This window comes from Thalassospira sp. SN3W, assembly GCF_038070535.1.
Lineage (GTDB): Bacteria > Pseudomonadota > Alphaproteobacteria > Rhodospirillales > Thalassospiraceae > Thalassospira > Thalassospira xiamenensis.
On record NZ_CP121124.1, the window covers coordinates 3,555,979 to 3,671,321 of the forward strand.

Below are 115,343 nucleotides of genomic sequence, written 5' to 3' on the forward strand. Positions count from 1 at the left end.
ACCAAGAGAGAGCAAAATGATTGGTTATACATCGATTGGGACAAACAACCTTGCTACGTCCGGGGCATTTTACGACGCCATTCTTGGCATGATGGGGGCCAAGCGGGTGATGGAGATGGAGGATTTCATTGTCTGGGCACGCGCGGAAGGAGAGGCCAATTTTTCGGTTCATCTGCCTTTTGACGGCAGGCGGGCAACCGTTGGGAATGGTGTAATGATCGCCTTGCAGGGAAAATCAAAGGACGAGGTCGACGCCGTATACAGCAAGGCGATCAGCGTCGGGGCAGTATCGGAAGGGGAACCGGGCGCGCGCGGCGGTGATGATAGCGGTTTTTACGCAGCCTATTTTCGCGATCCGGATGGCAATAAAATCAACATTCATTACATGTCGTGATTTGCCTGAAACTTGGCGGTTTTTGGGAGAAAACGGCTGAAAGGAGGTGGGGGTGGAACGTCCGCATTTTAAGCTGATAGGCCACCGGCTGTGCCCGTATGTGCAACGGGTTGCAATGGTTATGGGACACTACGCGATTGATCATGAAAGGGAAGATATTCGTCTGGAAGACAAGCCAGCCTGGCTTGAAAAGTTCAGTTCGGAAAGGCAAGTGCCGGTCTTGCTTCTTGACCAAACGCGACCGCTAACCGAGGCTGCGGTTATTTGCGATTATCTCGACAGGATTAATGGTCGTGCGCTTTATCCGGTCGATCTGATTGAGAGTGCCGAACACAGTATCTGGATTTTACGAGCAGAGCGGATATTGTCGCTAACTGCAGATCTTGTGTATCGGGATCATAATGAGCATGACTGCGATCTGACATTGCACAGGATCGGCCTGATCTTGGCCATACTCAACAAGAAGTTTGAAGCCGCCGGACCCTTTCGCGAGGTTGGGCTATGCATGGTCGATATGGCCTATGCGACCGCGTTTCGGGCATTTCCGGTATTGGTATACGGGCTTAACCGGGATTTGTTTGCGGGGTTTGAACATGTTCGTGGCTGGAGCGAACGATTGTTAAAAAACGATATCGTGCGGACGGTAGTCCCCCAAACGTATCATGGGGAACTTCATCATTTTATCGCATCAAGACAAAGCTATCTGGCCAAAAGGCTATCGATGCTTCTGGTGCCACAAAAGCCCGCCTTATCTGCCTCCTAATAGATTTGTCAGATTACAAATAACGGACTGAAAAGCCATCAATAGTGTATGTCGACTGTTGATGGCTTTTTTCTTTATGCTTTGTCTCGCGACACCATGGCGATGATGGTTTCAAAAAGTTCCTGCTTTGCCTGATCGGCGGTGATTTCGCCGGTTGCCGCTGCGTAAGAGAGGGATTCGGCTGCGCCCAGAAAGCCCCAAAGGCGGGGCATCGGTATTTTACCGGTCCGGCTGAAAGGGGACAGTGTATCGCGGCATTTATCAATGAACAGAATGTGATAGTCGCGTTTGACCTGTTCCAGCTCCGGCGATCCGGCAAGTGATGCAATGACACCCGAAATTTCGCGCCCCTGTGACAGCACGCAATCAATATAGGCCGATGCGATCACCGATGCCTTGTCGCGCAGGGTATGGCTGCTTTGCGCAAGGGTAGAGTCCATCAATGCTGTCTGACGTCGATCGTAATCCTGATACAGCGCGATCAGCAAACCCGATCGTGTTCCGAAATGATCATAGACCACCGGCTTGGTGACTCCGGCCTGTTCGGCGAGACTGCCAAGGCTGAGTGCCTCGGTCCCGTCGTCATGGATCATCTTCCATGCAACGTCGAGAAGTTGCCGATTGCGATCTTCGCGCGCCATCCGTTTGCGTGGGGTATGTGACGGGGACTTTTTTGCGTCGCTGCTTGACATCTTTATATACCAAAAGTAACTTACAGATAGTAACTTACTTATAGTATATAGTGATTGCCGTTGAGTGGCAATTGCCTAGCAAGGAGGTATGTCATGCGCGCGCTTGTTGTTGTCGCCCATCCAAATTCCGGTTCGTTCAGTCATGCGGTCGCCAATCAAATTGGCAAGGGGATTGAGGATGCCGGACCTGAACACAGTTTCGAGTTTGCTGATCTGTCGGCCGAAGGGTTTGATCCGCGTTTCAGCCAGGATGATATCGCGGCCTTCGAGATGAGGGCCCCGTTCCCCGATGATGTGCTTGCCGAACAGAAACGGATTGATGCCGCCGATACGCTCGTTCTGGTTTTTCCGATTTATTGGTGGTCAATGCCCGCGATCCTGAAAGGCTGGATTGATCGGGTGTTTTCAAATGGCTGGGCTTATGAGGATATTGACGGTGAAAAGGTGATCAAAAAACTGAACCATCTGAAGGTCCACCTTGTCGCGATTGGTGGTGCAGGGCTTGCCACATTTGCCCGGCATGGATATTTCGGGGCCATGAAACTGCAAATCCATCAGGGCATTTTTGATTATTGCGGAGTGGAAGTCGCAACTTCGGAATTGATGTTGCTGGCCGACGGCAATAACCCTGCGGAGCTCTTGAAAAAAGCACGCGAGGTCGGGGCGGCGATCCCTGCAAAGGTGACAAAGCCGGAATTGGATATGGCGGGATAAATCCCGTTAGACCGGCCATCAAAAGCAAAACGCCCGCAGGGAAAATCTGCGGGCGTTTGAATTTGGCAATGTGCTGCTAGCTTAGTCGTGCTTGCCGCCATGGGCCTTGGACCAGCCGATCGGGTCGGCAAGGAAGGCGCGAACGCCTTCGATGGCTTCTTTGGGGAAGTATTTGCCTTCTTCGGCAACCGCCAGAATATCGGCCCAGGTTGCCAGGTAATGCAGTTCGATATCGTCTTTTTTCAGTTCTTCAAGCGCATTGGGGAACACACCATAGAAGAACACGACAAATGCATGTCTGCATTCGGCACCGGCTTCGCGGATGGCATTGACGAAGTTGACTTTCGATGCGCCGTCGGTGGCAAGGTCTTCGACCAGAAGGACGCGCTGGCCTTCGTGGATGTCGCCCTCGATCCGTGCCTTGCGGCCAAATCCCTTTGGCTTCTTGCGGACATACTGCATCGGCAGGTCCAGAACATCGGCCAGCCAAGCGGAATAGGGGATTCCCGCGGTTTCACCACCGGCGACCGCATCAAATGCCTCGTAACCGGCCTTGTCGGAAACCTGACGGGCGGCAAGTTCCATGACCTTGCGGCGTGCGCGCGGGAAGGAAATCAGTTTGCGGCAATCAATATAGACCGGGCTCGCCCAGCCCGATGTCAGGATATAGGCCTCTTCCGGGCGGAAATTCACAGCCCCGATATCAAGCAAAATCTTTGCGACGGTTTTGGCAGCATACGAGCAATGCGCGGTCGAAGTTTCGTTGGTCATGGCGGCTATACCCTTTTCCGGATCGAATATTTGCGCACGTCTTAGCGTTTTTGGACGCAAAGCGCAAAGAAAAGCCGCTGTCCGGCTGGTCAGGATCAGGTGCCCGGCGATGTCGGGGGCAAATTTGCGGGCAGCAGGACCGGATGCGAATAAGACAATGCCGATTTGAAATGGCATTATTGATATCTGAAATATCATAATTGCAGTTCTAAATGCGTTTTGTTAGGCTTCGATCATGTGTGAATGAAGGATGCGCCCTATGATTACCGCGGGACAAATGCGTGCGGCGCGTGCGTTGCTGGGCATTGATCAGAAAACGCTGGCCGAAATGGCCGGGATTTCGGTGCCAACCATCCAGCGGATGGAGTCCAGCAAGGGTAATGTGCGTGGTGTGGTTGATACGTTGACCAAGGTCGTCGAAGCACTTGACCGTGCCGGGATCGAATTGATCGGGGATAACGTGCCCAGCATGGCAACCGGGCGCGGTGTGCGTCTGAAAGAACCGGAAATAAAACCGACACTGCCAGACGAGCAGGGCGAACAATAACGACCGCAACAATTTTGCGACGGCGACCGCCGACTTATGCCGACGATCCCGCCGCCTTTTGCAAGGCTGCCGGAGACTATGGAAACCAGAACCTCGAAAACCAATCAGGCATCCGAACCCGGATATGCCGACCTGTTTACCCCAAAACTTGTAACCGTCCTTCGCGAAGGTTACGGGTTTGCGCAGTTGCGGGCCGATGCGATTGCCGGTTTGACGGTGGCGATTGTCGCCTTGCCGTTATCGATGGCGATTGCGATTGCATCGGGCGTTTCCCCCGCAAAGGGGCTTTATACCGCGATTGTCGGGGGGATTCTGGTATCGCTCCTGGGGGGCAGTCGCTTTCAGATTGGCGGACCGGCGGGGGCTTTCATCGTTCTGGTCGCAGGTACGGTTCAGACGCATGGCCTTGATGGCTTGATCATTGCCACTATCCTGTCGGGATTGATGTTGCTCGGCATCGGGGCGCTGAAGCTTGGTACCTATATCAAATTCATTCCCTATCCGGTGACGGTTGGCTTTACTGCCGGGATTGCGGTGATCATTTTTGCAAGCCAGATCAAGGATTTGCTGGGGCTGACTTTGCCAGGCAAAGAACCGGGGCCGCTTTTGGAAAAGCTCCCGGTGATTTGGGCGGCATTGCCGGGGATCGATCCGGTGACGGTTGCGTTGTCCGGCGCGACGATCCTTGTGATCATCGGCAGCAAACGGCTGCGCCCGCATTGGCCGGGCATGCTGATTGCGGTGGCAGGGGCCGCATTGGCAACCGCGTTGTTCAATCTGCCGGTATCGACCATCGGCAGCGTCTTTGGCGGTATTCCCGGTGATTTCCCCATGCCCATCTTGCCGGAATTCACCCTTGCCAAGGTCCAAGCGGTTTTGCCCAATGCGATTGCCTTTGCGCTTTTGGGGGCGATTGAGTCGCTTTTATCAGCCGTGGTGGCCGATGGCATGACCGGCCGACATCACAGATCGAACTGTGAGCTGGTGGCCCAAGGGGTGGCAAATATGGCGTCGGGTCTGTTTGGGGGCATTTGCGTGACCGGCACGATTGCAAGAACGGCCACCAATATCCGGGCCGGTGCGCATGGGCCGGTTTCGGGCGTTTTGCACGCGCTGTTTTTGTTGTTGTTCATATTGGTTGCTGCGCCGCTAGCCAGTTTCATTCCGTTGGCAAGCTTGGCCGGGGTGCTGGCGATTGTGGCATGGAACATGATCGAAAAGCACGCGATAGCGACCTTGCTGCGCGCATCGCGTGGGGATGCTGCGGTGTTGCTGGTAACATTTTTACTGACGATTTTCCGCGATCTTCTCGAAGCAATCGTTGTTGGATTTGCCCTTGGCTCGGTTCTGTTCATTCAACGCATGTCGAAAACAACCGCAATTGCCACCCACAGCCCGTTTGTATCCGAAGACCGGGCCGACGGTACGACCGGCGGCGGGGCATCGGATATTTCATCGACAACCGACCCCGACATCATGATTTACCGGATTACCGGCGTGTTCTTTTTCGGGGCGGCGGCATCCATTGGATCGGTTCTGGATCGGATTGGCGATACGCACCGGGCATTGATCATTGATTTTGCCGCTGTACCGTTTCTCGATTCAACCGCGGCCAATACGATTGCGGGACTTGCCCGCAAAACACGCGGGCGCGGGATCGAGGTGATCCTGACCGGCACATCGCATGACCTTCGACGGGAACTGTTTGCACATGGTATCAAGCCGCCGCTGGTTCATTATGAAACCGATATCGAGAAGGCGGTCGGGCGCCTTCGCGCGCATGGATTGCGTAACGTCACGGCATCCTGAGTTGCGGCCGCAAAGACAGCGATAATGGCCAAGCCTTTGTCAGGCATTGGCAAAGTCCGGTTTTGGGTTTATTTGGTATAGCTTTACCGAATTAAGCTGAAAGGCACTGCCATGTCGCAGGAAACCGGACTTGTCGTCGATATCAATGACGGCGGTATTGCAACCATCACCATTTCGCAGCCGGAGCGCAAAAACGCGCTGACCAAGCCGATGTGGGGGGAACTTGCCCGGATTGCCGACGATCTTGGCGGGGACAGCAACCTGCGTTGCATCGTTATTCGCGGCGGCAGCGGGGCCGGATTTGGGGCCGGGGCGGATATTCATGAATTTGTTCGCGAACGTGACGGGTTTGAAAAGGCGCGCGATTACGGAATGCTTCATGCCGAGGCCTTGCAGGCGCTTCGGGTTTGCCAGCATCCAGTGATTGCCGCGATTGACGGGCCGTGCATCGGGGCGTCGTTTGTATTGGCTGCGGCCTGCGATTTGCGGATTGCAGCCGATAATGCAAAATTCGCCGTGCCGCCGATGAAGCTTGGCGCGACGCTGGGCTATCCGGAATTGCAGATCATGCTGGATCTGCTGGGCGAAGCAGCCCTGTTTGAAATCCTGCTGGAAGGGCAGGTTTTTGACGCCGCGCGTGCGCGCGAAATCGGCTTTATCGCCCGCCATGTGTTGCTTGATGAATTTGATGCGGAAGTAACGGCGACAGCGGCCCGAATTGCCGGGGGCGCACCCATCACCCAACGCCTGCACAAAAAAATGATCAACCGCCTGAAAGAAGGTGGTGCCATCGGTGCCAAGGAATTTGACGAAGGATACCGCGCCTTTGACAGTGCGGATTTCAAGGAAGGCTACACCGCCTTTCTCGAAAAGCGAAAAGCGGTGTTTGAAGGCAGATAATCGTCAGATCATAACGGCAAATCCGGTGTCAGCGGGACATCGGTGATGCCGTAATCCAGCCCCATCTTGTAAAGCTCGCTTGTGATTTGCGATCTGTGATGGGTTTGGTGGTTGAAAAGCTGCATCAGGAAAAGCTGGCGCGGCAATTTGCGGGTTACACCATCCAGCCCCATCAATTCGCGAATGTCATCCTGCCAGCCATGATCGCTGGAATCGACGAATTCGGCGATTGCCGCGTCGGTTTCGATCCGCATTTTGCCAAGAGTTTCGAAATCATCGGCCATGACGGTGCGGGCATCAAACGGTTCGGCCTGTCCGGTTTTCAGAATGCCGAGGATGCGGTGATCTATATACAGCAGATGATTAAGCGTTGCGTGGATCGAGCCAAAAAACATGCCGCGGTCACGGCGGCGTTCCTTGTCACCGATCTGATCACAAAGATCGTACAGAACACCATTTTGCCAGCTGTTATATTTGGCCATGGCGCGGCCGTAATCGTTGAAATTCATCTTTGCCATCTGGTGGGGCTCCTTGTTGGCATTAACCGGTCTGTACTTAATCTGCGGCAACCGCGACGGTATCGTCGGTTTGGGCCGGGGCAGGCTGTTCGATCTGTTTTGCCTCGGCCACAAAATGAACCATGACATTGGCGAAAATGCCAAAGGCCAGCATCGATGCTGTCACGGGCAGAAGACTGCCGTCATGGACCTGTCCGATAATGGTGCCTGCCAATGCGCCGGTGGCAAACTGTATGGTCCCCATCAAGGCGGTGGCCGTCCCGCCGATATGTGGGAAATACTGCATGAAGGCCGCGGTTGCGTTTGGTGCGGTCAGCCCGATCATGCCGACAGCAACCATCACCAGCGGCACTACAGCATATAGCGACGGCTCGAACGCATTCACCGCAATGAACAATCCGATCACGGCCGCCAGTTGAAGGGCGGTACCAATCGCAAGTATCTGATGGCATTCAAGCCGTTTCAGCAACGGATTGTTCAGCCGGTTGCAGATCACGATGACAATGACATTCGCCCCGAACAGATAGGGGAACTGGCTGGGTGACACGCCGAAATAATCAATATACATGAACGGGCTGTCGGTCAGGAAACTGAACATCACTGCACTGGCCCCGGTATGGGCCAGCATGAAACCAACTGCCTTGCGGGTGCGCAGGACTTCCAGATAGGTCCACCACACCCGTCGTGCTGGTCCGGCATAGCGTGGGCGCAGTTTGGTGGTTTCGGGTAACTTGAACCACACAATCACCAGCATGATGCTGCCATATATGACCAGCAGGACGAAAATTGCCTGCCACTGGAAATAAACCAGCAGGGCCGAACCAACCGTTGGAGCGACCAACGGGGCAATCATCATGATCACCGCGATCAGGGCAAACATGCGCGCGGCATCCTTGCCATCGAACAGGTCGCGCACCGATGCACCGACAATCACAAGGGCAAAACCGCCGCCAATCGCCTGGATAAAGCGCATGACGTTGAGCGAAAAAGAACTGTCGACGAAAATGATGATCGCACTGGTGATGATGTAAATCACAAGCCCGATCAACGCGACCGGGCGACGGCCAACGCGATCCGAAAGTGGCCCGCCAATCAGCTGCCCCAAGGCAAAACCAATCAGGAACATGCTGATTGATACTTCGACATTATGCGTCGGCGCGCCAAAATCTGCTGCCATTGCCGGAATGGCAGGCAGGTAGGTATCAATCGCAAATGGTGCGGTCGCGATCAGGGCGGCAAGCAGGATCGCAAGGCGCTGCGTGTTGATCGGGGCGCTGGCATCTGTATTCGCCATGACTTCCGTATCCGTTTCTTATGGTGGCAGGTGGGGCGTGATCTGTCCGGTTTCCAGTATCGGTCTTTAGCGGACTTCCTTAAGGCCAGCCGGAATGACAGGAAACGGGACATATCGCCAACACCCGGACAGCGGGCGGGGCGAAAATTCCGGTCAGATATGGCAGTGGCATCAGGAAGGCCGCACCGTTGCGGGTGGCGGGGCCGGGTGGATCGCAGCCTGAAACGATTCAATTTGTGCCATTATCCACGGAAATTCTGTTTTTTCCAGCCCGGCGATTTTGACAGCCTGAATATCAGCTATGCATATAACCGTCTGACGCGGCAAAAGAATACAGGCCGCAAAAGAAAACGGCACCCGCGATGGGGTGCCGTTTGCAAGGTTTTCAGTTCTCGCCTGATCTAATAGTTCATGACCTTTTCCGGGCCCATCAGCATGGTCGGAAGCCATGTCGAAATTGCCGGTATGTATGTCACGATGATCAGGAAGACCAGCAGGATCATCAGCCAAGGCAGGGCTGCACGAACCACCTGAACCAGTGACATGCCGGTGATACCCGACGTCACGAACAGGTTAAGCCCGACCGGCGGCGTGATCAGGCCGATTTCCATGTTCACAACCATGATGATGCCCAGATGGATCGGATCGATACCAAGCTTCATCGCAATCGGGAACAGGATCGGTGCCATGATCAGAAGGATGGCCGACGGTTCCATGAAGTTGCCCGCGATCAACAGAATGATGTTGACCACGATCAGGAAGGCCCAAGGTTCCAGACCCCAGTTGATGATGGTTTCTGCAATGGTGTGCGGAATGCGTTCGGATGTCAGCACATGGGCAAACAGCATGGCGTTGGCAATGATGAACATCAGCATGATGGTCACTTTGCCGGACTCCAGCAGCACGTGGCGAATATCCTTGTCGAACGGGATCAGCGCGATGGCCTTGCCGATTTTAGGCAGGTTGTAGCCAATGATAGCGCCCACACCCATGCCTTTTTCCGGAACCCAGGCAACACCCTTGATCGGGCCCATATCGCGATAAAACACGATAGCGACCAGCAGGGCATAGACGGATGCGACGGCTGCGGCTTCGGTCGGGGTAAATATCCCGCCATAGATACCGCCCATGATCACAACCACCAGAAGCAGGCCACCGGATGCGGAAAACAGGCCTTCAAACCATTCCGAAGCGCTCGGACGATCCTGTTTGGGCAGCTTTTTGATCCGGGCGACGACATAGATCACCGCCATCAGCATCAGACCGGCGATCAGGCCGGGAATGACACCGGCCAGGAACATGCGGCCGACCGACACCTGGGTTGCCGCGGCATAGACCACCATCACGATGGATGGCGGGATCAGAATGCCAAGCGTACCGGCGTTACAGATTACACCGGCGGCAAAGTTGCGCGGATACCCCGATTTGATCATGCCGGCGATCACCACCGAACCAATGGCAACAACCGTAGCCGGGCTGGAACCAGAAACGGCGGCAAACAGCATACAGGCCAGAACGGACGCCATGGCAAGACCGCCATGGAACCAGCCAACCGTATCGACCGCAAAGCGGATCAGACGACGTGCCACCCCGCCGGTCGACAGGAAGGTAGAGGCAAGGATGAAGAACGGAATGGCCAGAAGGGTGTAATGTTCCATCCCGTTGAACAGCTTTTCGATCAGGGTCGCAAGCGAGTCTGATCCGAAAAACAGGATGGTGGTGATGGATGACAGGCCCAGCGCCACGCCGATCGGGGTGCCAAGCGCCATCAACGCAAACAACGTGATGAACAGATATGCGATTGTCATTTAAGGCGTTCCCCCGCGATCATTTATCGTTGTCGCGACGGACGATGCCGTCGGCCATGACGTCGGCTTTGTCGCCTTCGCCAATGGTTTCGATCGCCTCGCGTGCTTCATCGGCAAGCGAGAATCCGTTTTGCTGACCCGAAAGAATACGCCACAGGACCTGTCCGAGACGGAACAGCAGCAACGCACCGCCAAGTGGCAGGATCAGATAGACGACCCACATCGGGATCGGGGAATCTTCGGCCTCGATACCGATCATGTGATAGAAGGTCATGCTTTCCCAGCCGCCATAAAGAATAAGCGCGGCATAGGACATGCAGACCAAAGCAACAAAGATACCGGTGATGCGCTGGGCGGGTTTTGCAAACAGTTGAACAAGGGCATCAACCCCGATATGGGATCCGACCTTGACACCATAAGACATGCCGAAAAGCACAAGCCAGGCAAACAGAAATTCGGTGATTTCCATCGACCAGGTCATGCCGGAATTGAAGCCGTAACGAAGGACGACATTGACGAAGGTCAGCATCGTCATGGCGGCGAGAAGGAGGGCAATAATGCCCTCCTCCAGCCGGTCAACGACCGTTTTAATCATAGCGGTAACGGTCCTCTAGGTTCGAGGAATTACTTGTTGCAGGCGGCAGCGGCTTCGATCAGATCGGCACCGATATCACCTTCGAACTGCGCCCAGACAGGCTTCATGGCTTCGCGCCATGCTTTGACATCGTCAGCAGACGGTTTGACGAGTTCGGTTTCACCCGAATCAACGATCAGCTGGCGCTGTTCGTCGGCCAGTTTGCCCGACAGGCCGTTGGCATATTCGGTTGCTTCGTCCATGGCCTGTTTCAGGCCAGCCTGGATTTCCGGATCAAGACCGTCCCACCATTTGGTCGAGGTCACGACGAGATAGTCGAGAAGACCGTGGTTGGATTCAGTGATGTAATCCTGAACTTCAAAGAACTTCTGGGAATAAATGTTCGACCAGGTGTTTTCCTGACCGTCAACAACGCCGGTCTGAAGTGCCGAATAGGTCTCGGCGAATGCCATTTTCTGAGGAACGGCATCAACAGCTTCGAACTGTGCAGCAAGTACGTCCGAGCTCTGAATACGGAATTTCAGGCCCGCAGCATCGGCCGGGGTCAAAAGCGGCTTGTTGGCCGAAAGCTGTTTCAGGCCGTTATGCCAGTAACCCAGACCGGTAAGACCCTTGTCTGCCATCGACAGCAGCAATTCCTGGCCTTTTTCGCCTTTCTGGAAGCATTCAACAGCTTCCATGTCGTTGAACAGGAACGGAAGATCGAACAGGCCGAGCTTCGAGGTCCATTTGCCGAATTTCGCAAGCGACGGTGCTGCAAGCTGGACGTCACCACGCAGCATTGCCGGCAGAACCTTGTCGTCATCGAACAGCTGCGAGTTCGGATAAATTTCGACTTTAACCTTGTCACCAAGGATTTCTTCGGCGCGCTTTTTGAAGAATTCAGCGCCCTGGCCCTTCGGGGTGTTCGGGGCAACCACATGGGCGTATTTGACAACAACCTGTGCGGATGCCGCGCTGGTCATGCCAAGAACGGCTGCCATTGCAACGCTGGTTGCGAGAAGTTTTTTGGTAATCGGACGCATCAATAGTCTCCCTATAAGCTTTGTGCGTTTTCCCAGTAGCGCGCCAATTATCGGCGTCGTTCAGGTCGCCGTTTGGCGCTGGGGTGCAACACTGCAATTGCCGGGCCAGTTCTGCATATCTGTCATTACGATAAGTAATATCAGCGGTTTGCAGTATGTTTCGCAATGGTGCGGTGCAGCGTAAGTTCTTCTTTTTGTTGTCTTTCCCGCACATCCCTTCTTCGCAATGTGCGGTCTTCCGCACAATATCTCAAGTTGAAAATGCAAAATTTTTATCGATTGCAGGATTTTTGACGCAGGCGGGGCGGGTGGTTGGTAGGACCAATTGCAAAAGGTGCGGCAAAGGCTTATCCCGCCAGTCGCTTTGTCAGATTACGGGCAGTATTGCGGGGCGATTTGCCCTGATCGTTCCTAACCGTCTGATTTATTGCGAAACTCTGCCGGGACGATGCCGTATTTGGCAAGTTTGTCATAGAAGGTTTTGCGCGGAACGCCCAGTGCATTGACCGTTGCCGTTACATGGCCGCCATGCTGACGGAGTGCCTCGCAGATCACGCCTTTTTCAAATGCTTCGACTTGCTGGGGCAGGGACAGGACATTTTCGGTTGCCTGTGCGCTGTCACCGGCAAACGGATCAAGGCCCAGAACCCGGCGTTCGGCAGCGTTGCGCAATTCGCGGACATTCCCCGGCCAGTCATGGGCAGTCAGGCGGGCGATTTCCGTGCCGTTCAACGGGGCAAATTCCCGGCCAAACCTTCCTTGCGCCTCTTTCATGAAATGCTGGAAAAGAAGGGGGATGTCATCCTTTCGATCACGCAATGGCGGGATGTGCAGTTGCACGACATTCAGCCGGTAATACAAATCCTCGCGGAATGCCCCGCGTGATGATGCCTCGCGCAGATCAATCTTGGTTGCGGCCACCACGCGCAAATCAATAGGTTGCAACTTGTTCGAGCCCAGCCGTTCCAGCGCGCGTTCCTGCAAAACCCGCAGCAGTTTGACCTGAAGCGATAACGGCATGCTTTCGATTTCATCAAGGAACATGGTGCCCTTGTCGGCAAATTCGAATTTGCCGATACGCTTGTTCTCCGCCCCGGTGAATGCGCCCGCTTCGTGGCCGAACAGTTCGGATTCAATAAGGTTTTCAGGCATTGCGCCGCAATTGACTGCCACAAACTGGCCGGGGCGGCCTGATGCCTCGTGCAGGGTGCGCGCAACCACTTCCTTGCCCGCACCTGTTTCGCCATTGATCAGGACATGGGCATCGGTCGCGGCGATATTGCCAATCAGCGTGCGTAGCTTTTCCATGGCAGGCGTGCGACCGATCAGGCCCGATACTTCCTTGCTGTGGCGGGCCAGTTCGGCCTTGAGCGTCCTGTTTTCAAGAACCAGCTGCCGATGGGCCATGGCCCGGCGCGCGATATCGATGAAATGATCCGGGTCGAACGGTTTTTCGATGAAATCAAACGCGCCTTCGCGCATCGCACGCACCGCGGTGGCAACGTCACCATGTCCGGTGACAAGGATCACCGGCATTTCCGGCTCAACCTTGCGCACCTGAGACAGCAATTCCATGCCGTCCATGCGCGGCATGCGGATATCAGTAATCAGGATTCCAGGCCAGCCGCGGCGAACACGTTCCAGCGCCGAACCGGCGTCACTGTGGCATTCGACAAGGATGTCGGCAAGCTCCAGCGTTTGCTGTGCGGCTTCCCGCACATCTTCGTCGTCATCGACAAACAGAACGCAATGGGCCGAGTTATTCAAATGCCTTCCCCTTTTAATCCGTTCCGGATCACGGGGCGATCATACGATGTACCAGCAGATCCGTTTCCGCGCCTTCTGTTTCGGCGGTTTGGCCGGATGTTGTATCAGGCATCGGCGATGCCGTCGAGGTTGATGTGCCGTCATGCCCGGACACCTGTTCTATGCATCGCAATTCAATCGTGAAACAGGCCCCGCCCATCGGGCGGTTTTCCGCACGTATCGTGCCGCCAAAGCTGCGCATGATGCCATAACAGATCGAAAGCCCCAGCCCCAGCCCGTCACCAAACGGTTTGGTGGTGAAGAACGGGTCGAACAGTTTGGGCAAATTTTCGGGCAGGATACCGGGGCCGTTATCGGTAATCGCGACCAGAACGCGACCATCCTTTTCCTCAAGCATGATACCGATTTCGGGGAATTCCTCATCCCGGCAGGCATCGGCGGCGTTGCTCAGGATATTGAGGAATACCTGTTCAAGCTGGTTTTCCTCGGCGGTGACTTTTGGCAGGTTTTCCAACGGCTGATAACGTATGTCGGCCAATCCGGCCCGGCCGGTTTCGCGCAGCAGATCAATCGCCTTTTCCAGCGGTTCGGCCAATTGCACCGGATGGGTGTCATGTTTTGGGCGGCGGGCAAAGGTTTTCAGATGGTTGGTGATCCGACCCATGCGTTCGGTCAGTTCAGAAATCCGGCCCAGATTACGGCTGGCGGTTTCGTCATTGCCGCGCGCAATGAATTTAAGCGCGTTTTCGGCGTAACTTCGAATGGCGGTCAGTGGTTGATTGATTTCGTGTGCAATGCCAGCTGACATCTGGCCAAGGGCGGCAAGTTTGCCAGCCTGCACCAGTTCGGCCTGTGCCGTGCGCAGGGCGTCTTCGGTGCGGCGGCGTTCGCTGATTTCCTCGGCAAGGCGGAGGTTTGTGCTCATGAGGTCGGCGGTACGAAGCCGCACCTGACGTTCCAGTTCACGTTGCGACCAGTCGCGGATTTCTATTTGTTCGAGCATCGCGCGACGGCGTTGCAGCAGCACAAAAATCGTCCCCATGATGATGATATGCATGGCCCCGCCGATGAAGCCCGCTGTCAGGATCGACTGATCAAGAACCGCCTTGTCGGTCAGCAGATAAATATTCCAGCCCTGTTTGGGCAGGGGGCTTCGGATCACAAGATATGGTTTGGCATCATTTTTGGCTTTTCCGCTGGCTTCGGCGTCTGGTTTTGTCGTTGCAGCTTGCCCTGATTGAAGGGTTTCTGGGGTGATGACCTGTGCTGGTGCAAGTGACAGAATACTGATCCCGTCATCGCCGGGCCATTCGCCCTGATGAACGGGCATCGGATCGAGCGGGTATTCACCATATTTGCGCGAAAGCATCAGTTCAGGCCGGTCTTCGGGCGGAATACCGGTCAGGGCGCGAAACCGCCATTCGGGCCGTGATGTAATGATGACGATGCCGTTTTCATCGGTTACCAGAACATTCTCGTTCCCGCGTGCCCAGCGTTGGACAAGGGTTTCAAGATGGGTCTTGACCACCATCACGCCTTCGAATGCTGCCCCGTTCGGGCGGACCGGATGCGAGATATAATAACCCGGGACATTCGACGTGATGCCAAAGGCAAAGTAATGCCCGGTCAGTCCGGCTTCGGCCTGTTTGAAATAGGGACGGAACGCAAAATTTCGCCCGACAAAGGATGCATCGCTGTTCCAGTTGCTGGCCGCAATTGTTGTCCCGTTGCGATCCATGAAATAGATGTCGGATGCACCACTGTCAGCGGCGAGTTTTTCCAGATAGAGATTGACCTCGGCCGCGTCCGACGGGCTGGAATGCAGGGCAAGGTCAAGGATACGTTTGTCACTGGCAAGCGTGATCGGAAGATATTCGTGTTCCTTGATCGCCCCCTGAAGGTTGGAACGATAAAGTTCCAGCTTGTTGCGGCCGTCCTCGGTGATTTCGACAAGACGGGTTTCGCGCCACAGTTCCGTGGTCAGCCATACGGTAACCGGCAGCAATATCAGCATTCCGGCCAAAACCAGCCGGGCACTTCGCTTTGCAGATATTGATGTCTTGAGCATTTCCCGCCAGACCGTTTCAAGAATTATGCCGGGGTATTATGATGACATATTGTTAACAATGCATAGCCGAAAAAGGCTTCGCGTGTCAGGCGCTTGATAAAAGTGCGCACTGTCTGTACCAATCAGGAAACGATCTGGCCTGATCTTGGCCCCACGTTTCCTGCCTGGACGGGAAATCCATATTCCGACAAGGATGTGACCCTGAATGACCGATGATGATGCACGCCTGATCTGGGTTCTGGCCGATGACCGTGCAGGAAACGTCAATCAGGCCATCGGTGTCGCAGAAGCACTGGCACAGCCCTTCAAGCGGGTCGATATCGGTTATACCAATCTGGCACGGTTGCCCAATGTTATCCGCCGGGCCAGCCTTTTGGGGGTGGATACCGGATCACGGGCGCGCCTTGTCGCACCCTGGCCCGATCTGGTGATTGCCGCAGGACGGCGCACCGCACCGATTGCACGCTGGATCAAAAAGCAAAGCAACGGCCATACACGAATTTGTCAGATCATGCGTCCGGATGGGGGCGAGGGGGCGTTTGACCTGATTGCGGTCCCGGCCCATGACCGGATGCCAGCGCGTGACAATGTTGTTGAAATCCCCGGTGCCCCGCATCGGGTAACCGAAACGCGGCTTCTGATCGAAGCCGATCTATGGCGGCCGCATTTCAAGGGGCTGCCAAGCCCGCGCGTGGCACTGATCATCGGCGGCAGCACCAAAAGTACGGTCTTCACCGTGGATATGGCCCGGGAGCTGGTCGGTCGGGCGATTGAGGCGACCGGAGCCATTGATGGTAGCCTGCTGGTCACGACCAGCCGTCGCACAGGCCCGGAGAACGAGGAAATCGTTGCCGAAATGCTCGGCAATTCGGGGCTTGCCTATCATCTGCATGATTGGAGCTCGAAGGCGGAAAATCCGTATTTCGGGTATCTGGCGCTGGCCGATATCATCCTTGTTACCGGAGATTCGGTTTCGATGTGTTGCGAAGCGGCTGCCGCACCGGGCGGGGTTTATATCTATGCCCCCGATGGCATCGCAGGCCCGCGCCATCAACGTCTGCATCAGTCACTTTATGACGGTGGATATGCGCGGCCATTGCTTCCCAACACGGAAATCGTGCCGTTCAGGCATCCATCCCTGCAACCGGCCCGAACGGTAGCGCAGCGGTGCCTTGAACTGCTAAGTGCACCTGTTTCCTGATCTGCCAGAATCCGCGATTTTATTTTTATCGTGATAATGATCGTTACGGAAGTCGGATACCGTTTCCGTGCGGATCAATATGATTGACCAGAAAATCGATGAAGGCCCGGATGCGCGCGGCAAGATGTTCATGCCCGGCAAAGATCGCATGGATCAGCTGTTCGTCATTCGGGTTCCAGTCGGGCAGGATTTCAACCAGTGTTCCGGCCTTCAGATCGCCCTGAACATGGAACCGCCCCAACCGCGCCATGCCCAGCCCCGAAAGGCAAAGGCGGCGCATGGCCGGGCCGCTGTCGCAGAGGAAATTGCCCGATACCGTCCGGCCAAACCGTTCGCCGGTGTCGGGATTGGTGAAAGGCCATTCATTCATCGGGATCGGGAAATTGAACCGCAGGCAATTGTGACTGTCCAGTTCGTCCGGATGGCCGGGCAGGCCGCGTTTGGCAATATATTCCGGCGATGCGACGATGGTGCGGCTGCTTTCGATCAGTTTGCGGGCCTTTAACGATGAGTCGGGCAATGATCCGGATCGGATGGCGATATCGGCCCGTTCCTCAAGCAGATCAATGATCCCGTCGGTCAGGGAAAAATCCAGCTCGACCTCGGGATAGCGTGCGAGAAAGGCCGGGATCAGCGGCTGAACATACATCACGCCAAACGCGATGGAGGCATTGACGCGCAACCGTCCACGCGGGGCGGCCTTGCCGCCGCTTGCGACCGCACGTTCGGCATCGTCGATTTCATCGAGAACACGCTGGGCGCGGACCAGATACATTTCGCCTTCGGGGGTCAGTTGCAATCCGCGTGTGGACCTTACCAGAAGCCGGGTCGCCAGCCGGTCTTCGATCCGTGTGACAAGCTTGCTGACAGCCGATGGCGACAGATGCAGCTTGCGCCCGGCTTCGGAAAAGCTTCTGAGTTCCGCGACCCGGATGAAGACTTCCATTTCCCCTGCGCGATTGTCCAACTGATCCTCCGGCTTTGAATTGAATTCAAAAGCATTTGTCGCGCAATCCGGATTATCGTGCAAGCATTCCATCGGCATAGTGGGCGGCAATGAACGGGGCGGGATGCCCCACCAACCATTTGTGCCCGCAAGCGCATGGCGCGCGGGCCGGAGAATTGAAATGCCGCTTGCTTTATTTGCGTTGACGATCGCGGCCTATGCGATCGGCACGACGGAGTTTGTTGTCGTCGGCCTTTTGCCGACCGTGGCAAACGATCTTTCGGTGACCCTGCCGATGGCGGGGTTGATTGTCAGTGTCTATGCCCTTGGCGTCACATTCGGTGCGCCGGTTTTAACCGCCCTGACCGGGCGCATGCACCGCAAGACCCTGATGCTGGGGCTGATGGGGGTGTTTGTGGTTGGCAACAGTGCCGCCGCCCTTAGCCCGAGTTATGAAATGCTTCTGGTGGCGCGGGTGATTTCGGCCTTTGCGCATGGTGTGTTTTTCTCCATCGGGGCGACGATTGCCGCCGATCTGGTGCCGGAAAACCGCCGGGCATCGGCGATTGCGATGATGTTCATGGGGTTGACGGTTGCGATTGTGACCGGTGTGCCGCTTGGCACCTATATCGGTCAGATGTTTGGCTGGCGGGCGACGTTTTGGGGTGTTTCGCTTCTTGGCGTGATTGCCTTTGTCGGGATTGCGGCTTTGCTGCCCTCGAACCTCAGCCGGGCGGAACCCGCACGCCTGCTTGATCAGGTGCGCGTGCTTGGCAGTGGCCGGTTGCTTCTGGTGTTTGGCATGACGGCGTTTGGTTATGGCGGCACGTTTGTCACCTTTACCTATCTGTCTGCCGTGCTTCAGGATATTACGGGTTTCAGTGAATCCAGTGTCAGCCTTATCCTCGTTGCTTATGGGCTTGCGATTGCGGTTGGCAACCTTGCCGGGGGACGCATTGCGGATCGGAACCCGGTCCGGGCGTTGACCATCCTGTTTGCCTTGCAGGCCGTCACACTTGTGATCTTTACCTTTACTGCCGTGTCGCCGATCCTTGCGGTTATTACGCTGGCGGCCCTTGGTTTCCTGCAATTTGCCAATGTGCCGGGGCTTCAGCTTTATGTCGTGCAACTGGCAAAGCTGCACCGGCCGGGCGGGGTAGATGTCGCATCGGCGCTGAACATTGCGGCCTTTAACCTTGGTATTGCGATTGGAGCGTGGGTTGGCGGGATTGTCGTGTCCTCGTCGCTTGGCCTGTCGGCAACGCCTTGGGTTGCGGCCCTTCTGGTCGCGTTTGCTGTCGGCCTGACCATGATCAGCGGCGCGCTGGATCGTCGGTCCGATAACGCCCTTCAGACCGCATAACCGATATCGGGTTGCCGCATCCTGTTCACCGGATGTGGCAACCTTTGCCGGAAAGGCTTGTTTTAATGGTCTTTCTGGCGTTTTCTGATTGTTCGCCCCACAAAACCGGTTTTGATATGTCCATTTCGACTGCCCTGCCTGCTGCCGTTCCCGCGCATTTCCCGCGCCAGATTGCGGTTCTGATCCTTGTTGTTGTTGCCTGTTCCTTTGCCGGGAACCATGTGGCGGCAAGGCTGGCATTTGAAAACGGCACCGGGTTGCTTCTGGCGATCCTGTGCCGGTCCGGTGTGGCTTTGGCCATCCTGATCACGCTTGTGATCTGGCAACGCCAGACGGTCCGGCTTCCGGCCGGAAGTCGGAAATGGCAGATATTGCTGGGGCTTCTGGTCACCATTCAAAGCCTGTGCCTGTATTCGGCGGTGGCCCGCATTCCGGTCGCGTTGGCCCTTTTGACGGCCAACAGTTTCCCGATCATTCTGGCGTTGCTGACCTGGGCGTTGGGTGGGGCTCGACCGACATTGAAATCGGCGGCCTTGATGCTGTTTATCCTGTCGGGGCTTGTTTTAGCACTTGATGTGCCCGGCGTTCTGGCGATGGAGGGTGATGTCGGTGCGAACTGGTGGCAGGGGATTGTCTTTGCGCTTGGTGCGGCAACGTCCTTTGCCGTGGCGCTTTGGGTGACCGATCACAAATTGTCGGCTTTGCGCGGATCGGTGCGCAGCATGTTCACCATGCTGATTGTGTTTGCATCGATGATCGTGGCCGGTTTCGCCGAACTGGTGCCGGGCGGGATGAATTTGCCCGCGGCAACGCCCGGCTGGCTTGGTCTTGGTGCATTGGTACTGCTTTATGGTGGTGCCTTTTCCGTCCTGTTCATCTCGGTGCCGCGGCTGAATATGGCGCGCAATGCGCCGGTGATGAATATGGAACCGATTGCCACCCTGCTGTTTGGCTGGGTGGTGCTGGAACAGATGATCAGCCCGGCCCAGATGCTGGGCGGGTTGGTCGTGATTACCGGGATTGTCATCCTGACGGTGCGCAAATCGGCCTGAGTGCCGGAATTATCGGAACCTTCGGGTTCGGCAGCCGTTGCGAAGACAGTCGCGACATTTCCAATGAGGAATTCAGATGTTTGATGTATCTGCAAGTGGTGCGGTGATCCCCGCCCTTGGCTTTGGCACGTTTCGCATGCCCGAAGCCGACGTTTTGCGTATCGTGCCCAAGGCGATCCAGACCGGCTTTCGCCATATCGATACCGCCCAGATTTACGACAACGAAGCCGCGGTAGGGCAGGCGATCCTTGATAGCGGCGTTCCGCGCAAGGACATCTTCCTGACCACCAAGGTCTGGGTCAGCAATTACGGGCATGATGCCTTTATCAAGTCGGTCGATGAAAGCCTTGAAAAGCTTAAAACCGATTATGTCGATCTGCTGCTGTTGCATTGGCCGAACAAGGATGTGTCGCTTGCCGATCAGATCGGGGCGTTAAACGAGGTCAGGCAGGCCGGCAAAGTGCGCCATATCGGGGTTAGTAATTTCAACATTGCCCTGATGGACGAGGCCGCCGCGCTATCGGATGCGCCGCTTGTGACCAATCAGGTCGAATATCATCCGTTCATTGATCAGACCAAGGTCATGGACGTTGCGCGCAAGCATGGCATGGCCCTGACCGCCTATTATGCGATGGCCGATGGCAAGGTGCTGGAGAATGAGCAGCTTGGCGAGATTGCCAAATCGCATGACAGGTCGGTCGCACAGGTGGTTTTGCGCTGGTTGTTGCAGCAGAATGATGTGATTGCCCTGTCGAAAACCGCAACCGAAAGCCGGGTCGCGGAAAATTTCGATATCTTTGATTTCGAACTGAGCGGCGAGGAAATGCAGGCCATTCATGGTCTGGCCGATGAAAACGGCCGGATCGTCAGCCCCGACGGGCTGGCACCCGATTGGGACTGATGCTGCTTTCAGGAAGCGACAAGGCCGGGGAAACAGATTTTCCCGGATAAGATATTGAGAAATATATCTTTTATGTCGTAATGAGTTTTGATTGGGAACTTTTTCCGGTTTTCTGGAAAAAAGTTCTTGATTTGTTCTTTTTCTTGTGGCATAAAGATAAAGTCAACAGGACAAATGGGTCCGGAGACAAAACCCGCAAAGCGTGATTCGCTTTTGTGGGTTTTTTGCGTTTCGGGCGGCAAAAACAGGAATGAGACGATGACAGGGCAGCGATCTGAAAGGCCGCAATGGCGGAGGCGGTAACGCCAAAGGGACGTTCATGGCGCATGGAAAAGTCATTACGGCGGTGGTGCGTCCGGGCCGTAAGGCCGTCGGATATTTGCGAAAACTGTGGTTTGTCATGACGGGAGAAATGTGCCCTTAGGGCAAGGGTGTTTGTTCGGGGCAGCGAGAGCCGGGGCGAAGTTGGTTCGGTCCAGTTCAGTCCGGTCGGTGAAGCGTGACAATGCCGAGAATCAGCAGGCCCGAATTGCGCCCGAATTGCGCCCGGATTGGATCGGCACGGGATCGGCTGGTGGGGATTGGCTGGCAGGATCGGTTGTCAGCGGGCTGGTGGTGTGTTCGGCGGTCCCGAAAGGTTGGTCATCGATGGCGGGATTTGTGTGCCTGCCATGCGGCAACGTGTGGCCCTTGGGGTGAGGTGCGTTTGCGGCGTCAACCGAGGGCGGTAGGTGCTTGTTCAGGGCAGCGTGGTCCGTCCGGGCGGTGGCGTTTGGCGATGCCGGGGGCGGCGGGCTTGGCTTGGCGGGTTTGGATCGGTTTGCCTGGAGCGGCGGGCGGGATCGGTTGCCTGCGGGGCGATGGTGCGTTCGGAGATGCCGAAACGTGGGTCATTGATGGCGGGATTTGTGCCTGCCATGCGACAACGTTCTTGCCTTTGGGGCGAGGTGCGTTTGTGGTGTCCATCGAAAGCCCGAGGTGTTTGTTCGGGGCAGTACGGACTGGGGCTAGGTCGGTCTGGTGCAACCCGGTTCAGTCCTGTCCTGTCCTGTCCTGTCCGTCCAGCCCACCTGGTCGGTGACGTTTGGTGATGTCGAGGGGCAGCAGGGCTGGTTGGCTGGATTGGCTGGATTGGCTTGTCGATTGATCAAAATCGTCATTCCGGGCGAAGCGGAGCGCAGACTCGGAATCCATATCCCATTGAAAGAGACTGGATTCCCGCCTTCGCGGGAATGACGATGAGGTTGGGAATGACAATCGGATTGGGAGTGCTGTGTCAGCGGCCTGAGGGCCGGGGTTATCCGGCCCTGTTGACAGCCACATCTAGACCGCCTGTGAATGCCGTCCGTGGGCGTGATCAAGATAGGTATCAAACGCCGCACACACCGCCCGGACAAGCGGTCGGCCGCTTTCGGTTAGGTGGATGTGTGTGCCGTTAACTTCGACGATGCCATCCTGTGTCATGGCGCGGACCCGGTCGATTTCGCATGTGAAGCGGTCGACGGATGTGCCGTGATCGGCGCAGATGGCGGCGACATCAACCGTCAGGTTGCACATCAGTTCATTGATGATGTCGCGCCGGATGCGGTCCTCGTTACTGACCGCAATGCCCTTTTCAATGCCGCATTCACCGGCCTCAACCGCGCGTTGCCAGCGGGCAAGAGCCGGGTCGTTCTGGGCATAGCCCTGCGGCAGGGATGAAATGGCGGAGGGGCCAAAGCCGATCAATGCTTCGGCGCGGTCGGTGGTGTAACCCTGAAAGTTCCGGTGCAAAAGGCCGCTTTTCTGCGCGATGGCCATGGCGTCGTCATCGCGGGCGAAATGGTCAAGGCCGATGGCGCTGTAACCATGCGAGGTCAGCCGGGTCTGGATGGCTTCGTATTGGGCCCAGCGGGCTGCGGTGTCGGGCAGGGCTTCGGTCGGGATCAGGTTCTGGTGTTTTTTCATCCATGGCACATGGGCATAACCGAATACCGACAGGCGGTCGGGGTTCAGCGTGACCGTCTGATCGACGGTTTCGATGATGCTATCCACCGTCTGGAACGGCAGGCCATACATCAGATCGACATTGATGCCCGAAATTTTGTGCGCACGCAGACGGGCAATGACGTCTTCGACCAGCTCAAACGATTGCACGCGGTTGACCGCGCGCTGGACAAACGGGTTGAAATCCTGAATGCCGATGCTGGCGCGGGTAAAACCGCAATCGGCCATGGCATCGATAAATTCCGGGGTGGCTGTGCGCGGATCCATTTCAAGGGCGACTTCGGCATCGTCAAGGATATCGATGCGATCTGTCAGATCAGCCATGATCGCGCGCAGGTCTTCGGGTTTAAGTGCCGTCGGGCTGCCGCCGCCAAAATGAATGTGCGAAACCTTGAAACGATGCGCGGGGTCAAGCTTTGACAGAAGGCTTGCGATTTCAGCCCGAAGGGCGACAACAAAATTGCCAACCGGGTCATATTGCCTGGTGATTTTGGTGTTGCAGCCGCAGAACCAGCACATTTCCCGGCACCACGGAATATGCAGATAAAGCGATAAGGGTTGTGCGGGATCAAGGTCACCCAGCCAGCTTTCGAAAACCTTGCCATTCACCGACGCACTGAAATGCGGTGCGGTCGGATAGCTGGTATAGCGCGGCAGACGCAGGTCGTATTTTTCGTAAAGGGCGAGTTGCATGACGGACATCCCGAAAATTCGTTCTGTCCGTCTTTTGCATTATTCCAAATTCATCTTCCTTGATATGCGTCAAGGAGCGGCAAAGCGGGAAATTACAGATGCTTGAAAGCTGAAATCAGATCAGCGCGCAGGATCGCTAGCCGTTCATTGCCGGTTTCCTCGTCATACGGTTCGGCCTTGCCGACACCCCAGATCGGGCCGGGCCATGCGGCATCATTTTTGAACCGGGCGACGACGTGGCAATGCAGTTGCGGAACCATGTTGCCCAGCATCGCGACATTGGTTTTATGTGCGTCGAAGCGACGTTTCAGCGTTGCTGAAACAGCGGCGCATTCATCGCCCAGCAATTTGCGTTCATCCGCGCTCAGATCATCATAATCGACCAGATTGGCGCGTTTTGGGACCAAAATCAGCCAGGGATAGCGGGCGTCGTTCATCAGCAGCACGTGGGACAGCGGACCATCCGTAACGAGATCGGTATCGGTGGCAAGTTGCGGATGAAGGGCGAATTCGTCGATCATGGCGGGCCTCTTTTGGGGCTTGGGGCGGATGAATGCAAAATCTTATAATCGGAACGCATCAGCTTGTCGCGCGTTCCAGCAAAGGAGGGCAAAATTGCCCATCCAATTGTTCTTTTTGAATAACTTGCAAATCACCCCGTTCCTGACTAGCTAGAGCCGGGGTCGGACAAATGCATGACAGGAGCATGACCGGCATGACGGACAAGAAGCGGGTGGTAATTGTGGGTGCGGGTTTCGGGGGCATGAGTGCCGCCAAGAAACTTGCGGGCAAGGATGATGTTGATGTCATCCTGATCGACAAGCGCAATCATCATCTGTTTCAGCCACTGCTTTATCAGGTGGCGACGGCCGACCTGTCGCCCGCCGAAATCGCCTGGCCGATCCGCAGTATTTTCAGCCGTTATCCCAATGTTTCCGTCTTCATGGGCGAGGTCACCGGCCTTGATTTGCCGGGGCGGCGGATCATCGCCGGGGATCGCGACCTTTCATACGATTATCTGGTGATCGCGACCGGGGCGGTGACATCCTATTTCGGGAATGATCACTGGGCGATGGTCGCACCGGGCCTTAAAAACATTACCGAGGCGACCGATATTCGCAAAAGCCTGCTTCTGGCGTTTGAGCGCGCGGAAAACAGCGAAGACCCGGAAGAACGGCGCCGGTTGCTGAACTTTGTCGTGGTTGGTGGTGGGCCGACCGGGGTTGAGATGGCCGGGGCGATTGCCGAGCTTGCCAAGCAGGCATTATCCCATGATTTCCGCCGGATCGATCCACGCGATGCACGCATCATCCTTGCCGAAGGTGGCCCCAGATTGCTGGGCGCGTTCCCGGAGGACCTATCGGAATATACCCGCAAATCCCTTGAAAAAATCGGGGTCGAGGTCCGGGTCAATCAGCAGGTTTCCGACATTACCGCGATGGGTGCGCAGATCGGCGATGAGTTCATTCCGAGCGCCAATGTGATCTGGGGTGCCGGGGTCCGGGTTGATCATCTGGCCGACTGGACCGGGCGGGAATGCGACCGGGGTGGCCGGGTGATGGTCAATACCGATCTGTCGGTGCCGGGCCATGAGGATGTTTTTGTCATCGGTGATGCGGCGCATGTGCCGTGGCGCGATGGCATGACGGTGCCGGGGATTGCCCCGGCGGCCAAGCAGCAGGGCAAATATGTTGGCGGGCGTATTCTTGATCATATGGCAAGCCTTGAAACGCCGCCATTTGCCTATCGCCATGCCGGAAATCTGGCGACGATTGGCCGCCATCGGGCGGTGATTGACCTGAACGGATTGAAGCTGCGCGGCTGGCTGGCGTGGTGGTTCTGGGGGCTTGCGCATATCTATTTTCTGATCGGTTTGCGTGCGCCCGCGCTTGTGATGGTGCAGTGGGTGTGGAGTTATCTGTTCCGTAAAAAGGGTGCGCGCCTGATCACCGGGCTGATGTCGGGCGAGGTGTCGGAGCAAGCAAGCCCCGCATCAAGCGCAGCATCAAGCCCGGGGCAGAAAAACGACAGGAACACCACCGGGGGAATGAGGGGGCGATCCATTCCCAGGTGATGGTGCCATCAGGCTTTTCATGCCGTCATGGCGGTATCGGACACCTGCGCGTGACGTGCCTGTAGTTGCATGACGATATCGGTGACCTTTGCCTCGGCATCGGCGATGGATTTTTGGGTGCGTTCATCGCCGAATTCGTCATATTCGATGGCGGTGCTGTGCTGATCGGTGATGCCGATATATTCCAGCGGGGCGAAGACGCCGCCTTCGACATGGTTAAGATGGGCAACACGTCCACCCGGATCATATCCGAAATCGCCGCGCGAGGATAAAACCACCACCGATTTGCCACCGGTCAGCATTGGCCAGTAGGGGACGCCATCACGCGACCGGTCAAAGCCGAAGGTGACGCCGACGCGGACGATATTTTCGATCCATGCCTTCATCTGGGCGGGCATGCCGAAATTATACATCGGCACCCCGGCAACAATCACATCGGCACGCAGCAATTCGGCAAGCAGTTCGTCACTTTCAGCCAGAACCTGATGCATCCAGTCTTCGCGCTGTTCGGGTTTGGTGAAGGCGGCGTGAACCCAGTCACCGGTTACCGGGCTGGGTGGATTGGCGCCGACATCGCGATAGATGATTTCGTCATCCGGGCGGGTGGCGCGCCATTGTTCGATGAATTTGGCGGTAAGGCGGCGCGAGTGGGAGCCGTGGGCACGGGTGTCGGATCGGCCGGGGCGGGCACTGCTGTCGATATGAAGGAGGGTTGTCATGGGGCACCTTTGATCGTTAATGATGATCTGTGATAATCTTTGTTCATCTGCTTCGATTTGCGTTACCCAATATTTGACTTGGATACAGGTTTTGATCAAAATCGAATATCTCAGCCAATAGATGAATTGAGTTCATCCATATGCCCTTGCCCCCGCTTGCGACCCTGCGTGCTTTTGAGGCCGCCGCCCGACACCTTAGTTTCAAGCGGGCAGCGTCCGAACTTGCCGTGACGCCAACCGCGATCAGCCATCAGGTGCGATTGCTTGAAGAAACGCTTGGTATGCGGTTGTTTGATCGCAAGCCAAGGCAGGTAACACTGACCGCCGCCGGGCAGGAGCTTTATCCGACGTTGCGCGATGGTTTTGCCGGTTTTGCCGTGGCGATTGACCGGGTCAAGGCGCGCAAGCCCCAACGCGGGCTGACGGTATCGGTGCTGGCATCGTTTGCCGCCAAATGGCTGTTGCCGCGCCTTGGCGGTTTTCAGACAGCACATCCCGATATTCATTTGCGGCTGCATACATCGGCCGAGGTGGTTGACCTTCATTCCGGGATGGCCGATGCGGCGGTGCGGTATGGCAGGGGGCCTTTTGCGGGCATGGTGGTGCAAACCCTGTTTGCCGACCGGTTCGCGCCGGTTTGCAGCCCGATGTTAAACATCCAACAGCCCAACGACCTGCGCGGGCAGACCTTTTTGCATCTGGAATGGTTGCGCCCGGACGAGGCAACGCCGACCTGGGCGCGGTGGTGCAAGCGGGCCGGGTTGGATGATGTCGATTTATCAAGCGGGCTTAGTTTCAGTGACGATACCCACGCCATTCAGGCCGCGATTGCGGGGCAGGGTGTTGTTCTGGCCAGTTCGGAAATGGTGCGCTCGGAAATCGCCGCAGGGCTTCTGGTGCAGCCGTTCGGCCCGGTGATGGAAGGGCATCATTATCACCTGATCCATACCGGCAGGAGTGCGAACATCAAGGAAATCGAGGCATTCGGTGCGTGGCTTGCGGACGAAATTGCCAAAGATGGTGCCGTGTGATGAAGGTGTCCGGGGTGCCGTCCTGCTTTGGCATTGACGCGGCGACGGCGATGCGAAACCATGACATTCCGAAATCATCCCCCAAGCAGGTGCCCTATGCCCCGTTTTAGTGCCAATCTTTCATTCCTGTTTGCCGATCTGCCGTTTGAAAAACGGTTTGCCGCGGCGGCGGCGGCCGGGTTTGGCGGGGTCGAATATGTCGGCGCCTATGACATGCCGATGGCCAGTGTCAAATCGCTGCTGAGTGACAACGGGCTTGAACAGGTTTTGTTCAATATGCCGACCGGGGATTGGGAAAAGGGTGAACGCGGGCTTGCCTGCCGACCGGGGCGCGAAGATGCGTTTCGCGATTCCGTGGTCAAGGCGCTTGATTACGCAGCCGCGACCGGATGCAGGATGGTGCATTGCATGGCGGGTGTGATGGGCAAGGGCGAAGATGCCGGGGAACTGGCGCGGCTTTATTGCGACAATCTGCTTTATGCCGCCGATCTGGCCGAGCAGGCCGGGGTCAAAATCCTGATCGAGCCGATCAATCCGATTGATATGCCGGGTTATCTGCTTAATTCCGTCGAACAGGCCGCCGTGATCCTGGATCAGCTTGATCATCCCAATCTGGCGCTGCAATTCGATATTTACCATGCGCAGATTGTCGGCGGGAATATTGCGGCCCGTCTGGACAAGCATCTGGACAAAACCGCCCATATCCAGATTGCCGGTGTGCCGGGCCGCCGTGAACCCGATAGTGGCGAACTTAATTACCCGTTCCTGTTCTATATGCTGGATCGGGTCGGGTATGACGGCTGGATCGGTTGCGAATACAAGCCGCATGGCGATACTGTGGCGGGGCTGGAGTGGATCCGTCCGTGGATGCCGAAATCCTGATCCCTGATTATTCGATCAGGATGGCGCGGAAGTCGTTTACGTTGGTCAGGGTCGGGCCGGTGATCAGGAGGTCGTCGATTTTGGCAAACGCGCTATAGGCGTCGTTGTTGGCCAGATATTCCCGAAGGTCGATCCCGGCTGAAATCGCCTTTTGCCAGCTTGTCGGGTCGATGATGGCACCAGCGTTATCTTCGCTGCCATCAATACCATCGGTATCAATTGCAAGCGCACTGAACCCTTCGTGATCGCGGAACTGGATCAGGAGGGAGAGCAGAAATTCGCTGTTGCGGCCACCACGGCCCCCCTTGGCGCGGACCGTGACGGTTGTTTCACCCCCCGATAGCAGCACGCAGGGTTTGGCGGCGGGTTGGCCGTGATTGGCGACCTGATGGGCGATCCCGGCATGGACGATGGCGACCTCGCGGGCTTCGCCTTCGATGGCGTCCCCCAGAATGACCGGATTGATGCCAAGGTCGCGGGCGATCTTTGCTGCGGCCTCCAGACTGTCCTGCGGGCGTGACAGCATGATCACTTCATGCCCGTCAAAGCATTTGTCGCCCGGTTTGACGGTTTCATGGATGTCGTTGTTTAAAAGTTCGGTCGCGGCAAGCGGGATTTCGATCCGGTAACGGCGGATGATATCAAGCGCGTCCTGCCCGGTTGTCGGATCGGCAACCGTGGGGCCCGATGCAATGATCGCCGGATCGTCGCCCGGCACATCGGACACCAGATAGGTGACCATGCGCGCGGGGGCACAGGCGGCGGCAAGCCTGCCGCCCTTGATCGCAGACAGATGTTTGCGCACACAGTTCATTTCGGAAATGGTTGCACCACTATGAAGCAGGGCCTTGCTGATCGACTGTTTGTCTTCGAGTGTCAGACCCGGACCGGGCAGGGCCAGCAGGGCCGATCCGCCGCCCGAAATCATGCAGACCACCAGATCATCGGGACCGGCCGATTTGACGATATCAAGAATACGCTGGGCGGCCTTTTGCCCGGCGGCATCGGGGACCGGGTGGGAGGCTTCGACAATTTCGATTTTCTCGCACGGGACGGCATGACCATAGCGGGTGACCACCAGACCGGAAATATCGCCATCCCATGCCTGCTCGAAGGCACGCGCCATATTGGCCGATGCCTTGCCCGCACCGATGACGATGGTTTTGCCCTTGGGCTTTGTCGGCAGGTTGCGCGGAATCTGGACCGCAGGATCGGCGGCCTTAAGGGCGGCATCCATCAACTGCAAAAGTTTTTCGCGCGAGGGTGTCATGTCTGGTTTCCCTGATTGGTCGTGTTTTTATATTGTCTTTGAGGCTCAGTTCGGTTTGTTCACCGCGGCCAGTTTGAAATATTCGATGACCGCCTGTAAATGTTCGGACATGGCTTTTTCCGAGGCGTCCGGGTCACGGGCGGCGATGGCTTCGACAATCGCATAATGATGTTCCTGCACCATCCGGTCAAAGGATGGGCCGGACAGATTGTTAAAGCGGATTTCGGTCAGGGCGGCCTGCAGGACATCGTGAAGCATTTTCATGACGTGATAATAGATGATTGATCCGCTGGCGCGGCCGATCATCATATGCAGGCGATGGTCATCATCGGCACGGTATTTGGGCGCGCGACGTGGGTCGTGGGCCTGGCGGTAGGCGATGCGCAGCAGTTCGATATCCTCGTCACTGGCATTGATGGCGGCACGACGTGCGGCCCATGTTTCGAGCGTGCAGCGGATTTCCTGAAGGTCACGGAGGTTGTTAAGCGAATCCCGGACAAGATCGGTCATCGCGGTATCCATTTCGACCCCGGTGGATGACAGGACTTCGGTGCCGCCGCCCTGAACCGCGCGCAGATAGCCACGGGTTTTAAGCTTTTGCAGGGCGGCACGGACTGAAACGCGGCTGACTTTCATGTCTTCGGCCAACTGGCGTTCGCCCGGCAGACGGTCCCCGGGCAGGAACATGCCCGCGGTGATCATGTCGAGAAGCTTGTCGGCAACCTGATCGGCAATCCTTTTGGGCCGGTTGGCATCAACCGTGTCGGAAGATTGTGCAGGTTTGACAGGCGGCATGTTTTGAACACTCCAGCAGCGACCGAGACCAGCCGACAATGCGTTTCGTTTTATTGGTCATACCACTTTACGGGATGTTTGGCGTTGCTGCAAAGTGTCCGTTGAACTGTTGTAAAGGGGGCGTGCGGGCGAGCTTGTCAGTCCTGCAATAAATTGATAGTTCAACAGGGTCCGATTGCCGGTCTGTGACGGTTCCGGACCCGAAAATTTCAAGCTGCCCCAATTTCAGGAGAATTCGCGTGAGCCACCATACCGGGTCGCTGCTGGGCCATGATGATCCAGCACCGTTTGAGGTTTTGAACGAGAACGGCAAGGGGCATTCGCTTTTTGTCTGTGACCATGCGTCGCGCGAAATCCCCAAAAGCCTTGGTACGCTGGGCCTGCCCGAAGAAGAACGCAAACGCCATATCGGGTGGGATATCGGGGCGCGCAAGGTGACCGAAATTCTGGTGGAGCGGTTTGACTGCCCGGCGGTTCTGGGAGGATTTTCGCGGCTGGTGATTGATTGCAACCGGCAGCTTTGGGACCCGACCGGGATGCCCGAAATCGCCGATCAGACGGTGGTGCCGGGAAACAAAAACGTTTCCCCGACGGAGCATATGAAACGCATCCGCGAGATTTTCCTGCCCTATCACGGGGCCATCGAGGAACGGATTGCTAATTTCCATGCCCATAAAATCGTCCCGGCCCTGATCGCCATTCATAGCTTTACCCCTGTTTTCCAAGGGTTTGAACGCCCTTGGGAAATCGGCATTCTTTGGGATCGCGATGATCGTATTCCGGTGCCGTTGCTGGCAAAGCTTCGCGAACAGAATCCCGATCTGACGATTGGTGATAACGAACCCTATTCCGGGCAGCATATGGCCGATTACACCATCGATCATCACGGCGAAGCCGGTGGATTGCCCTGTGTGTCGATTGAAATCCGGCAGGATCTGATTGATACTGATGCGGGATGTGAAAAATGGGCCAAAATCCTTGGCGATGCGTTTGTCGACATCCTGGCCGACCCGAACCTTTATAAAATCAGGAGAGACTGATTTGGCGGTGTCCCATTCGCGCGAACCGGGCTTTTCCATCGGGATCGAGGAAGAATTCTGGCTGGTGGACCGCGAAAGTCGCGATCTGGCGACGGACCCGGCAGCGGGGTTTCTGAAAGACTGCAAGGATGCGCTGGGCGATCAGGTATCAAGCGAATTCATGCGCTGCCAGGTCGAAACCGGCACCAAGGTTTGCAACAGTGCGGCCGAGGCCCGCGACCAGTTAACGCATATGCGCAGCACGGTTGCCGATATTGCCGCACGTTATGACATGGCATTGCTGGCGGCATCGACCCATCCGTTTGCGCAATGGGACAGCCAGAAACACACCGAGGGCGAGCGGTATAGCACGATTGCGCGTGACCTTCGCACGGTTGTCGACCGGCTTCTGATTTGCGGGATGCATGTGCATGTCGGGATTGAGGATGATGACCTGCGGATCGAATTGATGGCGCAGGCGAGCTATTTTCTGCCGCATCTTCTGGCACTCACGACCAGTTCGCCATTCTGGCGGGGGCGTGATACCGGGCTTCAGACATTTCGGCTTTCGGTGTTTGATAATCTGCCGCGTACCGGCTTGCCTGAAGTGTTCGGATCATGGGCGGAATATCGCCGCCATGTCGATATGCTGATCCAGGCCGGGGTGATCGAGGATGGCACCAAGCTTTGGTGGGATTTGCGCCCCAGTGATCGTTGGCCGACGCTTGAAATGCGGATTGCCGATGTTTGCACCGATCTGGAAGACGCGGTCTGTGTTGCGTCGATCACGCGATGCCTGATGCGGATGCTGTATCGCTTGCGGCGCAATAACCAGCGGTGGCGGATTTATTCCAACATGCTGGTGCGTGAAAACCGCTGGCGGGCGTGCCGGTACGGAAGCGACGCCGGGGACAAGACCGGGCTGATCGATTTTGGCCGGGCGGAGATCGTGCCCTATGCCGATCTGCTTGAGGAAATCATCGAACTGATCCGCCCGGATGCCGAACATTTTGGCTGTGTCGCGGAAGTCGAACATGCGCGCACCATTATTGCACGCGGCACAAGCGCACGTCGCCAGCGCGAGATTTATACCGATGCGGTGGAAAAGGGGGCAAGCCCGCGCGATGCGTTGCTTGCGGTGGCCGATCACCTGATTGCGCATACGGTGCCCGGCGAAAAATCGGCGGTATGACAGCCGTTTGGAAGCCGTTTGGAAGTTGCCGGGCGAACGGGTCTTGTCATGGCAAAGCGCATTGAGTATCGTCGCGCCGCATTAAAATTCAGCGCACCGGTTTCCGCTGCGCAATCATGATCGGAGAATATCAGGAATGACCGAAGTCGGTGGAATCGCAGCCGATCAGCTTGCGAGCTATGTCGAACGTATCGAACGCCTTGAAGAAGAAAAAGCCAACCTGATGGCTGATATCAAGGAAGTTTACGGTGAAGCCAAGGCGCTTGGTTATGACGTGAAAATCCTGCGCCAGATCATCCGTCTGCGCAAAATGGAAGACCACGAACGCACCGAACAGGAAGAAATCCTTGAGGTTTACAAACGTGCGCTTGGCATGAGCTGATCTGCTGTGTCAGGAGTGTCGCGCCAAGATGCAAAGCCCGCTTTCGAGCGGGCTTTGGTTTTTGTATCCTGTGGCAATGAATGACCGGACCCGCCCCAAAATCACCAATGAAGTCACAGAAGGCGTTTGCCGTCTTTTGTATCATCACCGCATGGCTTGTCTGACCGAGATCAGGCTTGGTAATGGGCGGAGGCTTGATGTGCTGGCCCTTGGGGAAAAGGGGGATCTTTGGGCGGTCGAGGTCAAATCATCGGTCGAGGATTTTCGCGTTGATCAGAAGTGGGAAAGCTATCTTGATTATTGCGACCGGTTTTTCTTTGCCGTGCCGATGGAATTCCCGCGCGACCTGATCCCGGTTGATGTCGGGTTGATCGTTGCCGACCGGTTTGAAGCGGCCATTGTGCGCGCGGCACCTGAGCCGGACCGGAAACTGTCGGCGGCACGCCGAAAGAAGTTATTGATTTCATTCGGAAGGACGGCGGCAGGCCGGATGACTCCGGGGGCGGATGGCGATATCGTTATTCCGTGATGATTTAAATCCAAAGGCAAAACCCGATACAATCGGCAAATGTACAAGTATTTGTCACTTTATACTTATACGTGGACGTGATAGGAAAAATATACCGTAGGGTAGTATTTCTTGTCTTATTTTTGAACTAATATCCTAACAAACATGTCACTTGGTTGCGCTAGTGGTCGCTGACTACACTCTGCCGCGCGGTCAGGTGATAGAAGAAAATATCCCTGGAAACGATCAAGATCGGTTCATGCCGCGGAAACCTGTATGACGGGGTGCATTTTTGCGCGCCTGTCGGATCGTGGGGGTACGATGGCGGGGATGGGACGGGCTGCGAAAGCGGTAGCAGGCCACGGGCTTGTATCGGGGGACGGCATCGGGACGCGGGGGCGTCATATCCGGTATGCCGGTCCGAACCTTATCTGGCGCGGGGCTGCACATATATCCGTGCCCGGCCATGCCCGGCACATCACCACATTTTCAATAAAAACAAACGGTCGGCATTTGCCGCGCACGTATTTCGCAGCCTGCGAAATGGTGCGGGCGGATGATCGCTGTGTCGCCAATGACGTGGTTAAGGGACATCGCAAAAACAAGGGTGACGCCACAGTCACCGCCTTCCGGGAAGCTGTTGGGGCAGCAGCCTGATATCCTTGTAGTTACAATTGGTTAGAACGTTACAGAATGAAAACTTTCGTCAATCTGAATATCGGTACCAAGTTGGCGGTTCTTCCGCTGATCGGGGTTATCGCCATTGCCATTGTGGGCGTCATCGGGGGACGCGCGATTGTATCACTTAGCAACGGTCTGGAATTTGCCGTTTCGGAGGCCTATCCGGAGGTCCGCGATATCGGCAATATCGACCGCAATGTCACCAAGGTTCACCAGACGGTTTATCGCCTGCTTTCATGGTCGGCGGCAGGCGTTGACGAAGACCGCATGAGCAGCGTGAATGCGGAATTGCAGTCGCAGATTACGGCGGCCCGCGATGCCTTTACCCAGATGCTGGGTGATCGAAACATGCAGGGGCCGGAACGCGAGATCGCGGAAGGCGCGGCCAAGCTTTACGAAGATTACCTTGCCAAGATCGATCAGGTTCTGGGGATGCTTGATATCGAGTATACCGGGGCGCTGAGTTTTTCGTGGTCGGCACAGTCGGATTACGAAAGCCTGATGGCGACATTGGCCGAGCTTCGTGAAACGGCGGAAAACCGCATGGATGTTGCCAGTTCGGATGCGATGGCAGCCGGCATGACAGCCCAGAACCAGACAATCATTGCATCGGTTGTTGCCGTCCTTGCGATGGTGCTGATCAGTTTTGCCATCACACGCGTGATTGGTGTGCCTGTCAAGCGGCTGACGGCGACCATGCGCGAACTAGCCGATGGTCGGGCCGATATCGATGTGCCCTTTACCGGGCGGACCGATGAAATGGGCAGCATGGCAGGAGCGGTTGAAGTGTTCCGCCAGAATGCCGAAAGTTTGAAGGAAGCCGAGCGCAAACGCATAGAGGACGAAGCCAAGGCGGCCGAGGAAAAACGCCGCACCATGCAGGAACTTGCCGCCGAGATTGAAACATCGGTCAAGGGGACGGCAACCGCAGTCAGTGCTGCGATCGAGGAAATCGGCGCATCGGCCAGTGCGATGCTGACCAATGCCGAACGCACCGATCAGCAAAGCGAGAATGCCTATGATGCGTCGGGTAAATCCAGCCGCAATATGGGCGAGATTTCAGAGGCCGCCAACAGCCTTGCCGCGGCCATTTCCCAGATCAGCAATGAAATCCAGGAAAGCAGCCGACGCGCACAGGCCGCAAGCGAGCAGGCACTGGATGCAGATGCCAAAATCCGCAAGCTTGAAGAAGCCAGTGTCCGGATCGAGGATGTTGCGGCACTGATTGGCAATATTGCCGAACAGACCAACCTTCTGGCCCTGAACGCGACGATTGAATCAGCCCGTGCCGGGGATGCCGGAAAGGGCTTTGCCGTTGTCGCCAACGAGGTCAAGAACCTTGCCAGCCAGACAGCGCGTTCGACCGAGGAAATCGCGACCGAAATCGCCAATGTCCGCACGGAAACCGTTCTTGCGGTCGAGGCGATCCAGACGATTGTTGCCAGTGTCAATGACGTCAACGGTATCCTTAAAGCCATCGCCGATGCGGTGCTGGAGCAGGGGACGGCCACCGGCCAGATCAGCAACAGCATTTCGGAAGCCGCCGGGTATGCCGAAACCGTATCAGGCGGGATTGGCGATGTGCGCGAAATTGCCCGTGCCACCCGCGAGTCCGCGGATTCCGTCGGGCAGGCAACCGGCGAGCTTGGCCGCCAGATGACCGGTTTGAGTTCATCTGTGGACGGGCTTGTCGCCCGTTTGCGGGCGGTCTGATCCATTTTCCATTTTTCTTCCAACAGGTTCATCAAAGGGGATTACCTGATGAAAACACTTATGCGTCTTTTTGTTTCTGCCATGACCGCACTTTGCCTGACCACCGGCCTTGCACAGGCCCAGGACAAGGCGGCAACCGCACAGGAACTGGTCGATAAGGCCATCGCACTTTACGATCAGGTCGGACAGGACAAGTCCTTTGCCACCTTCAACGACAAGGACGGTGAATATGTCTTTGACGAATTTTATGTGATTGTCGCCGATGGTGAAAAGGGCACGTTCCTGACGCATGCGATCAATCCGAAGCTGATCAACAATCCGAAAATCTGGGACCTTCAGGATGTGAACAGCAATTTCATCATTCGCGACATGGTGGAAACCGGCAAGACGAACCCGGATGGCGGCTGGTCCAACTATACCTGGACCCACCCGGAAACCAAGAAACTTGCCGAAAAGAAAACCTGGGTAAAACCCCATGACGGCAAAATCTTTATGGTCGGTTATTACGAATAACGGATTGCCGAATCGTGGAATTACAGAAGGTCGCCAAATTGGCGGCCTTCTTTATTTATGAGATTGGCGATCATGGAAGTATATTTCTGCCTGTGACGGCTGTCACATCAATAGTGAAATAAAAGTTACGAAGCATTTTACTGGTATAGTCATTTGCGATTTCACACTATTCGATGGTCTATATTTGTTCCAAACTTTCATAAGTTTGATGTCGAATGGTAAATTATCTTAAATATTGAATAGGTTATAATCGTTCTTAGCTTCATAGGCCCGCGCAAGACGGGCCGATATCTCCTGGGTGGAAGCGCTGGCAACTGCGGCGTTATTCCAACGCAGCGTTCGGGTGTTCAGCCGTTTAACGGCAAATGAGTGGGAGATAGCTGTGAGAAAAGTCAAACGGGCAATCTTTTTGTCCGGCGGGGGACCTGCCGTCGGGCTCAGTATCGGGGTTCTGAAACGACTTCAGCAGGAACCCGATATCACCTTCGATATCTGGTCTTCTGCCTGCATCGGTGCGTGGCTTTCGGTAGCCTGGCATCAGGCGGACGAGGGACAGGAACTTGATCAGACGATCGGGTTTTTCCGCAAGATATTCCGCCCGGCAAGCGTTTATGACCGCTTTCCGATTGCATCGGCCTTTGCGCCGGATTTCTTTTCCGATTTCGCCAACCGGCTTTCCTATTTCTTTAACCCGGACAGTTATCAGGGGCTGATCGTGCCAGAAGCGATGGCCGAAGCCGCCGAGCATGTCCGCCATTTCATGGGCAATCCGAAATACTGGACGCCCCATAACCTTAACGATGTGCTGTTGAATGGTATTCTGGCGGTCAATCCGCTGTCGCGCTTTATGGTGGGCGCGATGTATCAGACCAAGACCAAGGGATTGGCGAAAATCTATTCGCCTGACAGCATGTTCCTGGATCGGCTGGATTTTGACCGGCTGTATCAGCCCGATAAACCAGCACTTTTCCATAATGCCTATAACCTCACACAGCAGCGGCTGGAGCTGTTTACCAACAAGCCCGATCATTACAATCTGCCGCAGATGAATGCGCAGACGCTTTGTGCCTGTTCGGCCCTGCCGTTTATCGAGGAACCGGTTGAAATAAACGGCGATACCTATTGCGAGGGGGCGACGGTTGATACGGTCAATTTCTTTGATTTCCTGCACCATCATCCCGATGTCGAGGAAGTCTGGGTCAGCCGTATTCTGGACCTTAAGCAGGTACGTCAGCCGGAAAATCTTTATGACGCGCTTAACAACCTGATCATGCTGTTTGCCGCATCGGCAAGCGAGGATGCCGTCAAGGCCTTCAAGCGTGAAGTCGCCGAAAGCGGGCGGAAGATCGACATCATCGAAATCCCGGTTTCACCCCATATCAATTACGACTGGACTTGGGAGAACCTTGATCGCGGGATTGACGATGGCTATCAGGCGACCGATGACATGATTGCAAGTTACCGCAGCCGGCAGCTTCGCGAACATCCGGTGCGTGATCTGCGCCGTCGCGCGGCACGGGTTCTGCCCGATCTGCATTTCCCGTTTGGCGGGCCACGGCCAAGATTGGCGTAAGTAACATCATCAAACAAAGGGGCCGCTGATCTGATCATGCGGCCCCTTTGATTTTGGAAGGCCGATTATTCGGCGGCTTTCAGATGTTCCGGCGGGTTGCGGAACTGTTCAAGCAGTTCGGCCTTGCGGGTTTTGACCTTGTCGATATTGCGATCCTTGATATGGCCGTAACCACGGATCTGTTCGGGCAGGGCCAGAAGGGCGTTGGCAATGCGGGCATTGTCATGATTAAGACCGTTGATGACCTCGTCCACCAGTGCCTCGTAATCGGCAATCAATTGACGTTCCATTTTGCGTTCATGGGTACGACCGAACGGGTCGATTGCCGTGCCGCGCAGGAATTTGAATTTGGCAAGAATGCCAAAGGCGCTCATCATCCAGGGGCCGAAGGCCTGCTTTTTCAGATGGCCGGTCTCCGGGTCCTTGTCGGCGAAGGCCGGTGGGGCGAGATGGAAACGTATTTTGTAATCGCCGGTGAAGTTTTTGGCGAGTTTGGCCCTGAAAGCCGGATCGGTATAAAGGCGGGCGACTTCATATTCGTCCTTATAGGCGAGCAGTTTGAAGTAATATTTCGCCACCGTCCGGGCGAGATCATCGCCATCATCAAGGCGTTTTTCAGCCGCCGCAACCCTGTCGACCAGTGCGACAAACCGGTTGGCATAGGCCGCGTTCTGATAATCGGTAAGGAAGGCTTTGCGTTTGGCGACAATTTCCGAAAGCGTGGTGGCAATCGGATGTGCTTCGGCCTCGTTCGGGCCGATGACATCAAGCACGCGTTTCGGATCATGGGCAAACAGGCGGCCCCAATAGAAGGACTGCTTGTTCATATCAATCGCGACACCGTTCAGATCAATCGCCTGCATCAGGGCTTCTTCGGTGATCGGGATCAGGCCGCGCTGCCATGCGACACCCAGCATGAACAGGTTGGTCGCAATCGAATTGCCCATCAGGCGGGTGGCGATATCGCTGCCTTCGACGAAGTTCACCGCATCGGCACCACATGCATCGGAAATGACCTTCATATGCTCGTTCGATTTCAACTGGAAATCGGGGTTGCGGGTGAAGGCACCGGTGACGGTTTCGTGGGTGTTGATGACCGCCTGGGTAAAGTTGCGGCGCATCTTGGCAAGGCCTTCGAAGCTTGCCGCGACCAGAAGATCACAGCCCAGCACCACATTGGCCTCGCCCGCCGGAATGCGGGCGGCATGGAGTTTGTCCTGCGTATCGGCAAAGCGGATATGGCTTACGACGGCACCGCCTTTTTGCGCCAGTCCCGCCATATCAAGGCCGACAATGCCCTTGCCCTCGATATGGGCGGCCATGCCAAGCAACGCCCCGATGGTGACGACACCCGTGCCGCCAACACCGGTAATCAGAACCGACCACGGTTCGGTGATATCGGGCAGGGCCGGGCGCGGCAGGCTGGCGAAAACAGCATCGCCCGCATTGCCGCTTTTGGCGGCGGCTTCGGGTTTGCGCAGCGATCCGCCTTCGATGGTGACGAAGCTTGGGCAGAAGCCATTCAGGCAGGAGAAATCCTTGTTACAGGCCGATTGGTCAATGGCGCGTTTGCGGCCAAATTCGGTTTCGACCGGCACAACGGCCAAGCAGTTGGATTTTTCACCGCAATCGCCACAACCCTCGCAAACCAGATCATTGATGAAGACCCGTTTGGGCGGATCGACCATCAGTTTGCGTTTGCGACGACGACGTTTTTCAGCCGCACAGGTCTGATCAAAGATCAGGATGGTGACACCTTCGATTTCACGCAGTTCTTTCTGGGTATTGTCCAGTTCGTCGCGGTGGCGGATATCAACACCATCGGCGAAATGCGACGGAACCGGGTATTTATCGGGCTCGTCGGACAGAACGATGATGCGTTTCACGCCTTCATCGGCCATCTGGCGGGTGATTTGCGGCACGGTCAGCGGGCCGTCAACCGGCTGGCCGCCGGTCATGGCAACCGCATCGTTAAACAGGATTTTATAGGTGATGTTGACACCGGCCGCGACGGCGGCACGCACCGCAAGCGACCCGGAATGGTAATAGGTGCCATCGCCCAGATTCTGGAAGACGTGCTTGGTGTTGGTAAACGGGGCCTGCCCGATCCAGGTGACACCTTCGCCGCCCATATGGGTAAAGGTTTCGGTCGAACGGTCCATCCAGTTGACCATGTAATGGCACCCGATCCCGGCCATGGCGCGGCTGCCTTCGGGGACCTTGGTCGAGCTGTTATGCGGGCAGCCCGGGCAGAACCACGGAATGCGCGCGACATCCGGGCGTGGTTCGGCGATTTCGCGTTCTTTCTGTTCCAGCCAGTCGATGCGTTCGTGGATTTTCGGACTGTCATAGAAACGCTTGATGCGCTGCGCCAGGACAACCGCAATGCGCGCCGGGGTCAGTTCATCCATCGAGGGCAGAATCCATTCGCCCTTTTCATCGAATTTGCCGATCACGGTCGGGCGGACATCCTCGCGCCAGTTATAAAGCTGTTCCTTGACCTGATTTTCCATCACCGCGCGTTTTTCTTCGACGACGATGATTTCCTCGAGCCCCATGGCAAATTCGCGCACATCGTCGCGGTTGAGCGGCCAGCTCATGCCGACTTTCAGCACGCGAATGCCGATTTTTGCGGCATCGGCTTCGGATATGCCAAGGTCATCGAATGCCTGCATGACATCAAGATAGGCCTTGCCGGTCGTGATGATGCCAAGCCGTGCATTCGGGCTGTCGATCACGGTTTTGTTCAGCTTGTTGGCGCGCGCATAGGCAAGGGCGGCATAGAGCTTGTATTTCATCAGGCGGTGTTCCTGATCCTTTGGCGTGTCGGGCCAACGGATATGAAGCCCGCCTTCGGGCATGTCGAAATTATCGGGGATGATCGGCGTGATGCGATCGGGCGCGACATCGACCGCAGCCGAACTTTCAACCGTTTCGGCGATGGTTTTCATCGCAACCCAGCAGCCGGAATAGCGGCTCATGGCCCAGCCATGGATCCCGAAATCAAGGATATCCTGCACGCCGGACGGGTTCAGAACCGGGATTTGCGCATCGATAAAGGCATATTCGGTCTGATGGGGCAGGGTGGATGATTTGCAGGAATGGTCATCACCGGCCAGAACCAGAACACCGCCATGTTTTGACGTACCGGCATAGTTGGCGTGTTTGAAAACATCGCCCGACCGGTCAACACCCGGTCCCTTGCCATACCACATGCCAAAGACGCCATCATATTTGGCGTCCTTGTACATATTGACCTGCTGGCTGCCCCAGACGACGGTGGCGGCGAGGTCTTCGTTCACACCGGCCTGAAATTCGATCTGCTGTCTGGTCAGGAATTTTTTGGCGCGCCAAAGCTGCTGATCAAGGCCGCCCAGTGGTGACCCGCGATAACCGGAAATACATCCGGCAGTGTTCAGGCCTGCGCGCGCGTCAAGCTGGCGCTGCATCAGGGGCAATCGAACCAACGCCTGAATACCGGTCAAATAGACCCGGCCTTCTTCAAGCGTATATTTGTCATCAAGGCTAATTGCCGCCAATTGTGCCATGACCAGTCTCCCTCGGGATCTCTCTCTGATTGCGGGGTCGCGTGGGCCAGTTGCGCTGCTTTTATTGATATAAGTTTACGCGCAGGGTTTTGGTATGGCCCGTAAAATTCTCTTTGCTGTCATTGGCGTTCCGGCTTTGGCGTTTGGTCGGGACGGATCGCTGTCTGACAGGATAATGGTAATGAATGCTGACCTTTTTTCAAATCAACTCGCATTGCAATGTGCAAAACGCCTGATTGCACTGGTTGACGTTGGGTCAACTTGATATTTACTTATTCCGGTACCGATTTGCGCGCAATTTTATTGCGGTCGTGCTGCGGTGCGAAATTGCCGATGTGATCGAGTCTATCCTCGGCAACATCAAAGTCGGGTGTTAAGTTTGGCGCGGGTTTTGACCCTGAGAGTTGGAGCATGAAATGGATCAACGTGTATCGCTGATTACACTTGGCGTGGCCGACCTTGACCGGTCGCGGCGTTTTTACGAGGACGGACTTGGTTGGAAAGTCAGCGAGATGGTCGAGGGGCAGGTGGTTTTCTATCAGCTGTCCAACGGGCTGGCGCTTGGCCTGTTTGGCCGTGAAGATTTGATCAAGGACGGGCAGTTTGAGGATGATACCGGTGCCCGTTTTGCCGGTCTGACGATTGCCTATAACGCACGGGACGAGGCCGAAGTTGATGCGGTGATGGCAGAGGCGAAAAAAGCCGGTGCCGTCATTCAGAAACCGGCGGAAAAGGTGTTCTGGGGCGGGTATTCCGGATATTTCCGCGATCCGGACGGGCATGCCTGGGAAGTGGCGTATAACCCGTTCTGGAAACTGGATGCCAAGGGTAATCTGACGATCCCGCAGCCGGAATGATTTTAACTGCGGCACTAAAAAAGGCCCTGCCGGTTATCAGCAGGGCCTTTTGTATTTAACTGGCTTTGTGTTTGCGCAGATGGGTCAGGAAATAGATCAGCCCCCCGGCCAGCAATCCCCAGAACGCCCCGGCAACCCCGAAAAACGATAGACCGGCGGCGGTGACAAGGAAGGTTACGGCGGCGGCTTCGCGGGCGTCATCATCCTTGAAGGCGGCAACCACAGACCCGGAAAATGCCCCGATCAGGGCGAGGCCTGCGACCGCTTCGATCAGGATCGAGGGAGCCAGACTGACAAAAGCGGTGACAAGACCGGCCAGCAAGCCGAACAGGATGTAAAACACCCCGCCAAAGGCCGCCGCCCAATACCGTTTTTTCGGATCGGGATGGGCATCTTCGCCCGCACACAGGGCGGCGATGATCGCGGCAAGGTTGACGGCGTGCCCGCCGAAGGGGGCGGCCAGCAACGAGAAAAAGCCGGTGGTGGCAAAAAGCGGACCGGGCGGGGTGTCGTAATTATTGGCGCGCAAAACTGCCGTGCCGGGAATGTTTTGTGATGCCATGGTGACGATAAACAGCGGCAGGGCAATGCCCACCAGACCGGCCAATGTGAATTCCGGTATGACGAATTCGACCGGCGGCACGATGGCACCACCAAGACTGCCAAGCGTGTTTTCGGGGAAGTCCACGCCGACCACCATGACAATGATGAAGGCCAGCAAGGCGGCAGGCACGGCAAACAGGCGATTGATCCGCCCGACCACCAGCCAGGCAATGACAATCGGCAGGCCCAGAAGCGGATTGAACGCAACCGCCTTGATCGGTGCCAGACACAGGCCCAGCAACACACCGGCCAGCATGGCATTGGCAAGCGGGGCGGGAATGGCGGCAACCGCACGGCCCAATGGCTTCCAGATGCCGCAGATGATGATCAGGATCGCGCAAACAATAAATGCCCCGACGGCCACGGCAAAACCGCCGTCAATTGCGCCCGATGTTGCCAGCAATGCCGCGCCGGGGGTGGACCATGCGATGCTGATCGGCATGCGGGTACGTAGCGACAGATAGATCGAACACAGCCCCATCGCGACCGATAGCGCCATCAGGCCCGATGCTGCCTGATCGGGCGTTGCACCAACGGCACCAAGCCCCTGAAGGACGACAGCAAAGGAACTGGCCGAGCCGACAAAGGCGGCAAGGATGCCCATGAACAGATTTTGGGGCGAGATATCGCGCAGCATGATGGCTCCGTCAAACAGACAAAACGGATGGATGGGAAATGCGGTGGCAGAGCGGGTGAATTTAGTGGGATCGTGCGATACAGACCAGAAAAAAAGAAGGCCCCGCAGGCCTTTGCCGGGGGCTTCTTTTGTAGACGGTTATTCAGGGCAGGTGATCAAAGCATGTCGCGCTTGGTGTGCGGGTTTGCCACCTCGTGGGTGCCGATCAGTTTGGCCTGATGGCGGGCAAGGATATCTTTGGCGCGGTTTTCCTTTGTGTCGTCGGGTGTCTGAACCCATAGCAACAACCCGTTGTCATCAAGCTCGTCCTGCAATTCGCCGGAATATTTTTTGCCGATCATGGCGGCGACCACACCGCCGGCCGCAGCACCGATGCCACCGGCACCGACGATTGCGGCAATGGTTGGTGCAATCGGGCCACCCGCCGCGATCATGACGCCTGCGGCACCAAAGGCGGCGGCATACATGGGGGCACCGACCAGGACGCCCTCCGCATTGCCAATCGGGGTGGGGGCGGTATAGGCAAGCGGGGGCATGTCGGGATCGTTTTCGATATCCTCGACCTTGCGATAGACATGGCCCAGTTTGTCTTCGATGGTGCGTTCGGTCGCAAGCAGGCTTAGGTCGGAATGTTTGAAGCCGGCTTCTTCCAGATCCTTTGCGGTTTTTTGCAGGGCGGGAAGGTCATGAAAAACGCCAACGGTTTCGTTTCGGGTCCTGAGGATGGACATTGTGGCCTCCTTTTACTGAAAGGCTCCCTGTCTAACCAACGTGCCGATGCGCTGATTGGTTCCGCAAATTTTTCAATATGTTGGAATGATGCCAAAACAAAAACGGCACCCGCATGGGGTGCCGTTGGTGATCTTTATGGTGCCGGTCTTACCGTTCGGTGATCTTGAATTCGATACGGCGGTTGCGGCGATAGGCGATTTCGTCGTCGCGGTTATCAAGCGGCTGATATTCGCCAAAGCCCGCAGCAACCAACCGGTTTGGCGGCACACCGCGTTCGATCAGGAATTTGACCACCGAAATTGCACGCGCCGCCGACAGTTCCCAGTTTGACGCGAATTTCAGGTTACGGATCGGAACTTTATCCGTGTGACCATCAACGCGCATGACCCAATCGATATCGTCGGGGATTTCGGCCGAAATGGTTTTCAGGGTATCGCCAAGCTTTGCCAGTTGTTCCTGACCGTCTTCGCCAAGATCGGCGGAGCCGGATGTGAACAGGACTTCGGACTGGAAGACAAAGCGGTCACCCACCACGCGGATATCCTGACGGTCGCCTAGAACTTCGCGCAGGCGGCCAAAGAATTCCGAACGATAACGCTGCAATTCGGCGACCTTGGTGGCAAGGGCGGCATTCAGGCGCTGCCCGAGATTGACGATCTGGGCCTGGGCTTCTTCGTTCTCGCGCTCGGACGCTTCGAGGGCGGCTTCGATGCGGGCAAGCTGCTGACGCAGGGCCAGCATCTGCTGATTGAGGGCGGCGACCTGTGCCTGTGCCTCGGTGCTGAGCTTTTTCTCGTCTTCGAGTTCGGCCGCGCGCGAGGCCAGCAGGGCGGAAAGCTCTTCGATGCGGGTTTCCTGATCGGCAAGCTGTTCGTCGGCTTTTTCGCGTGCGGTGCTGAGCTCGGCCTCTTTTTCCTCAAGATTGGCAAGGGCGGCGAGAAGCTTTTTTTCCATCTCGTCCGCAGACAGTTCGGCGGCGGAAAGCTGGCTTGCGAGGGCGGCGGCACGGTCGCGCAAATCGTCGCGCTGGTCGCTGGTGTTGGAAAGCTCGGTCGTGAGCTGTGTCAGTTCGAGTTCCATGCGCTGATTGTTGGTGCGTTCGAGCGACAAAAGATTGGTCAGCTCGTTCACCTGTGCGGTCAGGTCATTCAATGCCTGGTCACGTCCCGAAAGGGCAGCACCCAGATAGACCTGGGCGACGACGAAAATCATCAGCAGGAAAATGATCACCATCAACAGGGTGGCCAAGGCATCAACAAAGCCAGGCCAGGTGTTGACGTCGCGATTTCGGCGGCGTGACAACCCGGTCATGCGATCAGCCCTCCTCGGCGATCGCGGCGATGGTACGGGCCAGAAGCTTGATCTCGCTTCTGATTTCCTGAGTCGATTGCTGACGGCCCATGGTCAGTTCCTCGCCAACGCGTGCAAGGGTGTTATCGAGCGAGCGGATATGGGCGCGTGTATTGTCATCGATGCCGAAGCTGCCGATTTTCATGGAATCGGAAAGCTGATCAAGCACGGGTTTCAGATGCATCTGGTTTTCCGCCAGCTTGACCATAAGCTGCTGTTCGGCCTTCATCTGATCGGTCAGGGTCGAGAGTTTATCGGCCAGATCGATCAGGGTGTTATGCGATTTGATCTGCGAGCTTTCGGACCGCTGGATCGAGTTTTGCAACCCTTCCATATTATCGGCCATCTGTTCGATCAGGGCCGAAAGATAGGCCGGAACCGACTGTTCCCCGTCTGACACCGGACCGCCCGAAGACAGGCGGGTAAAGCCCGAAAGCCATTCTTCAAGTTCGTTAAAGAAGCGGTTCTGGGCTTGGCCGGCCTGCATGTCGATCAGACCAAGGGCGAGCGAACCGGCCAGACCGAAGAGCGAGGACGAGAACGCCGTTCCCATGCCGCCAAGCGGCTCGGCAAGGCCCTGTTTCAGTTCGTTGAACCACAGATCGATATTCTGGCCCGAACCAACATTGACATCACCGATGACATTGGCAACCGAGTTGACGGTCTGAAGCAGGCCCCAGAAGGTGCCGAGCAGGCCAAGGAAGACCAGAAGGCCAACCACATAGCGCGACAGTTCGCGGCTTTCATCCAGACGCGAACGGATCGAGTCCAGAATGGTGCGGGTCGCCATGGTCGAAAGTTGCGGACGGTCGCGGCGCTGTTCGGCCATCATGCGAGCCATGGGCAGCAACAGTTTCGGCGGGACCTGAGACGTCAGGCCCGGACGGTTGCGACGGAAATCTTCGATCCAGGTGACTTCTGCCGACAGGCCAGCAACCATGCGGAAGGTATAGATCACACCGACAACAAACACGCCAAGGATCAGTCCGTTCAGAACGGCGTTGGCCATGAACGCATCGGAAAGTGCCGGAAACAGCAAGGCACCGACGGCGGCGATGATGGCGATGAAAATCCCCATCCGCGTCAGGTAGCTTCCCGGTTTGGTCACGACAGGAAGGGTTGCCATGCCGTTGGCCGAATTATTGCTCATGACGGATCAATCCTAGCGTTGAACGGTTTTGATATCGACACGATCAGCCGGACCGGACGGCACATTGGCGCCCAGCGCACGGACATCAATGCGCGTGGACCGCACACCTTTGTCGATCAGGTAGGAACGGACCTGCAGGGCACGCGAAAGCGACAGACGGCGCGCCTTGCTGGCGTTGTTGGAATCACCTTCGGCATAGGCCTGAAGCTGGATACGCATGTTTTCATCGCTGCCCATGTTCTTGACGATGCTGTCAAGCTGGGCGCGGGCGGCGTTGTTCAGCTCGAAACTGCCGGAACCGAAGGCAAGGCTGTATTCACCGGCACCCGATGGTGTGGATGCAACCGGGTCCTTGGCCGCAGGCGGAACAGAAGCGGTTTCCGCGGCCGGTTTCGGTGCGGGTGCGGGTGCAGGTGCAGGTGTGCTGGGCGCTGCTGCAACCGGTGCAGGCGGTGTGGATGGTTCGTTGCTTGAACGCTGTTCCAGCATTTCCTGCGGCGAGGTCGTGGTGTCAGGTGCCGGGCTTGGCGCGTCTGGCACGTTTGATTTGTTCGGTACAACCGGCTCAGGTGCGGGCGGCGGTGGTGCCTGTTTGGTTTCCTCGGCCGGAAGCGGCGGGGCTTTTGGTGGTTCGACCTCGGCCGGTTTGGTTTCGACTTTCGGGGCCGGTTCGGCCTTGGGGGCGTCGGCCATTTCCGCAACTGGCGCGGGGGCCGGTTTTGGTGCCGGGGTCGGTTTGCTTAGCGGGACCGGTGCGCTGCCGCTGGCTGCCTGTGCGGCGGCCGGGCTGGCCGGTTTGGCGCGCGGTGCGGCGGTGGGTTGGGGCCGGTTAAGGGCGATCACCTGATTTGCGCCATCATCGTAGGACGGGCTGGTGGTGACACCGGGAACACCGTAAAACTGCGATTGTGTCGGAACGTCGTTGCTGCCCGAACCGTCGATGACAACGGTTTCAAATCCGTCGCCATAGGTTGCGCCACCGGTATCCTGCGCAAAGCGATCAGCGGCAAGGAATTCTGAATGCGGGCGGGTTTCAGGATAGATCAGGTCGCTGCCGGCAATCGAAATATGGTCACGCGGAACCGAGGGTGAAAGATAGTTCGGTACGGTCGGTTGTCCGCCAAACCCGTCGGCAACATCCCAGTTTACCTGTACGTTGCTGTCAACGGATACGGGGGTGTATTGCTGTGCGGATGCGCCGCCACTGACAACCACGTTACCGCCCAGTGCGGCCATGAATGCCAGCACCGAAATCTTGGAATACCCCATCATCAAATCGCAGGCCCCTTGTTACCCTGTGTTTGAACACGTTTTTTATAACGCACAGTTTTGTGTCGATCTTTTGGCACATCGTTTTGTTTGGCGTGCCACCCCGGTCTGCTCACGCGGATAAATCCATGATCAGACGGCAAGTACCATAGCTTAGAGCTTGATGATGAACAACCGCTTTGACCGGCACATGTACGTGAATGAAAAAAAGGGCATCCGTGCGAAAGCAGGGATGCCCTTTCAAAAAACGGTAATAAAAGCTGATACTTATTCGGTAACGGCTTTTTTAAGCGTCTTGGCCAGCACGGGCTGGATATAGTCGTTGGCGGCAACGACGCTGCCGGTGCCAAGCATGTTGGTGCCACCTTTGGCATCGCGGACATAGCCGCCTGCTTCGGTGATCATCAGAAGGCCTGCGGCGATATCCCACGCGTTAAGATGAGATTCCCAGTAACCGTCAAAGCGACCGGCGGCGACATAGGCCAGATCAAGCGATGCGGCACCCATGCGGCGCACACCGGCACAACGATCCATGACCGAATGCAGCTGCTTTTCAAACGCGGCGTGATCGCCATGCCCGATATGGGGAACGCCACATGCCAGAACGCATTCGTTCAGACGACGGCGGCCCGAAACACGCAGGCGACGGTTATCAAGATAGGCGCCAACGCCTTTTTCGGCCCAGAAGAATTCATCCTTGGCGACATCGTAAATGATGCCAGCAATGATTTCGTCACCCTTTTGCAGGGCCACGGAAATCGCAAAATGCGGAATGCCGTGCAGGAAGTTGGTGGTGCCATCAAGCGGATCGATGATCCAGCGGTGCTCCGGATCGGAGCCCTTGATTTCGCCGCCTTCTTCCATAAGGAAACCATAGCCCGGACGGGAACGTTCAAGTTCTTCGCGCAGACGTTTTTCGGCACGGTGATCGGCCGCAGAGACGAAATCTGCCGGGCCCTTCATCGATACCTGAAGGTTTTCGACTTCACCGAAGTCGCGTTTAAGTCCATAGGCCGCCTTTTCGACGGCCTTGAACATGACATTGATATTAGCTGAACGACGGGCGGCGCCACGCACGGCTCATCTCCCGGTGTTTGAAAGTAAAAAAGGAAGGCCTAAGGACGAATGTCCTTAGTCTTTTGCACGTTCGAGATAGGTGCATTCGGTCGTGTTCACGACAACGCGCGTACCCGATTCAATATGCGGCGGAACGAGAATGCGAACGCCATTATCAAGAACGGCCGGCTTGAAGGAAGAAGACTGGGTCTGCCCTTTGACAACCGCGTCGGCTTCGACGATCTGGCAGACAACATGTTCGGGCAGGGTCACGGCAAGCGGTTCGCCTTCGAAGGATTCGATGGTGACAACCATGCCATCCTGAAGGAATACAGCCGGTTCGCCGACGAGTTCTGCATTGACTGTGATCTGTTCGAAAGTTTCGCTGTCCATGAAGGTGATCATGTCACCATCGGCAAACAGATAGGTATATTCATTCTGTTCCAGACGAACACGTTCGACGGTTTCCGAAGCCCGGAAACGTTCGTTCAGCTTGGTGCCGGTACGAATGTCTTTGAGTTCAACCTGGTTAAACGCACCGCCTTTACCCGGCTTCACAGCCTGGCATTTTACCGCACGCCACAGGGCACCTTTATGTTCGATAAGGTTACCCGGACGGATTTCGTTGCCGTTGATTTTCATGGCACCAACCGTTCTTTCAGATCACAGATTCACGATGTAAGCGGGACACCCGTCCCATTAAAGTCGGGCTTAACTACCAGTTTGGCGAATTTGCTGCAAGCAGATTGATCAGGGTTTGCGTGCATGGCAAACCGTCATTCGCGCATGGCTGTCGCCAAATCGCGCAGGTCAAAAGGGCATTGAACCGCGTCGGGTTTCAGTCCGAAGCAGCAGCAATCGCGGCCTTGATCGCCTTTGCCCCGGCCTCGGGACCGTCCGGATGGTTCCAGACTCCGCCCGTGACGGCAATGAAATCGGCACCGGCTTCGACAATCGGGCCAAGGTTATCGGCCGTGATGCCGCCAATCGCGACACAGGGCACCGTGGTAAAGGTCGTCCAGATTTCGATGATTTCGGGGGTGACGCTGGTTTTGGCTTCTTTGGTCTGGGTCGGATAGAACGCGCCAAACGCCACGTAATCAGCCCCTTTTTCGCCAAGCTCCATGGCGCGATGGCGGCTGTCATAGCAGGACACGCCGACAATGTGTTCTTCGCCCATGATGGCACGCGCTTCGTCGTAGCTGGCGTCTTCTTCGCCGACATGCACACCGTCAGCGCCCGATTTTTTGGCAATATCAGGGCGGTCATTAAGGATCAGGGGAATGTCGCGGTCCGCACACAGCGGCAGGATCGCATCAATTGCCTTGCGGATTTCATCATCGGAAACGTCTTTGAGACGAAGCTGCAAACAATCAATCGTACCGGTATCAAGCACGGATTTCAGGCGGTCCGGAAATACGGCCAGATCGATTTTGGGCGGTGTCAGAAGATAAAGGCCGGTTTGGTCGTCTGCGTTCACAATGGTCATTCCTGATCAAAAACTGCGTATCATGTAACGTTTCATCACCCTTTTGGCAATCACCCAGCCAAAAACGCCGCAAGCCGACGGTCAAGTTCCGCATCGGGCAGATGATCGTCACCGGTTTCGTAAATCCGGTCCGGGTCGGGCAGGGTGGTGATGACCCGGCATCCTGATTTCGAGCCGAGATTTTCAAGCCGGGTTTTCAAGTCATCGGGCAGATCGTCATCGAGCAGGACCGCATCAATTCCGGCCTCCATCGCGGCCAAGGCCGATGCGCGACGTCCGCGACAATCAAGGATGCCGTGGATGAGGGCATCGGGAAAGTCGGTTCGTAATCTGGCGATCAGGGTGGCAAACCATTGTGCACCAAGCGACGCCCCGGCATTTTCCGGCGACAGAAGATTGATCCGCGCACGCCCTGCAACGCGGCAGGCCGATTGCCCGCCTGCCATGCCATGAATGCGAATGAAAAGGTTTGTGCTGTCTTTCATCGGGGCAAAATATCACCGGGTCGGGATTTGCCAAACAGAAAGGGCGACCCGAAGGCCGCCCTTGATCCGGATAGATACCTTCAAGTTCCGATTAAAGGAACTTTGCCATAGCAACGGCGGTATCAGACATACGGTTCGAGAAGCCCCATTCGTTGTCGTACCAGGACAGGATACGGACGAAGTTGCCGCCGATAACCTGGGTCTGGGTGACGTCAAAGGTCGAGCTGTTCGGATTGTGGTTGAAGTCAATCGAGACCAGCGGAGCTTCGCAAACGCCAAGAACGCCTTTGAGCGGGCCGTTTGCGGCGTCCTTGATCGCGGCATTGATTTCATCAGCCGTGGTGTCGCGACCGGCAACGAAGGTCAGGTCAACCATCGAAACGTTCGGGGTCGGGACACGGATGGCGGTGCCGTCAAGCTTGCCTTTGAGTTCCGGCAGAACCAGACCGACGGCCTTGGCCGCACCGGTCGAGGTCGGGATCATCGAAAGCGATGCGGCACGGGCGCGGCGCAGATCCTTGTGCAGGCTGTCGACGGTGTTCTGGTCGCCGGTGAAGGCGTGAACGGTGGTCATGAAGCCCTTGGTGATGCCAACGGTCTTGTTCAGAACGTCTGCAACCGGTGCCAGGCAGTTGGTGGTGCAGGACGCGTTCGAAACGATGATGTCGGATGCGGTCAGGCTGTCGCTGTTGACACCGTAAACGACGGTTTTGATGTCGCCCTTTGCCGGGGCGGAAATCAGAACGCGTTTGGCACCGGCGGTCAGGTGTTTGCCTGCACCCGCTTCGTCAAGGAAGATGCCGGTGCATTCGAATGCGATATCGACATTCAGTGCGCCCCACGGCAGGTTCGCCGGATCGCGTTCCGAGCAGACCTTGATCGCCTTGCCGTCGATGACAAGGTCGTTGCCTTCGGCTTTGACGTCATTGGCCAGAACGCCATGAACGGAATCGTATTTCAGAAGATGTGCGTTGGTGGCGACGTCACCCAGGTCGTTGATGGCCACGACTTCAACATCGGTACGGCCGCTTTCAACGATGGCACGCAGAACCAGACGGCCAATACGACCAAAACCATTAATCGCTACGCGAATAGCCATTCATCCCTCCAAAATTATGATGATTGGTACCTGGGGAGTATCAATCACGGCTTGGGGTTTAACCCCATAGAAAAAAGGCCGGATCGGCATATTACCGATCCGGCCCCTTGAATTAAACGAGTTCTTTGGCCGCCTTGACCAGCGCCTCGGCGGTGATGCCGAAATGCTCGTAAAGGACTTCGGCCGGTGCCGAGGCACCAAAGCCGTGCATGCCAATGACTTTGCCGTTGTCGCCAACGTATTTTTCCCAGCCGAAGACCGACAGGGCTTCGATGGCGATACGCGGTTTGTCGCCAAGGACTTCCTTGCGGTATTCCGGTGACTGTGCGTCGAACAGTTCCCAGCTTGGCAGGGAGACGACGGCAGCATTGATGCCATCGGCTTTGAGTTTGGCCTGTGCGTTTACGGCAATTTCGACTTCGGAGCCAGTTGCGATCAGGGTGACCTGACGATCACCGTCGCAATCGGAAATCACGTAACCGCCGCGCGCGACAAGGTTGTCTTCGCGGTATTCGGTGCGCAGGGTCGGCAGGTTCTGACGGGTCAGCGCCATGACGGTCGGGCCGGTTTCGTTGGTGATCGCCATTGCCCATGCTTCGGCGGTTTCAACCGCATCGGCCGGACGGATGACCGTCACGTTCGGCATTGCGCGCAGCGATGCGACATGTTCGACCGGCTGATGGGTCGGGCCGTCTTCGCCAAGACCGATGGAATCATGGGTCATGACATAGACAACACGCTGGTTCATCAGGGCCGACAGACGGATTGCCGGGCGGCAATAGTCGGTGAAGACCAGGAAGGTGCCGCCATACGGCAGAACGCCGCCATGCAGTGCGAGACCATTCATGGCCGCAGCCATACCGTGTTCACGGATACCGTAATAGATATAGCCGCCATGATAGCCGCCATCAGCGGTGATCGGGGCCTGAACGCCGGTTTTGGTGTTGTTAGAGCCGGTCAGGTCGGCAGAACCGCCGATCATTTCCGGGATTGCCTTGGTCAGAACTTCAAGAACGTTCTGGGACGATTTGCGGGTTGCGACTTTCGGCAGTTCAGCGGTGATCTGCTTTTTGTAGTCGTTGAACGCATCAATCCAGTTTTCCGGTAGTTTGCCTTCGACGCGACGTTCGAATTCGTCTTTGAGGGAGGCTTCGAGATTTTCGAAACGCGCACCCCATGCATCGAAGTCGGCCTTACCGCGTGCACCGGCATTGCGCCATGCGTCGAGAATGTCGGCGGGAATGTCAAACGGTTCAGACGTCCAGCCGAGTTTTTCACGCGCACCGGCAAGTTCGGTCGCGCCAAGCGGGGATCCGTGCGTTGCCGATGTGCCACCCTTGGTCGGGGCGCCAAAACCGATAACGGTTTTGCAGGCGATCATCGAGGGGGTATTGGTGGTTTTTGCCTTGGCAATCGCGGCTTCGATGGCGACCGGGTCGTGGCCGTCAATCTGCTGCACGTCCCAGCCAGCGGCTTCAAAACGTTTTTTGTGATCTTCGGACGTCGACAGCGAGGTCGGGCCATCGATTGAAATGCCGTTATCGTCAAACAGGACGATCAGTTTCGACAGTTTCATGTGACCGGCCATCGAAATGGCTTCCTGCGAGATGCCTTCCATGAGGCAACCGTCGCCGGCAATCACATAGGTGAAGTGATCGACAACATCATTGCCAAAGCGCGCATTCATGATGCGTTCGCCAAGCGCGAAACCAACCGAGGTTGCAATGCCCTGACCCAGCGGGCCGGTGGTGGTTTCGATACCGGCGCCATGGCCGTATTCCGGGTGACCGGCAGTACGCGAACCCATCTGACGGAAATTCTTGATCTGATCCAGATCGAAATCTTCGTAACCCGTAAGGTGCAGAAGCGAATAAAGCAGCATCGAACCGTGACCAGCGGACAGGATGAAACGGTCGCGATCGGGCCAGTTCGGGTGCTTCGGATCAAATTTCAGGAATTTGGTATAAAGAACAGTCGCGACGTCTGCCATGCCCATCGGCATGCCGGGATGTCCGGAATTGGCTTTTTCGACGGCGTCGGCCGAAAGAAAGCGGATGGCATTGGCCATGCGGTTGTGTTCTGTTTGCGTCGTCATTGGATGCGGTTCCTGGGGGTTTCGCGGTCGGGCGATGAAAACACTTTTAATACATGTATTCCATGTTAACGGAATTCGCGCGGAACATGCCCGTACGGGGGGCATCCGTCAACCGCTTCTGTCGAAAAACTGCGCCAATTGTCCTAATTGTGGTTAACGAAAATGACAAACATGCCGGGTTGCCAAGGTGCATGTTGACGCGTCCTGATCCTGCCCCCTATGTTGCCGTTTGGCCCGGCGTTCCCTGTATCCTTTCGGTTCGGTGAACGGGGCGGGTAACGTTGCGCATGTCATGACGGGCTTTTCCATACGGTTTCCGGGCATTATTCCGTGGGGCAGATATTTGATGCCACGGGTTTGTTTGGCAACAAATCAGCCTTTTTCATGACAAAGTCGGTTGGCAGGGTGGCCAATCTTGCGATTGGGTACGGGTTTTGCCTGTGCCGACCGGGTAGTTTAACAAAGCTGGATATTGAATATGTCGCGTTTGCTAGAAGCGAGTATCCGACTTAAAGCGGCCATCGACAGTCTTGATGCTGCCGTGGAGTCGCGTATGGCCAAGGATATCGGAAATCAATCCGATGCTGCCGGTGAAGTCGAAACCCTGAAAAGCCAGCTGGCAGCCGTGCGTCAGGATTATGACAAGCTCGCAACAGCAACCCAGACCGTCTCGGCCCGTCTTGACGGTGCCGTGGGGCAGTTGCGTCTGGTCCTTGATGATGATCGCGAACAAAGGCAGGCATAAATTCCATGGCACAGGTTTCAGTACGAATTAACGGGCGCAGCTATGATGTTGCCTGCGACGATGGTCAGGAAGAACGCCTGATGAGCCTTGCGCAATATGTCGATGAGCGGGTTCGCGAGATTGCCGGAGCGGTTGGCCAGATTGGCGAACAGCGCCTTTTGGTGATGACCAGTCTTCTGATTGCCGACGAGCTGGGCGACATGCATGAAAAATTGCGCAAGGGTCAGACAAGTGTCGAACCGGAACCCGGCAGCGTAAGTGCGGCCGAAGGTGACGCGATTGCGGAAAACATGGAAAGCATGGCTGTTCGCATCGAAGCTATTGCGCAAAAGCTTTCGCAGGACTAAGTTCCGGACGCTGACTGTTTTCGATGCGCCGTTCGCGGTGATCGGGTGCAGCGGCAAATCGGGGGCTGCCCTGTTCGTCAGGTTCGCTAATTCCCGGGGCCGATGCTCATTTCTCTAGGGAGCTGTCCCTGTCGAGGCCGTGGTCTCGTTATACGGCGCCCACCTGCACACGCAGGTCACGAGGAATTACCACATGGCCAACGGCAGCGGTGGCTCCCACTTAATTCATATCCCCACCTCATTTATGTTGTGCATCAAACGGTGCGTCTGACAGGGGCATCGGTTACAGTCATGTCCGAATTTCGGGCGTGCGACGAAACAGGAAATACAATGCGTTTACTCCATCTCGGCGACGTTCTTGGCCAATCCGGCCGTACTGCAGCACTTGAAGCATTACCGATGCTGCGGGACCGTCTTTCGGTCGATATCGCGGTGGTGAACGTGGAAAATTCGGCGCACGGTTTTGGTGTGACGGCGAAAATCTGCAAGGAATTCTATGATGCCGGTGCGGATGTCCTGACGACGGGCAATCATGTCTGGGACCAGCGCGAAATCATTGCCTATATCGATGAAGATGAAAAACTGCTGCGCCCGTGGAACTTCCCCGACGGCACGCCGGGCAAGGGCGATTATGTTTTCAAAACCCGTTCGGGCAAAAAAGTTTGTGTTGTTAACATGATGGGGCGGCTGTTCATGGACCCGCTGTCCTGCCCGTTCCAAGGCGCAAACAAACTTTTTGCCAAGCATAAGCTGGGCAAGAATGTCGATGCGATCATCATCGATTTCCATGCCGAAACCACGTCGGAAAAGATGGCGTTTGGACATCATTGCGATGGGCGGGCATCGCTTGTTCTGGGGACCCACACCCATGTGCCGACGGCGGATGCCCAGATATTGCCGGGTGGAACGGCCTATCAGACCGATGTCGGCATGTGCGGGGATTTTGATTCCGTGATCGGGATGAAAAAGGAAAATTCGGTCCGTAAATTCATCACCAAAATGCCGACCGGCCGGTTTGAACCGGCAGACGGACCGGCAACGGTGTGTGGTGTTTATGTCGAAACCGACGATGCCACCGGCCTTGCCAAACGGATCGAACCGGTTCGCATTGGCGGACGGCTTAAGGGTAGCTGGCCCAGCGCGTAACAGCCGAATATTTTCAATGATTTAAATCCCCGCCGGTACCGGCGGGGCTTTGTTTTGGGCTGTTTATGTTCCGTGGTCGTTCGACGATCGGGCAGCGGCGGGAGTATCGGGGCAAAAACAAAAGACCCGCCAGATGGCGGGCCTTTGCGCAATGAGATGTTTGGCAGATCAGGCAGCACGGTCGCGGGCCTGCTGGCGAAGATCTTCGAGGATGCCGTTGATGCGGGCACGCAGGGCTTCGACCTTGTGCGAGGCATCCTGTGCGGTGGTCAGAACTTCGCCCGACAGTTGGCCGGTTTTGCCGGTTTCACTTGCCACATCATTGATCGAGGCGGAAACGGTGCGGGTGCGATCAGCCGCACTGCGGACGTTACGCGTGATCTCGTCGGTTGCCGCCCCCTGTTCTTCGACCGCGGCCGAAATGGTGGTGGCAATCTCGTTGATGTTTTCGATGATGCGACCGATATCCTCGATGGCGGTAACGGATTCCCCGGTCGCCTTCTGGATGCCGGAAATCTGGCCGGCGATTTCTTCGGTCGCCTTTTCGGTCTGGTTGGCGAGGTTTTTGACCTCGGCCGCGACAACCGCAAAGCCCTTGCCCGCATCGCCGGCACGGGCCGCTTCGATGGTGGCGTTAAGGGCCAGAAGGTTGGTCTGTTCGGCGATGTCGGTGATCAGTGCGATGACCTCGCCGATGCGGTTTGCCGATTGCGACAGGCTGACCACCAGTTGGTTGGTTTCCTGCGCGCGGTCCGCGGCATTGCTGGAAATGCGGGTCGATTCCGCCATCTGACGGTTGATTTCCGCATTCGAGGCCGAAAGCTGTTCTGTGGCGGCGGCAACGGTTTCAACGTTGCCGGTGGCTTCCTGAGCCGAGGATGCGACATCTTCGGTCTGGCCGGAAACCAGTTCGGCACTCTGGCTCATTTGACCCGACACGCCCTGAAGCTGTTCGGCGAGGGCAGCAATTTCACCGACCGCACTTTCGACTTCGTTTTGCAGGGTATCGGCAAGACCAAGCAGCTCGTCACGAAGGGCTTCGTTGCGTTCACGGTTCAGGCGTTCTTCTTCGGCCTGAAGTTCACGTACCTTGACGGCGTTGTCTTTGAAGACTTCGACGGCACGACCCATGGCGGTGATTTCGTCATTGCCCTTGACTGGGACTTCAATATCAAGGTTGCCATCAGCCAATGTGACCATGGTGGTCTGAAGACCGGCCAGACGACGCAGAAGGTTGCCACGGACATAGACCACATAAATGATCAACGAGATCACGATGGCTGCACCTGCAACAGCATACATGATCTGCGAGCTTTGCGTGTTCAGGGTCTGGGCCGATCCGGCAGCCGCGTCGACATCCGATTGCAGGCTTTCGACCAGTGCCTTGACGCTGCTTTCCATGTCGGCGGCGTACTGGGTGCTTTGATCGACGATCTGCTGCTGGGCGGCGGCGGTTTCAAGATACTTGATCCGCAAGTCAGGAAGACTGCCATCGCCAATAGAGAGTTCAAGCATGTCATTGACGATGTTGGTGTAGAACTTTTTGAGTTTTTCGTTCTCAAGCCCTTCGATCAGCTTCTGCAGCGAGTTAAAGTTGCCTCGGACCTGCACGCTGATGACCGAAAGCCGGGTCGGGTCGTCAAGCGAGCTTGATGTCAGGATCGTATTGACGATATCAGCACCCATCCGGCTGAGTTCGAGAACCGGGCTGCGTGAGGCAACGGCATCGTTCAGGTCATAAAGAAGTTTGGTCGTGCGGACCTGATCTTCGTAGGGCAGGGGATCTCCTGATTTGCGCAGATCTTCGACGGAGGCATTGATCCCGGCAATGGTTGTCTGGGTGAAAGACAGGAGCGGGGTGATCATGCTGCTGTAACGCCCGCTTAGCTGCTGAAACTTGTTGAGTTTCTCGGCGATCTCGTCTGCGATGGCAAACCGGTTCAAGGTCATTGAATGCAGATTTTCCAGGGCGTCGCGCAGATTGGCACTGTTGGTATCAATACCATCGAGAATTTCTGGCTGAAGATTTGTTTCGCGCAATTGCCCGACATTGTCATCAAGCCCGGCCAGCAGCGTATCAAGTTCAGCTTTGACGATCTGTTCTTCGTCGGGGGTTTTCGATGCGATAATCCGCGGCGCGATGGCCACGATCTTTGCGCTGTCGGTCGCCAGCTGTTGTGCCGCAAACATCGGCGGCAGCTTTGAATGCGTGATGCTGGCAAGTTCTGTGCCGAATTTGCCAAATGATATCACGGCAACGGTGGCCGCGACGACGGCCATCAGACCGACAAGTGCAAATGCTGCTGCCAGTTTTCCCTGAACGCCGAAGCCCTTTGCGGTCTTCCTGACCAGCTTCTGGCGATTGTCAGATTTGATAGTCTTTCCCATTACTCACTTAACCCCGATTGCGCATAACCAGCGCACCGGCTTCTGTCATACCGGTAACGCGCGTCTGTTTGATTTTCCTGGATGGAACCTTCCTGTGGTTTCCGCATTCGGGGATATCCGCGATATCGGTTAGGAACGATAAGGATGCGGATAATTGAAGGCGGAAGCTGTTATTCTTATTATGTTGGGAAATTCTATAGCACAGGCATCTGTGTGGAATAACCTAAATGTTCTGCTAATTTGCCAGCCTTGTCCATCTGGATAAGTCTTTTTGTACAAAAGCTTGTGGTTGATATGCCAAATAAAAAAGGCCCGCCATATGGCGGGCCTTTGCACAAGAAGCAGTCCTGTTGATCAGGAGGCGCGATCACGTGCCTGCTGACGGAGGTCTTCGAGGATGCCGTTGATCCGTGAGCGCAGATTTTCGACCTTTTCGGATGCGGTCTGTGCGGTTGCCAGAACCTGACCGGAAAGTTCGCCGGTTTTGCCGGTTTCACTTGCCACATCATTGATCGAGGACGAAACGGTGCGGGTGCGATCAGCCGCACTGCGGACGTTACGCGTGATCTCGTCGGTTGCCGCCCCCTGTTCTTCGACTGCAGCCGAGATGGTGGTGGCAATCTCGTTGATGTTTTCGATGATACGACCGATATCCTCAATGGCGGTAACGGATTCCCCGGTCGCCTTCTGGATGCCGGAAATCTGGCCGGCAATTTCCTCGGTTGCCTTTTCGGTCTGGTTGGCGAGGTTTTTGACCTCGGCCGCGACAACCGCAAAGCCCTTGCCCGCATCGCCGGCACGGGCCGCTTCGATGGTGGCGTTAAGGGCCAGAAGGTTGGTCTGTTCGGCGATGTCGGTGATCAGCGCGATCACCTCGCCGATGCGGTTTGCCGATTGCGACAGGCTGACCACCAACTGGTTGGTTTCCTGCGCGCGGTCTGCGGCATTGTTGGAAATGCGGGTCGATTCCGCCATCTGACGGTTGATTTCCGCGTTTGAGGCCGAAAGCTGTTCGGTGGCGGCAGCAACGGTTTCGACGTTGCCGGTGGCTTCCTGGGCCGAAGATGCGACATCTTCGGTCTGGCCGGAAACCAGTTCGGCACTCTGGCTCATCTGGCCCGACACACCCTGAAGCTGTTCGGCGAGGGCGGCGATTTCACCGACCGCACTTTCGACTTCGTTTTGCAGGGTATCGGCAAGGCCAAGCAGCTCGTCACGAAGGGCTTCGTTGCGTTCACGGTTCAGGCGTTCTTCTTCGGCCTGAAGTTCGCGCACCTTAAGGGCGTTGTCCTTAAACACCTCGACCGCGCGGCCCATGGCGGTGATTTCGTCATTGCCCTTGACCGGGACATCAATGTCGAGATTGCCATCGGCCAGTTGGACCATGGTGGTCTGAAGGCCAGCAAGACGACGCAGAAGGTTGCCACGGACATAGACCACATAAATGATCAGCGAGATCAGGATGGCGGCGATGGCGACAACGGCCAGTGCCGTCAGGCTTTGTTTCTCGACGACTTTTGCCTGTGTGGCGGCGTCATTGACTTCGGAGTTCAGGGCGGCGACCAGTTCGGAAACGCTGCTGCGCATCGCGTTGGCGTATTCACCGCTCTGGATGACCAGACGCTGGCTTTCCTCGGCGGCGGCAAGTTCGCGTTTGCGAAGCTCCGGCAGGCTGTCATCCCCGACCGAGAGCTTCTGCATCTTGTCGATCAGTTCGACATAGAAGTTCTTCAGGCGCTCGTTCCCGATGGAATCAAGGGCGGCCAGCGCATCGGAATATGTACCGCGAATACGCACCGGAATGATCGACAGACGCACGGCCTGTGTTTCGGTGGTTGACGCGATGATCATGTTGGCAGCAGACGAACCAAGACGTTCGATTTCCAGAACCGGTGAACGTGCGCTGATGGCCTCGTTCATCTTGATGAAGTTTTCAATGACTTCTTCGGTGCTGGCCGTGTATTTGGCGGACGGATCGTCTTTTAATGACTGCGCATAGGCGTTGCCCTGCGCGATGTCATTCTGGGTGTAGGACAGAACCGGTTTCAGCGTATCGCCATAGCGTTTTGCAAGGTCCTGGAACTCGCTTAGTTTTTCGGCCTTTTCGGTCGAAATGGCAAAACGTTCCTGGGTGACGGTGTGCAACTGACCAAGGGTGTCCTGCAACTGAATGCGGTTGTCATTGATCGTGGCAATGACTTCGGGCATGAAGCCGGTTGATTCGATTTCGTTGATCTTGTTGACCAGTTCCAGCAGGCGGAAATCAAGTTCTTCCTTGATCGCCAGTTCTTCATCTGTGGAATTGGATGCGACGATGCGCGGCGCAATCGCGACGATTTCCGCGCTTTCGGTCGCCAGTTGCTGTGCCGCAGCGATCGGCGGCAGTTTTTCTTCTGTAATGGTGGTCAGAGCTTCGCCGAACTTGTTGAAAGACACGGCACCCACAACGGCAGAAACCACCGCCATCAATCCGACCAATGCAAACGATATCAGAAGTTTGCTTTGGACCCCGAACTTAATTCCCATTCTGTCCTACCTTCTTGTGCTGTTTTCCCCGAGCGGCTTCTGTGTCCGTCCGGGTTTCTTGGATCAGGCAACGGGTGTTTTGTTCTTTTCGTCGCCCAGTTTGTAACCCCCGAAGAGTTATACTTTAGAGTTATTTTTTCTTATTAAGGGATATTATTGAAATATTATTCACAGAACTGCAAGGCGTAAGCAGTTCTGCGACAAAAAATCACGGTTAAATCCATAAGTTGTATAAATCAGAGGTGATGCGCTTGCGGTTTCGGTGCGCGCCGGTTGATGAATGCGGGCAGATGACGGATAGCTGGACCTTGAAGCGCAAACAGGATATAGGAGCGGTCGAAATTTCTGCCTGTCAGTTTGTCCGGTCCGGTTCGGTCCGCCGGACTGGCGCGCAATCATCGCGAGACCGGTCTGCCCGGGAAGATCCCGCAGTTACCGGCCGGTGCCCGATTTGCACTGATCGACAACACGAAAAGAATACAGGTTTCAGGTTATGGCCGGCCATTCCCAATTTAAGAACATCATGCACCGCAAAGGCGCGCAGGATAAAAAGCGCGCCAAAATCTTCACCAAACTCGCCCGTGAAATCACGGTTTCGGCGAAAATCAGTGATGATATCAACAGCAACCCGCGTCTGCGTGCAGCGATTGCCGCCGCGCGTGTTCAGAACATGCCCAAAGACAACATTGATCGCGCGATTAAAAAGGCGACCGGTGCAGGCGAGGGCGACAATTATGAAGAGGTCCGTTACGAGGGCTACGGGACGGCCGGTGTTGCCGTGATCGTCGAGGCGCTTACGGATAACCGCAACCGTACCGCATCCGAAGTGCGTGCCGCATTCGCCAAAAGCGGTGGCAACCTTGGTGAAACCGGTTCGGTCGGCTTCATGTTCAACCGTCTTGGCGAAATCGTTTATCCGGCGGACAAGGCCGGTGCGGATGAAATGTTTGAGGCCGCCCTTGAAGCGGGGGCTGCAAACGTGGAATCGGATGATGAGAGCCACGTCATCGAAACCGAGATCGAAGAGCTTAACAATGTGCGTGAAGCGCTGACGGAGAAGTTCGGGGATCCGGAAAGTGCGAAGCTTGTCTTCCGCGCGGTGACCGAGGCCGACATCAGCATCGATCAGGCACAGAGCATCATGAAGCTTGTTGATGCGCTTGAAGATAACGATGATGTCCAGAATGTCTGGACCAACGTTAACTGGACCGACGAGATCGCTGCTGCGCTTGATAACTGATTACGCTTGCTTACGCCCGTCATTCCCTTTTGAATGACGGGCGTATTTTATTTTGCTTATGATAATAAGGTGAGGCGACGTGGTCAGGGTTCTAGGTATCGATCCCGGTCTTCAACGCACGGGCTGGGGGGTGATCGACCTTACAGACAACCGGATGCGTCATGTTGCCAATGGTGTCGTGACCTCGACACAGTCGCTATCGCTGGCGGAACGGCTTGATCAGCTTCATCGCGGGCTTATGGACGTGATTGCGGCCTGGACGCCCGATGAGGCTGCGGTCGAGGAAACCTTCGTTAACAAAAACCCTGTTTCGACGCTTAAACTGGGGCAGGCGCGCGGTGTTGCACTGCTTGCGCCGGCACGTTGTGGCATTCCGGTAACGGAATATACACCCAATGCCGTCAAAAAGACGGTGGTGGGTGCGGGTCATGCGGCCAAGCAGCAGGTTGAAATGATGGTATCCACCCTGCTGCCGGGATGTCAGATCCATGGCGCAGATGCGGCCGATGCACTGGCGGTTGCGATTTGTCATGCACAACATGCCGGAACCCGCGCGCTTGCGGGGATAACAGCCGGACCGGGGAGAAAATACAGGTGATCGCAAAACTTCGCGGAATTGTCGATTTCATTGGCGAGGACAGTGTCATCATCGATGTGAACGGGGTCGGATACCTTGTTTTTGCATCGCGCAGAACATTGACCATGCTGCCGCCAAAAGGCGGCGAGGCTGGTTTGATGATCGAAACCCATGTCCGCGAAGATCACATTCATCTTTATGGTTTTGCCGATAACGCCGAAAAGCAGTGGTTCGCCCTTTTGACGACGGTTCAAGGGGTGGGGGCCAAGGTTGCGCTGGCCCTTTTGTCGGTTTTAAGTCCGACCGATCTTTTGCGTGCGATTGCCGCGCAGGATACCACCGCCCTTTGCCGGGCGCCGGGGATTGGCCCGAAGGTGGCGACCCGTGTTGTGGGTGAACTGAAAGACAAGGCCGCGCGCCTTAACCTTGGCCCGGTTGCGGCCCCGTCGGCACCTGTGGCACCGCCCGCCGCAACTTCGTCAAAAAAATCTGCCAAATCTGCCAAACCGGTCGGTGATGTGAGCATCGACACAGCCGATGCCGCGCCGGTTGTCGATGATGGCGCGGTTCTGGCCGATGCGGTTTCGGCACTGGTTAATCTGGGCTATGGCCGGTCCGAGGCATTTGGCGCGGTTGGCAAGGCGGCCCAGCAGGCCGGTGAGGACAAGACACTTGATACCCTGATCCGTCTGGGATTGAAGGAGCTTAGCGCGTGAGCGAGGAAGAAGACCGTTTGCTTAGCGGGGAACGCCGCGAAGAGGATTATCAGGACGGCTCTTTGCGCCCGCGTCGGCTGGACGATTTTACCGGCCAGAGAGAAGTGCGCGAAAATCTTGATGTGTTCATTCAGGCCGCGCGTGGCCGCGAAGAGGCCATGGATCATGTGCTGTTTTTCGGGCCTCCGGGCTTGGGGAAAACGACACTGTCGCAGATTGTTGCCAGCGAGCTTGGCGTCGGTTTCCGGGCGACGTCCGGCCCGGTGATTGCCAAGGCCGGTGATCTTGCCGCCCTTCTGACCAATCTTCAGCCGCGCGACGTTCTGTTTATTGATGAAATCCATCGCCTGAACCCGGCGGTCGAGGAAATCCTGTATCCGGCGATGGAAGATTTCCAGCTTGATCTGATCATCGGCGAGGGACCGGCTGCACGTTCGGTGCGGATTGATCTGCCGCCCTTTACGCTTGTCGGGGCAACGACACGGTCGGGGCTTCTGACGACGCCGCTTCGTGACCGGTTTGGTATTCCGTTGCGGTTGCGATTCTATGAGCCTGAGGAGCTGGTCGAGATCGTGGCGCGCGGTGCGCGGTTGCTGAGTTTCGATATGACACGTGAAGGGGCGATGGAAATTGCCCGCCGGTCACGGGGAACACCACGTATTGCCGGGCGATTGTTGCGCCGGGTGCGTGATTTTGCGGTGGTTGCCGGAAAATCGCCGGTCGATAAATTCATCGCCGATGCGGCGCTAACAAGGCTTGAGGTCGATAACCTTGGCCTTGATAGCCAGGACCGCCGTTATCTGAACTGTATTGCCGGGAATTACGGCGGCGGGCCGGTTGGTGTCGATACGCTGGCTGCCGCCCTGTCGGAAGAACGTGACACGATTGAAGACGTGATCGAACCGTATCTGTTGCAGCAGGGATTGATACAGCGCACCCCGCGGGGCCGGATGCTGGGTATCAAGGGATACAAGCATCTGGGGCTGGTGCCGCCGCGCGAAGGCAATGGTGTGCCGTTGGCGGACCTGTTTGACCAGCGCACGACCAAGGCCGCAGACGGGACAGAGGAATGACGGATAAGCGCGAAAACAGCCTGCTCGGTCATATCGAGGGCAAGCGACATATTTTCCCGTTAATGGTGTTTTACGAGGATACCGATGCAGGTGGAATTGTATATCACGCCAACTATCTCGCCTTTGCCGAGCGGGCACGTTCAGCGATGCTTAACCTGTTGGGCGTTAGCAATAGTAGCCTTGCAGAGCGCCACAAAGTTGCCATAGCCGTTCGACACTGTACGCTCGATTTTCGCCGGGCGGCCCGGTTGGAAGACAGGCTGATTGTGGATACTCGCCTGATCAAACTGGGGGGCGCGTCGCTGGGATTCGAACAGAAGATCATGCGGGACGACGAGGTGCTCGTGGTTATCGAGATATATCTCGCCTGCGTGTCGCTGCAAGAGTTACGGGCGCAACGGATGCCCGATGAATTGAGAACGGCTTACGCAACCTATCTGGATGTGAACGAGGACTGAAGAGAATATGGAAAATCAGGTGGTCGACGCGGTAACGCTGGGGCAGTCGGTCATGGCCCATGACATGTCCATGTGGGGTCTGTTCATGCAGGCCGGCATTGTCGTCAAAACGGTGATGATCGGGCTGATGCTGGCATCGGTTTGGGTCTGGGCAATTGTCATTGAAAAGCTGATCCGGTTGCGCAAATTGCGCGCCCAGGCAAACACGTTTGAAGAAGCCTTCTGGTCGGGCGGGTCGCTTGAAGACCTGTATGACCGAATTGCTGATCAGCCGCGCGATCCGATGTCGGCGATTTTCGTTTCGGCAATGCGCGAATGGCGTCGTTCGAACGCGCGCGGGGTCAAGGGCGAAACAATGCGCGCCCGCCTTCAGCAGCGCCTGGAACGGTCGATGGAAATCACGCTGGGCCGTGAAATGGATCGGGTTGAACGTTATATGACCTTCCTTGCGTCTGTTGGCTCGACCGCACCGTTTGTCGGCCTGTTCGGGACGGTCTGGGGGATCATGGTTTCCTTCCAGGCGATTGCGGCCTCGAAAAACACGTCGCTTGCGGTTGTCGCACCGGGGATTGCCGAGGCACTGCTTGCAACGGCGATGGGCCTTGTCGCTGCAATTCCGGCGGTGGTGGCCTATAACAAGATTTCCAGTGACCTGAACCGTTATGGCAACCGCCTTGAAGCGTTTGTTGACGAGTTCACGTCGATCCTGTCACGCCAGCTTGACGACGCGAGAGACTGATATGGGCGCTCAACTCGCATCCGGATCCGGCGGAGGACGCCGCCGCGGTCGCCGCAGCAACCGCCGCCGCGCCATGAGCGACATCAACGTCACCCCGATGGTTGACGTGATGCTTGTTCTGCTGGTGATTTTCATGGTGGCGGCACCTTTGATGACGGTCGGTGTCGAAGTGGACCTGCCGGAAACATCGGCCGCCCCGATGACCGGTCAGGACGAACCGCTTGTCGTATCGGTCACGGGGGATGGCACCCTTTATATCATGGACAGTGAAGTCGCCCAGGACACGCTGGTCGAAAAGCTTTCGGCCATTACCGAGAATAAACGCGATACCCGTATTTTCGTGCGCGGTGACCGGGCAATTGATTATGGCCGTGTGATGGAAGTCATGGGCCTGATCAACGAGGCCGGGTTTAGCAAAGTTGCGCTGATCGCGGAGCTGCCCGCAAAGGGCAAGTAAACCGACATGTTTCGCAGTGTTCTGATTTCTCTGGCAGCCCACCTGGTGATCTTTCTGATTGCCTGGTTAGGCTTGCCGGAACTGTTCGAGGAAACGCCGCTGGAACTGCAATCGATTTCGGTCGAGGTGGTGACAGTCGATGAATTCTCGGCTGCTCCGACCAAGGCGCTGCCAAAGCCGAAAGCCGAAGAAAAGCCGAAACCGAAACCGGTTGCAAAGCCAGAGCCAAAGCCGGTTCCGAAGCCGGAGCCCAAACCGACCCCGAAACCGGAACCCAAGCCTGCGCCAAAGCCAGAGCCCAAGCCGGAACCGAAGCCTGAGCCGAAACCGGAGCCGAAGGTCGAGCCCAAACCACAGCCGAAACCGGAACCCAAACCCGTTCCGAAACCGGAAGTGAAGAAGGAACCGACCCCGCCCCCGACCCCGGAAAAGCCGAAACCAAAGCCGGTTGAGGCCAAAAAGCCGGAGCCAAAGCCGGAACCGAAGCCCGAGCCGAAGAAGCAGCCCGACCCGGAGCCGAAGCGGACACTTGCCGATATTCTGAAGGATGTACGCAAAACCGAACCGAGCGCACAGCCGACACCACAGGATACACCGGAAGATACGCCCGAAGACAATGCAAGCGAGGTGGTTGCGACCCGTCTGGACGCGCGTTTGACTATGAGCGAGCTTGACGCCGTCAAAAGACAGATCGAACGCTGCTGGAGCCCACCGGCCGGAGCCAAGGAAGCCGGGAACTTTGCGGTCGAAATACATGTCAGTGCCAATCCGGACGGCACCGTCCGGCAGGCACGAATTAGCAACTCTGGCGAGATTGGTGGTGATCCTTCACGCCGTACGATTGCAGAAAGTGCTCTTCGAGCTGTGCTAAATCCGCAATGCAGTCCTCTAAAACTGCCGCTGGATAAATACGAAATGTGGCGCACATTCACGTTCAATTTTGACATGCGTGAAATGCTGGGCCTGTAATGAATAAAATCATAAGTCCCTCAAAACGCGTGGAAAATAGCGAGGCAGGATGACCATCAAGACCAACGCATCAAAACGAGATTGGGTTACACGCAGTCTGGCCGGACTGTGTGCCCTTGCCGTTGTCGCTGGCCTGGCCGTTGTACCCTCGGCACCGGCGCATGCCGAACTCCGTATCGACATCACCCGGGGTGAAGTCAAACCGATGCCGATTGCCGTTACCCGTTTCCCGGGTGAAGGTGTTTCGGAAACCGAAGTCGGTCAGAACATCACGTCGGTGATCAGTGCCGATCTGGCGCGATCGGGTCTGTTTGCGCCAATTGACGAAAAAGCCTTTATCCAGAGTGCCAGTTCGCTGGCGGTCAATCCGAACTTTGCCGAGTGGCGCGCGATAAATGCGCAGGCACTCGTCAATGGCCGGGTTGTCACCGAACCGAACGGGCTTCTGCGTGTCGAATTCCGCCTTTGGGATGTTCTGGCTGAAAACCAGATGGCAGGGGTGGCCTATCGCACCCAGCCGAACAACTGGCGGCGTATCGCACACAAGATTGCCGACGAGATCTATAAACGCATTACCGGGGAATCGGGTTATTTCGATACCCGTATCGTTTATGTCTCCGAATCGGGCCCGGGCGATAAACGCGTCAAGCGGCTGGCCATCATGGATCAGGACGGTGCGAACCACCGTTTCCTGTCGGACGGCAAGTTTCTTGTTCTGAACCCGCGTTTTTCTCCGACGGCCCAGGAAGTGGTTTATATGTCGTATTTCAACGATAAACCACGTGTCTATGTTCTGGATATCGATACCGGCGAGCTTGAATTGCTTGGCGATTTCCCGGGCATGACCTTTGCCCCGCGTTTTGCCCCAGACGGCAATTCCGTGGTGATGTCCCAGGCTTTGGACGGCAATAGTGAAATCTACCAGCTGGATCTGCGTACGCGCGAAAAACGCCAGTTGACGCGGCATCCTGCAGTTGATACATCGCCGTCATATTCTCCTGATGGTTCGCGAATTACGTTCAACTCGGACCGTAGCGGATCACAGCAACTTTACGTGATGAATGCGGATGGAAGCGGTGTCCAGCGCATCAGTTTCGGTGGTGGTCTTTATGCCACACCGGTCTGGTCGCCACGCGGTGACCTGATCGCATTCACCAAGTCACAAGGAGGTCGGTTCTATATCGGTGTCATGCGTCCAGATGGCAGTGGAGAGCGGCTTTTGGCCGAGGGCTTCCTTGTCGAAGGCCCGACATGGGCACCGAACGGAAGAGTGTTGATGTATCACCGCCAGCACCCGTCCAGGGACGGGACCAAGGATCGCTATCGTCTGTATTCGATCGATTTGACCGGTTTTAACGAACGTGAGATCGTGACACCGGCGGATGGATCGGATCCGGCATGGTCACCCTTGATTCCCTGATATCTCAAGAGTATAGTCATCGCGAAGCACTGAATGCGATTCGCATTAATCGCGGGCATTTTCGGTGTCGCGAGACATGGAAAACACCACAATCGGGCGAATGCGTCCGGTGTTAAGGGGAAAACTTAAATGAAACTTCGGATTCTGAGTGTTTTTGCTGCTGCCGCACTTCTGGCTGCCTGTGAAACCGCACCTGACAGCTCGGCAACTTCTGCTGGCGAAGGTGTTTCGACCACCAATCAGCCGTCTTCCACTTCGAGCACGCTTTCTGAAAGCAGCCCGGAATGGTTCGCGGTTAATGTTGGCGATCGCGTATTCTTTGGCTTCGACAAATATGACCTGTCGGGCGAAGCACGCCGTACGCTGGAACTTCAGTCTGCCTGGCTGAAAAAATACCCGCAGTACAAAGTGGTTGTCGAAGGCCATGCCGACGAACGCGGTACCCGTGAATACAACCTTGCACTGGGTGAGCGTCGCGCGAACTCCGTGAAAGATTACCTCGTTGCGCTTGGCATCGATCCGTCACGTGTCGAAACCATTTCTTATGGTAAAGAACGTCCGGTCGCGCTTGGCCACGACGAAGAAAGCTGGGCTAAAAACCGCCGCTCTGTTTCGGTTATCCGTTAAGCGCGTGCAGGTGAAAGCCTGAATTTCAAGGCGCCTGTTCCGAAAGGGACAGGCGCCTTATTTTTGCCGCCTCAAAGTGTTGCAACATAGGGTCAGAACCCCCTAATTTGATTGGAATGGCAGGTGTTATATTTGCGAACTCCAAGGAAAAGCCCGCAGTGCGGGTTGGCATCCCGGACAAGGGATTTGACGTCGGAGTTCGCAAATATAACACCTGTCCTTCGGATCAATCAGATTTGCACGGGCTACTTTGTCGCAAAACCTTGAAAGATATATATCTTCCTGCGATTTTGCTTCGCGTATCCGCACAAATCTGATTGACCATTTCAACCAAATTAAGGGGTTCTGACCCTGGATGTTCCTTGATGATACTGGGAATGTGATGTTCGAAATTACGACGAAGGACCCGAAAATGATCCGAGTTGGCCCGAAAACCGGTTATCGAAATGACGCCCTTCCGCACCAGATTTCCGCGGCGGCGCATTCACCAACCGTTGGGGGAAAACAGGGGGCGCTGCGCCGTCGCCCGGTCGGCTATTTGTCGGTGTTTGCCGTCGCGGCCCTGCTGGGGATGACTGTTCCTGGCGGTGCACCGGTACGGGCGCAAGAATCCAACATGACCCGTCAGGTCGAACAGTTGCGCAAGGATATTGATCTGTTGCAGCGTTACGTCTACCGCGAGGGTGTTCCTTCGGGTGGTGTTGCCGATGGTGGTTCAAGTGATGGAAGTCCGGCCGCGGCGCGCCAGCAGGTTCAGATCAACGAGATCGAACGCGCGGTGACCCAGCTTACCGGCCAGATCGAAGAATTCGACTTCCGCATTCGCAAGATTGAAGATCGCCTTGATCGTCTGGTTTCCGATGTTGATTTCCGCCTTGGTCAACTTGAAGGCGGCGCCAATGCCGGTGGCACGCAGACCGGTGCTGTTGCCCCGTCGGCGGCGGCCGGAGCGGCGGCAAACGGTGCGAGCGCATCGAATGCCCAGCCAAATACCGCCGGTACGGGGCAACGGGTTGATGACCGTGGTACCCAATTGTTCGGTGTGATCGAGAATGAAGGTTCGCCGCCCTCTGTTCCGTCCGGCCCATCCAATACAGGGGCAGGTAGGCCGGCACCTGCCGCGGCCGCATCTGGTGGCGGTGGTGCCCTTCCGGCCGGGACACCGGAAGAACAGTATCGTTATGCTTTTGATCTTTTGCGCAAACAGAACTTTGCGGCGGCGGAAACCGCCCTTGCCGCGTTTGTCAAAAGCCATCCGGACAATGCATTGGCCGGGAATGCGCAATACTGGCTTGGCGAAACGTTTTATGTTCGCGAACAGTATGATCAGGCGGCTGTCGCGTTTACCGAAGGTTTCCAGACCTATCCCGATAGCAGCAAGGCGGCCGATAACCTGCTTAAACTTGGCATGTCGCTTGGCAATCTGGGCAAGAAGGACGATGCCTGCACGACGTTTGGCCATCTGATTTCAAACTTCCCGAATGCGTCGGCGGTCGTGCTTGACCGTGCCCGTCAGGAACGCAAGAACCGCGGCTGTTCCTGATGGCAGTCTGATGGCAGACCAACCGGAAAATATTATCAATCCCGATCCGGCGTCCGATGGAACCCCATTGGACGCCGTTGTCTTTTCACGCCTGATGAATGTTTTTGGCCCGTTTGAAGATCGGCCGAAAATTGCCGTGGCGGTTTCAGGTGGCGCGGACAGTATGGCGTTGGCGTTACTGGCGCATGAATGGTGCGGGTCAAACGGCGGCGAATTGACCGCCATCACGGTTGATCACGGCCTGCGTGCGGAGGCGGCAGAGGAAGCGATCCGGGTTGGGGAGCAGCTTCGAAAACATGGCATTGATCATCGTATTTTGCGCTGGGACGGGGCCAAACCGCAAAGTGGTATTCAGGAAGCGGCGCGCAAGGCCCGCTATGACCTGCTGGACCGCGCGTTGGGGGAAATTGGCATCCTGCACCTTTTGATCGCCCATCATCGCGATGATCAGCATGAAACGCTTGTGATGCGGCAACAGCGCGAGAGTGGCGTGATCGGCCGGGCCGGGATGGCAGCGCGGCGTTATCTGCGCAATGCCAGAGTGTTGCGGCCTTTGCTGCCCGTGGCCAAGGTTGATCTGATTGCAACGCTCCGGACCCGCCAGCAGGACTGGATCGAAGACCCGTCCAACCGCAATGTCCGTTTTGAGCGCGTGCGCATCAGACACAACCCGATGATGGACGGCCCGAAAAAAGAGACGGTTCAAAGCGGTGCCGATGCACGCCAGACTGCGGAATACCGGATTGCCGATCTTCTGGCATCGGCGGTGCAGATTGCAAATTGCGGTATTGCGCGTATCGATTATTCGAACTGGCGGGATGTCGGCGGTGATGAAGTAACCGCACGCTATGGCCTTGGGCATATTGTCCGGGTGGTTGGCGGAGAAAATTATATGCCGGCACTGGGCGCGTTGACGGCGGCCCTGTTGCAAATCAACGAGAAGGAAGATGCGCGGGTCAGTCTGGGGGGATGCGTGTTGCATCGCCGGGGGGGCATTTTGCTGGTTTATCGAGAGATCGGGCGCGTGGATGCCCATCCGGTTCGCATTGATGCCGATTTGATGCGCGATGGTTTCGGACAGCGTTGGGACAATCGGTTCGAGCTGTTTTTCGCAGATCATGGCGCGGGGGCAACCGCGGATTACGGTGATTTGGGGCGGTTTGTGATTGCGCCGCTGTCGGCTTGTGATGCGTTTCACACGCGCGCCTTTCGGGCCGCCATTGGCAAAATCGCGCCATTTGTTGATCATTTGCCGCGCGCGGCCCTTGCATCCATACCCGCACTTTATGATAAAGAAGTTCTGCTTTCCGTTGGCGGGCTTGAGGTTTCAGGCATTTCCGACGTATTATCCGCCGCCGGTTGCCGCACGGCCCCGATGGGGGTAGAAAACGCAATCGGCATGCGATGGCGGTTTGCACCCCCGACACCTTTGTGGGAAAGTGGGTTTAAATCGTCGCCGAAACCCGACGTCCTACTTGCGTAAAGGTACCTTATCATTATCTGATGGTCAGGCCGTGCGCAGGGCGATTGCGCGTCATGGCGAACACAAATTGCGATCAGTAGCTTGGAATGAATATGGGAAAAAATCTCGCACTGTGGGTTATCATAGCCATCCTTTTGGTGGCTTTGTTTAACCTGTTTCAGTCGCCATCAGGACGGAGCGGCCAGTCAACGCTGGCGTTTTCGGACTTCCTGGCCGAAGTTGACAGCGGCCAGATTTCAGAAGTTACGATCCAGGGCAACACTCTTACAGCGCAAACCCGCGATAACCGGACCGTTAGTGTTTATACCCCTGATTATCCGAGCCTTGTCGAACGTCTGAACGACAAGGGCGTTCGTATTATTGCCCAGCCGGAAGAAAGCCTGTCGCCGCTTATGAGCGCGCTGATCAGCTGGTTCCCGATGCTGCTGATTATTGGTGTGTGGATTTTCTTCATGCGTCAGATGCAGGGCGGCGGCGGCAAGGCCATGGGCTTTGGCAAATCAAAGGCCAAGATGCTGACCGAGAAATCCGGTCGGGTGACCTTTGAAGACGTGGCCGGGATAGAGGAAGCCAAGGGCGAGCTTGAAGAAGTCGTCGACTTCCTGCGCGATCCGCAGAAATTCCAGCGCCTTGGCGGTAAAATCCCCAAAGGCATGCTTCTTGTCGGACCTCCGGGTACTGGTAAGACGCTTCTGGCACGTGCGATTGCCGGTGAAGCCAATGTGCCGTTCTTTACGATTTCGGGTTCCGATTTCGTGGAAATGTTTGTTGGTGTCGGCGCATCGCGTGTGCGTGACATGTTCGAACAGGGCAAAAAGAACGCCCCGTGCATCATCTTCATCGATGAAATCGACGCCGTTGGCCGCCATCGTGGTGCCGGTCTTGGCGGCGGAAACGATGAACGCGAACAGACCCTGAACCAGCTTCTGGTCGAGATGGACGGTTTTGAGGCCAACGAGGGTGTTATCCTTGTGGCCGCAACCAACCGTCCGGATGTTCTGGACCCGGCATTGCTGCGCCCCGGTCGTTTTGACCGTCAGGTTGTTGTGCCGAACCCCGATCTTGAAGGTCGTGAACGTATTCTTGGTGTTCACGCCCGCAAGGTTCCGCTGGGGCCGGATGTTGACCTGCGCACGGTTGCGCGTGGCACGCCGGGCTTCTCGGGTGCGGATCTGGCAAACCTTGTCAACGAGGCAGCGCTTCTTGCGGCCCGTCTTGGCAAGCGCGTCGTCACCATGGCCGATTTTGAAAACGCCAAGGACAAGGTGATGATGGGGGCGGAACGCCGTTCCATGATCATGACCGACGACGAGAAGAAGCTGACGGCCTATCACGAAGGTGGCCATGCGCTTGTTGCGCTGCATACCCCGGCATCCGATCCGATTCACAAGGCAACCATCATTCCGCGCGGTCGTGCGTTGGGTATGGTGATGCGCCTGCCGGAACGCGATCAGGTTTCCAAATCCTACGAACAGCTGATTTCCGACCTTGCGGTTGCCATGGGTGGCCGCGTTGCCGAGGAAATCATCTTTGGCAAGGACAAGGTCACCACGGGTGCATCTTCGGACATCAACATGGTGACGCAGTATGCGCGCAAGATGGTGACCGAATGGGGCTTTTCGGACAAGCTTGGCAATGTCAAATATGTGGATAATCAGGAAGAAGTGTTCCTGGGGCACAGCGTTGCCCAGCACAAGAATGTTTCGGAAAAAACAGCCCAGCTGATCGATGAGGAAGTGCGTCGTTATTCCGACGAGGCCTATGTTTTCGCCAAGCGGGTTCTGACCGAGCATCTTGACGATCTGCATGTTCTTGCCAAGGGGCTTCTGGAATACGAAACCCTGTCGGGCAAGGAAATCGATGCGCTTCTGCGCGGCGAGGAAATCAACCGTGCGGGCCATTCCAATGGTGGTGGCAAGGACGCGGGCGGCGGACGCCGTTCGACGGTTCCGACCACCGGTGGTGCGCGCAAGGAAAACCCGGGTGAAGGTGGCGGGGATTTGTCCCCGGAGCCACAGCCGGGCAGCTAACTGAAAGAGACTGATGGACAAGATCGAAGGATCGGTCCTGCGAAGCCCCGCCGATGTGCGGGGCTTCGCTGATTTTGACGGACCGTTATATTACGCACCTACCGGTTTCATCGACCATGCCGATGATCCCAATACGTTACCACTTGCCGGATCGCGGCGCGGCTTTTCCGCGCTTGAAATCATTCGCCGTCGCGACGGCGGCGGTGCCGAAAGCATGATCCTGCCGTTGCTGGCCCTTGAAGGCTGGGTCCAGAATTCGGGGCGGGTGGATGAAATCAATGATGTTCTGAACCGTCTGACAACCAAACGCGCCGATTTTGCCGGGCTTGATATGGCGTCCTGTCATGTGATGGGCATTGTCAATGTGACACCGGACAGTTTTTCGGATGGCGGCGATTACAACAGCACCGATCAGGCGATTGCGCGCGCGCGCGCGCTGGCGTCACAGGGGGCATCCATCCTTGATATCGGGGGGGAATCGACCCGGCCGGGGGCGGAAGCCGTGTCCGAAACCGACGAGATCGCCCGCGTTGTTCCAGTGATCCGGGCCCTGGCCGAAGACGGCCATTGCGTTTCCATCGATACTCGCCATGCAAGCGTGATGGAGGCCGCGATTGAGGCCGGTGCGGCGATCATCAATGACGTGACCGGGCTTGAAGGCGATGAACGGTCGATGGAAGTCGCCGTGGCATCGGGAAGGCCCGTGATGCTGATGCATATGCAGGGCGAACCGGGCACGATGCAGGAAAACCCGCAATATGATTGTGCGGTTCTGGATGTGTATGACTATCTGCTGGACCGGATCGAAAGTTGCGAACGGGCCGGGATTGCGCGCGATCGTATCTGTGTTGATCCGGGCATCGGTTTTGGCAAGTCGCTGTCGCACAATCTGGAACTGTTATCGCGTCTGGCGATTTTTCATGGGTTGGGTTGCCCGGTGTTGCTGGGCACGTCGCGCAAATCATTTATCGGCAAGATTGATCCGGCAGCATCCCCCAAGGAGCGGCTGGGCGGATCGATTGCATCGGCGGTCAATGGATGGCGGCACGGTGTTCAGATGATCCGGGTGCATGATGTTCATGACACGGTTCAGTCGATTTCGGTCGCAACTGCGACATCGATGGTATAGCTGTTTTTGGCCTGCAATCTATGGATGTATAGGTTGACCGGTTTGAACAACGAATTATAAAAGGCCCGCCGTTCTGGTGCATTTTCGAGTGCCAGAATTGCGGGTCTTTTTTGGTCCGGTGAATCTGGCAATTTCTGACAGATCGTGCTTGGGGCTTGCGGATTTTACCCAATCGCCACATACCATTAAAGATAAAGAGAATTGCGATCAGGAAGATCGCGCAAATGGTTGGTTTCGTGCAAACAGCGAAGGCGAAGTTGAATGAATGGATACAGCGCGCACGCGCGCGTTGAACAGCCGGAAAAGGCTGCGGGTCAGGAAACGATGGCGACTTGTGTTTTCGTGGTCGAGGACAATGCCGATCTTAATCGGGATTTGTGCGAATACCTCGAGATGTGCGGTTTTGATGTTGTCGGTTGTGAAACCGGCGCAGCGTTTCATCGTGCGCTGCAATCCAAAACACCTGCGGCGGTCATTTTCGATATCATGCTGCCGGATGCCGATGGCTATGAATTGGCCAAATATGCGCGCGCCAACCTTGATTGCGGCATCATGATGCTGACATCCCTTGCGGGGATGGATCATCATCTTACGGGGTATAAATCCGGTGCGGATGTTTACCTGACGAAAGACAGCCCGCTTTCGGTGATCGAGGCGGCCCTGCGCCCGTTGTTGCGCCGGGTTGGCAAAAAAGATGACGATGTGGTTGAAGACCCGGAAAAAGACGGGGCCTGGACCCTTGATATGCTGAACTGGACGCTGAGCAATTCGGGCGGCGGTTCTTCGACTTTGACCGCGACGGAACGCACCATCGTGCAATTGCTGGTCGAGGCAAACGGGGCGTGGCTGACACGCCCGGAAATCGTCATGGCGCTGGGCAAGGCCGATACGGCCGAAAATTGCCGTAACCTTGATACGGCGATCCGGCGCGTTCGTCAGAAAGTCCTGCGCGAAACGGGCGATGAATTGCCGGTTCGGACCGCATATGGGCGGGGCTATGCCTTTACTTCGCCCGGTATCATTTTGGGTGCTGGCGAAACCGCCTGATTGACTGTTATCCGTTCAGATGTCGAACGACCCGGTGCTGTCTTCGCATGGCAGCAACAGGCATAGCTCGATCCCGTCGGTGCCCTTGTCACGCAATTTGATTGATCCGCCATGTGCATCAACGATGCGCTGCGAGATATGAAGCCCCAGCGCATTCTGCATTGCGGTTGGCCCGATATCCTGGCGGAAGAGGGCGTCACTGATGCGCAGGATTTCCTGGTTGTTCAAATCTTTGCCGTGGCAGGGAATATCGATTTCCACCAGCCATTCGCCATTGCGACGGACGGTGATATGGATTGGAGCTCCTTGAGCGTAACGCCGTGCGGTTTCAATCAGGTTGGTGATCGCAAGCCCGACCAGTGTGGCATCGACATAGGTTTCAAGCTGTTCGGTCCCGACGCATTCCAGAGTGATTTCGGCATCGGCGCGCGATGTATCTGCGACAAAGTCCGTCAGCAGACGATTGACCGGCACCAGTTCGCGGGCCAGCGCAAAGTCACCGTCATCGATGCCATCCTTGTTGAGGAAAATATCCACCAGACGCGATAGTTTGCGTGCCTGATCCTGAATGCGTTGCAGGCGGTCGGTGACGTCGCTGCGGGCATCGCGCAGCCGAAGCAGCAGCATTTCGGAAGACCGTTGAATAACCGCAAGCGGTGTGCGGAATTCGTGCGACAGCATGGAAATCAGTTTTCGCTGTTCCCCGACAAGCGATGTTGTTGCCGCGGTGACCCTGAGCATGTTCATGCGTTCCTTTTCGATCTGCGAAAGGCGGAACCCCATGAGGATACCCATCGCGCACATATGGAAAAACAGCGTGAACTGATGCAGGCCAAGCCGGAACGGCGTGGCGGCAATCAACCCGGCATGTGTCAGTTGCAACAGCACGGCCCCGCCGATCGGGATCACAATGACAACCAGATAGATCCACAAAAGCCACTGCCTTGGTGCCCGGATGATCCGGTAGGCAACAATCAGGGACAGTGTCGTGAGTAACGCGGCATGCAGCGGCACGATATATGTGCCGTAAAGCGCATAAAAATCGGTGGTCACGGTTAGAGCGCAGGCAACCGAAAGCCCGCAATAGACTTTAGCGATCCGCGCGATCACAACATTCTGTTTGCCAAGATCAAGAATATAGAACCAGAGAAAAATGGAGGCAGCCGAGCCGACGACATTGGTCACCCCGACAATCAGGTCATTGGCATAGGGCCATTCGGGTTGAATGACCGCGAGCACAAGCCCGTTGACCGCGGATGCCAGTGTGCCAATCAAAATAACGCAGACACCATATGTCGCAATCGCACGATCCCGGACGAGAGAGCCCAGAACGGTGTAAACCACGCCGAGCATCAGGATGACACCGAAATAGATGCTCATTGCCCCGTCGCGGAGCGTCAGACTGGAAAAAAGCTGATCGGTTGGCCAAAGTTTGGCGATCAATAACTGGGTGCTGTTCGATTTGGTGCGGATGAAAAGAGTATAATCACCCGGTTCGAGTGGCGGGAAGCGGTCGACATGCTGGCTGCCGCGCGTGGGGCGCAGGCCTGCCGGGACATGATCGCCCATATGGCTTTGCCACAGATGGCGCGATGTTCCCTGCCTGATCAGATAGGCATCGATGAAATTCATGTAGTTTGGCTGAATTTCAAGTTGCAGGGATTGTGTCAGGCCCTGCGGAACAGACAGTTGCAGCCGGTACCAGACGCTATCGCCCGTATAGCCAAAACTTGGCACGCCGGTACTTGGGGTGAAATCATCGTTTGGCAGGTTCAAAACGTCATTGAGTGTCAGATCGTTTGTGCGGTCTTCAAGCCACAGAACGTGATCATGCAAATTCACAGGGGCCGCGATGTCCGGCAGAAGGGTCAGTTTGCCGACCTCCGTTGCCGTGGCCGGGGACAGCTGGGCCGTGACCGACAGCATGGTCAGTAGCGCCAGCAGAAGCCGGAAACAGAAAAGCATCGGTCTGTTTTTCGGATGGCTCATGACGCATTTTCCGGGTCGCAGGCAGGTGCCGTCGGGGGATCAAGATTGGTGGTGCGCGCCGCTTCAATGTTGTTTTTGGTCAGTTCGCGGTCATAGGGCAGGCGGATCAGGATGGTGGTGCCACCGTTTTCGCCGACGCTGACTGTCATGCGACCCATATGCCCGATGATGATCCGGTTGGTGATATGCAGACCCAGACCGACGCCATGGGTGCTGCCCGATCTGTTGCCACGGTAAAATGCGTCGGCAACAAGCGACAGATCATCGGGCGAAATTCCCGGCCCATTGTCGGTGACGCGGATATAGACATTTCCATCGCTGCGGTGGGTGAAGCCGATGCGAACACTGGCATCCGGGGCATATTTAAGCGCGTTTTCAATCAGATTGCATATCGCGCGTTCGATCAGGGTTCTGTCGATGCTTGCGACGGTAAAATCCACCTCTTCCAGCTCAATGTCATGATCGGGCGTCTCGCGCTGACGTCGGAGGACAAGGTCGCGCAGGAACGGTGCCAGAACGGTTGGTCTGGGGGAAATACGGAAATTGGTGCTATCAAGTGTTTCCTTTGTCAGGAACACATTCACCAGTTCAGACAGTTGGGTCGCATTTCTGCGAATGGTTGCGATACGGCTGGTTATGGCTTCCGGGGCGTCGCGAACATGAAGCGAAACCATTTCGGCGGCGCGCTGTATAATGGCCAGTGGTGTTCGGAATTCATGGGATAGCATGGTGATGAATTCGCGCTGCTCGTCGGCGAGCTGATTGGCGCGCGTGCTGTTTTGAACGGCTGTGACGCGCTGGCTGGCAAGTGCGTATGTCCGGCCTGCCATCGCAATGCCAAGCAATAGCAGGTGCACAAGCGATGCCACCTGATAGCAGTTGCTGGTAAATCTGTTGGCCGGAACAAGGCCCATCAGCATCAGCAGATGCACGATTGCCGCAGCGGCGGGCAATCCCAATGCGACGAAATAGATCCGAAGCTTTCGCGCATCGGGCTTGGTCGCACCAAAATAGAACAGATAGCCATAGAGGATCAGCAGCACACCGATATGGAACAGGAAAAAGCTGCGCGCAAAATGGATGTACAGGTCGCTGACCGATGTCAGGGAACACAGGCTTGCAAGTGCCGCGTAAACCGCAAGAGCCGTGAATACGGTGCGCTTGTATTTGTCCAGTTCAATGATGTAGGCCCACATCATCACACTGGTCGCAAGCGAGAAGGCCGTGCCGGCACCGGTGATGGCATCACTGGCAAATTGCCATGTGCCGGACAGAAGAAGCTGGGCATAGCCAGAAATGCCCGCCGTTCCGGCAAACAGGGCCAGAACATAAAGCCCGTACCAGACAATCGCCCGGTCGCGGATCAGCAGACCCAGCGTGAAATAGACCATGAAGCCGATTAAAAGGATGCCAAGATAAAGCCCGTACAGAAACGTATCCTGCACGTTTTCGGTGATCAGGGATGTATCGGATTTTATAGACGCATTCAAAAGCTGGGCGCTGTTGCTTGAAACGCTGATCACCAGCCAGTATTTTCCTGCCGGAAGGTTGGGCCATGCGCTTAGATGCTGGCGACCCCGGGCTTCGTATGGGTTCGGGGGGATATGATCCCCAACGACATCGTTCCAGACGGTTATCCGTGTCTCGGCATCAAGGATCGCAAGCCTTATCCGGTTCAGATAAGGCGGTGAAATTTCAAGATAGCGTTTGAGTTCAAGCGGTTTTTCGCCGTCCTTTGTGACAAGGATCTGCATCCGGTACCAGACGGCTTCAAGCGTGTAACCGGGGCCGGTTGATCCCATAAGCGGTGTGAAATCGTCTGCCGGGAGCATGGTGACATCGGCGGCTGTTCGAACCTGCCGTTTGGTTGACAGACGTTCGATCAGCGGTGCGAGGTCAATATCATCCTGATCGGCGGAATAGGACCCGATGACAAGTTCATGAGGGCCCATATAAGCAAGGGCAGGGCGGGTCATGAAAAACATCGCGATGATGACCTGCACTATGATCCCTGTGATATAACCCTTGCGGCAACCGGTTTTCCGCAAAATGCCCCCGATTTCGGAATATTCAAACGCTTCGTATCCTAGATACCGGGTTTTAAAAGCAAGGTCATGGCTTTTATAAGCGAAGGGTAAAGGATGCGATTAACGGATCGGTTGCTTATGAAAGGTATAATCGGTCACTTGCCGGTAGCATTGCGCGGACACTTTGATATAACCGGCAGTCAGGAAAAATAACCCGCGCATCAATGTGTCGGGATGGAAGCAGAGAAGACGAGCATGAGCCGTAAATATTTCGGGACCGACGGTATTCGCGGAACCGCCAACACCGCCCCCATGACAGCCGAAGTCGCGCTTAAGGTCGGGATGGCCGCTGGCCATTATTTCACCCGTGGCGATCATCGTCATCGTGTGGTGATTGGCAAGGATACCCGTCTGTCGGGCTATATGCTTGAACCGGCTTTGGTGGCCGGTTTTACGTCGATGGGGATGGATGTGATGCTGGTCGGGCCGATGCCGACGCCGGCCGTTGCCATGCTGACCAAATCGATGCGGGCTGATATCGGCGTGATGATTTCGGCCTCACACAACCCGTTTCAGGATAACGGCATCAAGCTTTTTGGCCCGGATGGTTTCAAACTGTCTGACAAGGTCGAACTTGAAATCGAAGCCATGATGGACAGCGACATGTCGGCGTTGCTGGTGGCTGCCGACAAACTTGGCCGTGCGCAGCGCATTGATGATGCGCCGGGCCGCTATATCGAGGCGGTCAAATCATCGCTGCCGTCTTCGGTGACGCTTGAGGGGCTCAAGATCGTTCTGGATTGCGCCAATGGGGCGGCTTATTCCGTGGCGCCCAAGGTCCTGCGTGAACTTGGCGCGGATGTCATTGAAATCGGGACCAAACCGAACGGTCTTAACATCAATGCCGAATGTGGTTCGACGCATACCCAAACCATGTGCGACCGGGTGTTGGCCGAAAAGGCCGATGTCGGGATTGCCCTGGATGGTGATGCCGACCGGGTTCAGATGTGTGATGAAAAAGGCCAGTTGATCGATGGGGATCAGTTGATGGGCCTTGTCACCACCCATTGGAAACGCACCGGGCAGTTGCGCGGCAATGCCCTGGTTGCGACGGTGATGTCAAACCTTGGTCTTGAACGTTACCTTGAAAGCAATGGGTTGCGCCTGATCCGTACCAAGGTCGGGGATCGTTACGTTGTGGAACAGATGCGTGCCCTTGATTGCAATGTCGGCGGGGAACAGTCCGGGCATATCGTGCTGTCGGATTTTGCATCGACCGGTGATGGCTTGCTGGCGTCCCTTCAGGTTCTGGCGGTTCTGGCGGATCGCGATGGTCCGGTTTCGGAAGTAAGCCGCGTTTTCGATCCGCTGCCGCAAATCCTTAAAAACGTGCGTTATGTGGCGGGTTCCGATCCGCTGTCTCGTAGCAGTGTGGTTGATGCGATTTCCAGTGCCGAACGGGCCTTTAACGGCGATGGTCGCGTTCTGATCCGCAAATCGGGAACCGAACCGCTGATCCGTGTGATGGCCGAAGGCGATGACGCGATCAAGGTTGAACAGATCGTTGATGGCATTGTTGCTGAAATCATGGCTGTTGCGGGTTAAGGCAGCAGGACTATCTTGAAGCGAATATCAGAAGTGCTTGGAGGTCGATCATGAAAGGTCGCATATTGATCATTGCCGGTTCGGATTGTTCCGGTGGGGCCGGAATTCAGGCCGACATCAAAACCGTGACTGTTCTGGGTGGATATGCCGCAACCGCGATCACGGCGCTGACGGTGCAAAATACCACCGGTGTTTTTGATGTTCTGGGCATTGATCCGAAACTGATCGTCCATCAGGCCGAAGTCACGATTGATGATATCGGGGCCGATGCGATCAAGACCGGTATGCTGCATAGTGTGCCGGTGATCGAAGCGGTTGCAAAATTCATCCGGGACAAAGCCGCCGATATTCCGATTGTTGTTGATCCGGTGATGATATCGCAAAGCGGATCGCGTCTTTTGAACGAAGACGCGGTTGATGCGCTGATCAAAAACATGGTGCCGCTGGCGACCGTCCTGACCCCGAATATTCCCGAGGCCGAAGTGCTTTCGGGGAGGAAGATTTTGACCGAGGGTGACATGATCGAAGCCGCCCGCAAGATCGGTGAACTGGGGGCCAAGGCGGTGCTGGTCAAGGGCGGCCATGCCGACGGCGAGCGGATTGTTGATATCCTGTGGCGGCATGATGGTGATATCGAAGGGTTTGAGGCGGATCGTATTCCGTCGGAAAACAACCATGGGACGGGTTGTTCGCTTGCCAGTGCGATTGCGACGGGGCTTTCGCAGGGCATGGGGCTTAGCGATGCGGTGGCGCGCGCGCGTGCTTTCGTGCGCGAAGCGATCCGCACGGCCCCTGATTTTGGCAAGGGCAATGGCCCGTTGAACCACGCGCATCCTGTTACTGGTGAATAGTCAGAATACAACCCCCGTCGGGATTTCTAATGGCTTTTAACATTTCACACCGTACGAAGCGCCGGTTGTTCCTGATTGCGATCATCGCATTGGTTGCCGCAACCGTGGCAGAAGAATCAAGGCGTTTCATTGCCGATCAGATCTGGACGGATGATGCCGCACCCTGGGAAAAGGTGACGGCGGTTTATTATCCCGATACGCAGAAACAAACCGATATCCGTATTTCGGATGCAAGGTTTGATGACGTTGCGCAATGCCGCGAACATATTGCCAAGCTGGCAACTGAAAACGGGGATGCGGACCTGCAAAAGGGACGGTCAGAATGTGCCGTCGGGTTTTACCGCGATGGCACGGGCGAGGGTAGTTATCGCCTGATTGTCCAGTAGGTCTAGAGCACGTACCACAGCAGGCCGGGCAGGGCGATGGCGGCAAGGAAGCTTGAACTGATGACCACACCGGCGACTTCTTCGGGTTCGCGGTTGTAAAGCTGGGCAAACAGATAGCAGAACACCGCAACCGGCATCGAACATTGCAGGATGACGACCCCGCGTTCGATCCCGGTAAGCCCCATGGCTTCGGAAAGGCCGACGCCAACCGCAAAGCCCATCACAAGGCGCAGCATGCTAAGTGCGGTGCTGCGCGCGAGGCTAACCGGGCGGAGGCGGGCCAGTGACACACCCAATGTAAACAGCATTAACGGAATGGTGAGCTGCCCGATCAGGTTGGTCGTGTTGTAAAGCCATGCCGGGACTTCGGTATTGGTCGCAAGGAAGCCGGTTGCAATCAGGGTTGCCGGGATGATCGGCATCTTGATGATCGATTTAAGCGAGAAACTGCCCGAAACGAACGCCACCCCGATGGTGAGCTGTAAAACTACGTAAACCGCAAAGAACGCGACCGACAGTGCCAGACCATCCTGCCCGTATGCCAGCATGCAAAGCGGCAGACCGACATTGCCGACATTCGGCCAGGTCAGCGATTGCAGATAGGTCCGCGGGGCCAGTTTGAAAACTTTCAGGATCGGCCAGCCGATCAGAACGAAAATGATGTTCGCGGCAAGGGCGGCAGTACCCATCGATACCAGCGCATCCGCACCAAGATCAACCGTGGCAAGGGCGGCAAAGGTCAGGCAGGGGGTGGCAAAATAGGTGACGATGGATGTCACCAGTCCCGTATCGAAATGTCTGCCGGACCGTGCCCAGATATAACCAAGACCCGTGGTTATGAAAACCGGCGCAAGAATGGCAAAGATATCGGCAAACATGAAATTCAGTATCCCCAGATGGCTTGGCCCCGATGGCCCCCGGGTGAAATTGTCATGACCGATAGTCGCGGGGCAAGCGAATAATGGTAATACCAGTTGGTTTTCCGCATCGCGATAAGTCGACACAAACCTGCGTCGTGAAAACTTGTCATTCCGGATGTTGATGGTGCATGTTAGCCCGTCCATCAGCCCCAGAGACAAAAAGACAGGGTCAGGCATGAGCTCCAGAAAATACGATTTCGTTCACCGCCATTTCATTGATCCGGCTCCGCGCTGGCGCGATCAGCGCCATCCTGTGCCTGCGGTTTTTCTTGATCGTGATGGGGTGGTGAATGAAGAAGTCCATTATCTGTCAAAGATTGACGATCTTGCCCTGATTCCCGGAACCGCCGCAGCCATCAAACAGCTTAATGATGCCGGTATTCCGGTGATGATCGTGACCAACCAGTCGGCGGTGGCGCGGGGCTATCTGACCGAGGCGGGCCTTCGTGACCTGCATGAGGCGATGCTTGCGATGCTGGCGCGTGCGGGGGCATCGGTGCAGGGGATTTATTATTCGCCCTATCATCCCGACGGGGTTGAGGGATATCGCCGCGAAAGCGAATGCCGCAAACCGGGCCCGGCCATGATCCTTGCCGCGGCCGAGGATTTTGTGATTTCGCTGGGCGATAGTGTTCTGATCGGGGATCGGATCAACGATATTCGTGCCGGACGTGCGGCGGGCACCCATGCGGTGATCGTTAAGACCGGGCACGGGGCAAAGGAAACAACCTGGCCCGAGGCGGCAGAGGCGGACTTTATCGCCGATGATTTGCAGGCCGCAGTGACCGAACTGTTCGCGCGCGGTGTTCTGGCGCGCTAGGGCTGCCAGGTGATCATAACGCACACCAGGTTTTCCACATATCCCGGCAGGATTCTTCAAGTTCGCGCGCGGTGGCCGCACCGTTCATGGCCTTGCTGTTTTTCATCCGGTCACGCATGCCGGCCCGAATGGTGGTAAGGGCGTTGATGTCCTGTGTCAGAAGGACGGCCTTTTCGACGTAACCCTTTTGCGTTTCCGCCGCCAGCGCATCGAGCCCGATATCGGATAACAGGCAAAGCCCTGCGCGTGATGCCGGTGTTTCACCTGCCATCGTGACAAACGGAATACCGTGCCACAGCATATCGAAATAGCGCGCGATATCAATCATCGGGAAGGGCGCCAGTCCGATATCGATCCGGGCGTAAAGATCGGGTTTATCTTCGGGGCTGACCGCACCAATCAGATTGACACGATCCGTATGAAGCCCGGCCTGGCGCAGACGATCCAGCATCGTCTTTCTGGCAAAGGCATCGCCCAGAACATTGTCCTGAATGACAAGGCGACTGTTCCTGACCTTGTTTAATATGCGCGCAAAGCAATTCAGGCTGGCGTCACTGATGTTTGATAACCGGTCAAAGCAGCCAAAGGTCACGGCTTCGTCAATTGCGGCTGGAAGCAGGCTGAGCATGGCGGCATCATCCGCGCCAACATAGGCAAAAGGCCCCGATCCCAGATGCTGCACATTTTCACAAAACAGCTTGTTTTCGGCCGGTTTGGCCGGGATCGCGCGATGATGGACAAGGATGTAATCCATCTGACTGATGCCCGTCGTCATTGGTGCGATGCTGGCCTGAACCGGGGCGGCGCGATGGGCGAATACCGTGATCGGTTGATCCGTCACCGGGCCGGTCAGGTCAAACAGGATATCGACCCGGTCCTTCCGGATGCGCTCAGCAATCTGAAGCGGGCTTTGGCCGTAAACCTCGCGCCAGCCATCGGCCATGACCTGCCATGAACGGGTGGTCTGATCCGGGCGCGGGGTGGCCGAATACAGAAACAGTTCGACCTCGTTGCGGTTCAGGTGCCGGGCAACCCCCGCCAGCAGGGCAAAGGAGGCATGTTCGCAAAAATGCGGTGACAGCCAGCCGATGCGAAGCCGTTTATCAATCTGTTTGCTGTTGATAAATTTCGGTTCGGGCATTGTCGGCATGTGGCTTCGCGCCCATTGGCGGGCCTGTTTAAGATATTCGGCCCCGCCGATATCGGGCAGCCTGGCAACCGCTGCCAGAAGGGCTGTGTGGGCATCCGCATTTGCCGGGTGTTTTTCCACAAGCACGGTCAGTTCGGCAATCGCACTTGCGATATCGCCGCACCGCAATTCGATATCAGCAATTTCAAGATCGATTTCGATCCTGCCTTTGGCAAGGCGCTTGGCGGTTTTAAGGATCGCAATCGCCTTGGCATATTCGCCTTGTGCCGATAGGGCCCGCCCCAGCCCATGCAGGGCGGGGACATGACGGGGATCGATGCTGAGCGCGCGTTGATAAAGATTTTGCGCCATACCGGGATATCCAAGGCGCAGCGACACATCACCAACACGGCAAATCATATCGGGGGTGATCCCGGCGGCCTCGGCAGCGCGGTCAAGGGATGCGAGTGCTGCTTCTTCCTGCCCCAATGCGTGCAATGCCTCGCCAAACAGCAAAAGTCCGTCAAAGTGATCGGGTTTCAGGCCCAGCAACCGCCCCAGAAGGTCCACCGTCTGCCCGATATGGCCGCGCGGCATTTCAAGGCGTGCCAGATGATAAAGGGCGGTCGGGAAATCGCCATGATAGCTGATGGCCTGACGGAATTCGTCAATCGCCTTTTCGATCTGCCCGGCCCGTTCCAGTGCAATCGCGAAATTGCACCGCACTGCCGGGTTGGCACCAAGTCGCGGCAGGCAGCTATCAAACAGTTCAAGGGCTTCGCGGTGGCGATCAAGGCTGGTCAGAAGAGTCGCCAGAAGATGTTCGACTTCGGGGTTGCCGGGCGACAGCGACAGCGCACGACGGTAAATCTTCTCGGCCTCGTCAGGACGGTTGCCTTCATGCGCGCTTAGTCCACGCCTGAGCAGGGTCTTGAGATCGGCCGACATCGATATGCTTTACCTCGTAAGATGGACAGTCCTGATTGCTGTCATATCAATCAGCATGCAGAAAAAGGAACGTTCTGTCATTGCTTTAAAGCATTTCGTTCTTTGATCAAAAGGAATGATCGGGCCGGAAAAAGCATAAAAAAAAACCCCGGGCCTGCGACGCAGGCCGGGGCGAGAATGGGAGTGGGAGAATCGCCTGGCGGCGATAATCACCTGTTAAGATATGGATTATGGTCGAGGTCGTCGCCTATCTAATGGGATAGGATTGCGGGTCTTTGGTGTAGGTTCGCCCCCGAGAGGTGATGGAATTCCCGAAACTTAACCCGATGAGTGAAAGTGCTGCCTTGGAAATGGTGGTTATCTTTCAGGTAGCATTCGTTCCATATGGCGCAAAAACACGAAATTTTCGGGCAAAAAACTGTCATTGGGCGCGAAGACTGTGCTAGAACCCCTAAATATGTAACAATGATAAACACCCCGCGAAGATAGAGAGGTTCGACCATGCCGGAATATCGGTCCCGTACAACCACCCATGGCCGCAATATGGCCGGTGCGCGCGGCCTTTGGCGCGCCACGGGCATGAAGGATGAAGACTTTGACAAGCCGATCATTGCGGTCGTCAACAGCTTTACCCAGTTCGTGCCAGGTCACGTTCACCTGAAAGACCTTGGTCAGATGGTGGCCCGCGAAATCGAAGCCGCCGGTGGTGTTGCCAAGGAATTCAATACGATTGCGGTCGATGACGGTATCGCGATGGGCCATGACGGCATGCTTTACAGCCTGCCGTCGCGTGAAATCATTGCGGATTCCGTCGAATATATGGTCAATGCCCATTGCGCGGATGCGATGGTCTGCATTTCCAATTGTGACAAGATCACGCCGGGCATGTTGATGGCCGCGATGCGCCTTAACGTTCCGGCGGTGTTCGTTTCCGGTGGCCCGATGGAGGCCGGGAAGGTCACCATTGATGGCAAGGAACGTCATCTTGACCTTGTTGATGCGATGGTCGAAGCCGCCGATCCGAAAATCTCGGACGAACAGGTTGCGGTTGTCGAACGGTCGGCATGCCCGACCTGCGGTTCGTGCTCCGGCATGTTTACCGCCAATTCAATGAATTGCCTGGCCGAGGCGCTTGGCCTTGCGCTGCCGGGGAATGGTTCGGTGCTGGCGACGCATGCCGCGCGTCAGGAACTGTTCCTTGAAGCGGCGCGCACATCCGTCAAGCTGGCGCGTCGTTATTACGAGGAAGAAGACGTTACCGCGACCCCGCGGGGCATCGCGACGTTCAAGGCCTTTGAAAACGCCATGGCGCTTGATATCGCGATGGGCGGTTCGACCAATACGGTTCTGCATCTGCTGGCGATTGCGCGCGAGGCCGAGGTCAACTTTACCATGGCCGACATGGATCGTCTGTCGCGCCAGATTCCGCATCTGTCGAAGGTTGCGCCCTCGCATCCGCTATATCACATGGAAGACGTTCATCGTGCCGGCGGCATCATGCGTATTCTGGGCGAGCTGGAACGCGGTGGGTTGCTGCATACCGATGTGCCGACGGTTCATAGCAAAACCATGGCCGATGCCCTTGAAAAATGGGACATCCGGCGCACCAAGAACGACGCGGTGCATAAATTCTTCCGCGCCATGCCGGGTGGTATCCCGACCCAGACCGCGTTCAGTCAGGAACGGTATTGGGATGATCTTGACCTTGACGAAAAAGAAGGCTGTATCCGCGATATCGAACATGCCTACAGCAAGGATGGCGGTCTGGCGGTTCTGTTTGGCAATATGGCGGTCAATGGCTGTATCGTTAAAACCGCCGGTGTCGATGCCAGCATCCTGAAATTTACTGGTCCGGCCGTGATCTGTGAAAGCCAGGACGAGGCGGTTGCCAAGGTTCTGGGGGGCGAGGTCAAGGAAGGCGATGTTGTCGTCATCCGTTATGAAGGCCCCAAAGGTGGTCCGGGCATGCAGGAAATGCTGTATCCGACCAGCTATCTGAAATCGATGGGGCTGGGCAAGGCCTGTGCGCTTGTCACCGATGGGCGTTTTTCGGGCGGGACGTCGGGTCTTTCGATTGGCCACGTATCGCCGGAAGCCGCGGCAGGCGGGGATATCGCATTGATCGAGCCGGGCGATATCATCGAAATCGATATTCCGAACCGGTCGATCAGGATTGCGGTTGATGATGCGGTTCTGGCGGCGCGCCGTCAGGAAATGGAAGCCAAGGGCAAGGATGCCTGGAAACCGGCCAAGCCGCGCAAACGCAAGGTGACAACGGCCCTTCGTGCCTATGCCGCGCTTGCAACCAGTGCCGATCAGGGTGCGGTTCGCGATGTGACGCAGGTCGAATTTTAAGTCGTCCAAACCATAACAGCCAAAAAGCCGCCCGGTTCGCCGGGCGGCTTTTTGTTTGGGGTATCAAGAATGATCAGGGTTTGCGAAGCGTGCTGAACCCGTGTGCAAGGCTATGGCCGAGGTTGGGCAGGGCATTGGCGATTGCCTGAACGGCAAAACCGATAAATAAAACCCCGGTGGCGCGCACGATCCAGATTTCGTGGCGCTGATACATCCGGCGCAACACGCCAAGTCCGACAATCCAGATCAGGATCAGATCGGCGACCAGAAACCCGACGGCAGACGCCAGCAACAGCCCCGTCATGCTGTCCCAGCCAAGCGACGCTGCATCCTGTGCCAGAAGGGCTGTGAACATCGCGACCGCAACTGGGTATCCCTTTGGGTTGGTGATCCCGAAAATAATGCCGCGCCGCCACGGGTGGAGGACGGTCATGCTCACCGCACCATCGACCTTGCGCTTTGCCGTCACGGCGCGAATACCAAGCCAGAACAGATAGACCCCGCAAATCATCGCCAGAATATCAAACACCATCGGATCAAGGACGCGTGACCCGATGATCGCCACCAGCGCCAGACTGGCCCACATGATGTCCCCGGCAAAATGTCCAAACAGGAAACCGGCACTTGCCCGGCGGCCCTGTGCGGCACCAATGCCCAGCATCGCCAAAAAGGCCGGGCCGGGTGTCAGGGTATAGATGGCGGCCGCGACCATCGCCCCGATCAGCATCGATATTTCCATGATCATTTCATCCCGAATGTATTTTTCAGCAAGGCTAGCATAGCTCAGGACAACAAACCCCGCCAAAATGATTGGCGGGGTCTGCGTGGGGCAGGGTGACTAGTCCTGCCGGGAGGTTACGCCAAGCCGGTTTACGCCAGCACACGATCAAGGGGCAGGTAATCGTACCCAAGATCACGTGCGACGGCCTCATAGGTGACGCGTCCTTCGTGAACGTTTAGCCCTGCCGCCAGATGCGGGTCGTCCTGGCAGGCTTTTTTCCAGCCCTTGTCGGCAAGGGCAAGGGTGAAGGGCAGGGTCGCGTTGTTGAGCGCAAAGGTCGATGTGCGGGCCACCGCACCGGGCATGTTGGCAACACAGTAATGCACCACGTCATCGACGATATAGGTCGGATCGGCATGGGTGGTGGCTTTGGATGTTTCAAAGCAGCCGCCCTGATCAATCGCGACATCGACAATCACCGAACCCGGCTTCATTTTTGAAAGCTGGTCCTTGTGGATCAGTTTCGGTGCCGCGGCACCGGGGATCAGGACTGCACCGACAACCATGTCGGCATCATAGACCAGTGCCTCGGTATCATCGATGGTGGCATATTGCGTTTTGATGCGCGGGCCAAACACATCGTCAATATAGGTCAGGCGTTTGACATTCTTGTCGAGAATGATGACATCCGCGCCCATGCCCGCGGCAATGCGGGCGGCATTGGTGCCGACAACGCCGCCGCCGATCACAACGACCTTGGCGGGGGCAACACCGGGCACACCGCCTAGCAACATGCCACGTCCGCCATTGGCCTTTTGCAGGGCCGCTGCACCGACCTGCGGTGCCATGCGCCCGGCAACTTCGGACATCGGGGCCAGCAATGGCAGACCACCATTTTTATCGGTAACGGTTTCATAGGCAATCGCCGTCACCCCGGATTTGATCAGACCGGCGGTCTGTTCCGGATCGGGCGCCAGATGAAGGTAGGTAAACAGAAGCTGCCCTTCGCGGAGCTGCTCGTATTCGACTTTCTGCGGTTCCTTGACCTTTACGATCATTTCGGATTTGGCAAAGATTTCGGCCGCGGTATCGACGATTTTTGCGCCGGCGGCGACGTAATCATCGTTGCTGCAACCGATACCGGCACCAGCATTGGTTTCGATGATGACGTCATGCCCGTGGGCCGTGGCTTCACGCACGGAACTCGGGGTCAGGCCGACGCGATATTCATGGTTTTTGATTTCTTTCGGAATGCCAATCAGCATTGTTTCTCTCCCGGACAAACGTGGCGATGATAACGGTTCTCCCGTTTTTAGTTATCTATGCAGGATACCCGAAAATTGTGGCAATTTCCCTTCAATCATCGGTGAGTTTGATGGTATTAATGCTATATAATTTTAAAAAATCCGCTTCAGGCAGGGAGAATATTCGAAATGCAGATGGACGAACGTGACCGGATGATCCTGCGGCTGCTTCAGCGCGACGGTCGTATCAGCAACGCCGAACTGGCCGAAAAGGTCAATTTATCGGCGTCGGCCTGCTTGCGCCGTGTCAGGCTTCTGGAAGAAGCCGGTCTGATTGATCGTTACACGATGCTGCTTAATCCGGCCCGCATCGGCAAACCGGGCAATGCATTCGTCAATATCTCGATCGCGCGCCAGACCCGCGAGGCGCTTGAAACCTTTGAAAAGGAAATCCAGTCGGTCCCGGAAGTCGTGGAATGTTACCTTCTTGCGGGGCAGAGCGACTATCTGGTGCATGTGGTTTACAGCAATACTGCCGACTATGAACGCATCCACAGCGAAGTCCTGACCCAGCTTCCGGGGGTGGAACGGGTCCAGACGATCATCACCCTACGCGAAGTCAAACGCACGACCGAATTGCCGGTCTGATCCTCAAGCGAGGCGGGCAGGTTTATGGCCTGTCCCGTTCCAACGTGGTTAGTCGCAGACCGTTTGCAAGGCTTTCCAGTCCTGCGGATTGATATCAAGCGTACCTGTGATGTCGCTTTGTTCAAACAGGTCGATCCGACCGGTCATTTCCGGGTGCGAGCTTAGGATTTCCGGCAGGAAACTGGCAATTTCGGCATATCTGCTTTCGGTGGAGATTGTGCGAAACAGCTTTGCCGTGCTTTGGGTTTCGATGCTGGCGTCACTCATCAGTTCAAGGGCAAAGTGATCGGCATCGGTTTCCATGTCCCGGGAATAGCTTTGTTCCATGATAAAGCCGACCGGAAGGTCGGCCCCGCCGGTCATCAATCGGACAAGCTGGCCAAGCGCGATGCCTGAAAACAGCTTTTTAAGGCCGTGCTGCATTTCGGTATGGCCGATTTCATGGGCCAGAACGCCAGCCAGAGCTTCGGGATTTTCCGCCTTTTTTATCAGTTCGGAAAATACAATGATCTGCCCGCCGGGCAGGGCAAGGGCGTTTTCGATATCGCTGCGCAGTACGGTGGTTTGGTAGTCATATGTCAGTGCGCCGGTTTGTTCAAAGCGGCCCAGAATGGTGGTGATGACCTTTTGTGCGGGATCGTTGATCGCACACGCACTTGTCCCGTCGCGGTCTTCGCCCATGATCGCCACGATCTGTTCGCGCGCATTGCGTCCCATATCCATTTCCATTGAACGTGGATACACCGCGATGACCAGATCAATCATCAATGGCATGCCCTGCCAGATCAGCAGGGCAATTGCCGCGGAGAAACCGATGATACCAGACGCAAGCCGGACTTTTGCCCTTGTGGCCCCTTCGTCCACGGCAAGTCCGGGCAGGTTTTCGACAATGAAGGCCTTGGAGTGCGGATCGTCAAAAATCAGGCGAAATCCATCATCCTTGCGCTTTCGCAAACGAAGCGGTTTTCCCTTTTCGATCTTTTCACACAGATAAACACTGTCTTTTGACAGCACCTGTTCCCCGCCGTCTGGCAGATACAGGGTAATGTAACGGTCGGATATGCCGACCGTTACATTCGTTGCCAACGATGTTTTACCGTCAAAAAGACGGGCATTGGGCAAGCTGTTCATCAAAATGCCTTGTTAAATCCCGCCCAGATCAAAGGCTTCTGCAAGACCTTCGCCGGTGCGCGGGACGTTCTGTGCATCCGTGTTCTGATGCAGTTCTGCGATGTCACCGTCATATACCAGCGATGAAACATGCAGTGCCAGCATCGGATGGGTCAGCCCGACAAATGTCAGGATGCCGAAGACAGGTGTTGCAAGCAGCATCAGGATAAAGAACGGTGCCAGGATCGCCAGAACCTGTTCCGGTGGCATATAGGATGCCGCGTTATTTGCAAGGATCGAGAATGCGGCAAAACCACCGGTGACCGACAGCAGGGCAACAAAGACAATCCCCGCCAAAACCATCAACAGCAGGAAGCGCAGCAACAGTTTGATATATTGCCCGGTCGCGAGCGTGCTGCCAAATTGCAGGCCTGCAAGGGTGGTGTTTTCGCTTTGATACCGGAAGCACCAAACATGGTACCAGGCCATCCCGAAGACGATCACGAGATACGGAATAAAGGCCAGCGGCACGATATAAAACGGGGAGTGCGTAAGGTTAACCGCCGCCGCAATAATGCCGCCCGATATGGCAATCGCGACCAGACACAGGAGCCAGGTCAGGATCCACTTTTTGAAGGCAGGGCCGAATGTGCCGGTAAAGCGTGCCTGATGGTCGCCGATCCAGGTGTTGTTGGTTTCATAGCGGGTCAGCGTGATAAAACTGAGCGGCATCAGAATGCCCAGCGACAGGATGGCTGCCAAAAAGCTGCCAAAGCCGATCAGGGCATATTTGAAGGACGAACCGCCCAGTTTTCCGCGAATGCCGCGCCAGAAGGTGCGGCTCATGCGATAGCGCGTGGCGCGATAGATCGCGACAAAAATCAGAAACAGAATGACGGCATACATCACGATAATCTGCAATCCCTGCATGGCCGGGGGCAGTTGGGCCGAGATAAAGCCCAGCAGCAGGGACGCGGGGATAAAGATGACCGAGACAATCAGGAAGCCAAGGAAAAGTTCCAACCCGCGACCGGTATATTCCAACGCATCACCATCAATGACGATGTTGCTCCAGATATAGCGGCGCATCCGGGTTTTGGCCCAGAAACGGAATATGCCCAATGTCAGGATGGTCCAAAGCGTGTTCCAGCAGCAAAGTTTCAGAACGTCCTGCCAGCGACCGTGATATTGAATCTGGCCGTTATGGTATTCGGCGTTTTCGCTGTTTTCAGCAATATCTGCCGCCGCCTGAGAGCCACTATTGGCTTCAGGAAGTTCATTTTCGTCGTGTGTGCTCATAGTCCCCTCGGTTCTAAGACCAGTTTCAGGATCAGTGGTGAAAAATGACACCGCTTGTTTTCGCGGATTTTAATCTTCCCCAAGTTTGATTTAACGTGGTTTATCAACAAGATCACCCACTCAAAAGGTTAGGGACGCCTAATCAGGGCCATTTTTGTTACCCGAAGGAACGGGTGGTTGAATGGTTTTGGTATGAAGGCTACCCATCAGGTATTTCGCGCGTGCCGCAATCGGGGCTTCGCAGCCGCAGCGAATCAAATCTGTACAGATTCGCGATTTTTGTTCGCAAATACGTTTCGTGATTGCTGTGTGGTGACTATTGTTCATCTAACGCGCGCTTAAAAAATGCAGGCGAACTGTTTGTTACATCGACGTTTCTTTGATTTTATCTATCGAAAGTCACCGCGCGATTTGACTTTTGAATGAATTAATAGGCATTAATATAAGTTCAGGGAGAATGTTGGGGGAATAATTCTCTATGGAAAACGAATGTCTTGTTCGTGCGCGTAGCCACGAGCAAAAACTGAAACGTAGAAACGATATACTTGTCGCAGCCGAGGCGCTTTATCTTGAGGGGGACGGACAACTGCCATCGGCAGCCGAAGTCGCCAAAAAGGCCAGTCTCGCCAAAGGCACGCTGTATCTTTATTTTTCAAGCAAGGAAGCCCTTTTTCTGGAAGTCCTGCGCGGGTTCCTGAAGGGGTGGTTTGAAAACAACCTTGAAGTGATTGAACAGGAAGCGTTACGCCGTCCCGAAGAACGGGATTCAGCACGTGTTGCACAACAATTCGTGCAGTATCTTGTCAAACGGAAGCAATTCCTGCATCTGGCGTCCCTGTCACAAGGGGTTCTGGAGCAGGGGACGGACGATGAAGCGGTTCTAAGCCATCGAAGATTTATTTCTTCCATGGTGAAACGGACGGCAGATGCCCTGTCCGAGCTGTATGCCATCACGCCAGAGAATGCCAACAAGCTGATGCGGACATCCTATGCATTGGTGATTGGCATGTGGCAGATGTCACAGATTCCGGAACGTGTTGCCGAACTGATGCGTCAGAACGCGCTTGATAATCTGATTATCGATTTCAGTGTGGCAACCGAAGAAGCGGTGGTGTCGTACTGGCGTGTTCTTGCGCCGGGTATGAAATGTCGTGAATTCCTGCGTCAGATGGAAGAACAGAACCGGGCCTGATTTCGGTTTTGCCATCGGCTTTTCAATCAGCATCATAAAAAAAGCAGCACCTTCGCGGGTGCTGCTTTTTTGCATTGGGCGACATGACATCAGGTATCGATTGTCGTCTGGTTCATGGATCGGGTCCGCGCCCGTTCTGACCGCAGGATCAGCAGGCTGGAAATCACGATCATCACCGATACGGCAAGGATGATCAGTGTCGCGAGCGCGTTGATTTCCGGCGAAACACCCAGTCGCACGGATGAGAAAACCTTCATCGGCAGGGTGGTGGAGCCCGGACCGGCGACGAAGCTTGCAATCACCAGATCGTCCAGCGATAGGGTGAAGGAAAGCAACCAACCGGCCAGAAGGGCCGGCAGGATCATGGGCAGGGTAATGACAAAGAAAATCTTTGCCGGTTTGGCGCCAAGGTCCATCGCGGCTTCTTCGACCGAGGTATCCATGCCCGCCAGTCGCGATTGCACAACAACCGCGACATAGGCGGCACAGAAGGTCGTATGTGCGATCACAATCGTGGTTACACCACGCCCGGCTGGCCATCCGATCAACTGTTCAAGGGTGACAAACAGCAATAGCAGGGACAGGCCGGTGATGACTTCGGGCATCACAAGCGGGGCGGCAACCATGCCCGAAAACAGGGTGCGGCTTTTGAACCGTCCGAAACGGGACATGACAAGCCCGGCCGGTGTGCCAACCGCAAGGGCCAGCGTTGCCGACATCACCCCGATCCGAAGGCTGTTCCAGGCGGCATCGATCATGCCGTCATTGGAAAACAGCGATACATACCATTTGAACGAGAAACCGGTCCAGACGGTGACCAGCTTGCCCTCGTTAAACGAATAAATGATCACAAGCAGGATCGGGACATACAGAAATGCAAAGCCGAACACCAAGGCACTGAGAAGGAAAGTCGAACGTTTGCCGGTCATTGTCCGTTTTCCTCCTGCTTGGTCTGAATATGCTGGAACCACATGATCGGTACGACAAGGAACAGCAGCATCGCAATCGCGACCGAGGATGCAATCGGCCAGTCACGGTTGGCAAAGAATTCGTTCCAAAGCGTGCGACCGATCATCAGGGTATTCGGCCCGCCCAGAAGTTCCGGGATGACAAACTCGCCAACGGACGGAATGAACACCAGAAGCGATCCGGCTAGAATGCCGGGCATCGATAGGGGCAGGGTCACCTTCATGAAGGCTTTCCAAGGTCTGCAGCCAAGATCAAGGGCGGCCTCGATCAGGCTGACATCCATTTTTTCCAGCGTGGAATAAAGCGGCAGGATCATGAAGGGCAGGTAAGTATAGACAATGCCGATATAGACCGCGAATTCGGTCTGACGCATGATCAATGGCTCGGAAATAATGCCAAGGTTCAGCAACAGCGCATTGATCAGCCCCTCGCGGTCCAGAATGCCGATCCAGGCATAAACGCGGATCAGGAAGCTGGTCCAGAACGGCAGGATCACCATCATCAGCAGCACACTGCGAAGCGATCCTTGCGCGCGTGCAATGCCATAGGCCATCGGATAACCGATCAGAAGCGTGATCACGGTTGAAATCGCAGCAATCCGGATCGAATTCAGATAGGCCGATATATAAAGACTGTCGCTAAGCAGAAACAGGTAATTGCCGAAATTGATCGTGATATTGACCCCTTCGTCAATCCACGTGAACAGCGCGCTATAGGGCGGCTGGGCATATTCGGCGGTGGCGAAGCTGATTTTCAGAACGATCAGGAACGGGATCAGGAAGAACAGCATCAGCCAGAGATAGGGCAGGCCGATCACAAGGACCCGGCCATGCTTGAGCATCAGGCGATCATAACGTTGTTTCAGGGTTGGCTTGTCACTGCTCATTGATTCAGAACCGAAGCAGCCCCGGCCTCCCACGTTACCCAGACGCGATCTTCCCACGTGTAACGTGGTTCGATATGGCGGCTGGAATTGGGCTCGGTGACCTTGATGCGGAAACCGCTATCAAGGCGTACGTGATAGGTCGAAAGCCCGCCAAGATAACCGATTTCCTCGACCTTGCCAGAAAGGCAATTATATTTCGTATCGGTCGGTTTTTCGGTCAGCAGGCGCAAACGTTCCGGGCGAAGCGCGATCCAAAGTGTCGCCCCTTCGTGGCCCTGAACGGCGTGGTCGATATAAATTTCACCACCGGCATCGTCGGAATGAATGACGGCGTATTTTTCGTCATCATCGACAAGCGTTCCTTCGATCAGGTTGACCTGACCGAGGAAGTTCGCGGTAAAGCGGCTGTTGGGATATTCGTAAAGTTCGAACGGGGTGCCAAGCTGACGGATCACACCTTCATTCATCACCGCAATGCGCGATGCCATTGTCATGGCTTCTTCCTGATCATGGGTGACCATGACAAAGGTGGTGCCGACCTTTTCCTGAATGTTGACCAGTTCGAACTGTGTCTGTTCGCGCAGCTTTTTATCAAGTGCGCCAAGCGGTTCGTCGAGCAGAAGAACCTTTGGCTTTTTGACAAGGGATCGCGCCAGGGCAACACGCTGGCGCTGCCCGCCGGAAAGCTGATGGGGTTTGCGTTTGGCAAACTTGGTCATTTGCACAAGGGCCAGCATATCGGAAACCAGCGTGCGGATTTCCGATTTCGGCAATCCGTCCTGATGCAGGCCAAAGGCCACATTCTGTTCAACTGTCATGTGCGGGAACAGGGCATAGGACTGGAACATCATGTTGGTCGGGCGTTCATAGGCCGGGACGCCTGCCATATCGACACCATCGATGAAGATTTTGCCCGCTGTAGGTTCCTCGAACCCGGCCAGCATCCGCAAAAGGGTTGTTTTGCCGCAGCCCGATCCGCCCAGAAGGGCAAATAATTCATGCCGGTAAATATCAAGCGACACATCATCGACGGCATAAAAGTCGCCGAACTTCTTGGTCACATTCTCGAAACGGATAAACGGGACCGCTTCGGGATTGTTCCAAGGCTGAGTCTTGTGCACATCCTCGTGTGCTTTCTGCAAAGCCCCCTGCGACACCAAGCTTCTCCCCTTGTTTGTTGTCGAGATATACCCAAAACATCGGGCGACATGCCCGGCTATGCATTCGAGCGCGGTTGGCCGAAGCTTGCCGTCCGATGTTTTGGTTCTGCCTGATTAACAGGATGAAGCAATTCCACAATCTGTAAAGAGGGGTGTGCGATATTTCGAACGTTTCGTGGTTGAAATTGCGATAAATGGCGGAAAAGTCAGCAGAGGTGTTCAGAAAATGTGCATTATTGACGGTTTCATCTTCGTTTAGCGCGTCTTTGGCACCCTGCGCAATTTCACGCACGTCATCACGAGTCACAGTTCGCAATGTCAAAAAAGGGGCGCTGCGAACTGTGCAGCGCCCCTTTGGGCATGTCTGGTATTAACCGGACCGATTACTTGATCGATCAATGGATCGATTACTGACCGGTTTTAAGCTTGGTCCACAGACGGGTACGGGTCCGAAGTTCTTTCGAGCCCGGCTCGATCTTGGAACGCAGGCGTTCCTTGACTTCCTGCGACGGGTAAACACCCGGATCGGCTTTCAGATCTTCGTCGATGAATTCCATGGCAGCCTCGTTCGGGCTGGCATATTCGACATAGTTGGCAAGATCGGCACCGACATCGGCGCGCAGGATGTAATCAATGAATTTGTGGGCCAGATCCGGGTTCGGCGCGTCGGCCGGGATCATCATCACGTCAAACCAGATCAGGGTGCCTTCTTTCGGGATCACGTATTTGATCTCGTTGCCATTGCCGGCTTCTTCGGCGCGAAGGGCAGCCTGGCCAACGTCACCCGACCAGCCGATCGATACGCAGACGTTACCATTGGCAAGGTCGTTGATATATTGCGAGCTGTGGAAATAGGTGATGTAGGGACGGATTTTTTCGAGTTCGGCCATTGCGGCTTCGATATCCGCGGTCGACTGTTTGGAATCCGGCTTATCAAGATAGAAGTTGACGAGCGGCACGATTTCGCCCGGATCGTCAAGCATGGTCAGACCGCATTTTGACAGTTTTTCGGCATATTGCGGATCAAAAACCAGCGCCCAGCTATCGAGCGGGGCATCGTCACCCAGAGCTTCCTGAACCTTGGCAACGTTATAGCCAATGCCGTTGGTGCCCCAAAGGTACGGAACAGCGTAATCGTTGTTCGGGTCGTATTTGGCGGTCTGGTTCAGGATCACCTTGTCCAGATTGCCAAAGTTTTCCAGTTTGGATTTGTCGACTTTCTGGAAGATGCCTGCCTGGATTAGGCGCTGTGCATCGGCCAGAGTCGGAACGACAAGGTCATAACCCGAATTGCCAGCCAGCAATTTGGCTTCGACAACCTGGTTGCTGTCATAGACGTCGTAATTGACCTTTACGCCATATTCCTTTTCGAAATTGGCGACGGTTTCTTCGCCGATATAGTCAGACCAGTTATAAACGTTAAGGACTTCCTGTGCCGATGCGCTTGCGGCAAAGCCCGAAAGGGCTGCGGCAAGGACAACCAGGCTGGAAGATTTAAGAAGTGATTTCATTTCGCTGAGCCTCCCATGTGGCAGCGTTTGAAAATTTGAAGGTCCTGTTATTGCTTTCTCCAAGACCCTCATATCCTTCGAATGCCTCAGGTTTTTGTCAAATACAAGATGGATTTTTGGGCATTTTTCGCATCAAGTGAAAAATTAGGCATTCATCATGCAACATTCTTGCGCCAGAGATGATGCCCTGGCGCAAGAATTCAATCAAACGTTCAGCAGAAGGTGTTCACGCTCCCACGCGCTGATCACCGTCTGATAGGCATCCCATTCGGCTTCCTTGACGGCGAGAACGGCGGCCGAAAATTCTTCGCCCAACAGGTCTTTTAGCGGTTTGCACCGATGGAATTTGGCCAGTGCTTCGTGGATGTGACGGGGCAGGGAATGCGCCCGGTCATAACCCGACCCTTCGATCTGGGCGGTCGGATCGACTTCCTCGATAATACCCAGCAGGCCACAGGCAAGCGATGCCGCAATCGCCAGATACGGGTTGGCATCGGCCCCCGGAATGCGGTTTTCGATACGGCGTGCATTGGCCGGGCCGTTCGGCTGACGCAGGCCGACAGTCCGGTTATCAAGTGACCAGTGCATGTTGATCGGGGCATCCGACCAGGGCTGCAAACGGCGATAGCTGTTCATGTTCGGAGCCAGAAGCGGCATGGCAGCAGGCAGATAACGCTGCAAGCCGCCGACATAGTTCAGGAACATCTGCGAGTTATCGCCATTGTCATCGGCAAACAGGTTTTTGCCTGTCTTGATGTCGACGACGCTTTGATGGATATGCATGGCACTGCCCGGATGGTTGCCCATCGGTTTGGCCATGAATGTGCCATAGACCCCGTGCTTGAGCGCGGTTTCACGTAGCGTGCGTTTGAACAGGAAGGCCTGGTCGGCCAGTTCAAGTGGCGCGCCGTGATTGAAGTTCATTTCAAGCTGGGCGGGGCCCGACTCGTGGCTCATGGTATCGGCGTCGATATTCATGGCCTCGCAATAGTCATAAAGGTCTTCGATCAGCGGGTCGAATTCGTTGATCGCATCGATGCCAAAGGCGTTCGATGCCCGTTCCGGTCGGCCCGAACGTCCGATTGGCGGTTCAAGCGGGTTGTCCGGGTCGGTGTTTTTTGCCACCAGATAAAATTCAAGTTCCGGGGCAATGATCGGTTTCATGCCGCGTTCTTCAAAGGCCGCCAGGACACGTTTCAGAACGTGGCGCGGTGAGATCGACACCTCGTCGCCATAAAAATGATAACAGTCGCAAATAATCTGCGCTGTCGGTTCTTCGTACCACGGCACGACGCGAATGGTTTCCGGATCGGGGACCATGACAACGTCTTTTTCCGCCGGGTCCAGAAACGCGTCGGTTTCTTCCGGGTAGCCCCCGGTGACCGTCATGGAAAAAATTGCCTCGGGGATGGCAAGGCTTTTGGCTTCAAGCCCGCGCAAAAACTTTTGCGTTGGCAGAACCTTGCCGCGTGCCACCCCGGACATATCTGGGACAATACATTCGACTTCTTCAATTTTGCGGTCAGAAAGCCACTTTTTGAGATCGGTACTCATGTGTAGTCGGACGCTTTCGCGCCAGTCCTTCAAAATTGCATTTTCTTGCTTTTTCCGGGCGTTTCCCGGTCAAATTCACAAGAAAGGAGGTTTGTCTTCGATGAATTCAGAATGTTTTTTTGTTATTTGCTTCGATATTCGAATTTTGTGCGAGTATTTCGGTGGATAGTCGAAGATATCAATTCATATATCTGGATGGCTCCCACCAAGTTGCGTTATAGTCGCCTCAGATTATAAGGGCAGCGGTTGGACGCTGGTCAAGGAGGTAAAATGAAAATCGAACATCCGTATCTTATGTTTCTTGGTGATGCACCCGACGAACTGGCGGCAAAAACCGCGATTGGCATCAAGCAGTGGCGCCCCGAATGGTGTGTCGCACAGCTAAGCCTTCCGGGCTGTCAGGCCGATCTTGGCCTGCCGGAAATGTCGATTGCCGAAGCTAAAGCCGCCGGTGTCAAAACCATCGTTCTGGGCGTTGCCAACCGTGGCGGTATTATCGGCCCGGCATGGATGGAAACCCTTCTGGCAGCGATTGATGCCGGGATGGATATCGCCAACGGTCTGCATACGCGCCTGTCGACGATTCCCGAACTGGTCCAAGCCGCCAACGCCAAAGGCGTAAAACTTTTCGACGTCCGTCACTTTGATGGCAAGCTGCCGGTCGGTAACGGTGAAAAACGTCCGGGCAAACGTGTTCTGGCGGTTGGGACTGATTGCTCGGTCGGGAAAATGTACACCGCCCTTGCGCTTGATGCGGAAATGAAAAAGCGCGGCATGAAGTCGACTTTCCGTGCCACCGGCCAGACCGGTATTTTCATCGCGGGCGAAGGCATTTCGGTTGATGCCGTGATTTCGGACTTTATTTCCGGCGCGGTTGAAACCATTGCGCCGGCCAACGAGCCGGACCATTGGGACGTTGTCGAAGGGCAGGGCAGCCTGTTCCATGCCTCGTTCGCCGGTGTATCCATGGGGCTGATCCATGGTTCGCAGCCCGATGCCATCATCGTTTGTCACGAACCGACCCGTACCCACATGCGTGGTCTGCCGGGCTATAAGTTGCCGGACCTGAAAACCACGATGGACGTCAACCTGATGCATGCGCGCCTGACCAACCCTGATTGTGTGGTTGCCGGTTTCGCCATCAACACCAAGTCGCTTGACGATGCGGCGGCCAAAAAGCTTCTGGCCGAGGTCGAAGCCGAATTTGGCCTGCCATGTGTGGACCCGGTTCGGACCGGTGTTGCATCAATCGTCGACAAATTGCAGGAGATCTGATGTGCCGCGCATAAGTGTCACATCTGAAGTCTGGCCGCTGCGCGGGGCGTTCAAAATCTCGCGCGGGGCCAAGACCGAGGCCCATGTCGTCAAGGTCGCCCTGACCGACGGTGAATATACCGGATATGGGGAATGCGTTCCCTATGCCCGTTATAACGAAACCGTCGAAGGCGTCATAGCCGATATCGAGGCCCAGGCTGATGCCCTTTCGCGTGGGATGACGCGAAAGGAATTGCAGGACGCGATGAAGGCCGGTGCGGCGCGCAACGCGGTTGACTGTGCCTATTGGGACCTTGAGGCAAAGCGATTTGGGCGTCGTGCCTGGGAACTTGCCGAACGCAAGGCACCCGAAGGCCTGATTACGGCTGAAACGCTTAGCCTTGATACGCCTGATGCGATGCGTGAAGCCGCGCGCAAGGCGGCGTCTGCACCGTTGCTCAAGCTTAAGCTTAACGGCGAAAACGTTCTCGAATCTGTTCGTGCGGTTCGTGAAGGTGCGCCGACATCGCGTTTGATTGTTGATGCCAACGAGGCATGGTCGATTGCGCTGCTTGAGGATATCGGTGCGGAGCTTGACGCGCTTGGTGTGGAAATGATCGAGCAACCGCTGCCCGCCGGACAGGATGACGGTCTGATTGATCTTGATTGTCCGGTGCTGCTTTGTGCCGATGAATCGATCCATACCGTTGCCGACATCCCGCGTCTGTCGCAGCTTTACGACATGATCAATATCAAGCTTGATAAAACCGGCGGTCTGACCGGGGCGCTTGATCTTGCCGATGCTGCCGCCAAGGTTGGTATGCAGATCATGGTCGGCTGCATGGTCGGGACCTCGCTTGCGATGGCACCGGCGATGATCGTTGCCGCCGATGCCCGCATTGTTGATCTTGACGGTCCGCTATGGATGGCAAAAGACCGTGAAAACGGTCTGGTGTTTGACAAGGGCGTCATGGGGCTTCCTGATCGCGCCCTTTGGGGCTGATTTCCCAGGGCTAAGCCTGAAATTCTTTTGATTTTTGCCGCCATACCGGTTTTTCGGTGTGGCGGTTTCTTTTTGGTGCGGCTTATGATTTCGGGATGATGCGAGTCGCGACCATTTTGCAATTCGCGTTACGGTTTTAAGGGTGCTGTTGTTGTGAAAAACAACTTAGGGGCGCGAAAATACGTTAATTATTGTGTTAAAACAGGTGGTTGTTTTTATTTTTTCTCTCTTAATTAGTTAAAAATTAATTCAAAAACAGCGTGCCACCTCTTCTGGATAGTTGAATTGCCGGTTAAATCAGGGAACGATCATGCAGTTATTCGGGGCTGCTGTGGCTCCTTCGCATTGATGAGTTGGAGCTGACCCGCGTGCTATCCGGTCCCCGAAGAGATAGTCGACGCTTCGCAGGGCCCTTGCGATGTCGATATCGTGATTTTCTTTATACGCCCCGGCATGCAGAACTTCTGCATCTGCGGCGTAAGGAATCGGTACAGCTAACCGCGCGTTTCGCGGCCTTTTTCACCCTCGTTCTGCTGGCGCTTGTGCCGATCTGGGACGGGGCCTATGGCAATGGCTTCTGGCAATCGCAAGCCGTGATCATGCGCCTCCTTGTCATGGGGATTGCGGTTGTGGTGCTGCTTAATCGGGCGGTCAGTTCGAAATGGCGTCGCCGTGCGCCTTATCTGCCGATGCTGTTTCTTGTGATTGCCGCCGCCCTGCTGTGCGGTTTTTCGGGGCTTGATCTTGCGGCGTCGCCAAAGATGCTGACCTCGCACAGTTTCCTGCTTCTTGGCATTGTTGTCCTGATTGCCATCATGCCGCTGACACTGGCCGAGGCGGGAATAATGGTTTCTCCGATCATTGTGTTGCTGTTCTTTGGTGCTCAGGGGCCCGTTGCAGGCGGTTATGTGCCGGTTGAAATGATTTTGCCCGTCTTGCTGCCGCTTGCGGTGATGGCGGCCATGGTTCAGCTTTATCGAACGATTGTTGCCGCGCAGGAAATCGCGATTGATCCGCTGACGGGGGTCTATACCCGCGCCTTTGGCATGGAAATGCTGCGTCTGAATTTTGAAGCCGCCTATCGTAAGCGAAGCCCGCTTACCGTGGCCTTTGTCGATCTTGATGACTTCAAGAAAATCAATGATCAGTTCGGCCATGATTACGGTGACCGCATTCTTGAAGAAGCCGGGCGCAATCTGGCGCATCGGTTCCGGAGCACGGATCTGGTGATCCGCTGGGGCGGGGAGGAATTCCTTGTTATTCTGCCTGACCTGACATTGGCACGTGCCAATGAAGTCATGCATCGCGTCATGGCGCCGGGTCTTGCCGATCTTGCCAATGGTTTGACCCAGCAGGCAAGTTACGGACTGGCCGAGCGGATCGAAGATGTCATTTCCCAGCCGCATAACCTGATCGACCTTGCCGATCAGCGCATGTATGACGCCAAAAAACGCCATGACCGCGAACAGATCGTTGCTGATGGCCTGTCGGGTCGCAAGATTTCCGGGGCTGCTGCCACCACGTCATCGGCGCGTGCGGCCGATGCCAGCAAGGTCGTCAATCAGACCGTGAATTAACCCCGCGACCTTTGCGGCCTTTTCGTAGGTCCGGCATAAGGTTCGTTTTCTTGTTCTGCTTATTCCTGGATTTTGACAGTCGCCGCTTTTTGGGGCGTCTTTTTTACGAATCTGCCCCAATTGGTCATGTTGCGGGGGCAATTTTACCCGATTGTATTTTTCGGGATTCCGCGATGCTGATGGGTACGAGACCGCGTAAATGAGAGTTTCTGCGGGTTTGGAGCAGATTCTCATGATGGGAATCGAAAGCCGAATTTTCGACTCTGCTGATGGAATCGCAGTGTTTCCGCCGTTCCTGATTGCAACTTTTGATCAGATTTGCCGATTTTTCGGAAATGAACCGTGGCGCGGAAAAATGAGGATGCTGAAAAAATGACCGCATCTGGCCGGGATTCAGTTCGAAAAAGTGTCAGTTTGGTGAAATTTTGAACAAAAAAAGTGCATTAATTTTTTTGATAAAAAAATAGTCAAAAACGTGTTGCGTTCACCCGATCTAATGGGTAATGTCTATTTGTGCGCTGCGGTAGGACGCAGTGCATTCCGGCGAGCGACTTGTCGCTCGTTTCTTGGACGTTTCCTCCCTAGACTTGGGCCGCTGTCACAGGCGGCCTTCTTTTTTGCCTGAATTCCAAGGTTTTACAGGTTTTCCTGGGGTGCGGGAATTCGCGCCGGAAATATCATTATGTCGCCTGCGCGGGATTGTGCGGTGCAACTCGCGCCATGGTTAAGGGTGAATGCCATTCCCCATCGGCATCAAAAAGAAAAGGCACCGTCTGTCTGACTGGTGCCTTTGTTCGCGTGTCGCAAGGTTATGGCGATAGGGGTTATTTCTCCCGCCCTGGATCGCGTTCCGGGAAGTTGCCATCCCCGTCACCAAGGCCGCGCTGCATGATCACGCTATCGACCCAGCGGCCAAGTTTGAATCCTGCCGACTGCAATGTGCCCGCCACCCGGAAGCCCAGGCGCGCGTGCAACCCGATAGAGGCGACATTGGCGCTATCGCCGATCACGGCAACCATCTGGCGATAGCCAAGGGCCGTACAGCGTTTGATCAGTTCGGAAAGAAGCGCGCGGCCGGCCCCCTTGCCGACCACATCGGGCGCGATATAGATCGTGTCCTCGACCGTAAAGCGGTACGCCGGGCGCGGGCGATAGGCCCCGGCATAGGCAAAGCCTTCGACGCGGCCATCAATTTCCGCCACCAGATAGGGCAGGCCGCGTTCGCGGACATGCTGCCAGCGGGTTGTCAGTTCGGCGATTTCAGGCGCACGTTCTTCGAACGAGGCCAGGCCATGCAGGACATGGTGGCCGTAAATTTCGGTAATGCGGCCAAAATCCTCTGGCTCGGCATCGCGGATCACAAGATCCTCCAAGGGCGCGGCACCATTTGGCATCGGTTTTCCTGATGGCGTGGAAGAAACGGGGCTGGATGTCATCAGAAGGGATTCCCGTCTAGATCGTGGAAGCACGATATCAGATGTGTCATCTGTTCGCGCAGGGTGTCAAATCCGCGATGGGGCGTGATCGTGTCTTCGTCCATGTAAAGCGAGCGTGAAAGCTCGATCTGCAGGCTGTGCACGTTGTTTTCCGGTTGCCCGTAATGTCGCGTGCAAAAACCGCCTGCATATGGATCATTGTGCGAAGGGGTAAAGCCCAGATCGCGGACACGATCTTCGACAAAGCGCGTCAAAGACGGATGGCAGGAACTTCCATAGCAATCGCCCAGAACCAGATCAACGCGGTTTTTGCTGCTGTCGACAGAATCGCCGGGCATGGAATGGCAATCAATCAGGATGCAATAGCCAAACTGATCGCGCGTTGCATCGATCAGCTTGCGAAGCGCACTGTGATAGGGGTGATAAAACGTATCGATCCGGTGCATTGCCTCGGCAACGGGCAGGCGGGTTTTGTAAATCTCGATCCCGCCGCTGACGACGCGCGGGATGGATCCCAGTCCCGAGAGGGCGCGCATCGAATGAATGTCGGCATCCGAGGGCAGGGGGCCGTCAAACATGCGCGGATCAAGTTCCAGCGCCCCGCGATTGACATCGACAAAGGCGCGCGGAAATGTCGCGCACAGCAGGGGGGCGCCAAGTTTGGGCGCACTGGCAAACAATTGATCGACAAAGGCATCCTCAGACGCGCGCAGCGCAAACGAATCAATGCGCGCAATCTCGATCAATTCCTGCGGATAATGGCGCCCGGAATGGGGCGATGCAAACACCACCGGCAGGGTTTGCCGGGATGGCAGGATGACGGTTGCCGGTCCATTGCCGGTAAGATCCGATGGCAACTGGTTCATTGTCGTTTGTTATGTCTTCCCTAAACTGGATGATGATCATAGCAACAGCGATCCATCCCGTCCCCCATAGATGAAGATTTTTTGTCAAAAATCCAATTGAGGGGTTGCACCTTTCACGGCCTTGGGCTAAATACCGCCTCGCCGTTACAAACGGTGCTGGCCAAGCCTTCTGACTTGAAGGCCGGTCAGATGAAAGATGGGTAAGAGGGCCTATAGCTCAGTTGGTTAGAGCGTTCGCTTGACATGCGAGAGGTCACAAGTTCGAGTCTTGTTAGGCCCACCATCTTTCCCCAAATACAGGGGCCTATAGCTCAGTTGGTTAGAGCGTTCGCTTGACATGCGAGAGGTCACAAGTTCGAGTCTTGTTAGGCCCACCATTTCCTCCCCGCCGGTTTCCGAGCGGGGTTTTGTGTTTCTGGCCCCAGAAACCGTTCATTTCCCAAGGTTATCAGGGCTTCTGGCGCATCATGATCGGCCCGGATATTTCCCGCTTGAAGTCGTGTGCAATATGTGTTGAATGCATTCAAACGAGCGTTCTGTTTCGGTCTGATGCCTTGTCATTCGGCCCGATGATCTGACGGAGGCCTGCCATGATCATGTCTTTTGAAACCGTCCTTGGCCTTCTTGCCGGATCAATGACCACGATTGCCTTCCTGCCGCAGGTCATCCGCACCTGGCGCACCCGCTCGACCGCTGATATCTCGCTTGTGATGTTTCTGATCCTGTGCACCGGGATCGCACTTTGGCTGGTCTATGGACTGATCCGAGGCGACTGGCCGGTGATCATTGCAAACGGGTTTACCCTTGTGCTGGCGTCAACCATCCTGTTTTTCAAACTTAAATATCGCTAGAGTTGTAGAGTTTTTCAATTGGGTCTTTTTCTAGTGTGGTAAATGAAAGATTGGTTTTATCAATTAGTTCGCATTGGAAAATATGCCCTTTTCGAGGGCTAATGCTCGGGGTAAAAAAATTAAAATCGTGCGCGCTATTATTCAACTCGCATGAGACAATAATCGATTTGACATTTTTGTTAGAGTTCAGTCGCGAGACGCTTTTTTTTAAACGCGTGCTGTCGGTCGATTTGCTACCAGACTGAGTACTGGGCCTAAAGTAGTTTATAAATAATTTCTCAATTATCTCAGCTTCCTCTTTAATCTCTACATAATCAAGTAGCGAGTTGCTTGCTAAGAAATGTATTCCTTTTTCAGGTATTTCAGAGTGATATCTGGCATGGAATAGGTTAAAGTGAACGAAAACATCGTCACCACTATCTAAGCTCATGGATAGGGTGTCGGAGAGTCCTCTGTGGTTTCCATCTATTACTCTCCGTTTGGGGTCATCTGTCCTGCCGATATATGTAATTTCGCTACAGATCCCAAGGTCAATACCAAACTCTTGCAGAAATATGCTAATCGGAAAGTCTAGTGTTGAGTCGCCAATTCCTAGCCTTACGAGTTTTGATGTTGAAGATATAGAGGGTCTGTGCTTTTTACCTGTGCTGTCAAGATAGCTGAGGTTGCATCTCAGTTTTCTTCGTTTTCTATTTTCACCAATCTCGATAGGAATCGTAATTGTATTTCCAAAAAATGAGTATTTAATTGGTTTGTATAATCGAACCCTAGGACGTCTGCTTATGAAGTATATTATCTGTCGATCAGAGAAATTTCGTATTTTCTCTTTGAGATCAGATAGTTCATTGGATATTGATTTCCTTATTTTTTCTCCATTCAATTCATCTAATATTATTTGGTGCCATACTTGCTTAGTTTCGATTAGGCTAATGTGTAATGTCTTCTCTGTATTTTCAAAGGGTGTCCCTAGGACATTTCGATACAAACCTCTCATTGCGCGCCTCATAAACAAATTGAAACAGTCTTGTGCTATCGCATTGCCGCGATGCTTTTGCGGAACCTGATTGCGCTGAAGGCGAAGAACAGGGCGGCGATCACGAAGACGATCAGGAATTCCTGCCAGACGACATTGATCCCGGCATCGCGATACAGGATCGCCTGTGCAAAGCTGACAAAGTGGCTGGACGGGACGAATTGCATGATGTTCTGAAGCGTTTCAGGCATGCTTTCAAGCGGCGTGTTCCCGCCCGACAACATCCGCATCGGCAATACGACCAAGATAAAGAGAAGCCCGAATTGCGGCATTGATTTCGTCATGGTTGCAAGGAAAATGCCAAGGGCGGTGGCAAAAAACAGATACAGCATGGTTCCGGCAAAGAACAACAGCTTGGAGCCGATAATCGGCACGCCGAGCATCAGTTCGACGACGAAAAACAGGGATACGGCGCTGGCGATCAGGATCACAAGCCCGTTGGCCCAGACCTTTGCCAGCATGATTTCAAACGGATCAAGCGGCATCACCAGCAGATGTTCGATGGTGCCATGTTCGCGTTCACGAATAAGGGCGGCACCAGAGAGGATGATCGAGAGCATGGTGATGTTGTTGATGATCTCCATCGCGCTGGTGAACCATGAACTGGTGGCGTTTTCGTTATAGGCATAACGTGTCACAAGTGTCGCCGGTGGTTCGTGATTTGCCGCGACATAGGCTGAAACCCCGCCCATGAAGGTCCGGACTTCCTGGGCGATGATATTGCTGACATAGCCTTGGCCGATCCCGGCCTGCATCATGGCGGTGGCATCGATGTTAAGCTGAATTTCCGGTTGATGACCGGCAATCAGATTCTTTTCAAAATCGGGCGGGATCACCAGAACAAAGGTGTATTCGCCGCCATCCATGGCCGCGTCAATGTCACCTTCGCTGATTTCCCCGGGTATCTTGAAAAATGGTTGCAGAAACGCATCGCCGATCTGGCGCGACAATTTGGATTTGTCCAGATCGGCAATCGCGATCGATGCGTTTTTAAGGTCATGGGAAAAGCCGGTGGCGGCATTGTAAATCGCAAATGAAAACGCCCAGCAGATCAGGATCAGCAACACGACATCGCGACGGAGGCTGAAAAGCTCCTTGATGCCGAGGCGATAGATATTTTCAATCCGTTTGCCAAACATCAAATTTACGCCTCCTGCTTTTTAAGCAGCAGCATCGAAAGTACGGTCAATACCGGGAAGAAAATCACCAGCGTCAGGATTTGGGGATAAAGTTCGGCAAAGCCAAGCGCCTTGGTAAAGACCCCGACACTGATCGACATGAAATGCGATGTCGGCATGATGGTCGACAGCACGGCGGGTGCGCCTTCAAGCGAGGATATCGGCTGCATCATTCCGGAAAACATGACCGAGGGCACCATCGTCGCAATCGCGGTTCCAAAAAGGGCGGCGATCTGGGTCTTGGTGAAGGACGAAATCAAAAGCCCCAAACCGGTTGTGGCAAAAACAAACAGGAAGGCCCCGACAATAAGGGTAAGCGGATTGCCCCGCATCGGGACTTCGAACCAGAACAGCGCCATCGCCACCATCAGAACGAAATTGATCAGCCCCAACCCGACATAGGGCAATTGTTTGCCAATCAGGAATTCGATCCGCGTGACCGGCGTGACATAAAGGTTGGTGATCGATCCCAGTTCCTTTTCACGCACCACGCCGACCGCCATCAGAACGGCGGGGATAAACATCAGCAGCAGCGCAATCACCGATGGCACCATGGCATAGATGCTTTTGAAATCCTGATTATAGCGATAGCGTGTCTCAATGCTTACCGGCAGAGTTTGCGCGGGCAAACCTGTGTTGCGCATGCTGCGTTCGTTCAGATATTTGCTGTGAATGCCTTCGACATAGCCATGGATGGTTTCGGCGCGAAACGGCATGGTGCCATCGATGGTTGCGGCGACTTCGGGGCTGCGTCCGGCTTCAAGGTCGCGGCCAAATCCCGGCGGAATTTCAATCGCCAGCGTGATATCGCCCGACAGCAACCGCTGTTCGAGTTCGTCATTGCTGTTTAACGGCGGCTGTTCGCTGAAATATCGCGACCCTGCAAGGTTTTCAAGATAGGTGCGACTGGTTTCCGTCCTGTCGCGGTCGAGTGCAGCATATGTCAGATTTTCAACGTCAAAGGTAATGCCAAGCCCGAAAACCGGCATCAGAATCGCCGTACCCAGCAAGGCAAACATCAACCGGATCGGATCGCGGATCAGTTCCATGGTTTCGCGCAGTGAATAGGCCCACAAACGGCGCAAACTGAAAATCGATGCCTTGGCCGGTTTCCATTTCGCAGTCGCGGTTTCATCGTCCCCGCCAATGGCCGATGCATCCGGGGCAGGGGCGTTGTCATCAATGCCGCTGGCTTCTTCCAGATGGCTGATGAAGGCTTCTTCAAGCGTTTCGCAACCGCGTTTCTGCGTGATTTCATGCGGGGTGTCGCTAATCAATACCTTGCCCGCATGCATCAGCGATATGCGATCACAGCGTTCCGCCTCGTTCATGAAATGGGTAGAGATAAAAATCGTCACCCCCTGATCGCGCGAAAGCTCGACCAGCAATTGCCAGAACGCGTCACGTGCCACCGGATCGACGCCCGATGTCGGTTCGTCCAGTATCAGGATTTCCGGGCTGTGAATGATGGCAACCGCCAGCGATAAACGTTGCCGCACACCAAGCGGCAGGCTTTCAGCCATGTCATCGTGATATTCGGTCAGGCCGAACCGCTCCGAAAGCTCGTCAATCCGCGGCTTAATCCGATCTGACGGCAGATGAAACAGCCGCGCGTGAAGCTCCAGGTTCTGATAGACGCTCAGCTCGGCATAAAGCGAAAAGGCCTGGCTCATATAGCCGACCCGTTTGCGAAGTTCGGTATCCTGCCCATCGACCGGTTTGCCGAAAAGCTCTGCCGTGCCTTCGGTCGCGGGCAAAAGCCCGGTCAGCATCTTCATGGTTGTCGTCTTGCCGCACCCGTTCGAGCCGAGAAACCCGAAAATCTCGCCTTTTTCAATGCGGAAACTGACATTATCGACGGCTGTAAAATCGCCAAACCGCATGGTCAGGCCGTCCGCGACGATGGCCGGAACATCGCCATGTGTGGTGCGCGGCGGAATGACAAGGTCCTTATGGCCCTTGCGTTCTTCTTCGGGCAGAAGCCTTACAAACGCGGTTTCAAGGTTATCTGCCCCGGTGCGCTCCAAAATCTCGTCCGCTGTGCCGCTTGCCAGCACCTTGCCGTCATTCATCGCAATCAGTTGGTCGAAACGGGCGGCTTCATCCATATAGGCGGTTGCGACCAGCACGGTCATGCCGCTTTGGGTTTTGCGGATCTGGTCGATCAGTTCCCAGAACTGTCGACGTGACAGGGGATCGACGCCGGTTGTCGGCTCGTCCAGTATCAATATTTCCGGATCATGGATCAGGGCGCAACACAGGCCAAGCTTCTGCTTCATCCCGCCGGAAAGCTTGCCGGCTGCGCGCTCGGTAAAGGGTTCAAGCCCGGTCGCCTTTACCAGCTTTTCAATCCGGTCATTGCGTTCGCGCGCCGACTGGCCAAACAAACGGCCAAAGAATTCAAGGTTCTCGCGGATCGTCAGGTCCATATAAAGGTTCTTGCCCAGTCCCTGGGGCATATAGGCGATTTTGGGCAGAACGCTGTTTCGGTGGCGCGTGTCGTCCATCGGCCCGCCCAGCGTTTCGACCACGCCATCCTGCAATTTGCGCGCACCCGATATCAGGGCAAGGGCGGTGGATTTACCCACACCATCGGGCCCGATAAAGCCGATGGTCCGGCCTGTGGGGATATCAAGGCTGATATCGTCAAGCGCATGAACATGGCCGTATCGGTGGCGGACATGGTCCAGCCGCGCGGCAAGATTTGCGCCATTTGCAGGAGCATTACTCATTCCTGAAGGCTCTGGTTCAGTGTCGCGTCATCGGGAACATTGGGGGTAAAGCGTTCCGGCCAGTTTTTATGATCGGCCAGCATGACATAGGCCTCGCCGGGCAGGCCGGTTTTGACCCGTTTGCTATGCTCTTCAAGCAATTCGCGCGCGATGCGGATTTTAACCCGGAACATCAGCTTGTCGCGTTCGCTTCTGGTTTCGACCTCGCGCGGGGTGAATTGTGCATCATCAGCAACGAATGATACATAGGCCGGGATCACAAAATTCGGTGCGGCATCCAGAACAATGCGCGCCTCGTTGCCGACAAAGGCCAAACCGGCCTGCCGGGTCGGAAGGAAGATCGTCATGTAAACATCGGTGAGGTCCAGAACCGTTACCACCGGGTCGCCACCCGCAAGAACTTCGCCGGGTTCGGCAAGACGATATTGCACCCGCCCGCCGCGCGGTGCCTTAAGCACGGAATCATTGATCTGCACCTGAATGCGGTCAAGTTCGGCCTGGGCGGCTTCGACATTACGTTCGCTGCTTGTCAGGCGGGATTTTGCTGCCGCAAGGGCGGCCTCGGCCACGTCGCGTTCCGATTTGCGCTGATCGACCTGTTCACGGGCGATATTGTTGTTTTTGACAAGCTCGTTGGCGCGTTCAAGCTGTCGCTGCGCGAGGGAAAGCTGGCTTTCTTTCTGAGCGATATCGGCCCTGGCTTCGAAAATGCCTTGTTGCGCACTCGCAACTTCGGCGCGGGCCTTGGCAAGGCTGGCCTGAAGTTCGGCCGTATCCATCCGCGCCAGAACCTGACCGGCTTGGACCACATCGCCCTCATCGACCAGAACCTCGTCGACCCGGCCGGCATATTTGGTTGCCACCCGGACTTCCTCGGCCTCGATCCGGCCATTGCCGCTG

General features: G+C 55.8%; 102 protein-coding genes, 2 tRNA genes and 1 other RNA gene (1 of these 105 running past the window's edge). 56 read left to right on the forward strand and 49 right to left on the reverse strand.

Annotated features, from left to right (window positions below; genetic code table 11):
• Positions 1–16 precede the first annotated feature (16 nt).
• On the forward strand, positions 17–394 hold the full coding sequence (locus P8T57_RS16295; RefSeq protein ID WP_037989946.1) for a VOC family protein: 378 nt from the start codon (positions 17–19) through the stop codon (positions 392–394).
• A gap of 52 nt (positions 395–446) precedes the next feature.
• Positions 447–1,157 (forward strand): glutathione S-transferase family protein, encoded by a 711-nt coding sequence (locus tag P8T57_RS16300; RefSeq protein WP_341363687.1) that lies wholly within the window; start codon positions 447–449, stop codon positions 1,155–1,157.
• A gap of 74 nt (positions 1,158–1,231) precedes the next feature.
• On the opposite strand, the gene P8T57_RS16305 is transcribed toward P8T57_RS16300, so the two are convergent.
• Complete coding sequence (locus P8T57_RS16305) at positions 1,232–1,849, reverse strand: TetR/AcrR family transcriptional regulator (RefSeq protein WP_341363688.1); 618 nt, start codon at positions 1,847–1,849, stop codon at positions 1,232–1,234.
• A gap of 93 nt (positions 1,850–1,942) precedes the next feature.
• Between P8T57_RS16305 and P8T57_RS16310 the strand changes: the two genes are divergently transcribed.
• The gene (locus P8T57_RS16310) at positions 1,943–2,563 is read left to right on the forward strand and encodes an NAD(P)H-dependent oxidoreductase (protein WP_341363689.1); all 621 of its coding nucleotides are present in this window, start codon (positions 1,943–1,945) and stop codon (positions 2,561–2,563) included.
• A gap of 81 nt (positions 2,564–2,644) precedes the next feature.
• Here the strand turns inward: P8T57_RS16310 and P8T57_RS16315 are convergent, their stop codons facing one another.
• Complete coding sequence (locus tag P8T57_RS16315; RefSeq protein ID WP_037990021.1) at positions 2,645–3,334, reverse strand: orotate phosphoribosyltransferase; 690 nt, start codon at positions 3,332–3,334, stop codon at positions 2,645–2,647.
• Positions 3,335–3,593: 259 nt separating this feature from the next.
• On the opposite strand from P8T57_RS16315, the gene P8T57_RS16320 reads away from it, so the two are divergent.
• The 3 genes from P8T57_RS16320 (at position 3,594) to P8T57_RS16330 (ending at position 6,590) form a co-directional block, all read left to right on the forward strand.
• The gene (locus tag P8T57_RS16320) at positions 3,594–3,881 is read left to right on the forward strand and encodes a helix-turn-helix transcriptional regulator (protein ID WP_007090922.1); all 288 of its coding nucleotides are present in this window, start codon (positions 3,594–3,596) and stop codon (positions 3,879–3,881) included.
• A gap of 78 nt (positions 3,882–3,959) precedes the next feature.
• Positions 3,960–5,690, forward strand: a complete 1,731-nt coding sequence (locus P8T57_RS16325; protein WP_341363690.1) for a SulP family inorganic anion transporter — start codon at positions 3,960–3,962, stop codon at positions 5,688–5,690.
• Positions 5,691–5,801: 111 nt separating this feature from the next.
• On the forward strand, positions 5,802–6,590 hold the full coding sequence (locus tag P8T57_RS16330; RefSeq protein ID WP_341363691.1) for an enoyl-CoA hydratase-related protein: 789 nt from the start codon (positions 5,802–5,804) through the stop codon (positions 6,588–6,590).
• 8 nt (positions 6,591–6,598) lie between these two features.
• Here P8T57_RS16330 and P8T57_RS16335 read toward each other — a convergent pair whose 3' ends face one another.
• From P8T57_RS16335 to P8T57_RS16370, 8 genes are all read right to left on the reverse strand, one after another.
• Positions 6,599–7,108: a DinB family protein gene (locus P8T57_RS16335; protein WP_341363692.1), complete on the reverse strand. Its 510-nt coding sequence runs from the start codon at positions 7,106–7,108 to the stop codon at positions 6,599–6,601.
• Between the two features lie 37 nt (positions 7,109–7,145).
• Complete coding sequence (locus P8T57_RS16340; RefSeq protein WP_341363693.1) at positions 7,146–8,402, reverse strand: multidrug effflux MFS transporter; 1,257 nt, start codon at positions 8,400–8,402, stop codon at positions 7,146–7,148.
• A 171-nt stretch (positions 8,403–8,573) separates the two neighbouring features.
• Complete coding sequence (locus tag P8T57_RS16345; protein WP_317341604.1) at positions 8,574–8,852, reverse strand: hypothetical protein; 279 nt, start codon at positions 8,850–8,852, stop codon at positions 8,574–8,576.
• Positions 8,804–10,210: a TRAP transporter large permease subunit gene (locus P8T57_RS16350; protein ID WP_062952482.1), complete on the reverse strand. Its 1,407-nt coding sequence runs from the start codon at positions 10,208–10,210 to the stop codon at positions 8,804–8,806. Before P8T57_RS16350 ends, P8T57_RS16345 begins: the two co-directional genes overlap by 49 nt.
• A 19-nt stretch (positions 10,211–10,229) precedes the next feature.
• Entirely contained in the window at positions 10,230–10,805 is a 576-nt protein-coding gene (locus tag P8T57_RS16355; RefSeq protein WP_037989934.1) for a TRAP transporter small permease, read from the reverse strand.
• A gap of 29 nt (positions 10,806–10,834) precedes the next feature.
• Positions 10,835–11,830 carry a TRAP transporter substrate-binding protein gene (locus P8T57_RS16360; protein WP_007090928.1) on the reverse strand — a complete coding sequence of 332 codons (996 nt, stop codon included), beginning with the start codon at positions 11,828–11,830 and terminating at the stop codon, positions 10,835–10,837.
• A gap of 411 nt (positions 11,831–12,241) precedes the next feature.
• Complete coding sequence (locus tag P8T57_RS16365; protein WP_341363694.1) at positions 12,242–13,597, reverse strand: sigma-54 dependent transcriptional regulator; 1,356 nt, start codon at positions 13,595–13,597, stop codon at positions 12,242–12,244.
• A gap of 28 nt (positions 13,598–13,625) precedes the next feature.
• Positions 13,626–15,611, reverse strand: a complete 1,986-nt coding sequence (locus P8T57_RS16370) for an ATP-binding protein (protein WP_341363695.1) — start codon at positions 15,609–15,611, stop codon at positions 13,626–13,628.
• 259 nt (positions 15,612–15,870) lie between these two features.
• On the opposite strand from P8T57_RS16370, the gene P8T57_RS16375 reads away from it, so the two are divergent.
• Positions 15,871–16,866 (forward strand): mitochondrial fission ELM1 family protein, encoded by a 996-nt coding sequence (locus P8T57_RS16375; protein ID WP_341363696.1) that lies wholly within the window; start codon positions 15,871–15,873, stop codon positions 16,864–16,866.
• Between the two features lie 43 nt (positions 16,867–16,909).
• Here P8T57_RS16375 and P8T57_RS16380 read toward each other — a convergent pair whose 3' ends face one another.
• On the reverse strand, positions 16,910–17,833 hold the full coding sequence (locus tag P8T57_RS16380) for a LysR family transcriptional regulator (RefSeq protein ID WP_037990013.1): 924 nt from the start codon (positions 17,831–17,833) through the stop codon (positions 16,910–16,912).
• A gap of 160 nt (positions 17,834–17,993) precedes the next feature.
• Here P8T57_RS16380 and P8T57_RS16385 point away from each other — a divergent pair, with 160 nt between their 5' ends.
• The 3 genes from P8T57_RS16385 to P8T57_RS16395 all read left to right on the forward strand — a co-directional run bounded on the left by P8T57_RS16385 (position 17,994) and on the right by P8T57_RS16395 (position 21,128).
• Positions 17,994–19,175, forward strand: a complete 1,182-nt coding sequence (locus P8T57_RS16385) for an MFS transporter (RefSeq protein ID WP_007090933.1) — start codon at positions 17,994–17,996, stop codon at positions 19,173–19,175.
• 116 nt (positions 19,176–19,291) lie between these two features.
• A complete protein-coding gene (locus P8T57_RS16390) occupies positions 19,292–20,227 on the forward strand; it encodes a DMT family transporter (RefSeq protein ID WP_341363697.1) in 936 nt (311 codons plus the stop codon).
• 76 nt (positions 20,228–20,303) lie between these two features.
• Complete coding sequence (locus P8T57_RS16395) at positions 20,304–21,128, forward strand: aldo/keto reductase (RefSeq protein WP_341363698.1); 825 nt, start codon at positions 20,304–20,306, stop codon at positions 21,126–21,128.
• A gap of 1,323 nt (positions 21,129–22,451) precedes the next feature.
• Here the strand turns inward: P8T57_RS16395 and hemN are convergent.
• Positions 22,452–23,807 (reverse strand): oxygen-independent coproporphyrinogen III oxidase, encoded by a 1,356-nt coding sequence (gene hemN, locus P8T57_RS16400; RefSeq protein ID WP_341363699.1) that lies wholly within the window; start codon positions 23,805–23,807, stop codon positions 22,452–22,454.
• Between the two features lie 92 nt (positions 23,808–23,899).
• Positions 23,900–24,328: an HIT family protein gene (locus tag P8T57_RS16405; RefSeq protein WP_341363700.1), complete on the reverse strand. Its 429-nt coding sequence runs from the start codon at positions 24,326–24,328 to the stop codon at positions 23,900–23,902.
• A gap of 194 nt (positions 24,329–24,522) precedes the next feature.
• Here P8T57_RS16405 and P8T57_RS16410 point away from each other — a divergent pair, with 194 nt between their 5' ends.
• Complete coding sequence (locus P8T57_RS16410; RefSeq protein WP_341363701.1) at positions 24,523–25,881, forward strand: NAD(P)/FAD-dependent oxidoreductase; 1,359 nt, start codon at positions 24,523–24,525, stop codon at positions 25,879–25,881.
• Positions 25,882–25,898: 17 nt separating this feature from the next.
• Here the strand turns inward: P8T57_RS16410 and P8T57_RS16415 are convergent, their stop codons facing one another.
• Positions 25,899–26,600 carry an NAD(P)H-dependent oxidoreductase gene (locus P8T57_RS16415; protein ID WP_341363702.1) on the reverse strand — a complete coding sequence of 234 codons (702 nt, stop codon included), beginning with the start codon at positions 26,598–26,600 and terminating at the stop codon, positions 25,899–25,901.
• Between the two features lie 140 nt (positions 26,601–26,740).
• Here P8T57_RS16415 and gcvA point away from each other — a divergent pair, with 140 nt between their 5' ends.
• Both gcvA and otnI read left to right on the forward strand, forming a co-directional pair.
• A complete protein-coding gene (gcvA, locus tag P8T57_RS16420; protein WP_341363703.1) occupies positions 26,741–27,631 on the forward strand; it encodes a transcriptional regulator GcvA in 891 nt (296 codons plus the stop codon).
• 96 nt (positions 27,632–27,727) lie between these two features.
• Entirely contained in the window at positions 27,728–28,513 is a 786-nt protein-coding gene (otnI, locus tag P8T57_RS16425) for a 2-oxo-tetronate isomerase (RefSeq protein WP_341363704.1), read from the forward strand.
• 7 nt (positions 28,514–28,520) lie between these two features.
• Here otnI and P8T57_RS16430 read toward each other — a convergent pair whose 3' ends face one another.
• Both P8T57_RS16430 and P8T57_RS16435 read right to left on the reverse strand, forming a co-directional pair.
• A complete protein-coding gene (locus tag P8T57_RS16430; RefSeq protein WP_341363705.1) occupies positions 28,521–29,783 on the reverse strand; it encodes a glycerate kinase in 1,263 nt (420 codons plus the stop codon).
• Between the two features lie 45 nt (positions 29,784–29,828).
• Positions 29,829–30,578, reverse strand: a complete 750-nt coding sequence (locus P8T57_RS16435) for a FadR/GntR family transcriptional regulator (protein ID WP_007090947.1) — start codon at positions 30,576–30,578, stop codon at positions 29,829–29,831.
• Positions 30,579–30,817: 239 nt separating this feature from the next.
• Here P8T57_RS16435 and P8T57_RS16440 point away from each other — a divergent pair, with 239 nt between their 5' ends.
• From P8T57_RS16440 to P8T57_RS16475, 8 genes are all read left to right on the forward strand, one after another.
• Positions 30,818–31,618, forward strand: coding sequence for an N-formylglutamate amidohydrolase (locus P8T57_RS16440; RefSeq protein WP_341363706.1), 801 nt, complete (start codon positions 30,818–30,820; stop codon positions 31,616–31,618).
• Position 31,619: 1 nt separating this feature from the next.
• Positions 31,620–32,789 carry a carboxylate-amine ligase gene (locus tag P8T57_RS16445; protein ID WP_341363707.1) on the forward strand — a complete coding sequence of 390 codons (1,170 nt, stop codon included), beginning with the start codon at positions 31,620–31,622 and terminating at the stop codon, positions 32,787–32,789.
• Positions 32,790–32,925: 136 nt separating this feature from the next.
• Positions 32,926–33,171, forward strand: coding sequence for a DUF2312 domain-containing protein (locus tag P8T57_RS16450; RefSeq protein WP_007090950.1), 246 nt, complete (start codon positions 32,926–32,928; stop codon positions 33,169–33,171).
• A gap of 28 nt (positions 33,172–33,199) precedes the next feature.
• On the forward strand, positions 33,200–33,700 hold the full coding sequence (locus P8T57_RS16455; protein ID WP_341363708.1) for an MmcB family DNA repair protein: 501 nt from the start codon (positions 33,200–33,202) through the stop codon (positions 33,698–33,700).
• A 255-nt stretch (positions 33,701–33,955) separates the two neighbouring features.
• A complete protein-coding gene (locus tag P8T57_RS16460; protein ID WP_341363709.1) occupies positions 33,956–34,336 on the forward strand; it encodes a hypothetical protein in 381 nt (126 codons plus the stop codon).
• Positions 34,337–34,372: 36 nt separating this feature from the next.
• Positions 34,373–36,073 (forward strand): methyl-accepting chemotaxis protein, encoded by a 1,701-nt coding sequence (locus P8T57_RS16465; RefSeq protein WP_341363710.1) that lies wholly within the window; start codon positions 34,373–34,375, stop codon positions 36,071–36,073.
• Between the two features lie 48 nt (positions 36,074–36,121).
• Positions 36,122–36,586 (forward strand): cache domain-containing protein, encoded by a 465-nt coding sequence (locus P8T57_RS16470; protein WP_341363711.1) that lies wholly within the window; start codon positions 36,122–36,124, stop codon positions 36,584–36,586.
• Between the two features lie 382 nt (positions 36,587–36,968).
• The gene (locus P8T57_RS16475) at positions 36,969–38,159 is read left to right on the forward strand and encodes a patatin-like phospholipase family protein (protein WP_007090955.1); all 1,191 of its coding nucleotides are present in this window, start codon (positions 36,969–36,971) and stop codon (positions 38,157–38,159) included.
• A gap of 65 nt (positions 38,160–38,224) precedes the next feature.
• On the opposite strand, the gene P8T57_RS16480 is transcribed toward P8T57_RS16475, so the two are convergent.
• Positions 38,225–41,707 (reverse strand): indolepyruvate ferredoxin oxidoreductase family protein, encoded by a 3,483-nt coding sequence (locus P8T57_RS16480; RefSeq protein WP_341363712.1) that lies wholly within the window; start codon positions 41,705–41,707, stop codon positions 38,225–38,227.
• 94 nt (positions 41,708–41,801) lie between these two features.
• On the opposite strand from P8T57_RS16480, the gene P8T57_RS16485 reads away from it, so the two are divergent.
• Together P8T57_RS16485 and P8T57_RS16490 are read left to right on the forward strand one after the other, a co-directional pair.
• Positions 41,802–41,972 carry a hypothetical protein gene (locus P8T57_RS16485; protein WP_341363713.1) on the forward strand — a complete coding sequence of 57 codons (171 nt, stop codon included), beginning with the start codon at positions 41,802–41,804 and terminating at the stop codon, positions 41,970–41,972.
• A gap of 151 nt (positions 41,973–42,123) precedes the next feature.
• Positions 42,124–42,564, forward strand: coding sequence for a VOC family protein (locus P8T57_RS16490; protein WP_341363714.1), 441 nt, complete (start codon positions 42,124–42,126; stop codon positions 42,562–42,564).
• Between the two features lie 55 nt (positions 42,565–42,619).
• Here P8T57_RS16490 and P8T57_RS16495 read toward each other — a convergent pair whose 3' ends face one another.
• The 11 genes from P8T57_RS16495 to tkt form a co-directional block, all read right to left on the reverse strand.
• Positions 42,620–43,804, reverse strand: a complete 1,185-nt coding sequence (locus P8T57_RS16495) for a benzoate/H(+) symporter BenE family transporter (protein WP_341363715.1) — start codon at positions 43,802–43,804, stop codon at positions 42,620–42,622.
• A gap of 155 nt (positions 43,805–43,959) precedes the next feature.
• Positions 43,960–44,535 carry a hypothetical protein gene (locus P8T57_RS16500; RefSeq protein WP_341363716.1) on the reverse strand — a complete coding sequence of 192 codons (576 nt, stop codon included), beginning with the start codon at positions 44,533–44,535 and terminating at the stop codon, positions 43,960–43,962.
• 148 nt (positions 44,536–44,683) lie between these two features.
• The gene (locus P8T57_RS16505; RefSeq protein WP_037990863.1) at positions 44,684–45,847 is read right to left on the reverse strand and encodes a peptidoglycan -binding protein; all 1,164 of its coding nucleotides are present in this window, start codon (positions 45,845–45,847) and stop codon (positions 44,684–44,686) included.
• A 4-nt stretch (positions 45,848–45,851) separates the two neighbouring features.
• Positions 45,852–47,036, reverse strand: a complete 1,185-nt coding sequence (locus P8T57_RS16510; protein WP_007092447.1) for a hypothetical protein — start codon at positions 47,034–47,036, stop codon at positions 45,852–45,854.
• A 12-nt stretch (positions 47,037–47,048) separates the two neighbouring features.
• Positions 47,049–48,308, reverse strand: coding sequence for an OmpA family protein (locus P8T57_RS16515; protein ID WP_341363717.1), 1,260 nt, complete (start codon positions 48,306–48,308; stop codon positions 47,049–47,051).
• Positions 48,309–48,572: 264 nt separating this feature from the next.
• On the reverse strand, positions 48,573–49,343 hold the full coding sequence (locus tag P8T57_RS16520) for an inositol monophosphatase family protein (protein WP_037990894.1): 771 nt from the start codon (positions 49,341–49,343) through the stop codon (positions 48,573–48,575).
• Between the two features lie 93 nt (positions 49,344–49,436).
• Positions 49,437–50,003, reverse strand: a complete 567-nt coding sequence (gene efp, locus P8T57_RS16525) for an elongation factor P (protein WP_037990860.1) — start codon at positions 50,001–50,003, stop codon at positions 49,437–49,439.
• 196 nt (positions 50,004–50,199) lie between these two features.
• On the reverse strand, positions 50,200–50,850 hold the full coding sequence (gene thiE / locus P8T57_RS16530; protein ID WP_341363718.1) for a thiamine phosphate synthase: 651 nt from the start codon (positions 50,848–50,850) through the stop codon (positions 50,200–50,202).
• Positions 50,851–50,900: 50 nt separating this feature from the next.
• A complete protein-coding gene (locus P8T57_RS16535; RefSeq protein WP_063094403.1) occupies positions 50,901–51,335 on the reverse strand; it encodes a hypothetical protein in 435 nt (144 codons plus the stop codon).
• A gap of 91 nt (positions 51,336–51,426) precedes the next feature.
• Entirely contained in the window at positions 51,427–52,434 is a 1,008-nt protein-coding gene (gap, locus tag P8T57_RS16540) for a type I glyceraldehyde-3-phosphate dehydrogenase (protein ID WP_007092441.1), read from the reverse strand.
• A gap of 112 nt (positions 52,435–52,546) precedes the next feature.
• Entirely contained in the window at positions 52,547–54,529 is a 1,983-nt protein-coding gene (gene tkt, locus P8T57_RS16545) for a transketolase (protein WP_341363719.1), read from the reverse strand.
• Positions 54,530–55,007: 478 nt separating this feature from the next.
• On the opposite strand from tkt, the gene P8T57_RS16550 reads away from it, so the two are divergent.
• The 4 genes from P8T57_RS16550 (at position 55,008) to P8T57_RS16565 (ending at position 56,767) form a co-directional block, all read left to right on the forward strand.
• A complete protein-coding gene (locus P8T57_RS16550; RefSeq protein WP_007092439.1) occupies positions 55,008–55,274 on the forward strand; it encodes a DUF4164 family protein in 267 nt (88 codons plus the stop codon).
• A gap of 5 nt (positions 55,275–55,279) precedes the next feature.
• Positions 55,280–55,621 (forward strand): cell division protein ZapA, encoded by a 342-nt coding sequence (locus P8T57_RS16555; RefSeq protein WP_007092438.1) that lies wholly within the window; start codon positions 55,280–55,282, stop codon positions 55,619–55,621.
• Between the two features lie 59 nt (positions 55,622–55,680).
• Positions 55,681–55,841: non-coding RNA, 6S RNA (gene ssrS, locus P8T57_RS16560), on the forward strand.
• 110 nt (positions 55,842–55,951) lie between these two features.
• Complete coding sequence (locus tag P8T57_RS16565) at positions 55,952–56,767, forward strand: TIGR00282 family metallophosphoesterase (RefSeq protein ID WP_085645608.1); 816 nt, start codon at positions 55,952–55,954, stop codon at positions 56,765–56,767.
• Between the two features lie 168 nt (positions 56,768–56,935).
• Here the strand turns inward: P8T57_RS16565 and P8T57_RS16570 are convergent, their stop codons facing one another.
• Positions 56,936–59,155: a methyl-accepting chemotaxis protein gene (locus tag P8T57_RS16570; RefSeq protein WP_341363720.1), complete on the reverse strand. Its 2,220-nt coding sequence runs from the start codon at positions 59,153–59,155 to the stop codon at positions 56,936–56,938.
• A 354-nt stretch (positions 59,156–59,509) separates the two neighbouring features.
• Complete coding sequence (locus tag P8T57_RS16575; protein WP_341363721.1) at positions 59,510–61,681, reverse strand: methyl-accepting chemotaxis protein; 2,172 nt, start codon at positions 61,679–61,681, stop codon at positions 59,510–59,512.
• Positions 61,682–62,174: 493 nt separating this feature from the next.
• Here P8T57_RS16575 and P8T57_RS16580 point away from each other — a divergent pair, with 493 nt between their 5' ends.
• The 15 genes from P8T57_RS16580 to P8T57_RS16650 all read left to right on the forward strand — a co-directional run bounded on the left by P8T57_RS16580 (position 62,175) and on the right by P8T57_RS16650 (position 77,189).
• The gene (locus P8T57_RS16580) at positions 62,175–62,921 is read left to right on the forward strand and encodes a YebC/PmpR family DNA-binding transcriptional regulator (RefSeq protein WP_007092141.1); all 747 of its coding nucleotides are present in this window, start codon (positions 62,175–62,177) and stop codon (positions 62,919–62,921) included.
• Positions 62,922–63,000: 79 nt separating this feature from the next.
• A complete protein-coding gene (ruvC, locus tag P8T57_RS16585; RefSeq protein ID WP_341363722.1) occupies positions 63,001–63,519 on the forward strand; it encodes a crossover junction endodeoxyribonuclease RuvC in 519 nt (172 codons plus the stop codon).
• On the forward strand, positions 63,516–64,214 hold the full coding sequence (gene ruvA / locus P8T57_RS16590) for a Holliday junction branch migration protein RuvA (protein ID WP_341363723.1): 699 nt from the start codon (positions 63,516–63,518) through the stop codon (positions 64,212–64,214). Before ruvC ends, ruvA begins: the two co-directional genes overlap by 4 nt.
• Positions 64,211–65,287, forward strand: a complete 1,077-nt coding sequence (gene ruvB, locus P8T57_RS16595) for a Holliday junction branch migration DNA helicase RuvB (protein ID WP_341363724.1) — start codon at positions 64,211–64,213, stop codon at positions 65,285–65,287. Before ruvA ends, ruvB begins: the two co-directional genes overlap by 4 nt.
• Positions 65,284–65,745, forward strand: a complete 462-nt coding sequence (locus P8T57_RS16600; RefSeq protein WP_037987930.1) for a YbgC/FadM family acyl-CoA thioesterase — start codon at positions 65,284–65,286, stop codon at positions 65,743–65,745. The genes ruvB and P8T57_RS16600 overlap by 4 nt, the downstream gene beginning before the upstream one ends.
• 7 nt (positions 65,746–65,752) lie before the next feature.
• On the forward strand, positions 65,753–66,484 hold the full coding sequence (gene tolQ / locus P8T57_RS16605) for a protein TolQ (RefSeq protein ID WP_007092136.1): 732 nt from the start codon (positions 65,753–65,755) through the stop codon (positions 66,482–66,484).
• 1 nt (position 66,485) lies between these two features.
• Entirely contained in the window at positions 66,486–66,941 is a 456-nt protein-coding gene (tolR, locus tag P8T57_RS16610) for a protein TolR (RefSeq protein ID WP_007092135.1), read from the forward strand.
• 6 nt (positions 66,942–66,947) lie between these two features.
• Positions 66,948–67,910 carry an energy transducer TonB gene (locus P8T57_RS16615; protein ID WP_341363725.1) on the forward strand — a complete coding sequence of 321 codons (963 nt, stop codon included), beginning with the start codon at positions 66,948–66,950 and terminating at the stop codon, positions 67,908–67,910.
• A gap of 49 nt (positions 67,911–67,959) precedes the next feature.
• Entirely contained in the window at positions 67,960–69,330 is a 1,371-nt protein-coding gene (gene tolB / locus P8T57_RS16620) for a Tol-Pal system beta propeller repeat protein TolB (protein WP_007092133.1), read from the forward strand.
• A gap of 129 nt (positions 69,331–69,459) precedes the next feature.
• Positions 69,460–69,957, forward strand: coding sequence for a peptidoglycan-associated lipoprotein Pal (pal, locus tag P8T57_RS16625; RefSeq protein WP_007092132.1), 498 nt, complete (start codon positions 69,460–69,462; stop codon positions 69,955–69,957).
• 412 nt (positions 69,958–70,369) lie between these two features.
• Entirely contained in the window at positions 70,370–71,500 is a 1,131-nt protein-coding gene (gene ybgF / locus P8T57_RS16630) for a tol-pal system protein YbgF (RefSeq protein WP_341363726.1), read from the forward strand.
• Positions 71,501–71,510: 10 nt separating this feature from the next.
• Positions 71,511–72,983: a tRNA lysidine(34) synthetase TilS gene (gene tilS, locus P8T57_RS16635; RefSeq protein ID WP_341363727.1), complete on the forward strand. Its 1,473-nt coding sequence runs from the start codon at positions 71,511–71,513 to the stop codon at positions 72,981–72,983.
• Between the two features lie 92 nt (positions 72,984–73,075).
• The gene (gene ftsH / locus P8T57_RS16640) at positions 73,076–75,013 is read left to right on the forward strand and encodes an ATP-dependent zinc metalloprotease FtsH (RefSeq protein ID WP_269451301.1); all 1,938 of its coding nucleotides are present in this window, start codon (positions 73,076–73,078) and stop codon (positions 75,011–75,013) included.
• A gap of 13 nt (positions 75,014–75,026) precedes the next feature.
• Positions 75,027–76,142, forward strand: a complete 1,116-nt coding sequence (gene folP, locus P8T57_RS16645) for a dihydropteroate synthase (RefSeq protein ID WP_341363728.1) — start codon at positions 75,027–75,029, stop codon at positions 76,140–76,142.
• 261 nt (positions 76,143–76,403) lie between these two features.
• Positions 76,404–77,189 carry a response regulator transcription factor gene (locus tag P8T57_RS16650; protein ID WP_341363729.1) on the forward strand — a complete coding sequence of 262 codons (786 nt, stop codon included), beginning with the start codon at positions 76,404–76,406 and terminating at the stop codon, positions 77,187–77,189.
• A gap of 15 nt (positions 77,190–77,204) precedes the next feature.
• Here P8T57_RS16650 and P8T57_RS16655 read toward each other — a convergent pair whose 3' ends face one another.
• Together P8T57_RS16655 and P8T57_RS16660 are read right to left on the reverse strand one after the other, a co-directional pair.
• Positions 77,205–79,178, reverse strand: a complete 1,974-nt coding sequence (locus P8T57_RS16655; RefSeq protein ID WP_341363730.1) for a sensor histidine kinase — start codon at positions 79,176–79,178, stop codon at positions 77,205–77,207.
• The gene (locus P8T57_RS16660) at positions 79,175–81,154 is read right to left on the reverse strand and encodes a sensor histidine kinase (protein WP_341363731.1); all 1,980 of its coding nucleotides are present in this window, start codon (positions 81,152–81,154) and stop codon (positions 79,175–79,177) included. Before P8T57_RS16660 ends, P8T57_RS16655 begins: the two co-directional genes overlap by 4 nt.
• A gap of 306 nt (positions 81,155–81,460) precedes the next feature.
• On the opposite strand from P8T57_RS16660, the gene glmM reads away from it, so the two are divergent.
• Genes glmM through P8T57_RS16675 form a run of 3 tightly spaced genes read left to right on the forward strand, consistent with a single transcriptional unit; the run spans position 81,461 to position 84,047 of the window.
• On the forward strand, positions 81,461–82,810 hold the full coding sequence (gene glmM, locus P8T57_RS16665; protein WP_341363732.1) for a phosphoglucosamine mutase: 1,350 nt from the start codon (positions 81,461–81,463) through the stop codon (positions 82,808–82,810).
• A 50-nt stretch (positions 82,811–82,860) separates the two neighbouring features.
• Positions 82,861–83,661, forward strand: a complete 801-nt coding sequence (thiD, locus tag P8T57_RS16670; protein ID WP_341363733.1) for a bifunctional hydroxymethylpyrimidine kinase/phosphomethylpyrimidine kinase — start codon at positions 82,861–82,863, stop codon at positions 83,659–83,661.
• Positions 83,662–83,690: 29 nt separating this feature from the next.
• The gene (locus P8T57_RS16675) at positions 83,691–84,047 is read left to right on the forward strand and encodes a hypothetical protein (RefSeq protein WP_341363734.1); all 357 of its coding nucleotides are present in this window, start codon (positions 83,691–83,693) and stop codon (positions 84,045–84,047) included.
• A gap of 2 nt (positions 84,048–84,049) precedes the next feature.
• Here the strand turns inward: P8T57_RS16675 and P8T57_RS16680 are convergent, their stop codons facing one another.
• Entirely contained in the window at positions 84,050–84,925 is an 876-nt protein-coding gene (locus P8T57_RS16680) for an AEC family transporter (protein ID WP_007092121.1), read from the reverse strand.
• Positions 84,926–85,142: 217 nt separating this feature from the next.
• Here P8T57_RS16680 and P8T57_RS16685 point away from each other — a divergent pair, with 217 nt between their 5' ends.
• On the forward strand, positions 85,143–85,787 hold the full coding sequence (locus tag P8T57_RS16685; protein WP_341363735.1) for an HAD family hydrolase: 645 nt from the start codon (positions 85,143–85,145) through the stop codon (positions 85,785–85,787).
• Positions 85,788–85,800: 13 nt separating this feature from the next.
• Here P8T57_RS16685 and P8T57_RS16690 read toward each other — a convergent pair whose 3' ends face one another.
• A complete protein-coding gene (locus tag P8T57_RS16690; protein ID WP_341363736.1) occupies positions 85,801–87,864 on the reverse strand; it encodes a tetratricopeptide repeat protein in 2,064 nt (687 codons plus the stop codon).
• A gap of 501 nt (positions 87,865–88,365) precedes the next feature.
• Here P8T57_RS16690 and ilvD point away from each other — a divergent pair.
• Positions 88,366–90,219: a dihydroxy-acid dehydratase gene (gene ilvD / locus P8T57_RS16695; RefSeq protein ID WP_341363737.1), complete on the forward strand. Its 1,854-nt coding sequence runs from the start codon at positions 88,366–88,368 to the stop codon at positions 90,217–90,219.
• 73 nt (positions 90,220–90,292) lie between these two features.
• On the opposite strand, the gene P8T57_RS16700 is transcribed toward ilvD, so the two are convergent.
• Entirely contained in the window at positions 90,293–90,958 is a 666-nt protein-coding gene (locus P8T57_RS16700) for a LysE family translocator (RefSeq protein ID WP_341363738.1), read from the reverse strand.
• 131 nt (positions 90,959–91,089) lie between these two features.
• The gene (ald, locus tag P8T57_RS16705; RefSeq protein ID WP_341363739.1) at positions 91,090–92,205 is read right to left on the reverse strand and encodes an alanine dehydrogenase; all 1,116 of its coding nucleotides are present in this window, start codon (positions 92,203–92,205) and stop codon (positions 91,090–91,092) included.
• 168 nt (positions 92,206–92,373) lie between these two features.
• On the opposite strand from ald, the gene P8T57_RS16710 reads away from it, so the two are divergent.
• Positions 92,374–92,832, forward strand: a complete 459-nt coding sequence (locus P8T57_RS16710) for an Lrp/AsnC family transcriptional regulator (protein ID WP_007092109.1) — start codon at positions 92,374–92,376, stop codon at positions 92,830–92,832.
• Positions 92,833–92,880: 48 nt separating this feature from the next.
• Here the strand turns inward: P8T57_RS16710 and P8T57_RS16715 are convergent, their stop codons facing one another.
• Both P8T57_RS16715 and P8T57_RS16720 read right to left on the reverse strand, forming a co-directional pair.
• Positions 92,881–93,963: a M48 family metallopeptidase gene (locus P8T57_RS16715; RefSeq protein WP_114095299.1), complete on the reverse strand. Its 1,083-nt coding sequence runs from the start codon at positions 93,961–93,963 to the stop codon at positions 92,881–92,883.
• Between the two features lie 12 nt (positions 93,964–93,975).
• Entirely contained in the window at positions 93,976–95,241 is a 1,266-nt protein-coding gene (locus tag P8T57_RS16720) for a DUF898 family protein (RefSeq protein WP_341363740.1), read from the reverse strand.
• A 478-nt stretch (positions 95,242–95,719) separates the two neighbouring features.
• Between P8T57_RS16720 and P8T57_RS16725 the strand changes: the two genes are divergently transcribed.
• Positions 95,720–96,433 (forward strand): TetR family transcriptional regulator, encoded by a 714-nt coding sequence (locus P8T57_RS16725; protein WP_007092106.1) that lies wholly within the window; start codon positions 95,720–95,722, stop codon positions 96,431–96,433.
• Positions 96,434–96,522: 89 nt separating this feature from the next.
• Here P8T57_RS16725 and P8T57_RS16730 read toward each other — a convergent pair whose 3' ends face one another.
• The 5 genes from P8T57_RS16730 to P8T57_RS16750 all read right to left on the reverse strand — a co-directional run bounded on the left by P8T57_RS16730 (position 96,523) and on the right by P8T57_RS16750 (position 102,513).
• The gene (locus P8T57_RS16730; RefSeq protein WP_007091765.1) at positions 96,523–97,362 is read right to left on the reverse strand and encodes an ABC transporter permease subunit; all 840 of its coding nucleotides are present in this window, start codon (positions 97,360–97,362) and stop codon (positions 96,523–96,525) included.
• Entirely contained in the window at positions 97,359–98,288 is a 930-nt protein-coding gene (locus P8T57_RS16735) for an ABC transporter permease subunit (RefSeq protein ID WP_007091766.1), read from the reverse strand. Before P8T57_RS16735 ends, P8T57_RS16730 begins: the two co-directional genes overlap by 4 nt.
• Positions 98,285–99,445, reverse strand: coding sequence for a polyamine ABC transporter ATP-binding protein (gene potA / locus P8T57_RS16740; protein WP_007091767.1), 1,161 nt, complete (start codon positions 99,443–99,445; stop codon positions 98,285–98,287). Before potA ends, P8T57_RS16735 begins: the two co-directional genes overlap by 4 nt.
• A 410-nt stretch (positions 99,446–99,855) precedes the next feature.
• Positions 99,856–100,959: a polyamine ABC transporter substrate-binding protein gene (locus P8T57_RS16745; protein ID WP_007091768.1), complete on the reverse strand. Its 1,104-nt coding sequence runs from the start codon at positions 100,957–100,959 to the stop codon at positions 99,856–99,858.
• 204 nt (positions 100,960–101,163) lie between these two features.
• A complete protein-coding gene (locus P8T57_RS16750; RefSeq protein WP_007091769.1) occupies positions 101,164–102,513 on the reverse strand; it encodes a glutamine synthetase family protein in 1,350 nt (449 codons plus the stop codon).
• Between the two features lie 270 nt (positions 102,514–102,783).
• Here P8T57_RS16750 and dgcN point away from each other — a divergent pair, with 270 nt between their 5' ends.
• From dgcN to P8T57_RS16770, 4 genes are all read left to right on the forward strand, one after another.
• Complete coding sequence (gene dgcN, locus P8T57_RS16755) at positions 102,784–103,788, forward strand: N-acetyltransferase DgcN (RefSeq protein ID WP_007091770.1); 1,005 nt, start codon at positions 102,784–102,786, stop codon at positions 103,786–103,788.
• Position 103,789: 1 nt separating this feature from the next.
• Positions 103,790–104,770: an N-acetyl-D-Glu racemase DgcA gene (dgcA, locus tag P8T57_RS16760; RefSeq protein WP_341363741.1), complete on the forward strand. Its 981-nt coding sequence runs from the start codon at positions 103,790–103,792 to the stop codon at positions 104,768–104,770.
• Between the two features lie 413 nt (positions 104,771–105,183).
• The gene (locus P8T57_RS16765; RefSeq protein ID WP_341363742.1) at positions 105,184–106,347 is read left to right on the forward strand and encodes a GGDEF domain-containing protein; all 1,164 of its coding nucleotides are present in this window, start codon (positions 105,184–105,186) and stop codon (positions 106,345–106,347) included.
• 199 nt (positions 106,348–106,546) lie between these two features.
• Positions 106,547–106,723, forward strand: coding sequence for a hypothetical protein (locus P8T57_RS16770; RefSeq protein WP_341363743.1), 177 nt, complete (start codon positions 106,547–106,549; stop codon positions 106,721–106,723).
• Between the two features lie 448 nt (positions 106,724–107,171).
• On the opposite strand, the gene P8T57_RS16775 is transcribed toward P8T57_RS16770, so the two are convergent.
• Both P8T57_RS16775 and P8T57_RS16780 read right to left on the reverse strand, forming a co-directional pair.
• Positions 107,172–107,741, reverse strand: a complete 570-nt coding sequence (locus P8T57_RS16775) for a GNAT family N-acetyltransferase (protein ID WP_007091774.1) — start codon at positions 107,739–107,741, stop codon at positions 107,172–107,174.
• A gap of 41 nt (positions 107,742–107,782) precedes the next feature.
• Complete coding sequence (locus P8T57_RS16780) at positions 107,783–108,649, reverse strand: N-formylglutamate amidohydrolase (RefSeq protein ID WP_037987882.1); 867 nt, start codon at positions 108,647–108,649, stop codon at positions 107,783–107,785.
• A gap of 206 nt (positions 108,650–108,855) precedes the next feature.
• Here P8T57_RS16780 and P8T57_RS16785 point away from each other — a divergent pair.
• The 3 genes from P8T57_RS16785 to P8T57_RS16795 all read left to right on the forward strand — a co-directional run bounded on the left by P8T57_RS16785 (position 108,856) and on the right by P8T57_RS16795 (position 109,500).
• Positions 108,856–108,932 (forward strand) — tRNA-Val (locus P8T57_RS16785).
• 17 nt (positions 108,933–108,949) lie between these two features.
• Positions 108,950–109,026, forward strand: a tRNA-Val gene (locus P8T57_RS16790).
• A 213-nt stretch (positions 109,027–109,239) separates the two neighbouring features.
• Positions 109,240–109,500 carry a SemiSWEET transporter gene (locus P8T57_RS16795; RefSeq protein ID WP_341363744.1) on the forward strand — a complete coding sequence of 87 codons (261 nt, stop codon included), beginning with the start codon at positions 109,240–109,242 and terminating at the stop codon, positions 109,498–109,500.
• On the opposite strand, the gene P8T57_RS16800 is transcribed toward P8T57_RS16795, so the two are convergent.
• The 4 genes in view from P8T57_RS16800 to P8T57_RS16815 are tightly spaced (at most 35 nt apart) and all read right to left on the reverse strand, a layout consistent with a single transcriptional unit that may run on beyond the window.
• The gene (locus P8T57_RS16800; protein WP_341363745.1) at positions 109,487–110,494 is read right to left on the reverse strand and encodes a hypothetical protein; all 1,008 of its coding nucleotides are present in this window, start codon (positions 110,492–110,494) and stop codon (positions 109,487–109,489) included. The two genes, P8T57_RS16795 and P8T57_RS16800, sit on opposite strands and share 14 nt — an antisense overlap.
• 35 nt (positions 110,495–110,529) lie before the next feature.
• Entirely contained in the window at positions 110,530–111,672 is a 1,143-nt protein-coding gene (locus P8T57_RS16805; RefSeq protein WP_341363746.1) for an ABC transporter permease, read from the reverse strand.
• A 5-nt stretch (positions 111,673–111,677) separates the two neighbouring features.
• Entirely contained in the window at positions 111,678–114,443 is a 2,766-nt protein-coding gene (gene rbbA / locus P8T57_RS16810; protein WP_341363747.1) for a ribosome-associated ATPase/putative transporter RbbA, read from the reverse strand.
• A protein-coding gene (locus P8T57_RS16815) for an HlyD family efflux transporter periplasmic adaptor subunit (protein WP_341363748.1) crosses the window boundary here: on the reverse strand, positions 114,440–115,343 show its 3' portion. 110 nt of this gene lie beyond the right edge of the window; 904 of the gene's 1,014 nt are visible here — the last part of the coding sequence; its start codon lies off the right edge, out of view — the gene reads right to left on this strand; its stop codon occupies positions 114,440–114,442. Before P8T57_RS16815 ends, rbbA begins: the two co-directional genes overlap by 4 nt.

Excerpts from the sequence above, each read along its gene's own strand:
- P8T57_RS16295 (WP_037989946.1), top strand. The coding sequence starts at position 17 with ATGATTGGTTATACATCGATTGGGACAAACAACCTTGCTACGTCCGGG.
- P8T57_RS16305 (WP_341363688.1), bottom strand. The coding sequence starts at position 1,849 with ATGTCAAGCAGCGACGCAAAAAAGTCCCCGTCACATACCCCACGCAAA.
- P8T57_RS16310 (WP_341363689.1), top strand. The coding sequence starts at position 1,943 with ATGCGCGCGCTTGTTGTTGTCGCCCATCCAAATTCCGGTTCGTTCAGT.
- P8T57_RS16315 (WP_037990021.1), bottom strand. The coding sequence starts at position 3,334 with ATGACCAACGAAACTTCGACCGCGCATTGCTCGTATGCTGCCAAAACC.
- P8T57_RS16320 (WP_007090922.1), top strand. The coding sequence starts at position 3,594 with ATGATTACCGCGGGACAAATGCGTGCGGCGCGTGCGTTGCTGGGCATT.
- P8T57_RS16325 (WP_341363690.1), top strand. The coding sequence starts at position 3,960 with ATGGAAACCAGAACCTCGAAAACCAATCAGGCATCCGAACCCGGATAT.
- P8T57_RS16330 (WP_341363691.1), top strand. The coding sequence starts at position 5,802 with ATGTCGCAGGAAACCGGACTTGTCGTCGATATCAATGACGGCGGTATT.
- P8T57_RS16335 (WP_341363692.1), bottom strand. The coding sequence starts at position 7,108 with ATGGCAAAGATGAATTTCAACGATTACGGCCGCGCCATGGCCAAATAT.
- P8T57_RS16340 (WP_341363693.1), bottom strand. The coding sequence starts at position 8,402 with ATGGCGAATACAGATGCCAGCGCCCCGATCAACACGCAGCGCCTTGCG.
- P8T57_RS16345 (WP_317341604.1), bottom strand. The coding sequence starts at position 8,852 with ATGGCTTCCGACCATGCTGATGGGCCCGGAAAAGGTCATGAACTATTA.
- P8T57_RS16350 (WP_062952482.1), bottom strand. The coding sequence starts at position 10,210 with ATGACAATCGCATATCTGTTCATCACGTTGTTTGCGTTGATGGCGCTT.
- P8T57_RS16355 (WP_037989934.1), bottom strand. The coding sequence starts at position 10,805 with ATGATTAAAACGGTCGTTGACCGGCTGGAGGAGGGCATTATTGCCCTC.
- P8T57_RS16360 (WP_007090928.1), bottom strand. The coding sequence starts at position 11,830 with ATGCGTCCGATTACCAAAAAACTTCTCGCAACCAGCGTTGCAATGGCA.
- P8T57_RS16370 (WP_341363695.1), bottom strand. The coding sequence starts at position 15,611 with ATGCTGATATTGCTGCCGGTTACCGTATGGCTGACCACGGAACTGTGG.
- P8T57_RS16375 (WP_341363696.1), top strand. The coding sequence starts at position 15,871 with ATGACCGATGATGATGCACGCCTGATCTGGGTTCTGGCCGATGACCGT.
- P8T57_RS16385 (WP_007090933.1), top strand. The coding sequence starts at position 17,994 with ATGCCGCTTGCTTTATTTGCGTTGACGATCGCGGCCTATGCGATCGGC.
- P8T57_RS16390 (WP_341363697.1), top strand. The coding sequence starts at position 19,292 with ATGTCCATTTCGACTGCCCTGCCTGCTGCCGTTCCCGCGCATTTCCCG.
- P8T57_RS16395 (WP_341363698.1), top strand. The coding sequence starts at position 20,304 with ATGTTTGATGTATCTGCAAGTGGTGCGGTGATCCCCGCCCTTGGCTTT.
- hemN (WP_341363699.1), bottom strand. The coding sequence starts at position 23,807 with ATGCAACTCGCCCTTTACGAAAAATACGACCTGCGTCTGCCGCGCTAT.
- P8T57_RS16405 (WP_341363700.1), bottom strand. The coding sequence starts at position 24,328 with ATGATCGACGAATTCGCCCTTCATCCGCAACTTGCCACCGATACCGAT.
- P8T57_RS16410 (WP_341363701.1), top strand. The coding sequence starts at position 24,523 with ATGACGGACAAGAAGCGGGTGGTAATTGTGGGTGCGGGTTTCGGGGGC.
- P8T57_RS16415 (WP_341363702.1), bottom strand. The coding sequence starts at position 26,600 with ATGACAACCCTCCTTCATATCGACAGCAGTGCCCGCCCCGGCCGATCC.
- gcvA (WP_341363703.1), top strand. The coding sequence starts at position 26,741 with ATGCCCTTGCCCCCGCTTGCGACCCTGCGTGCTTTTGAGGCCGCCGCC.
- otnI (WP_341363704.1), top strand. The coding sequence starts at position 27,728 with ATGCCCCGTTTTAGTGCCAATCTTTCATTCCTGTTTGCCGATCTGCCG.
- P8T57_RS16430 (WP_341363705.1), bottom strand. The coding sequence starts at position 29,783 with ATGACACCCTCGCGCGAAAAACTTTTGCAGTTGATGGATGCCGCCCTT.
- P8T57_RS16435 (WP_007090947.1), bottom strand. The coding sequence starts at position 30,578 with ATGCCGCCTGTCAAACCTGCACAATCTTCCGACACGGTTGATGCCAAC.
- P8T57_RS16450 (WP_007090950.1), top strand. The coding sequence starts at position 32,926 with ATGACCGAAGTCGGTGGAATCGCAGCCGATCAGCTTGCGAGCTATGTC.
- P8T57_RS16455 (WP_341363708.1), top strand. The coding sequence starts at position 33,200 with ATGCAAAGCCCGCTTTCGAGCGGGCTTTGGTTTTTGTATCCTGTGGCA.
- P8T57_RS16460 (WP_341363709.1), top strand. The coding sequence starts at position 33,956 with ATGACGGGGTGCATTTTTGCGCGCCTGTCGGATCGTGGGGGTACGATG.
- P8T57_RS16465 (WP_341363710.1), top strand. The coding sequence starts at position 34,373 with ATGAAAACTTTCGTCAATCTGAATATCGGTACCAAGTTGGCGGTTCTT.
- P8T57_RS16470 (WP_341363711.1), top strand. The coding sequence starts at position 36,122 with ATGAAAACACTTATGCGTCTTTTTGTTTCTGCCATGACCGCACTTTGC.
- P8T57_RS16480 (WP_341363712.1), bottom strand. The coding sequence starts at position 41,707 with ATGGCACAATTGGCGGCAATTAGCCTTGATGACAAATATACGCTTGAA.
- P8T57_RS16485 (WP_341363713.1), top strand. The coding sequence starts at position 41,802 with ATGGCCCGTAAAATTCTCTTTGCTGTCATTGGCGTTCCGGCTTTGGCG.
- P8T57_RS16490 (WP_341363714.1), top strand. The coding sequence starts at position 42,124 with ATGGATCAACGTGTATCGCTGATTACACTTGGCGTGGCCGACCTTGAC.
- P8T57_RS16495 (WP_341363715.1), bottom strand. The coding sequence starts at position 43,804 with ATGCTGCGCGATATCTCGCCCCAAAATCTGTTCATGGGCATCCTTGCC.
- P8T57_RS16500 (WP_341363716.1), bottom strand. The coding sequence starts at position 44,535 with ATGTCCATCCTCAGGACCCGAAACGAAACCGTTGGCGTTTTTCATGAC.
- P8T57_RS16505 (WP_037990863.1), bottom strand. The coding sequence starts at position 45,847 with ATGACCGGGTTGTCACGCCGCCGAAATCGCGACGTCAACACCTGGCCT.
- P8T57_RS16510 (WP_007092447.1), bottom strand. The coding sequence starts at position 47,036 with ATGAGCAATAATTCGGCCAACGGCATGGCAACCCTTCCTGTCGTGACC.
- P8T57_RS16515 (WP_341363717.1), bottom strand. The coding sequence starts at position 48,308 with ATGATGGGGTATTCCAAGATTTCGGTGCTGGCATTCATGGCCGCACTG.
- P8T57_RS16520 (WP_037990894.1), bottom strand. The coding sequence starts at position 49,343 with ATGTTCAAGGCCGTCGAAAAGGCGGCCTATGGACTTAAACGCGACTTC.
- efp (WP_037990860.1), bottom strand. The coding sequence starts at position 50,003 with ATGAAAATCAACGGCAACGAAATCCGTCCGGGTAACCTTATCGAACAT.
- thiE (WP_341363718.1), bottom strand. The coding sequence starts at position 50,850 with ATGACCATTGTGAACGCAGACGACCAAACCGGCCTTTATCTTCTGACA.
- P8T57_RS16535 (WP_063094403.1), bottom strand. The coding sequence starts at position 51,335 with ATGAAAGACAGCACAAACCTTTTCATTCGCATTCATGGCATGGCAGGC.
- gap (WP_007092441.1), bottom strand. The coding sequence starts at position 52,434 with ATGGCTATTCGCGTAGCGATTAATGGTTTTGGTCGTATTGGCCGTCTG.
- tkt (WP_341363719.1), bottom strand. The coding sequence starts at position 54,529 with ATGACGACGCAAACAGAACACAACCGCATGGCCAATGCCATCCGCTTT.
- P8T57_RS16550 (WP_007092439.1), top strand. The coding sequence starts at position 55,008 with ATGTCGCGTTTGCTAGAAGCGAGTATCCGACTTAAAGCGGCCATCGAC.
- P8T57_RS16555 (WP_007092438.1), top strand. The coding sequence starts at position 55,280 with ATGGCACAGGTTTCAGTACGAATTAACGGGCGCAGCTATGATGTTGCC.
- P8T57_RS16565 (WP_085645608.1), top strand. The coding sequence starts at position 55,952 with ATGCGTTTACTCCATCTCGGCGACGTTCTTGGCCAATCCGGCCGTACT.
- P8T57_RS16570 (WP_341363720.1), bottom strand. The coding sequence starts at position 59,155 with ATGGGAAAGACTATCAAATCTGACAATCGCCAGAAGCTGGTCAGGAAG.
- P8T57_RS16575 (WP_341363721.1), bottom strand. The coding sequence starts at position 61,681 with ATGGGAATTAAGTTCGGGGTCCAAAGCAAACTTCTGATATCGTTTGCA.
- P8T57_RS16580 (WP_007092141.1), top strand. The coding sequence starts at position 62,175 with ATGGCCGGCCATTCCCAATTTAAGAACATCATGCACCGCAAAGGCGCG.
- P8T57_RS16600 (WP_037987930.1), top strand. The coding sequence starts at position 65,284 with ATGACGGATAAGCGCGAAAACAGCCTGCTCGGTCATATCGAGGGCAAG.
- tolQ (WP_007092136.1), top strand. The coding sequence starts at position 65,753 with ATGGAAAATCAGGTGGTCGACGCGGTAACGCTGGGGCAGTCGGTCATG.
- tolR (WP_007092135.1), top strand. The coding sequence starts at position 66,486 with ATGGGCGCTCAACTCGCATCCGGATCCGGCGGAGGACGCCGCCGCGGT.
- P8T57_RS16615 (WP_341363725.1), top strand. The coding sequence starts at position 66,948 with ATGTTTCGCAGTGTTCTGATTTCTCTGGCAGCCCACCTGGTGATCTTT.
- tolB (WP_007092133.1), top strand. The coding sequence starts at position 67,960 with ATGACCATCAAGACCAACGCATCAAAACGAGATTGGGTTACACGCAGT.
- pal (WP_007092132.1), top strand. The coding sequence starts at position 69,460 with ATGAAACTTCGGATTCTGAGTGTTTTTGCTGCTGCCGCACTTCTGGCT.
- ybgF (WP_341363726.1), top strand. The coding sequence starts at position 70,370 with ATGATCCGAGTTGGCCCGAAAACCGGTTATCGAAATGACGCCCTTCCG.
- tilS (WP_341363727.1), top strand. The coding sequence starts at position 71,511 with ATGGCAGACCAACCGGAAAATATTATCAATCCCGATCCGGCGTCCGAT.
- ftsH (WP_269451301.1), top strand. The coding sequence starts at position 73,076 with ATGGGAAAAAATCTCGCACTGTGGGTTATCATAGCCATCCTTTTGGTG.
- folP (WP_341363728.1), top strand. The coding sequence starts at position 75,027 with ATGGACAAGATCGAAGGATCGGTCCTGCGAAGCCCCGCCGATGTGCGG.
- P8T57_RS16650 (WP_341363729.1), top strand. The coding sequence starts at position 76,404 with ATGAATGGATACAGCGCGCACGCGCGCGTTGAACAGCCGGAAAAGGCT.
- P8T57_RS16655 (WP_341363730.1), bottom strand. The coding sequence starts at position 79,178 with ATGAGCCATCCGAAAAACAGACCGATGCTTTTCTGTTTCCGGCTTCTG.
- P8T57_RS16660 (WP_341363731.1), bottom strand. The coding sequence starts at position 81,154 with ATGACCCGCCCTGCCCTTGCTTATATGGGCCCTCATGAACTTGTCATC.
- glmM (WP_341363732.1), top strand. The coding sequence starts at position 81,461 with ATGAGCCGTAAATATTTCGGGACCGACGGTATTCGCGGAACCGCCAAC.
- thiD (WP_341363733.1), top strand. The coding sequence starts at position 82,861 with ATGAAAGGTCGCATATTGATCATTGCCGGTTCGGATTGTTCCGGTGGG.
- P8T57_RS16675 (WP_341363734.1), top strand. The coding sequence starts at position 83,691 with ATGGCTTTTAACATTTCACACCGTACGAAGCGCCGGTTGTTCCTGATT.
- P8T57_RS16680 (WP_007092121.1), bottom strand. The coding sequence starts at position 84,925 with ATGTTTGCCGATATCTTTGCCATTCTTGCGCCGGTTTTCATAACCACG.
- P8T57_RS16685 (WP_341363735.1), top strand. The coding sequence starts at position 85,143 with ATGAGCTCCAGAAAATACGATTTCGTTCACCGCCATTTCATTGATCCG.
- P8T57_RS16690 (WP_341363736.1), bottom strand. The coding sequence starts at position 87,864 with ATGTCGGCCGATCTCAAGACCCTGCTCAGGCGTGGACTAAGCGCGCAT.
- ilvD (WP_341363737.1), top strand. The coding sequence starts at position 88,366 with ATGCCGGAATATCGGTCCCGTACAACCACCCATGGCCGCAATATGGCC.
- P8T57_RS16700 (WP_341363738.1), bottom strand. The coding sequence starts at position 90,958 with ATGGAAATATCGATGCTGATCGGGGCGATGGTCGCGGCCGCCATCTAT.
- ald (WP_341363739.1), bottom strand. The coding sequence starts at position 92,205 with ATGCTGATTGGCATTCCGAAAGAAATCAAAAACCATGAATATCGCGTC.
- P8T57_RS16710 (WP_007092109.1), top strand. The coding sequence starts at position 92,374 with ATGCAGATGGACGAACGTGACCGGATGATCCTGCGGCTGCTTCAGCGC.
- P8T57_RS16715 (WP_114095299.1), bottom strand. The coding sequence starts at position 93,963 with ATGAACAGCTTGCCCAATGCCCGTCTTTTTGACGGTAAAACATCGTTG.
- P8T57_RS16720 (WP_341363740.1), bottom strand. The coding sequence starts at position 95,241 with ATGAGCACACACGACGAAAATGAACTTCCTGAAGCCAATAGTGGCTCT.
- P8T57_RS16725 (WP_007092106.1), top strand. The coding sequence starts at position 95,720 with ATGGAAAACGAATGTCTTGTTCGTGCGCGTAGCCACGAGCAAAAACTG.
- P8T57_RS16730 (WP_007091765.1), bottom strand. The coding sequence starts at position 97,362 with ATGACCGGCAAACGTTCGACTTTCCTTCTCAGTGCCTTGGTGTTCGGC.
- P8T57_RS16735 (WP_007091766.1), bottom strand. The coding sequence starts at position 98,288 with ATGAGCAGTGACAAGCCAACCCTGAAACAACGTTATGATCGCCTGATG.
- P8T57_RS16745 (WP_007091768.1), bottom strand. The coding sequence starts at position 100,959 with ATGAAATCACTTCTTAAATCTTCCAGCCTGGTTGTCCTTGCCGCAGCC.
- P8T57_RS16750 (WP_007091769.1), bottom strand. The coding sequence starts at position 102,513 with ATGAGTACCGATCTCAAAAAGTGGCTTTCTGACCGCAAAATTGAAGAA.
- dgcN (WP_007091770.1), top strand. The coding sequence starts at position 102,784 with ATGAAAATCGAACATCCGTATCTTATGTTTCTTGGTGATGCACCCGAC.
- P8T57_RS16770 (WP_341363743.1), top strand. The coding sequence starts at position 106,547 with ATGAGAGTTTCTGCGGGTTTGGAGCAGATTCTCATGATGGGAATCGAA.
- P8T57_RS16775 (WP_007091774.1), bottom strand. The coding sequence starts at position 107,741 with ATGCCAAATGGTGCCGCGCCCTTGGAGGATCTTGTGATCCGCGATGCC.
- P8T57_RS16780 (WP_037987882.1), bottom strand. The coding sequence starts at position 108,649 with ATGAACCAGTTGCCATCGGATCTTACCGGCAATGGACCGGCAACCGTC.
- P8T57_RS16795 (WP_341363744.1), top strand. The coding sequence starts at position 109,240 with ATGATCATGTCTTTTGAAACCGTCCTTGGCCTTCTTGCCGGATCAATG.
- P8T57_RS16800 (WP_341363745.1), bottom strand. The coding sequence starts at position 110,494 with ATGAGAGGTTTGTATCGAAATGTCCTAGGGACACCCTTTGAAAATACA.
- P8T57_RS16805 (WP_341363746.1), bottom strand. The coding sequence starts at position 111,672 with ATGTTTGGCAAACGGATTGAAAATATCTATCGCCTCGGCATCAAGGAG.
- rbbA (WP_341363747.1), bottom strand. The coding sequence starts at position 114,443 with ATGAGTAATGCTCCTGCAAATGGCGCAAATCTTGCCGCGCGGCTGGAC.